Source organism: Pandoraea eparura (assembly GCF_902459725.1).
GTDB classification, from domain to species: Bacteria; Pseudomonadota; Gammaproteobacteria; order Burkholderiales; family Burkholderiaceae; genus Pandoraea; species Pandoraea eparura.
Genome location: NZ_CABPSH010000003.1, coordinates 1 through 115,343, shown reverse-complemented (window position 1 = coordinate 115,343; position 115,343 = coordinate 1). Strand labels below are relative to the sequence as shown.

At 65.7% G+C, this 115,343-nt stretch carries 91 protein-coding genes and 1 pseudogene (1 of these 92 running past the window's edge); 59 read left to right on the top strand and 33 right to left on the bottom strand.

The window, feature by feature from the left end; all coding sequences use genetic code 11:
- The 4 genes from PEP31012_RS08535 to PEP31012_RS08520 all read left to right on the top strand — a co-directional run.
- Nucleotides 1–579: the end of a 3-hydroxyacyl-CoA dehydrogenase NAD-binding domain-containing protein gene (locus PEP31012_RS08535; protein ID WP_150588940.1), read on the top strand. The gene continues 1,518 nt to the left of window position 1, outside the view; 579 of the gene's 2,097 nt are visible here — the last part of the coding sequence; the start codon falls outside the window, past its left edge; it ends in the stop codon at nt 577–579.
- A 60-nt stretch (nt 580–639) separates the two neighbouring features.
- The gene (gene pncA / locus PEP31012_RS08530) at nt 640–1,245 is read left to right on the top strand and encodes a bifunctional nicotinamidase/pyrazinamidase (RefSeq protein WP_150588939.1); all 606 of its coding nucleotides are present in this window, start codon (nt 640–642) and stop codon (nt 1,243–1,245) included.
- A gap of 113 nt (nt 1,246–1,358) precedes the next feature.
- Entirely contained in the window at nt 1,359–1,799 is a 441-nt protein-coding gene (locus PEP31012_RS08525) for a PaaI family thioesterase (protein WP_150588938.1), read from the top strand.
- Nucleotides 1,800–1,939: 140 nt separating this feature from the next.
- Nucleotides 1,940–2,935 carry an NADP-dependent oxidoreductase gene (locus PEP31012_RS08520; protein WP_150588937.1) on the top strand — a complete coding sequence of 332 codons (996 nt, stop codon included), beginning with the start codon at nt 1,940–1,942 and terminating at the stop codon, nt 2,933–2,935.
- A gap of 141 nt (nt 2,936–3,076) precedes the next feature.
- On the opposite strand, the gene PEP31012_RS08515 is transcribed toward PEP31012_RS08520, so the two are convergent.
- From PEP31012_RS08515 to ygfZ, 3 genes are read right to left on the bottom strand one after another with little or no spacing between them, the layout of a single operon-like run.
- Nucleotides 3,077–3,910: an NRDE family protein gene (locus PEP31012_RS08515; protein ID WP_150588936.1), complete on the bottom strand. Its 834-nt coding sequence runs from the start codon at nt 3,908–3,910 to the stop codon at nt 3,077–3,079.
- Nucleotides 3,901–4,206: a DUF4936 family protein gene (locus tag PEP31012_RS08510; RefSeq protein ID WP_150588935.1), complete on the bottom strand. Its 306-nt coding sequence runs from the start codon at nt 4,204–4,206 to the stop codon at nt 3,901–3,903. Before PEP31012_RS08510 ends, PEP31012_RS08515 begins: the two co-directional genes overlap by 10 nt.
- A 23-nt stretch (nt 4,207–4,229) precedes the next feature.
- On the bottom strand, nt 4,230–5,369 hold the full coding sequence (ygfZ, locus tag PEP31012_RS08505; protein WP_150588934.1) for a CAF17-like 4Fe-4S cluster assembly/insertion protein YgfZ: 1,140 nt from the start codon (nt 5,367–5,369) through the stop codon (nt 4,230–4,232).
- A 187-nt stretch (nt 5,370–5,556) separates the two neighbouring features.
- Between ygfZ and mltG the strand changes: the two genes are divergently transcribed.
- The 5 genes from mltG to PEP31012_RS08480 all read left to right on the top strand — a co-directional run bounded on the left by mltG (nt 5,557) and on the right by PEP31012_RS08480 (nt 9,907).
- The gene (gene mltG, locus PEP31012_RS08500; RefSeq protein ID WP_150588933.1) at nt 5,557–6,552 is read left to right on the top strand and encodes an endolytic transglycosylase MltG; all 996 of its coding nucleotides are present in this window, start codon (nt 5,557–5,559) and stop codon (nt 6,550–6,552) included.
- Complete coding sequence (tmk, locus tag PEP31012_RS08495; protein ID WP_150588932.1) at nt 6,549–7,208, top strand: dTMP kinase; 660 nt, start codon at nt 6,549–6,551, stop codon at nt 7,206–7,208. The genes mltG and tmk overlap by 4 nt, the downstream gene beginning before the upstream one ends.
- Before the next feature lie 74 nt (nt 7,209–7,282).
- Nucleotides 7,283–8,323 (top strand): DNA polymerase III subunit delta', encoded by a 1,041-nt coding sequence (holB, locus tag PEP31012_RS08490; protein WP_150588931.1) that lies wholly within the window; start codon nt 7,283–7,285, stop codon nt 8,321–8,323.
- A gap of 29 nt (nt 8,324–8,352) precedes the next feature.
- On the top strand, nt 8,353–9,135 hold the full coding sequence (locus tag PEP31012_RS08485) for a TatD family hydrolase (protein WP_150588930.1): 783 nt from the start codon (nt 8,353–8,355) through the stop codon (nt 9,133–9,135).
- A gap of 97 nt (nt 9,136–9,232) precedes the next feature.
- Nucleotides 9,233–9,907 carry an ankyrin repeat domain-containing protein gene (locus PEP31012_RS08480; RefSeq protein ID WP_150588929.1) on the top strand — a complete coding sequence of 225 codons (675 nt, stop codon included), beginning with the start codon at nt 9,233–9,235 and terminating at the stop codon, nt 9,905–9,907.
- A gap of 31 nt (nt 9,908–9,938) precedes the next feature.
- On the opposite strand, the gene otsA is transcribed toward PEP31012_RS08480, so the two are convergent.
- Together otsA and otsB are read right to left on the bottom strand one after the other, a co-directional pair.
- Nucleotides 9,939–11,360: an alpha,alpha-trehalose-phosphate synthase (UDP-forming) gene (gene otsA / locus PEP31012_RS08475; RefSeq protein ID WP_150588928.1), complete on the bottom strand. Its 1,422-nt coding sequence runs from the start codon at nt 11,358–11,360 to the stop codon at nt 9,939–9,941.
- A complete protein-coding gene (gene otsB, locus PEP31012_RS08470; protein WP_150588927.1) occupies nt 11,357–12,178 on the bottom strand; it encodes a trehalose-phosphatase in 822 nt (273 codons plus the stop codon). The genes otsA and otsB overlap by 4 nt, the downstream gene beginning before the upstream one ends.
- A gap of 355 nt (nt 12,179–12,533) precedes the next feature.
- On the opposite strand from otsB, the gene PEP31012_RS08465 reads away from it, so the two are divergent.
- Together PEP31012_RS08465 and PEP31012_RS08460 are read left to right on the top strand one after the other, a co-directional pair.
- Nucleotides 12,534–15,134: a PepSY domain-containing protein gene (locus PEP31012_RS08465; RefSeq protein ID WP_150588926.1), complete on the top strand. Its 2,601-nt coding sequence runs from the start codon at nt 12,534–12,536 to the stop codon at nt 15,132–15,134.
- Between the two features lie 113 nt (nt 15,135–15,247).
- On the top strand, nt 15,248–15,532 hold the full coding sequence (locus PEP31012_RS08460) for an acylphosphatase (RefSeq protein ID WP_150588925.1): 285 nt from the start codon (nt 15,248–15,250) through the stop codon (nt 15,530–15,532).
- 16 nt (nt 15,533–15,548) lie between these two features.
- Here PEP31012_RS08460 and PEP31012_RS08455 read toward each other — a convergent pair whose 3' ends face one another.
- Entirely contained in the window at nt 15,549–17,192 is a 1,644-nt protein-coding gene (locus PEP31012_RS08455) for a methyl-accepting chemotaxis protein (protein WP_150588924.1), read from the bottom strand.
- Between the two features lie 272 nt (nt 17,193–17,464).
- Between PEP31012_RS08455 and PEP31012_RS08450 the strand changes: the two genes are divergently transcribed.
- Nucleotides 17,465–19,234, top strand: coding sequence for an ATP-binding protein (locus tag PEP31012_RS08450; protein WP_150588923.1), 1,770 nt, complete (start codon nt 17,465–17,467; stop codon nt 19,232–19,234).
- On the opposite strand, the gene trhA is transcribed toward PEP31012_RS08450, so the two are convergent.
- From trhA to PEP31012_RS08435, 3 genes are all read right to left on the bottom strand, one after another.
- Nucleotides 19,225–19,869 (bottom strand): PAQR family membrane homeostasis protein TrhA, encoded by a 645-nt coding sequence (trhA, locus tag PEP31012_RS08445; protein ID WP_150588922.1) that lies wholly within the window; start codon nt 19,867–19,869, stop codon nt 19,225–19,227. The genes PEP31012_RS08450 and trhA overlap by 10 nt on opposite strands.
- Nucleotides 19,870–19,897: 28 nt before the next feature.
- Nucleotides 19,898–20,455, bottom strand: a complete 558-nt coding sequence (locus PEP31012_RS08440; RefSeq protein ID WP_150588921.1) for a peroxiredoxin — start codon at nt 20,453–20,455, stop codon at nt 19,898–19,900.
- 294 nt (nt 20,456–20,749) lie between these two features.
- A complete protein-coding gene (locus PEP31012_RS08435; RefSeq protein WP_150588920.1) occupies nt 20,750–21,226 on the bottom strand; it encodes an Lrp/AsnC family transcriptional regulator in 477 nt (158 codons plus the stop codon).
- A 172-nt stretch (nt 21,227–21,398) separates the two neighbouring features.
- On the opposite strand from PEP31012_RS08435, the gene ilvB reads away from it, so the two are divergent.
- From ilvB to astA, 6 genes are all read left to right on the top strand, one after another.
- Nucleotides 21,399–23,261, top strand: coding sequence for a biosynthetic-type acetolactate synthase large subunit (gene ilvB, locus PEP31012_RS08430; protein WP_150588919.1), 1,863 nt, complete (start codon nt 21,399–21,401; stop codon nt 23,259–23,261).
- A gap of 193 nt (nt 23,262–23,454) precedes the next feature.
- Nucleotides 23,455–24,234, top strand: coding sequence for a basic amino acid ABC transporter substrate-binding protein (locus PEP31012_RS08425; protein WP_150588918.1), 780 nt, complete (start codon nt 23,455–23,457; stop codon nt 24,232–24,234).
- Nucleotides 24,235–24,384: 150 nt separating this feature from the next.
- Nucleotides 24,385–25,137: an amino acid ABC transporter permease gene (locus PEP31012_RS08420; RefSeq protein ID WP_150588917.1), complete on the top strand. Its 753-nt coding sequence runs from the start codon at nt 24,385–24,387 to the stop codon at nt 25,135–25,137.
- The gene (locus PEP31012_RS08415) at nt 25,121–25,843 is read left to right on the top strand and encodes an amino acid ABC transporter ATP-binding protein (RefSeq protein ID WP_150588916.1); all 723 of its coding nucleotides are present in this window, start codon (nt 25,121–25,123) and stop codon (nt 25,841–25,843) included. The genes PEP31012_RS08420 and PEP31012_RS08415 overlap by 17 nt, the downstream gene beginning before the upstream one ends.
- Before the next feature lie 206 nt (nt 25,844–26,049).
- Entirely contained in the window at nt 26,050–27,291 is a 1,242-nt protein-coding gene (locus PEP31012_RS08410) for an aspartate aminotransferase family protein (RefSeq protein WP_150588915.1), read from the top strand.
- Nucleotides 27,292–27,395: 104 nt separating this feature from the next.
- A complete protein-coding gene (gene astA / locus PEP31012_RS08405; protein WP_246171203.1) occupies nt 27,396–28,559 on the top strand; it encodes an arginine N-succinyltransferase in 1,164 nt (387 codons plus the stop codon).
- A gap of 17 nt (nt 28,560–28,576) precedes the next feature.
- Here the strand turns inward: astA and PEP31012_RS08400 are convergent, their stop codons facing one another.
- The 4 genes from PEP31012_RS08400 to PEP31012_RS08385 form a co-directional block, all read right to left on the bottom strand.
- Nucleotides 28,577–29,554: a Csu type fimbrial protein gene (locus PEP31012_RS08400; RefSeq protein WP_150588914.1), complete on the bottom strand. Its 978-nt coding sequence runs from the start codon at nt 29,552–29,554 to the stop codon at nt 28,577–28,579.
- A complete protein-coding gene (locus PEP31012_RS08395) occupies nt 29,551–32,082 on the bottom strand; it encodes a fimbria/pilus outer membrane usher protein (protein ID WP_174978172.1) in 2,532 nt (843 codons plus the stop codon). The genes PEP31012_RS08400 and PEP31012_RS08395 overlap by 4 nt, the downstream gene beginning before the upstream one ends.
- A 79-nt stretch (nt 32,083–32,161) precedes the next feature.
- Nucleotides 32,162–32,911, bottom strand: coding sequence for a fimbrial biogenesis chaperone (locus PEP31012_RS08390; protein WP_174978171.1), 750 nt, complete (start codon nt 32,909–32,911; stop codon nt 32,162–32,164).
- Nucleotides 32,912–32,971: 60 nt separating this feature from the next.
- Nucleotides 32,972–33,499: a Csu type fimbrial protein gene (locus tag PEP31012_RS08385; RefSeq protein ID WP_150588911.1), complete on the bottom strand. Its 528-nt coding sequence runs from the start codon at nt 33,497–33,499 to the stop codon at nt 32,972–32,974.
- Nucleotides 33,500–34,221: 722 nt separating this feature from the next.
- Here PEP31012_RS08385 and dps point away from each other — a divergent pair.
- From dps to PEP31012_RS08345, 8 genes are all read left to right on the top strand, one after another.
- On the top strand, nt 34,222–34,707 hold the full coding sequence (gene dps, locus PEP31012_RS08380) for a DNA starvation/stationary phase protection protein Dps (RefSeq protein ID WP_150588910.1): 486 nt from the start codon (nt 34,222–34,224) through the stop codon (nt 34,705–34,707).
- A gap of 143 nt (nt 34,708–34,850) precedes the next feature.
- The gene (locus PEP31012_RS08375) at nt 34,851–37,556 is read left to right on the top strand and encodes a bifunctional acetate--CoA ligase family protein/GNAT family N-acetyltransferase (protein ID WP_150588909.1); all 2,706 of its coding nucleotides are present in this window, start codon (nt 34,851–34,853) and stop codon (nt 37,554–37,556) included.
- 78 nt (nt 37,557–37,634) lie between these two features.
- Nucleotides 37,635–38,612, top strand: a complete 978-nt coding sequence (gene corA, locus PEP31012_RS08370; protein WP_150588908.1) for a magnesium/cobalt transporter CorA — start codon at nt 37,635–37,637, stop codon at nt 38,610–38,612.
- Between the two features lie 327 nt (nt 38,613–38,939).
- Nucleotides 38,940–40,277 (top strand): CaiB/BaiF CoA transferase family protein, encoded by a 1,338-nt coding sequence (locus tag PEP31012_RS08365; protein ID WP_174978170.1) that lies wholly within the window; start codon nt 38,940–38,942, stop codon nt 40,275–40,277.
- Between the two features lie 291 nt (nt 40,278–40,568).
- Nucleotides 40,569–41,378 (top strand): sulfite exporter TauE/SafE family protein, encoded by an 810-nt coding sequence (locus tag PEP31012_RS08360; RefSeq protein ID WP_150588906.1) that lies wholly within the window; start codon nt 40,569–40,571, stop codon nt 41,376–41,378.
- Between the two features lie 409 nt (nt 41,379–41,787).
- Nucleotides 41,788–42,339, top strand: a complete 552-nt coding sequence (locus PEP31012_RS08355; RefSeq protein WP_150588905.1) for a hypothetical protein — start codon at nt 41,788–41,790, stop codon at nt 42,337–42,339.
- Between the two features lie 70 nt (nt 42,340–42,409).
- Nucleotides 42,410–43,084, top strand: coding sequence for a response regulator (locus tag PEP31012_RS08350; protein ID WP_150588904.1), 675 nt, complete (start codon nt 42,410–42,412; stop codon nt 43,082–43,084).
- A 29-nt stretch (nt 43,085–43,113) separates the two neighbouring features.
- Nucleotides 43,114–46,497, top strand: coding sequence for an ATP-binding protein (locus tag PEP31012_RS08345; protein ID WP_150588903.1), 3,384 nt, complete (start codon nt 43,114–43,116; stop codon nt 46,495–46,497).
- Between the two features lie 30 nt (nt 46,498–46,527).
- Here PEP31012_RS08345 and PEP31012_RS08340 read toward each other — a convergent pair whose 3' ends face one another.
- A complete protein-coding gene (locus PEP31012_RS08340; protein WP_150588902.1) occupies nt 46,528–47,436 on the bottom strand; it encodes a LysR family transcriptional regulator in 909 nt (302 codons plus the stop codon).
- Nucleotides 47,437–47,549: 113 nt separating this feature from the next.
- On the opposite strand from PEP31012_RS08340, the gene hmgA reads away from it, so the two are divergent.
- Both hmgA and fahA read left to right on the top strand, forming a co-directional pair.
- The gene (hmgA, locus tag PEP31012_RS08335; protein WP_150588901.1) at nt 47,550–48,869 is read left to right on the top strand and encodes a homogentisate 1,2-dioxygenase; all 1,320 of its coding nucleotides are present in this window, start codon (nt 47,550–47,552) and stop codon (nt 48,867–48,869) included.
- Nucleotides 48,870–48,969: 100 nt separating this feature from the next.
- Nucleotides 48,970–50,253, top strand: a complete 1,284-nt coding sequence (gene fahA, locus PEP31012_RS08330) for a fumarylacetoacetase (protein WP_150588900.1) — start codon at nt 48,970–48,972, stop codon at nt 50,251–50,253.
- A gap of 386 nt (nt 50,254–50,639) precedes the next feature.
- Here the strand turns inward: fahA and ydiK are convergent, their stop codons facing one another.
- The 3 genes from ydiK to astE all read right to left on the bottom strand — a co-directional run bounded on the left by ydiK (nt 50,640) and on the right by astE (nt 55,221).
- The gene (gene ydiK, locus PEP31012_RS08325) at nt 50,640–51,824 is read right to left on the bottom strand and encodes an AI-2E family transporter YdiK (protein WP_246171202.1); all 1,185 of its coding nucleotides are present in this window, start codon (nt 51,822–51,824) and stop codon (nt 50,640–50,642) included.
- 129 nt (nt 51,825–51,953) lie between these two features.
- Nucleotides 51,954–53,954, bottom strand: coding sequence for a hypothetical protein (locus PEP31012_RS08320; RefSeq protein WP_150588899.1), 2,001 nt, complete (start codon nt 53,952–53,954; stop codon nt 51,954–51,956).
- A gap of 205 nt (nt 53,955–54,159) precedes the next feature.
- The gene (astE, locus tag PEP31012_RS08315) at nt 54,160–55,221 is read right to left on the bottom strand and encodes a succinylglutamate desuccinylase (RefSeq protein ID WP_150588898.1); all 1,062 of its coding nucleotides are present in this window, start codon (nt 55,219–55,221) and stop codon (nt 54,160–54,162) included.
- A 209-nt stretch (nt 55,222–55,430) separates the two neighbouring features.
- On the opposite strand from astE, the gene astD reads away from it, so the two are divergent.
- The 6 genes from astD to PEP31012_RS08285 all read left to right on the top strand — a co-directional run bounded on the left by astD (nt 55,431) and on the right by PEP31012_RS08285 (nt 60,245).
- Entirely contained in the window at nt 55,431–56,912 is a 1,482-nt protein-coding gene (astD, locus tag PEP31012_RS08310; protein WP_150588897.1) for a succinylglutamate-semialdehyde dehydrogenase, read from the top strand.
- A gap of 42 nt (nt 56,913–56,954) precedes the next feature.
- Entirely contained in the window at nt 56,955–58,316 is a 1,362-nt protein-coding gene (astB, locus tag PEP31012_RS08305) for an N-succinylarginine dihydrolase (protein ID WP_150588896.1), read from the top strand.
- A 78-nt stretch (nt 58,317–58,394) separates the two neighbouring features.
- Nucleotides 58,395–58,961, top strand: coding sequence for an NADPH-dependent FMN reductase (locus PEP31012_RS08300; RefSeq protein WP_150588895.1), 567 nt, complete (start codon nt 58,395–58,397; stop codon nt 58,959–58,961).
- A gap of 201 nt (nt 58,962–59,162) precedes the next feature.
- Nucleotides 59,163–59,465: a DUF1488 family protein gene (locus PEP31012_RS08295; protein ID WP_150588894.1), complete on the top strand. Its 303-nt coding sequence runs from the start codon at nt 59,163–59,165 to the stop codon at nt 59,463–59,465.
- A 192-nt stretch (nt 59,466–59,657) separates the two neighbouring features.
- Nucleotides 59,658–59,876: a DUF2964 family protein gene (locus PEP31012_RS08290; protein ID WP_150588893.1), complete on the top strand. Its 219-nt coding sequence runs from the start codon at nt 59,658–59,660 to the stop codon at nt 59,874–59,876.
- A 177-nt stretch (nt 59,877–60,053) separates the two neighbouring features.
- The gene (locus PEP31012_RS08285) at nt 60,054–60,245 is read left to right on the top strand and encodes a DUF2964 family protein (protein ID WP_150588892.1); all 192 of its coding nucleotides are present in this window, start codon (nt 60,054–60,056) and stop codon (nt 60,243–60,245) included.
- 32 nt (nt 60,246–60,277) lie between these two features.
- Here PEP31012_RS08285 and PEP31012_RS08280 read toward each other — a convergent pair whose 3' ends face one another.
- The gene (locus tag PEP31012_RS08280) at nt 60,278–61,027 is read right to left on the bottom strand and encodes a class I SAM-dependent methyltransferase (protein WP_150588891.1); all 750 of its coding nucleotides are present in this window, start codon (nt 61,025–61,027) and stop codon (nt 60,278–60,280) included.
- 168 nt (nt 61,028–61,195) lie between these two features.
- On the opposite strand from PEP31012_RS08280, the gene PEP31012_RS08275 reads away from it, so the two are divergent.
- Nucleotides 61,196–62,485: a TIGR03862 family flavoprotein gene (locus tag PEP31012_RS08275; RefSeq protein WP_174978169.1), complete on the top strand. Its 1,290-nt coding sequence runs from the start codon at nt 61,196–61,198 to the stop codon at nt 62,483–62,485.
- 133 nt (nt 62,486–62,618) lie between these two features.
- Here the strand turns inward: PEP31012_RS08275 and PEP31012_RS08270 are convergent, their stop codons facing one another.
- The 4 genes from PEP31012_RS08270 to PEP31012_RS08255 form a co-directional block, all read right to left on the bottom strand.
- The gene (locus tag PEP31012_RS08270) at nt 62,619–63,782 is read right to left on the bottom strand and encodes a methyltransferase (RefSeq protein WP_150588890.1); all 1,164 of its coding nucleotides are present in this window, start codon (nt 63,780–63,782) and stop codon (nt 62,619–62,621) included.
- A 177-nt stretch (nt 63,783–63,959) separates the two neighbouring features.
- Nucleotides 63,960–65,885: an FUSC family protein gene (locus PEP31012_RS08265; RefSeq protein ID WP_150588889.1), complete on the bottom strand. Its 1,926-nt coding sequence runs from the start codon at nt 65,883–65,885 to the stop codon at nt 63,960–63,962.
- A gap of 17 nt (nt 65,886–65,902) precedes the next feature.
- Complete coding sequence (locus tag PEP31012_RS08260) at nt 65,903–66,553, bottom strand: HAD-IB family hydrolase (RefSeq protein ID WP_150588888.1); 651 nt, start codon at nt 66,551–66,553, stop codon at nt 65,903–65,905.
- 6 nt (nt 66,554–66,559) lie between these two features.
- The gene (locus PEP31012_RS08255; RefSeq protein WP_150588887.1) at nt 66,560–66,802 is read right to left on the bottom strand and encodes a hypothetical protein; all 243 of its coding nucleotides are present in this window, start codon (nt 66,800–66,802) and stop codon (nt 66,560–66,562) included.
- A gap of 465 nt (nt 66,803–67,267) precedes the next feature.
- On the opposite strand from PEP31012_RS08255, the gene bcsB reads away from it, so the two are divergent.
- The 8 genes from bcsB to PEP31012_RS08215 all read left to right on the top strand — a co-directional run bounded on the left by bcsB (nt 67,268) and on the right by PEP31012_RS08215 (nt 82,125).
- Nucleotides 67,268–69,496: a cellulose biosynthesis cyclic di-GMP-binding regulatory protein BcsB gene (gene bcsB, locus PEP31012_RS08250; RefSeq protein WP_174978168.1), complete on the top strand. Its 2,229-nt coding sequence runs from the start codon at nt 67,268–67,270 to the stop codon at nt 69,494–69,496.
- Complete coding sequence (gene bcsZ, locus PEP31012_RS08245) at nt 69,497–70,720, top strand: cellulose synthase complex periplasmic endoglucanase BcsZ (RefSeq protein ID WP_174978167.1); 1,224 nt, start codon at nt 69,497–69,499, stop codon at nt 70,718–70,720. It begins immediately after the preceding gene.
- Nucleotides 70,705–74,559, top strand: coding sequence for a cellulose synthase subunit BcsC-related outer membrane protein (locus PEP31012_RS08240; RefSeq protein WP_174978166.1), 3,855 nt, complete (start codon nt 70,705–70,707; stop codon nt 74,557–74,559). Before bcsZ ends, PEP31012_RS08240 begins: the two co-directional genes overlap by 16 nt.
- A gap of 80 nt (nt 74,560–74,639) precedes the next feature.
- Nucleotides 74,640–75,410: a cellulose synthase operon protein YhjQ/BcsQ gene (locus PEP31012_RS08235; protein ID WP_150588884.1), complete on the top strand. Its 771-nt coding sequence runs from the start codon at nt 74,640–74,642 to the stop codon at nt 75,408–75,410.
- The gene (gene bcsA, locus PEP31012_RS08230) at nt 75,407–78,085 is read left to right on the top strand and encodes a UDP-forming cellulose synthase catalytic subunit (protein WP_150588883.1); all 2,679 of its coding nucleotides are present in this window, start codon (nt 75,407–75,409) and stop codon (nt 78,083–78,085) included. The genes PEP31012_RS08235 and bcsA overlap by 4 nt, the downstream gene beginning before the upstream one ends.
- A 12-nt stretch (nt 78,086–78,097) precedes the next feature.
- Nucleotides 78,098–79,732: a cellulose biosynthesis protein BcsG gene (gene bcsG, locus PEP31012_RS08225; protein ID WP_150588882.1), complete on the top strand. Its 1,635-nt coding sequence runs from the start codon at nt 78,098–78,100 to the stop codon at nt 79,730–79,732.
- A 189-nt stretch (nt 79,733–79,921) separates the two neighbouring features.
- Complete coding sequence (locus tag PEP31012_RS08220; protein ID WP_150588881.1) at nt 79,922–80,920, top strand: aldo/keto reductase; 999 nt, start codon at nt 79,922–79,924, stop codon at nt 80,918–80,920.
- Between the two features lie 269 nt (nt 80,921–81,189).
- Complete coding sequence (locus PEP31012_RS08215; RefSeq protein ID WP_150588880.1) at nt 81,190–82,125, top strand: universal stress protein; 936 nt, start codon at nt 81,190–81,192, stop codon at nt 82,123–82,125.
- A gap of 106 nt (nt 82,126–82,231) precedes the next feature.
- On the opposite strand, the gene PEP31012_RS08210 is transcribed toward PEP31012_RS08215, so the two are convergent.
- The 5 genes from PEP31012_RS08210 to PEP31012_RS08190 all read right to left on the bottom strand — a co-directional run bounded on the left by PEP31012_RS08210 (nt 82,232) and on the right by PEP31012_RS08190 (nt 90,239).
- A complete protein-coding gene (locus tag PEP31012_RS08210; RefSeq protein ID WP_150588879.1) occupies nt 82,232–83,491 on the bottom strand; it encodes an NAD(P)/FAD-dependent oxidoreductase in 1,260 nt (419 codons plus the stop codon).
- 175 nt (nt 83,492–83,666) lie between these two features.
- The gene (locus tag PEP31012_RS08205; protein ID WP_150588878.1) at nt 83,667–84,320 is read right to left on the bottom strand and encodes a TetR/AcrR family transcriptional regulator; all 654 of its coding nucleotides are present in this window, start codon (nt 84,318–84,320) and stop codon (nt 83,667–83,669) included.
- Nucleotides 84,317–85,831 (bottom strand): efflux transporter outer membrane subunit, encoded by a 1,515-nt coding sequence (locus PEP31012_RS08200; RefSeq protein ID WP_425494943.1) that lies wholly within the window; start codon nt 85,829–85,831, stop codon nt 84,317–84,319. The genes PEP31012_RS08205 and PEP31012_RS08200 overlap by 4 nt, the downstream gene beginning before the upstream one ends.
- Entirely contained in the window at nt 85,831–89,031 is a 3,201-nt protein-coding gene (locus PEP31012_RS08195; protein WP_150588876.1) for an efflux RND transporter permease subunit, read from the bottom strand. Before PEP31012_RS08195 ends, PEP31012_RS08200 begins: the two co-directional genes overlap by 1 nt.
- Entirely contained in the window at nt 89,028–90,239 is a 1,212-nt protein-coding gene (locus tag PEP31012_RS08190) for an efflux RND transporter periplasmic adaptor subunit (RefSeq protein WP_150588875.1), read from the bottom strand. The genes PEP31012_RS08195 and PEP31012_RS08190 overlap by 4 nt, the downstream gene beginning before the upstream one ends.
- 564 nt (nt 90,240–90,803) lie before the next feature.
- On the opposite strand from PEP31012_RS08190, the gene phbB reads away from it, so the two are divergent.
- Together phbB and PEP31012_RS08180 are read left to right on the top strand one after the other, a co-directional pair.
- The gene (gene phbB / locus PEP31012_RS08185) at nt 90,804–91,547 is read left to right on the top strand and encodes an acetoacetyl-CoA reductase (protein ID WP_150588874.1); all 744 of its coding nucleotides are present in this window, start codon (nt 90,804–90,806) and stop codon (nt 91,545–91,547) included.
- Nucleotides 91,548–91,588: 41 nt separating this feature from the next.
- Complete coding sequence (locus PEP31012_RS08180; RefSeq protein ID WP_150588873.1) at nt 91,589–92,179, top strand: hypothetical protein; 591 nt, start codon at nt 91,589–91,591, stop codon at nt 92,177–92,179.
- Here PEP31012_RS08180 and PEP31012_RS08175 read toward each other — a convergent pair.
- Nucleotides 92,161–93,978: a PHA/PHB synthase family protein gene (locus tag PEP31012_RS08175; RefSeq protein WP_150588872.1), complete on the bottom strand. Its 1,818-nt coding sequence runs from the start codon at nt 93,976–93,978 to the stop codon at nt 92,161–92,163. The two genes, PEP31012_RS08180 and PEP31012_RS08175, sit on opposite strands and share 19 nt — an antisense overlap.
- A 418-nt stretch (nt 93,979–94,396) precedes the next feature.
- The gene (locus tag PEP31012_RS08170; protein ID WP_150588871.1) at nt 94,397–95,083 is read right to left on the bottom strand and encodes a phosphatase PAP2 family protein; all 687 of its coding nucleotides are present in this window, start codon (nt 95,081–95,083) and stop codon (nt 94,397–94,399) included.
- Between the two features lie 250 nt (nt 95,084–95,333).
- Here PEP31012_RS08170 and PEP31012_RS23820 point away from each other — a divergent pair, with 250 nt between their 5' ends.
- From PEP31012_RS23820 to PEP31012_RS23930, 3 genes and pseudogenes are all read left to right on the top strand, one after another.
- Nucleotides 95,334–96,194 carry a M23 family metallopeptidase gene (locus PEP31012_RS23820; protein WP_150588870.1) on the top strand — a complete coding sequence of 287 codons (861 nt, stop codon included), beginning with the start codon at nt 95,334–95,336 and terminating at the stop codon, nt 96,192–96,194.
- Between the two features lie 106 nt (nt 96,195–96,300).
- Nucleotides 96,301–97,107, top strand: a complete 807-nt coding sequence (gene tam / locus PEP31012_RS08160) for a trans-aconitate 2-methyltransferase (protein WP_150588869.1) — start codon at nt 96,301–96,303, stop codon at nt 97,105–97,107.
- Between the two features lie 96 nt (nt 97,108–97,203).
- Nucleotides 97,204–98,055 (top strand): annotated as a pseudogene (locus PEP31012_RS23930) (helix-turn-helix transcriptional regulator); the annotation flags it as partial.
- Here the strand turns inward: PEP31012_RS23930 and PEP31012_RS08150 are convergent.
- Nucleotides 98,016–99,257, bottom strand: coding sequence for a YbfB/YjiJ family MFS transporter (locus tag PEP31012_RS08150; RefSeq protein ID WP_150588867.1), 1,242 nt, complete (start codon nt 99,255–99,257; stop codon nt 98,016–98,018). The pseudogene PEP31012_RS23930 and the gene PEP31012_RS08150 sit on opposite strands and share 40 nt — an antisense overlap.
- A 178-nt stretch (nt 99,258–99,435) precedes the next feature.
- Nucleotides 99,436–100,362, bottom strand: coding sequence for a LysR family transcriptional regulator (locus tag PEP31012_RS08145; protein WP_150588866.1), 927 nt, complete (start codon nt 100,360–100,362; stop codon nt 99,436–99,438).
- A 235-nt stretch (nt 100,363–100,597) separates the two neighbouring features.
- Here PEP31012_RS08145 and PEP31012_RS08140 point away from each other — a divergent pair, with 235 nt between their 5' ends.
- The 3 genes from PEP31012_RS08140 to PEP31012_RS08130 all read left to right on the top strand — a co-directional run bounded on the left by PEP31012_RS08140 (nt 100,598) and on the right by PEP31012_RS08130 (nt 104,326).
- On the top strand, nt 100,598–102,259 hold the full coding sequence (locus PEP31012_RS08140) for a methyl-accepting chemotaxis protein (protein ID WP_246171201.1): 1,662 nt from the start codon (nt 100,598–100,600) through the stop codon (nt 102,257–102,259).
- A 295-nt stretch (nt 102,260–102,554) separates the two neighbouring features.
- Complete coding sequence (locus tag PEP31012_RS08135) at nt 102,555–102,803, top strand: hypothetical protein (protein WP_150588865.1); 249 nt, start codon at nt 102,555–102,557, stop codon at nt 102,801–102,803.
- A gap of 122 nt (nt 102,804–102,925) precedes the next feature.
- Complete coding sequence (locus PEP31012_RS08130) at nt 102,926–104,326, top strand: sensor domain-containing diguanylate cyclase (RefSeq protein ID WP_150588864.1); 1,401 nt, start codon at nt 102,926–102,928, stop codon at nt 104,324–104,326.
- 25 nt (nt 104,327–104,351) lie between these two features.
- On the opposite strand, the gene PEP31012_RS08125 is transcribed toward PEP31012_RS08130, so the two are convergent.
- Nucleotides 104,352–105,137, bottom strand: coding sequence for an FRG domain-containing protein (locus tag PEP31012_RS08125; protein ID WP_150588863.1), 786 nt, complete (start codon nt 105,135–105,137; stop codon nt 104,352–104,354).
- Nucleotides 105,138–105,371: 234 nt separating this feature from the next.
- Here PEP31012_RS08125 and PEP31012_RS08120 point away from each other — a divergent pair, with 234 nt between their 5' ends.
- Complete coding sequence (locus PEP31012_RS08120; RefSeq protein ID WP_150588862.1) at nt 105,372–106,298, top strand: 3-hydroxyacyl-CoA dehydrogenase NAD-binding domain-containing protein; 927 nt, start codon at nt 105,372–105,374, stop codon at nt 106,296–106,298.
- Here the strand turns inward: PEP31012_RS08120 and PEP31012_RS08115 are convergent.
- Nucleotides 106,295–107,386: an NAD-dependent epimerase/dehydratase family protein gene (locus PEP31012_RS08115; protein WP_150588861.1), complete on the bottom strand. Its 1,092-nt coding sequence runs from the start codon at nt 107,384–107,386 to the stop codon at nt 106,295–106,297. The genes PEP31012_RS08120 and PEP31012_RS08115 overlap by 4 nt on opposite strands.
- 96 nt (nt 107,387–107,482) lie before the next feature.
- Here PEP31012_RS08115 and PEP31012_RS08110 point away from each other — a divergent pair, with 96 nt between their 5' ends.
- From PEP31012_RS08110 to PEP31012_RS08075, 7 genes are all read left to right on the top strand, one after another.
- Nucleotides 107,483–108,373 (top strand): LysR family transcriptional regulator, encoded by an 891-nt coding sequence (locus PEP31012_RS08110; RefSeq protein WP_150588860.1) that lies wholly within the window; start codon nt 107,483–107,485, stop codon nt 108,371–108,373.
- Nucleotides 108,374–108,466: 93 nt separating this feature from the next.
- Nucleotides 108,467–109,213, top strand: a complete 747-nt coding sequence (locus PEP31012_RS08105; RefSeq protein ID WP_150588859.1) for an alpha/beta hydrolase — start codon at nt 108,467–108,469, stop codon at nt 109,211–109,213.
- A 74-nt stretch (nt 109,214–109,287) separates the two neighbouring features.
- On the top strand, nt 109,288–110,913 hold the full coding sequence (locus tag PEP31012_RS08100; protein WP_150588858.1) for an AAA family ATPase: 1,626 nt from the start codon (nt 109,288–109,290) through the stop codon (nt 110,911–110,913).
- 220 nt (nt 110,914–111,133) lie between these two features.
- Nucleotides 111,134–112,252: a PAS domain-containing sensor histidine kinase gene (locus PEP31012_RS08095; RefSeq protein WP_246171200.1), complete on the top strand. Its 1,119-nt coding sequence runs from the start codon at nt 111,134–111,136 to the stop codon at nt 112,250–112,252.
- Nucleotides 112,249–112,896, top strand: a complete 648-nt coding sequence (locus PEP31012_RS08090; RefSeq protein WP_150589300.1) for a response regulator transcription factor — start codon at nt 112,249–112,251, stop codon at nt 112,894–112,896. The genes PEP31012_RS08095 and PEP31012_RS08090 overlap by 4 nt, the downstream gene beginning before the upstream one ends.
- 311 nt (nt 112,897–113,207) lie before the next feature.
- Complete coding sequence (locus PEP31012_RS08080; protein ID WP_150588857.1) at nt 113,208–114,476, top strand: amidohydrolase family protein; 1,269 nt, start codon at nt 113,208–113,210, stop codon at nt 114,474–114,476.
- A gap of 31 nt (nt 114,477–114,507) precedes the next feature.
- Nucleotides 114,508–115,044, top strand: coding sequence for a DUF1097 domain-containing protein (locus PEP31012_RS08075; RefSeq protein ID WP_150588856.1), 537 nt, complete (start codon nt 114,508–114,510; stop codon nt 115,042–115,044).
- Nucleotides 115,045–115,343: the final 299 nt, after the last annotated feature.

Below are 115,343 nucleotides of genomic sequence, written 5' to 3'. Positions count from 1 at the left end.
GTTGACGCCGCCATCGAACGCTTCGGTTTTGCGATGGGCCCGTTCCGCACGAGCGACCTGGCCGGGAACGACGTGAGTTGGGCGATTCGCAAGCGCCGGCACGCTGAACATCCCGGCATCGTCTATCCGAAGATTGCCGACGTCCTGTGCGAAGCCGGCCGCTATGGCCAGAAGACGCACGCGGGGTGGTATGACTATGCCGAGGGGGACCGCGCGCCGCGTGAGTCGGCCAAGGTCGGGCAGATGATCGACGACTATCGCAAGGCGAACGGAATCGCGCCGCGTAAGTTCTCTGACGACGAGATTGTGGATCGGCTTGTTTTCGCGCTCGTGAATGAAGGTGCGAAGGTGCTGGCCGACGGCACGGCAGCACGCGCGTCGGACATCGACATGGTGTATCTGAACGGCTACGGCTTCCCGCTGTGGCGCGGCGGGCCGATGCACTATGCCGACGCGGTGGGGCTGGACAAGGTGCTTGCGCGAGTGCGCGAGTTTGCGCAAGAGGCACATGGCGAGGACTGGGTGCCGGCCTCGCGACTCGTTGAACTGGCCGACGCCGGCAAGCGTTTTAACGGATAAACGGGGCTCGCGCGAGGGCGTTGGGGGGTATCGACGGCTTCGGCGAATGGGGGCAAGTGAATGAAACCGATGGACGAAGTGCTGCTCGTGATCGACGTGCAGAACGATTTCATGCCGGGCGGCGCGTTGGCCGTTCCCCGCGGCGACGAGGTGGTTCCCGCGATCAACGCCTTGGCGGGCAAATTCGCTCAGGTGGTGTTGACGCAGGACTGGCATCCCGCGGGGCACGTCTCGTTTGCCGATCATCACCCGGGACGCCAGCCCTTCGAGACGATAGCGCTGCCATATGGCGACCAGGTACTGTGGCCGACGCACTGCGTGCAGGAGACGTCGGGTGCCGCATTGCATGCGGGGCTGCGTATTCCGCATGCGCAGGCCGTGGTTCGCAAGGGGTACCACGCGGACGTCGATAGTTATTCAGCGTTTTTGGAGGCGGATCGAAAGACGCCGACCGGGCTGGCGGGGTACTTGCGCGACAAGGGGGTGAGGCGCGTGCATTGCGTAGGATTGGCGACCGATTTTTGCGTGGCGTGGAGCGCACTCGACGCCAAGGCGGCGGGCTTCGATGTCTGTGTGATCGAGCACGCGTGTCGCGCCATCGATCTCAACGGCTCGCTCGCCAAGGCATGGACGTCGCTGCGTGCGGCCGGTGTGTCGCGCGAGTGAGTCGCCGACGACGGATTGAATACCAGAGGCAGCGCATGATGCGCTGCCTCGCAAGTTGAAGACATGACGATGGACAAGCTTTACCGTATTGGCCAGTGCGGCCGGGGTGCCCGATGAATGCGCTATCGATTCGTTCCGGGTTCATCGATCATCTCGGCATTGAACTGCTGCGCGCCGAGGGGGGCGAGTCGGAACTGCGTCTCTCGCTGGCGGCTCAGCATCTCAATAGCTGGGAGGTCATGCATGGCGGGGTGACGATGGCGTTGCTCGACATCGCGATGAGCACGGCCTGCCGGAGCATGGCGCCGGAAGGCACGGGCGTGGTGACGATTGAAATGAAGACAAGCTTCATGCAGCCGGGCGCCGGCGAGATGCGGGCGTTCGGCTGCCTGTTGCACCGCTCGACGACGATGGCCTACTGCGAGGGCGAGGTGCGCGACGCCAACGGCAAGCTCGTGGCCAAGGCGATGGGCACCTTCAAGTATTTGCGCCGACTCGCGGTCGGACGCGATGTGCGCGAACAGCGACGCCCGGGCGAAGCGCGTGGCGACTGAGGGATAGCGAGGCTATCCGTCACCACGCGTTGCCACCCATTGCTGTGTGCTGATCATCAATGATGTCGCTGTGACGATGTCACCGTGAGACGCCGCGACGTCGAGAGGTCGCGGCGTCTCGCTAACGTGGAGGAATTGCCATGACGATCAATCGTCAGATTCTGCTGGTTTCGCGCCCCAAGGCTGAAGCCACGCTCGACAACTTTCACCTGGCCGCGCCCGAATTGCCGGAGATCGGCGACGGGCAGATATTGGTCCGCAATTTCTATCTTTCCCTGGATCCGTACATGCGCGGCCGGATGAACGACACCAGGTCGTACGCGCCGCCGCAGCCGCTCGACACGGTGATGATCGGGGCGACGGTGGGCGAGGTGATCGAATCGCGCCATCCGGACTGGCAGCCGGGCGACGCCGTTGCCGCCATGTTCGGCTGGCAGGAATACGGCATTTCGGACGGCAGCAACCTGCGCCGTATCGACGATGCGCGCATTCCGATGAGCGCCTATCTTGGCGCGGCGGGGATGCCGGGTGTGACGGCGTGGTATGGGCTGAACCGGATCATCGCCCCGAAGGCGGGCGAAACGGTTGCTGTCAGCGCGGCCTCGGGGGCCGTGGGTAGTGTGGTCGGTCAATTGGCCAAGCGAGCCGGTTGTCGCGTGATCGGAATTGCGGGGGGCGCGCAGAAGTGTGCCTATGTGGTGGAGACGCTCGGCTTCGATGCGTGCATCGATTACAAGGCCGGCAACCTCGACGAGGCGTTGCGCGCCGCGGCACCGGACGGCATCGACGGGTATTTCGAGAACGTCGGCGGTGAGGTGCTCAACGCTGTCATGCGCCATCTCAACGCGCACTCGCGCATTGCGCTGTGCGGCATGATTTCCGGCTACAACGGCGAGCCCATTCCGCTGATGTATCCGGCGCTGCTGTTGACGAACCGGGTGCGGCTCGAGGGCTTCATCGTGACCGAGCATATGGACGTCTGGCCGCAGGCGCTGAAGGAACTGGCGGATGCTATCGCCGCGGGCGAGCTGCGCTATCGCGAGACGATGGCGCAAGGCATCGAAAACGCGCCGGCCGCATTTCTCGGCCTGCTCAAGGGTGAGAACTTCGGCAAGCAGATCGTGCGGTTGGTTTGACGAGGGATTTGCCCGTCATTTGGAAAGCACTCCTGAGTTTCCGGAGTGTTGCGTCCTAACGGCTTAAGGACTCTCCATCGACCCGTGGCGTTGACGCAACGCCCGCCGTCGTTTCGCGGCGGGCAGCGCCGATGCCTCCCGCTATCGAGCGAGGGCGGCCCGAGCGGTGAAGGTGAAGTCGCGCCGGTCTGACAAGTCTGTGGGCGTCTGGCCGGGCGTCACGGTGACTTCGGTCATCTCGACGGTGCCGTCACGATGGTAGCGAAGCAGGGTTGTGCATCGCGTGCCATACGCGGGCGACGCGATGAACGCCGCCGATAGCGAGCGTTCCCAGGCGCGTGAGACGCCCGTCTCGGGCAACGCACTGTCGGGCGCTTCAGTGGCGTCGCGCATGATCCGCAACAGGCTGGCGTCATCGGCATCGTGCGTCAGCGCATGGGCGAATGCCTCGCGACGGCTGACCAGCTTCGGCCACGGCGTGTCGAGCACGGCGTTGGACAGGCCGTGGACGCCGGGCGCGATGGCCTGGGCGAGCGGCATGGAGACGGGGGCGGGCGCGGTGCCACCGACATGATGGGTGCGATTGCCGAGCCAGAACAGCTTGCCCGCCGGCAAGTCGCCTGCGAGCAGGTTGAATCCGGCGTACTCGTGCGCATGCCGTTCGACGCGGATCAGATCGTCATCGAACGATGTCGCGTCCAGCATGGCCGAGACCAGCAGGCCGCGCGACGGGGCGTCCTTCGGTGCCATCGGCGCGCGGCCGTCGCGGAAGTTCGTGAGTGCGCTGAAGCGCCCCGCGCGATTGACGCCCATCCACGTTCCACCGCCGCGCAAATCACGGCCGGCGAGGACGTCCGGGCGATCCCGCCACCAGTGCAGTGGCTCGGCAGGACGCTCGAAGAACTCATCGCGATTGGCGAGCAGGACCAGCGGCGTGGCGGCGTCCGGCTGCCAGGAGAAGACGATCAGGCACATGGCGGCGGGGTGTCAACAAAACACTCGGTGTGGCGCTCGCCGTCAATGAACGCCATCAAGCCGCTCTCGGCGGCCAACCGGGGCAGCGCCGCGACGAACGCGGGGTCGACACCGTCGTAGCGCTCCATCCACGTCGCGGTGCCAGCGGCGGTGTCGTGAGCGCTGGCGTCGGCGCGCCATTGCAGATGTCCGGCGACGCCGAAGCGCGCCGCCGTCAGCGCGAAGACCTGCGCGACGGCCCGGTGGGCCGCGTCGGCGTTGTGCGATGCGACGCGATAGTAGACGTAGCAGTCCATCGTCCGTCGCGGGGGCGGCCGAATCAGGATGCCGCCGCGGACGACGCGGGCGATTCCGTCGGATCGACGATCTCGTACGGCAAGTCCGCGAAGACCAGCGCGGGTCCGCCGGCGGCGCCAAGCCGCACGTCATCGGTGTCGCGTGCGGCGAGCTTCACTTCGACGAGTACGTCGTAGCCGCCGTCAGGGGCCGGCGCGGCCTGCACGACCATGCCGCACGGCTGGTCGGGGTCGCTCGTCTCGACAAGTGCCTGACCCGGTACGGGTGATGCGCCGCTCACATGCGCCAGATGCAGGCGTCGCTTGATGGTACCGCGATATTGGCTGCGCGCGACGACTTCCTGTCCCGGATAGCAGCCTTTGCGGAAGTTCACGCCGCCCACGACCTCCCAGTTCACCATCTGGGGGACGAACTGTTCCTGCGTCTCGGTGGTGACACGCGCCACGCCACTGCGCACATCGAGCCACGCCGCGAGGGCCGGGTCGACGGCCACCAGTCCGGGGGCTTGCGCCAGCGCGGCCCAGGTCTCGGCAGCATTCGCCACGGGCACGCTCCACAGAAAACGCGAGAGCGAGCGCGCCGTGCCGGCCCCGGGCAGACGGATCACGCTCGTCGAGGCTTCGCCGAGCGTTGCCTGGGCAACGGCAAGCGGCGCGGCGGGCAGCGCGGCGAACGTGTTCGCCAGGACCGCTTCCGCCGCCGGGCCGCCAACCTGCAGCAGCACGTGCGTGGCCGTCGCGTCCGTCAGTTTGGCCTTGGCCCGCAGGACGAACATCGACAGACGTTTCTGCACGGCAGCCTGCACTGCAGCGTCGCACGCCAGATAGATCGTGGCGTCGGCAGACGCGTCGCGCCACATCAGGAAGGTCGCGAGCAGGCGACCCTTGGCCGAGCAGTAGCCCGCCAGACGCGCCTGTGCAGACGTGAGACGCTCGACGTCGTTGGTCAGTTGGCCGTGCAGGAAGCTCGCCGCATCGGCGCCGCGCACGGCGATCAGGCCGGTGTCGCTCGCGAGCGAGACGAAGCTGCCGCTTTGCAGGGCTTGAAACTGTGCGGCGCGTGCGCTCGCGTCGGTCGAAACATCGGACGAAACTTCAGACGAAGCATCGGGCAAAGCCACGGCTGCCGCTTGCGGCAGGAGATCACGCCATTGGGAGGTCATAAACGAGGGTGACTGTCAATCTGTGAGGGTTCGGCAAGTCAAAGTATTATATTGGGTCTTCCGCCAGAACGTGCGAGCCCGGTTCGACGCGCAAAACGCGCCCCTCGACGCCGTCGCCGCCACGCCAGTCCGGCTGACCGAATCCCCCGAACCCGCTGCCGTCCTCCGACGACTTACCCTGCAATTCATGTCTGTCATCAAACGCCTGTTCGTCCTGTTGATTGTCGCTGCGCTCGCGGCGGGCGGCGCATTCTATTATTGGGCCCAAGCCCCCTTGCAGTTGAGCCAGCCAACGCTCGACGTCACGATCAAGCCCTACAGCTCTGTGCGCAGCGTGGCCGCGCAATTGCGCACCGGCGGGGTGCCGGTGCACCCGCTGCTGTTCAATCTGCTCGCCCGCGTCATGGACGTTGGCACCAAGCTCAAGTCGGGTAACTACGCATTTGCGACCGGCATCACGCCGTTCGAGGTGATGGAAAAGCTCGCGCGCGGCGACGTCAACCAGTACGTGGTGACCATCATCGAAGGCTGGACCTTCAAGAAGATGCGCGCCGAGCTGGACGCGAACCCGGCGTTGCGGCACGACACCGCGGGGCTTCCCGATGCCGACCTCATGCAACTCGTGGGCGCCGATCGTGCGGAGGCCGAGGGGATGTTCTTCCCCGACACCTACCTGTTTCCGAAAGGTACGAGCGACATCGATATCTATAAGCGGGCCTATCGTCTGATGCAGAAGCGTCTGGACGAGGCGTGGGCCGCGCGTGCGCCGGGCTTGCCTTACACAACACCGTACGAGGCGCTTATCATGGCGTCGCTCATCGAGAAGGAGACGGGGCAAGCGGTCGAGCGCGGCCAGGTCGCGGCCGTGTTCGTCAATCGGCTGCGCAAGCGTATGCTGCTGCAGACCGATCCCACGGTGATCTACGGCATGGGGGATTTGTATACGGGGCGTCTGCGCAAGCGCGATCTGCAAACGGATACGCCCTACAACACTTATACCCGCGCGGGCCTGCCGCCGACGCCGATCGCGCTGCCGGGCGTGGCGTCGCTCGCGGCGGCGCTCAATCCTGCGCCGACCGACGCGTTGTACTTCGTGGCACGTGGCGACGGCACGAGCCATTTCTCGACGAGCCTCCAGGAGCACAATCGCGCCGTGGACAAATATCAGCGAGGTGAGCAATGACGCAATCCCCAGGGGTGCCGGGCAAGTTCGTGACGTTTGAAGGCATCGACGGCGCAGGCAAGAGCACGCACGTCAACGCCTTTGTCGACACGCTGCGTCAGGGCCTTGCCAGCGTGGGGCGCGGCGTCGTCGCCACGCGCGAGCCGGGCGGCACGCCGTTGGGCGAGGCGCTGCGCAAGCTCGTGCTCGATGAGCCGATGGATCTCGAGACCGAGGCGCTGCTGATGTTTGCCGGGCGCCGGGAGCATCTGGCGAAGGTGATCGAACCCGCGCTCGCGCGTGGCGACTGGGTCGTCTCCGACCGTTTCACCGATGCGACGTTTGCCTATCAGGGCGGCGGCCGGGGGCTGTCGCGCGAGAAGCTGGCGATTCTGGAGCAATGGGTGCAGGGCACGCGTCAGCCTGATCTGACGATTCTGTTTGACCTCGATCCGGCGATTGCCGCCGCGCGGCTGGCCGGCGCCCGGGCCCCCGACAAGTTCGAGCGCGAATCGACGGCGTTTTTCACGCGCGTACGAGACGAATACCTGCGTCGCGCCAAGGCCGCGGCCGAGCGCTTCGTCGTGATCGATGCCGCGCAAAGCATCGACGCCATTGCCGGGCAACTCGCGGGCGTGTTCGCCCGTCTGGGCGTGCCCGGGCACGGGCCGCGCTGACGCGCGATAATCTCTCGACGATCTCTCGACAATCCGCTGGTTCGACCGACGCATCTACCGGCCAAGGAGCCCACATGCTGTATCCCTGGCAGTCACAGGACTGGACCCGTCTTAACGACCTGCGCGCCCAGATGCCGCACGCGCTCCTGTTGCAGGCCGTGCCCGGCATCGGCGAGCTGGCGCTTGCCCGCACGTTCGCGCAGGGCCTGCTGTGCGAATCACCGCGTGCCGATCATCTGCCATGCGGCACGTGCGGAGCGTGCCAGTGGTTCGCCAGCGGCAACCATCCGGACTTCCGCGCCATTTGCCCCGAGGCGTTGGCCGACAGTCTGCCCGGTGCCGAGGCGCGTGCCGAAGCCGAGGGCGACAAGAAGACCAAGACGCCGAGCAAGGAGATCAAGATCGAGCAGGTGCGCGAGGTGATCGACTTCGCGAGCCTGGGGTCGCACCGTCAGGGGCGACGCGTAGTGCTGCTCTATCCAGCCGAGGCACTCAACGTGCATGCGGCGAACGCCTTGCTCAAGACGCTCGAAGAGCCGCCCGAGGGCGTGATCTTCCTGCTGGTGACGACGCAGCCGGACCGCTTGTTGCCGACGATTCTGTCGCGCTGCCGTCGTGTGGTGCTGACCCGGCCGGACCATGCGCAGGCGACGCAATGGCTGATGGATGACGCCGGACTCGACGCCGGCACCGCCGCTGCGGTACTGGCCGAAACCGGCGGGGCGCCGCTGGCCGCCCGCACGCTGGCCGAGCCGGACGAGCGTGCCTGGCGCGACTGGCTGCTTGGTCAGTTGGCTCAAGGGGCCGCCATCGATGGCTTCGCCTGTGCCGAGCAACTGCACAAGGGCAATCTGCCGAGTATTCTCGAGACGCTGCAACGCTGGTGCTTCGATGTACTCGCCGAGCGCATGGCCGGCACCGTACGCTTCTTCCCGGGGCATGCGCAGGCGTTGCGCCGCTGCGGCGACGCTACGGACGACGTGCGCCTGCTCGGCTTCCTGCGTGAGCTGGCGCAGCAGCGTCAGGTGCAGAACCACCCGCTCAACACACGCGTGCTGCTCGAGGCGCTTTTCCTGCAATACCAACAGTTGTTCTGTGGGCCGGCGTCGCGTTGACGCAGGGCACCGGCTACCGATCGCACATCATGTTCATCGATTCGCACTGTCATATCAATTTCCCCGAGCTGGCCGAGCAGATGCCCGACTTGCTCGCTCGCATGCGCGAGAACAAGGTGAGTCACGCCCTGTGTGTCTCGGTCGACCTGCCCACGCTGCCGCAAGTGCTCGACATCGCGGCACAGCACGAAAACGTGTACGCCTCGGTCGGGGTCCATCCCGATTACGAGGACACGCCTGAGCCGAGCGTCGACGATCTCGTGCGTCTGGCCGCCCACCCGAAGGTGGTGGCGATCGGCGAAACCGGTCTCGATTACTACCGGCTCGAAGGCCGCAGCATCGAGGACATGGCGTGGCAGCGCGAGCGCTTTCGCACGCACATTCGCGCCGCGCATGCCACGGGCAAGCCGCTCATCATTCATACACGCGCGGCCGCCGAGGATACGCTGCGTCTCATGCGCGAAGAGAACGCGGGCGAGCCCGCCGGCGTGATGCACTGCTTCACCGAAAGCTGGGACGTCGCACAGGGCGCGCTCGATCAGAATTTCTATATTTCGTTCTCCGGCATCGTCACGTTCAAGAGCGCCCGCGACTTGCAGGACGTGGCGCGGCGCGTGCCGCTCGAGCGCATGCTGATCGAGACAGACTCGCCGTATCTCGCGCCCGTGCCGTATCGCGGCAAGCTCAATCAGCCGGGCTATGTGCGCCATGTGGCCGAATTTATCGCCGACCTGCGCGGCGAGCCGCTGCAGAAGATTGCCGAGGCCACGACGGAAAATTTCTTCCGCCTGTTCGCCACCGCCAAGCCCTGACGCCGTGTGACGCAGCACGACCCCCGTATTTCCCCGTACGACCCGATTGACCGAACTGCCTCTACGTTATTCACCGGACTACCGACAGGAGCCCCCGATGCGCAAATTTTCGATGATCCGAGCCTGGATGCTGCTCAGCGTGCTTTGTCTGACGGCATGCGCCACGGCGGCCACATCCAACAGCGCCCTGGTCAAGGCGGTCGTCTTCAATGACACGAAGTCGATTGCCCAGGCGCTCAAAGCGGGTGTCGACCCGAATTCGACGGACGAGAAGGGCAACCCGCTGCTGGTGATTGCGATGCGCGAAAAGTCGGTGGACGTGGCGCGCCTGCTCATCAACGACAAGCGCACGGACCTCGATGCGACCAACGCGGCGGGGGAGAACGCAATGATGATCGCCTCGCTGCAAGGGCTCACACCGATGGTCAAGTTGTTGATCGACAAGGATGCCGAAGTCAACAAGAAGGGGTGGGCACCGTTGCATTACGCCGCGACCAACGGGCATGACGACATTGTCCAGATGCTGCTGGATGCCTCGGCCTACGTCGACGCCGAGTCGCCCAACGGCACCACGCCGCTCATGATGGCCGCGCGCGGCGGTCATATCACCACGTGCAAGGTGCTGCTCGACGGCGGGGCGGATGTCAGGCTGAAAAACCAGATCGGCATGACCGCCATCGACTTTGCCCGGCAGACCCACCAGACGGAAATCGCGGACGGCCTGCAAAAGCGTCTGGCGCAGGTGCAGCAGTCGCGTCCGGCAGGCAAGTAACACGGCATGCATGGCGCCGGGCGGCTGCCGCTCAGGCCGCTGCCGGTTGTGTACACCGCAACGCTGCCGGTTCGGCGGCGATTGTTGGGGATCTCAGGTCGGCGATGAACCGGTTGCGCCACGTGGACAGATTGTGCTCGCGCAGTGTCGCCATCATGCTGGCATGTCGTGCCTGGCGCTCGGACAGTGACATGTTCAGCGCGCTGCGCAGCGCTTCGGCCATACCATCGATATCGTAGGGATTCACGATCAGTGCGCCGTCCAGTTCCTGTGCGGCACCCGCGAAGCACGACAGCACCAGCACCCCGGGATCCGCCGGATCCTGAGACGCCACGTACTCCTTCGCCACGAGATTCATGCCGTCGCGCAGCGGCGTGACGTAGCCCACCTGCGACGCCCGGAAGAACGACATCAGCACTTCGTGATCGTAGCGCTTGTTGATGTAGCGAAGCGGTGTCCAGGCCAGATCCGAGAAGCGACCGTTGATATGTCCCGCCGCGGTTTCCAACTGGCGGCGAATTTCCCCGTAGCCCGCTACATCCGAGCGGCTGGGCGGCGCCACCTGCACGAAACTCACGGTGCCTTGCTGGTTCGGCCACAGTTCAAGCAAGCGCTCGAATGCACGAAAGCGTTCGAGCATTCCCTTCGAGTAGTCGAGACGATCTACGCTCATGATGAGCTTGCGCTCCTGAAGCCCCTGCTTCAGATCGAGGATGTGCTTGACCGTCGCGCGCGCGGTCGCCTGCTGCGCGATCTCGTCCGGATACACCCCGATCGGATAGACGCCCGTGCGCAGCGTGCGATCGAAGGCCGTGACGGTGCCGTCATCGTGCAGGGTGCCACCTGCATGGCGCACCAGATAGTCGGTGAAGGCCGTGCGGTCGGTCTCGGTCTGGAAGCCGACGAGGTCGTACTCGCACATCGCGCGCACCAGCGCTTCGTGCGGCGGCACCGTCATGAGCACCTGCGGCGAGGGGAACGGAATATGCAGGAAGAAGCCGAGCCGCTGCCGCACGCCGATCTGACGGCAGGCCTGCGCGAATGGCAGCAGATGGTAGTCGTGCACCCAGATCAGGTCGTCATGCTCGAGCAGCGGCGCGAGCAGCGCGGCAAAGCGCGCATTGACGTGACGGTAGCCGTTGTAGTCGTCGCGCTGGTAGCGCGTGAGGTCGTCGCGGTAGTGAAACGTGGGCCAGAGGGTGGCGTTCGAAAAACCGCGATAGTAGGTGTTGTAGTCGCGGCGCGTGAGCGGCACGGTCGCGAACGTGACGTTGTTGCGGTGGCCGATCTCGGGCGCCGTGGCCGGTTCGGCATCGATTTCCCCATTCCAGCCGAACCACATGCCGCCGGTGTCCTTGAGCGCTTCGTACACGCCGATCGCCAGTCCGCCCGCGGTCGGCTTGCCCTCGGTCATGGGGGCGACCCGATTCGATACGATGACCAAGCGACTCATGTGCCGTTCTCCTTTTCGGTTTGGGGTGTGCGGGCGTCGCGCAACGTCAGCAGCCAGGCCGTGAGGGCCTCCGGCGACGGCAGGCGATGGCGGGCGCAGGTCTGGCCCTCGCCGATCTTGATCGTGATGCCGCCCAGAGCATTCACATCGGCAAACCCGGCCTCGTCAGTGAGGTCGTCGCCCGCGAAGAGCGGTGTTCGTCCGGCGAACGGGGCCTCCTTCAGCAGGGTGGTGATGGCACGGCCTTTGCTGACGTTACGTGGACGCAGCTCGAAGACCAGCTTGCCGGGTTGCAGCACAAAGCGCTCGGCATGCAATTCGGCCAGCGAGTGCATCGTGTCGCGGGCAACGCTCGCCAGTTCGGGCGCGCCACGATAGTGCAGCGCAAGCGCGCTGCCCTTGTTCTCCAATAATAGGCCGGGGTGCTGGGCGACGAGCGCATGCAGCGGCGCGATCATGGCCGCAACACGTGCCGCGTCGACGGTGTGGCCTTCGGCGCGCACGAGTTCGCCGTCGGCATGCCGGATTTCGGCGCCGTGCAGGCCGGCGGCGGGCACGCGCAATGGGGTGAGCAGGCCGTCGATATCGTCGATGGCGCGTCCGGAAACGACCGCGACGGCGCCGCACGTGCGCTGGAACAGGCTGGCGAGAACACTGGCGGTGTCGTGCGGCAGCGTGACCGCATCGGGACGCGGCGCGAGCGGTGCCAGCGTGCCGTCTAGGTCGAAAAAGAAGGCCACCGTGGTGACATCGACATCGCAAGTGTCGGCCGGTGTCGGGTGCCGTGGGGCGGGCAGAGAAGACGCTAGGGGTTGCATGGCACTCCGTCGCTGACGTGCCGCAGGTCCATAGGTCATAACCGGGGCCGAGCGGCGGGCGCAGGGGGAGGGCAGACGAGAGGTGACGTGCGGCGGTTCGGTGGGCGGGAGCGCGGACATCCGCGCGGAAAACTCCATCGTAACCGGTCAAAAAGTGACAGGGAGTCGTCCATTCTATGAAACATCTGTCAGACGACGCCTACAAGGCACGGAAAGTTAAATTGGTATTGAATATGAGAATCGTTTGCAATAACATTCAGCGATTGCCGTAAAGTGCGCCATCGACGATGGCGGCACGGCTCCTCTGCCGCGCACGTGCCCATCCCGGCGCTCCGATGTGCGCCGGACGATAACAATGATGAAAAGACTCTGGTTTCAGTTGCACTGGGGCTTCGGCATGACGGCCGGGCTGGTGCTGGCAGTCGTCGGCCTGACCGGCGCGCTGCTGTCTTACGACGATGCCCTCACGCGGGCCTTCAGCCCAGGTGTCATGACCGTGGCCGCGCGCGACACGGCCCCGTTGCCCATTCCCGAGTTGCTCTCGCGGGTGCATGAGGTGGTGCCGGATCGGCGCGTGCTCCTCATGACGGTACCGCGCTCGCCGCAAGACGCCGTCAGCGTGCGCCTGTCCGTGGGCGACGGGCCGCGTGCAGAGACCTATTTTGTCGATCCCTACACCGGGCAGATGCTCGGCCGGTCGCAGGCCGACGCGGTCTTTCGGTTCATCATGGACGTTCACCGCTTCCTGACGGTCGACGGCATCGGCAAGCAGATCACGGCGGCGGCCACGCTGCTGCTGTTCGTACTGGCGCTGAGCGGTCTATATCTGCGTTGGCCACGCCGCATCGGCCACTGGCGCGCTTGGTTCCATATCGATCTCAAGAAGCGGGGGCGACCGTTTCTGTGGAACCTGCATGCGGTGATCGGCACGGTGGTCCTGGTGCCTTACCTGCTGTCGGCCACGACGGGCCTTTACTGGTCGTACGACTGGTGGCGCGGCATGCTGTTTTCGATCGCGGGCGTGTCGCAACCGATGCGCAACAAGCCGGCCGCGTCGCCGAAGCGGGGCGCGCCGGAGGCGGGCAAGCGGGCAGTACAGCCGGATCTGGCCGCAATGACGGCACGCGAGATGGCCACGGCCTGGCGCAGTTTTACTGAGCACGTGCCGAACTACACCTCGGTGTATCTGCGTCCTGCGCAGAGGCCTGGCGGGCCGCTGCAGGTGACATGGCTCGACGCGTCGGCGCCGCACGAGCGGGCCTTCAACCGCATGGAGATCGAGGCGGCGTCCGGCGAGATTCGCCACGAAGACCGGTACGCGCAGAAGACGACGGGAGGCCAACTGATGACGAGTATCTACGCGTTGCATCGCGGCAGCTTCTTCGGACAAGCCGGTGTCGTCGTCATGATGCTCTCGAGCCTGATGATGCCGATGTTCTTCGTCACGGGCTGGATGCTCTATCTCGACCGTCGCAAAAAAAAGCGAGCGCTGGCGGCGTCTCGCCCGGCCGGAGCGAGGCATGACCCACCGGCGGACGCGAGAGGCGCGCTTGCGCAAGACGGCGTGCTGATCGGCTACGCGAGCCAGAGTGGCGTGGCCGAAGGCCTCGCATGGCAGACAGCGGGCATGCTCGCGGGCGCGGGCGTCCAAGCGCAGATCCAGCCGCTGGCACGCATCGGTCAGGCGCAACTCGGCTCGGCCAGGCGCGCGCTGTTCATCGTCAGCACGTTCGGCGATGGCGAGCCGCCCGACAGCGCACGCCGCTTCGCGCAACAATTGATGAATCAGGCGATGGCCTTGCCGACATTGCGCTTCGCCATGCTCTCGCTGGGGGACAGCCATTACGACCGGTTCTGTGGATTCGGCCGCAAGCTCGATGGATGGTTGCGCGCGCAGGGCGGTGTGGCGGCGTTCGAGCCCATCGAAGTCGACCGCGGCGATCCGGGCGCGTGGGCGCGCTGGCAGGAACGGCTGGGGGAATGGTTCGGCCATCCGCTGACGGTAACGAAATCACAGCATGGCCCGCGCTTCCTATCGGGCTTCCAATCGTGGACGCTCGCGCAACGCGACCTGCTCAATCCCGGCAGCACCGGCTTGCCGGCCTATCACCTCGCCTTTACCCCGCCGCCGGGTGCCGATTGGGTGGCGGGCGATCTGGTCGAGGTGCAGCCGCGTCACACGACCGCGCGCGTCGAACGCTTCCTTTCGGGAAGTGTCTGGGCGTGCGATGTGCGGGTGCGTGTTGCCGGACGCGAGACGACGCTGGGCGACGCGTTGCGCGAACGGCTGTTACCCCGCGCCGCGCCGACGGCAGGCGTCGACCTGCACGCGTGGCTGGCGGGTCTTGCGCCGTTGCCCGTGCGCGAGTACTCGATCGCTTCGACCCGCGAGGAGGGGACATTGATGTTGCTCGTGCGGCAGACTCGCCATCCCGATGGCTCGCTGGGCCTGGGGTCCGGCTGGCTGACCGACGGCGCGGCGTTGGGCGAAGCCGTGACAATGCGCGTGCGTGCGAATCCTGGTTTCCATGGCCCGGCAACCGGGCGCGGCGTGATCCTGATCGGCAACGGCACGGGGTTGGCCGGACTGCGCGCGCACCTCGCCGAGCGCACGGCGAAGGGACACCGGCGCAACTGGCTGATCTTCGGTGAGCGCGAGGCGGCGCGCGACAGCTTTTACGACGCGACATTGCGAGCATGGCAGGCGCAAGGCGGCATCGCGCGCCTCGACCGCGTCTATTCGCGCGATCAGGCGCAACGCCGCTACGTGCAGGATCAGGTGCGCGACGCGGCGCAGGATATCGCGGCCTGGGTGGCGCGCGGCGCGTCGATCTACGTGTGCGGCAGCCTTGCCGGCATGGCGCCCGCCGTGGATGCCGCGCTGGCCGAGGCCATCGGCACGGACGTCCTGCTCGACCTGTCGGCACAGGGCCGTTACCGTCGCGATGTCTATTAAACGTGCCCGGGTGGTGTGCTAACGTAGTGACAGGGCTCGATGTCGACCGGGCCCGTTTTCTGGTTCCCCGGTTCCCGTTGGCTTGCCCATCGTCCATCACCTCAGGAGGGGTCATGACGGCAACGTGGCAGATCGTAGTGCACGGGCTTGTGCAAGGCGTTGGCTATCGCGCTGCGTGCGTGGACGAGGCGCGCCGGATCGGGCTCAGCGGTTGGGTGCGCAACCGGCGCGACGGTACGGTCGAGGCCATCGCGCAGGGGGACGCCGATCAGTTGCTGGCGTTGTGCGAATGGATGCGCGAGGGGCCGCCGCACGCCCAGGTCTCGTCTTGCGATGTCGACAAGGCCTGGGTGGCGGATTCGCCGATCAAAGGTTTTGAGCAGCGCGCCAGCATTTGATCGGCCGTCGCGGCCGTCAGGCGGCGAGCGCCAGTTTGCCGGGGGCAGCGTCGAGCGGTGCGTTGTCCTCGCGTATCGCGGGCGCACGAGCGGCTTCGTGGGGCGAGAGGCGGAACAGCGCGACCGACTCGCGCAGGCGCACGGCCTGCGTTTCGAGTGCCGCAGCGGCGGCGGAGGCTTCTTCCACGAGCGCGGCGTTCTGCTGCGTCATTTCGTCCATTTGCGTCACCGCGCGGTTCACCTGCTCGATGCCGCTCGACTGCTCGACGCTGGCCGCCGAGATTTCTCCCATGATGTCGGTCACGCGCTTGACCGACTGCACGACGTCCACCATCGTCTCGCCGGCACGCTGGACCAGACGCGCCCCTGTCTCGACCCGGTTGCCCGACGCTTCGATCAGTCCCTTGATTTCCTTGGCTGCCGCGGCGCTGCGCTGCGCCAGCGTGCGAACCTCGCCGGCCACCACGGCAAAGCCGCGCCCCTGCTCGCCGGCGCGGGCGGCTTCGACAGCGGCGTTCAGTGCCAGGATATTCGTCTGGAAGGCGATGCCGTCGATGACGCTCAGGATATCGGTGACCTTTTGCGAGGCCTCGGCAATGTCGCGCATCGTCGTCACGACTTCCTGCACGACGTCGCCACCGCGCGCTGCGGTCTCCGAGGCCGTGACGGCGAGTTGGCTGGCGGCCCGGGCGTTCTCGGCGTTTTGTTTGACGACGGCGGTCAGCTCTTCCATGCTCGCCGCCGTTTGCTCCAGCGATGACGCCTGCGCTTCGGTGCGCTGAGACAGGTTGGCGTTGCCCTCGGCAATCTCGTGGGCGTTCGCGTGAATGGCTTCCGTACTCTCGCGCACGGTGCCGACTGTGCCGGCGAGACCGTCGCGCATCCGGCCGAGGGCGCCAAACAACTGGCCCATCTCGTTACGCGTACGTTGCTCGACGCGCTGGCTCAGATCGCCGGCGGCCATCCGCTCGAAATGCGAGATGACTTCGCGGATCGGACGCAGCACGGCACGCGCGAGCATGGCGCGGCCCCATAGTGCGAGGAGCAGTGCGATGGCCAAGGTTGCCCCCAAGGCGATGCGCATGACGTTGTAGCGGCGCTGCGCGGCCTCGAAGCGGGCACTTTGCCGCGCGATCTGGAGCGCCTGCAGCTCGCGCATGGCCGCATCGAGCGCGGCATAAGCGGGCGGGGCGACGCGCGCCTGAATCCGGTGGAAGCCGGCCAGATCGCCTTGCTTCAGCGCATTGAGCGCAGGCGTGACGACCTGATCGATAAAGGCGTGGCGCTTGGCGTCGGCCGACTTGGCCAACTCCGCTTCGTGCGCATCTTCTTTGGGACGTTTCAGATAATCACTCCACAGGGCGTCCGACGCGGCGAGGTATTGGTTGCCTCGCGTGAGGACTTTTTCCGATTCGTCCGGGTCGGCGCCCAGCATCCCATACGACGCGTAGGTCGCCATCGACAGGCGAGTCCGCAGAATCTGTTCTCCGGTTCCCTTGAGTTCGGCCAGGGCAGGCGTGTCTTGCGTGGCCATCGCACTCAGCGAGGCATTGCTGGACCCGAGCGCCTGGAGGCCCAGGACGCTCACGAGGACGAGTAGTGCACCGAGCAAACCGAGGACGAGCGTCAGACTGGTCCGAATCGTAATGTGCTTATACATAGGGATCGAGAGTTTGAATGCCTGGGCCGCCGAGTGAGCGCGCGCGGCCTGCCTGCCCGTCGGTGTCTACAGAACGGGACATGGGGATTATCGGCAGATGAGAGGCGGAACTTGAGCTGTTTGGCTCGGGCGATTCCGAAAGTGCGGCGTCCGCAAAACAAGATCGGAATTTGCGCAGTCGCAAACGCTTTGCGAACGGCCAGACTTGAAGACTCTTACGGCTTCTTCAGTACGCCAAACCGCGCGAATCGTGATGCGGCGTCAATGACGCGATGAATCTCGACAAATTCAATTTCCCGCGCGGCGGCCGCGATGTCGGAGGGTACGCCTCTGACGAGGCACCCGCGGCAACGCCAAGCGGGCCGGAGGGTTGGGGCCGGGACGGCCCATGGGCTGCCAATACGTTTCGATTGGCGCTGGTGCACGAGTTGCGTGCCCCGTTGCAAGTGCTGCAAGGGCATCTCGATGCGCTGTGGGGCGCGCGTGGCCGCCTCGGCGACTGGGCCGACGCGGGTGATGCGGGTGATGCGGGTGACGAGGCGGGCGGGATGGCGCCCCGGGAGCGAATCGGCGCCATGCGCAATATGCTGGGCGTCGTCGCCAGCGCTGTGGACGACGTGCTGCAACTGGGGCAGAGCGACGTCACGGAACTCCCGCTCAGGGAGTCCGTCTTCGAGGTGCGTGCCTGTCTGGATGCGGAGGTCGACGCCTTCGTGGGCGTGGCACAGGGCAAGGGGCTGGCTTTGGACTGCCAGATCCCCGCGGACGTGCCCGTCATGATCCGAGGGGATGCCGCTCGCCTGCGCCAGATTCTGCGAACGCTGCTCGACAATGCGCTGAAGTACACCGTCTGCGGCGGTGTGGCGGTCAGGGCGTCGTGGACCGCCACTGCGGGGCGTGCCGCGGCGACGGACCCGTCGGCGATGCCCGGGCAGGGGCGCGACGTCGGTGCGGGACAACTGATCATTCGCGTCAGCGACACTGGCCCGGGCATCCCGGCGGGTATGGAGAACGCGGTGTTCGCGGCGTTTGCCCGTGCCGACCGCTCGGTGGCCGGCACGGGGTTGGGGCTGTGGATCGCGCAGCAATGGGCGCGGCGCATGGGCGGGTCGCTCGCCGTGGAACCCTCGACGACGGGCGCGCGCTTTCGGTTGTCGGTGCCCTTCGCGAGGCCCGATGCGGTGTCGACGTCCGGCGGGGTTGGCGCCACGTCGTCTGGCGCGGCTGATGCGCTTTTAGCACCTGATGCACCAGAAGCGCTCGCGTCGGCGGCATCGTCGCCGCCCGCATCGATGTCGGGGCTGCCGGGGCTGCCGGAGGTGCCGGTCGCGCACGTTGACGTGCGTCCCGGGTTGCGTGTGCTGGTGGTCGACGACCACGTCATGAATCGCACCATCCTCGCCGATCAGTTGACTTCACTCGGGTGCATCGTCGCGCGAGCGAAAGATCTGACCAGTGCGTTGCTGCAATGGGCATCGCACGAGGTCGATGTCGTGCTTACCGATGTGCAGCTTGGCGGGGCCTGTGGCCTGACGCTGACGACGACGCTGCGGGCGTTGGCACCGGTGCTCGGCCGCCCGGTACCCGTGATGTTTGCGGTGACGGGGTCGGTGGTCGGGGCGCGGGCCGCTAGGGAGGCCGGCCTCGACGGTGTGCTGACGAAGCCGGTGTCCAGCCAACGGCTGGCGCAGACGTTGGCCGTGCGCTGGCCCAGCCCCCGGAGCGAGGGCGCGGAGGGAGAGCAGGGAGAGCAGGTCGTTGTGCCGTCCGGTGCGAGCGGGCGCCCGAAGGCGTCGCGGTTGCCGTTGCAGGACGATCCCTACGCGCGGCGCCTGATGCGCGAGGAAATGGCGAAGGATCTGGCGCGCTTTCGGCGCCTGATGGCTTCACGCCGCGCAGAGGATCTCGATGCGGCACAGGCGTTGCTGCATCGCATGCGAGGGGCGTGCCGGATGTTCGGCGATCCCGCGTTGACGGCGCGATGCGATCGGTTGGCCGAGAAGCTGGCGGACTGCCGGCGCGCGCCGGACGATCAGACGTAGCGGTAGACGGCGAGAAAATGACAGGCCGTGCCGCCGATGGCAAACAGATGCCAGACCAGATGGCCGAACTTGATATGGCCGTCGAGCGAGTAGAAGAGGGCACCCACGGTATAGGCGACGCCGCCCGCATACAACCAGTCTGCACCGGGGCCCGGGATAGCGGCGAGCACCGGGCCGGCGACCAGCACGGCGATCCAGCCCAGGCCAACATAGAGCAGGGTGGAGACGATCGGCTGGTCGAGCAGGCCGAGTCCCTTCGCGACCAGCCCGGCAATGGCCATTGCCCACACGCCGGTGAGCAGTGGCCAGCCCCATGGGTCGTGGAGGATCTTGACGGTAAAGGGCGTGTAGGTCCCGGCAATGAAGAGAAAGATGGCGCAATGATCGACGCGCATGAACAGCCGTTTCGCGCGGCCGTCGGGCAAGCCGTGATACAGGGCGGACGCCAGGTAGACGATCACCATCGTGATGGCGAACACGCCAATGCCGATCTGCTGCACGGTCGTGGGCAACGGTGGGCGAACCGCCTTGAACAGGGCGGGCGTCGCGGCGAGGGCGGCCATGCAGGCAATGCCGTGGCTGGCGCTGTTGGCGAGTTCTTCACCGCGCGTCTGGGCTCGACCGGTCGCTTTCATGCCGCCTCCTGTTGTGATGGCGTCCCGATTACGAGGGATGCGCGTCACGCCACTTGCGGACAGCTTCCATCGTGTTGGTGACATGTTTGTCCGGATCGAGGCTGACATAGCTGTAGATCACTTTGCCGTCGGGCGCGATGACATAGGACACGCGATTGGCATAGTCGGGTTTGAGCGTGAGCACGGCGTCGTAGGCGCGCATGATGCGCTGGTCGGTATCGGCCGCCACAGCAAACTTGCTGCGGCACTCGGACACGGAGAACTTGTTGAGCGTGTCAATGCTGTCGTGCGAGACGCCGATGACCGTCGCGCCCATCGCCTTGAACTTGTCGGTGGCTTGCGCGAAATCGTGCGCTTCGATCGTGCAACCCGCGGTGAACGCCGCCGGGTAGAAGTAAAGCACGACGGGGCCCTTGCGCAGGGCGTCGGCCAGCGAAAACGTGAAGACGTTGCCGCCGAGCGAGGCCTGAGCATAAAAGTTGGGGGCTGACGTGCCGTTCTTCAGCGCCGCGTGAGCGGGGATGAAGCACCAGGCCGTCACGCCGACAATGACGGCGGCGGCAGCGATTCCGATCCAACGTTTCATGCAGGACTCCTGGAGTGAATGCTTAAGCATAGAGGCTCGCGAACGCGGTGTCCAACGTGGGCGAGCATCCTTCGTCAACGTCGTCAAGGCCGCGGCGCCTTGAGCCGGGCGCTCGAGGGTCGATTGCGCAATGCGTGACACGTTTCGGTCACCGCAATGTCATGAAGCGATCGAGGCCAAGCCGTTGGGCCCCCGGCGATGACGGCCGTCATGCCTTTTCGCTAGCTGCGAGGCGTTACCTGTCCTCACAACTTCTCACCGCTCCAGACCGCCCCCGATTGGTCCCACCGTTCTCTATCGTGGCCCGCCGTTACCGATAGGCAGGACTGTCGTCGACTTGATCTGCGAGAGCGCAATCATCGAGTTGACCTCCTGCACCATCGGCAGTTGCGAGAGACGCTCGAAGAAGAATCGCTCATACGCCTCGACATCGCGCGTGACGATGCGCAACAAAAAATCGACATTGCCCATGAGCACATGACATTCGAGCACTTCCGGAAAGTCCTGAATTGCCTTCGAGAACTCCGGCAGCGCATTGCGGTTGTGTCCGGCTAGTTTCACGTGGGCGAACAGCATCACGTTCAGACCGACCTTCTTGCGGTCGACAAGCGCCACGCGTCGCTCGATCACGCCTTCGGCGTCGAGCCGGTCAATGCGACGCCAGCACTGCGACTGCGACAGACCGATGCGCTCACCGATCTGGGCGGCCGAGAGCGAGGCGTCTTCCTGAAGTAGTGCGAGAATTTTCTCGTCGAATTCATCAAGTTGCATGATTAATTCTCAATATTTCGTGAATTTGAATGAATCATGTGAAACTGACAGAATTTTGTCAACGATACGCGAAGCATTTGCCGTCCGATCCCCGTAAGCTTGGGTCTCATTAGGCCGATTGGCTGCAACCCTCCGTCCGGATTCGATGGACCCCGCAGGAATCTACGTACCCATGAAACTCGACCTGACTCTCCCCGCTGCCGAAGCCGCGACCGGTGCCGTCGCCCAGCCTGTGGCCCCGTTGTCTGCCAAGGGTGCAGACCTGATAGCTCGCTCCCTGGTCGACATCGGCGTGGACACGGTGTTCTGCTACCCGGGCGGCGCCAACCTCGAAATGCTCGACGCCCTTTCGCGCGTGGCGATCACGCTGGTACGCACCGAGCACGAGCAGGGGGCCGTCTTCGGTGCGCAGGGCTATGCGCGCGCCACTGGCAAGCTGGGCGTTTGTCTGGCGACGTCCGGTCCTGGCGCGACGAATCTCGTGACGGGCATTGCCGATGCCGCCAGCGATTCCGTGCCGGTGTTCGCCATCACCGGCAACGTTGCCACGCATTGGCTCGGCAAGAACGCCTTTCAGGAAGTGGACATTGTTGCGATCACGAAGCCGGTGACGAAGCTTGCCCGGCAGGTTCGCGAGGCGCGAGACATTCCCGCCGCGTTGCGCGAAGCGGCCACGTGCGCTTTGGCGGGGCGACCCGGCCCTGTCCTGCTCGATTTCCCGAAGGACATTCAGCAGGCGCGCCCCGACCAGCCGACGGACAAGCGCTTCACCGCGCCGGTGCCGGCCGGCATGAGCGACGAGACGGCCCAACGCATCGCAGCCTTGCTCGCGCGAAGCGAGCGTCCGGTGATCTACGCCGGGGGCGGCGTCATTGCGTCGGGCACCGGTGCGCAACTCGTGGCGCTGGCCGAAGCGCTTGATTGCCCGGTGGCCCTCACGATGATGGGCCTCGGCGCCATGCCGGACGACCATCCGCTGTTACTTGGCCCGCTCGGGATGCATGGTGCTCACGTGGCCAACGTCGCAGTCAATGAGGCCGACCTCGTGCTGGCGCTCGGCGTGCGTTTCGACGACCGGGTGATCGGCGATCCGGCCTCGTTCGCGCGGCATGCCACGATCGTCCATATCGATGTCGACGCCGCCGAAATCGGCAAGAACAAACCGGTCGCGCTCGGCGTGCATGCGGATCTGCGCGACGCGTTCGCCGGTCTGCTGGTACACGCGTCGCGTCGCAATGTGCCGGACTGGCACGCGTACCTGCGCGAGCGATGCGAGGCGCATCCGCTGCGCGCTCCCCGGCAGGCAGCCGCTTCCGCCGGCGGTGCCGAGGGTGCCAATAGTGCCGCCAACGCCGACGCCGCAAACGTGCTCACGGGTGTCGACGTCATCACGGCGCTTGCCGCGCTGCTGCCGCCGCAAGCGGTCGTGACCACGGGCGTTGGCCAGCATCAGATGTGGGCGATGCAGCATCTGCGACTTCGCGAGCCGCGCACGTTCCTGTCCAGCGCGGGATTCGGCACGATGGGCTTCGGCTTGCCGGCGGCCATCGGCGCCAAGGTGGCGTTGCCGGACGTGCCGGTCATCGACATCGACGGCGACGGCAGTCTGAACATGTCCGTGAACGAACTCTCAACGTGCCGACGCTACGGGCTGGGCGTCAAGGTGCTGGTCATCAACAACCAGTGGCTGGGCATGGTTCGACAATGGCAAGACATGATCTATGCACGCAATCGCGTTGCGTCGTCGCTGGTCGACCCGAATGTGCCGGATGGCGCGGGCGATGGGCGCCCGTATCCGGACTTCGTCACGATTGCGGCAGGGTACGGTGTGGCGAGCGCCCGCGTGACTCGAGCGCACGAATTGCCAGCGGCGCTCGCGCGCATGCTCGAAGACCCGAGCGAGCCGTATCTGCTTGACGTGCTTGTCGCCCGCGAGGACGACGTGTATCCGATGATTCCCGCGGGCAAGTCGTATCGCGACATGGTCTTCGGTCCCGGCCAGACGGTCGGCCCCATCGCGACGGGCGCGTTCTGACGCACTGGGCTCGGCGGGCGTAACTAACGCCCTAACGCCCCCGCGTGCCGCGCGGATATTCTCATTGCGTGGGAATCCAATCGTGCGTCGCGAGATCGCAACGACCCAATCGGAGGTGGCGGCTTTTTTTCGTTTCGGTGACGGCGAGGAGTATCATTGCGCTCTTTCAAGAATTCTCGCCAAGGAAATCCACATGTTGACGAAGCGCCTCGTGCTGGCCGCCGCCTGTTTTCTGACGACCTTCGCCGCGTTGCCGGCGGCACAGGCCGCCGAGCCCACCTACACCGTGGGTGCGGGCGGTACGTATCGTCCGTTCGAGTTCGAAACGCCGCAGAAGGAGCTGGCCGGGTTCGACGTCGACATCATCAAGGCAATCGGCAAGGCCGGCGGGTTCAATGTGAAGCTGGTCAGCACGCCGTGGGAAGGCATCTTCGCCACGCTCGACCAGGGCGATCGCGACATCATCATCTCCGGCATCACCATCACCGACAAGCGCCGTGAAATGGTCGACTTCTCGGCACCGTACTTTCCGGCCGATCAGGTCATCATCACCGCGCCGGGCGCCAAGATCGCCGGTCTGGCTGATCTGAAGAAGCTTCAGGTCGGTGTGGTCAATTCCAGCACCGGCGACATCTCCGTGTCGGAAGAACTGGGCCGCGCGAGCACTGCGATTCGCCGCTTCGATAACACGCCGCTGATGCTCGAAGAGCTGTATCGCGGGGGCGTGGACGCCGCCGTGGGCGACGTGGGCGTCATCAAGTTCTACATCAAGAGCCATCCGGAAAAGCCGTTCAAGCTGGTCTACGACAGCAAGTTCAAGCGCCAGTATTTCGGCATCGCCGTCAAGAAGGGCAACAAGGTTGCGCTCGACAAGATCAACAGCGGCCTGAAGAAGATCGTGGCCGACGGCACCTACGCCAAGATCTACAAGCAGTGGTTCGACGCCGACGTGCCGTCGCTGCCGCAGCAGTAAGCAACGCGTGTAAGATTCGCGCCACGCTCGCCAGATATCTGGCCACTCGCGGCCCGTGAGCTGATCGTCGACACTCGACGTCAACCCCCGGGCCGCGAGCGTTTTTCTGCCGGCCCGCCGGCTCGTTTCATTTTGTGAGAAAGGTGCTTCATGGGTGGGTTCCAATGGAACATCATCAGCGAATACATGCCCCTGTTCGTCGAAGGCACGCTGATGACGCTCAAGTGCACGGTGATCTGTGTGATCGCCGGCACGTTACTTGGGCTTGTGCTGGGCGTCGGCCGTTTGGCCGAAGCGCGTCACGGCTTCTACAAGTATTTCCTGCGCTACGCGGTGCAATACCCGGTGCGCTTCTACGTCAGCTTTTTCCGCGGCACACCGCTGTTCGTACAGATCCTGCTGATTCACTTCGCGCTGATGCCAGTGCTGATCAACCCCACGGAGGGGTTGCTCGTGAGCGGCGACCTCGCGCGGGAAATCCGCTCGCAATACGGTGCCTTCATGTCGGCGGTGCTGGCGATCTCGCTGAACGCGGGCGCCTACGTGTCGGAGATTTTCCGCGCCGGGATTCAGTCGATCGATCGCGGTCAGGCCGAAGCGGCGCGCTCGCTGGGCATGACCTACATGCAGACGCTGCGCAAGGTCGTGCTGCCGCAGGCATTTCGCCGCATGCTGCCGCCGCTGGGCAACAATGCCATTGCGATCGTGAAGGATTCGTCGCTGGCGTCGGCCATCGGTCTGGCCGAGCTGGCGTATGCCGCGCGCACGGTGTCGGGCGCGTACGCCCGCTACTGGGAGCCGTATCTGACGATTTCGCTCATCTACTGGGCGATCACGCTGGTGCTGTCGGCATTTGTTCAACATCTGGAATCGAGGTACGGCAAAGGTGATCGTCGTCAATAACCTGCAGAAGCAGTACGGCGAGGCGCACGTACTGCGCGGCATTTCGTGCCGCATCGAAGAGAGCGAAGTCGTGTGCGTGATCGGGCCGTCGGGCTCGGGCAAGAGCACCTTCCTGCGCTGCCTGAATGGCCTGGAAGACGTGAGCGGCGGTGAAGTGCTCGTCAACGGTTTCCACGTGGAAGACCCGAAGACGGATATGAATGCCATGCGCGCGAGCGTAGGCATGGTGTTCCAGCGCTTCAACCTGTTCCCCCACATGACGGTGCTCGAGAACCTGATCCTCGCGCCGATGCAGGTCAACGGCATCAAGCGCGGCGAGGCGGTGACCATCGCCGAGCAACTGCTGCGCAAGGTTGGCCTGATCGACAAGATCGACGCCTTCCCGAATCAACTCTCGGGCGGCCAGCAGCAGCGCGTGGCCATTGCCCGCGCGCTCGCGATGCAGCCCGAGGTCATGCTCTTCGACGAGCCGACCTCGGCGCTTGACCCGGAGCTGGTGGGCGAAGTGCTCGAAGTCATGAAGTCGCTCGCCGACGAGGGCATGACGATGGTCGTCGTGACCCACGAGATGGGGTTTGCCCGCGAAGTCTCAGACCGCGTCCTGTTCATCGATCAGGGCGTGATCATGGAAGAGGGCGAGCCTGAACAGATCTTCTCGGCCCCGAAGCACGAGCGCACGCGCGAATTCTTGCGCAAAGTCCTGTAATTCTCGCGAAGGTGAGGCTCGCGGAGGTATATCTGCGGGCAGCATCTGATTACAATGCGAGGGTACGCGCGCCAAGGGCCAGTGTCGTCCGGCATTGGCGCGCCGCCGGCCCCCTGAGCCCCCAGCCAGGTTTTTTCACAGGGCAGTGACCTTCCTCCAGGCCTGCTCCGCAATCGACGATTGCACTCCGATTTCACGAGGTAGTCATGAGCCAGCCAATCGCTGTGACCCGCCAGACGTTCGACGACGTGATGGTGCCCAATTACGCTCCTGCCCAGATGGTGCCCGTGCGCGGCGAAGGCTCGCGCATGTGGGACCAGCAGGGGCGCGAGTATGTCGACTTTACCGGCGGCATCGCGGTCAATGCGCTCGGTCACGCCAACCCGGAACTGGTGAAGGTCATCGAAGCGCAGGCGCGCAAGGTCTGGCACATCGGCAATGGCTACACCAACGAACCGGTGCTGCGTCTGGCCAAGGCCCTGACGGACGCCACATTTGCCGACAAGGCGTTCTTCTGCAATTCGGGCCTCGAAGCCAACGAAGCGGCACTCAAGCTTGCGCGCCGCTACGCCTACGATCACGCGGCCGAGCGCGGCGGCAAGGAAAAGAGCGAGATCATCTCGTTCTACAACTCGTTTCATGGCCGCTCGCTCTTCACCGTGAGCGTCGGCGGTCAGGCGAAATACACCGAAGGGTTCGGCCCGATTCCGGCGGGCATCATGCACTTGCCTTACAACGATCTGGCCACTGTCGAGGCGACCATCTCGGCCGCGACGGCGGCGGTCATCGTCGAGCCGGTGCAAGGCGAGGGCGGTGTGCTGCCCGCCGATCCGGCATTCCTGCAAGGCCTGCGCGCCCTGTGCGACCAGCACGGCGCCCTGCTGATCTTCGACGAAGTGCAAACCGGCGTCGGCCGTACCGGCACGCTGTATGCGTATGAGCAATACGGCGTGACGCCGGACATCCTGACCACGGCCAAGGCGCTGGGCAACGGCTATCCGATTGGCGGCATGCTGACCACGAGCAAGATCGCTGCGAGCTTCTCGCCGGGCACGCATGGTTGCACGTACGGCGGCAATCCGCTCGCGACGGCTATTGCCGGGCGTGTGCTGGAACTGATCAACACGGCCGAGACGCTCAACGGCGTGAAGGCGCGTCACGCGCATTTCATCAAGGGCATTGAGGCGATCAACGCGCGTCATGGCGTGTTCGATCACGTGCGCGGCATGGGGCTGTTGATCGGCGCGGTACTCAAGCCGGCGTTCGCTGGCCGTGCGAAGGACATCGTGGCGGAATCCGAAAAGCACGGTCTGATGCTGCTCGTGGCCGGTGGCGACGTGGTGCGCTTTGCACCGTCGCTGAACATTCCGTTTGCCGATATCGACGCCGGTCTCGCCTCCTTCGAGAAGGCGGTCGCGGCAGTGGCTGCCACGGCAAAGGCGGCCTGATCGCGCCGGCCGACATCACGACCTGACCGTGTGCAGGACTTCGGGCCGGACCGATGGATGACGTCGCTCCGGCCCTTGTTTCACCCACTTCGCCGGATGTGCCCATGACCCGTCAATCGAAAATGGCGACGCCCGCTCGCGCGGCTGCCGAATTGGACTCGCCGGACTTGCCTGACTTGCCCGACGTGGGGGCACCGGCCTCGCTTCGCGTCGTGCGCCTGGCGCGTCGCGGCGATCTGCCTGCGCTGTTGAAGCTGGCAGGGCTGGCTGGCCCCGGCATGACGTCGTTCAAACCGGATCGGGCGGCGCTCGAGGCGCGTCTGGCCCGGGTGACCGCAACGGTAGAGGGGCAGGCCACCACGGCGGAACAGGGATACCTCTTCGTGATGGAAGACGTCACCACTGGTGAGATCGCCGGCGTGTGCGGCCTGGAAGCCGCGGTCGGGCTGGACCAACCGTTTTATACGTATCGCAAGGATACGATCGTACACGCGAGCCGCGAGTTGAACGTCTGGTCGAGGATGCTGACGCTCTCGCTCTCGAACGACCTCACCGGCTATAGTGAGCTTTGCTCGCTGTTGCTCGATCCGTCGTGGCGTGGGCATGGCAACGGCGCGTTGCTCTCGAAGGCGCGTTTTCTGTTCATGGCGCAGTTCCCCGAGCGATTCGGCCCGCACGTGTGTGCCGAACTGCGCGGGTTTTTCGACGACAACGGGCAGAGTCCGTTCTGGCAGTCGCTCGGACAGCATTTCTTCAAGATCGATTTCGATCAGGCGGATTACCTCACCTCTATCGGCAAGAAGTCGTTCGTGGCCGAACTGATGCCGAAGTACCCCATCTACGTCGACTTTCTCTCCGCGCAGGCGCAGGCCGCCATCGGGGTGACGCATCGCGACACGCTTCCGGCGCGCCGTTTGCTGGAACAGGAGGGCATGCGTTCGGGCGCGCACGTCGACATCTTCGATAGCGGTCCAGTGCTCGAGGCGCGCGTTGCGGACTTGCGCGCCGCGCGCGACAGTCGTTATCTCAGTGTGAACATCGCGACAACGCCGGACGAGGACAGCGGTCCGGCACCTGCCGCCGCTAACGCGGAGCCCTATCTCGTGGCGTGCCTCGGGCTGGAAGGCTTTCGTGCCACGCTCGTCACGGGCCGTCCCGAACGACGTGCGTTCACGCTCAGCCCGCTTGCGGCGCAGGCGCTTGGCGTCAAGGCGGGCGATCGCATTCAGGTGCTGCCGCTCAAGCCGCCGCGCGCGGAAGCGGTTTGAGCCTCGACGCGACGGCATCAGAACTGGATCGTTGCCGTTACCGTGTCGGTGTACACGCCGGGAGCCGGTGTTGACTGCGACGGCACCCGCGCGTAGATCGGAATGAACTGGACGAGCCCCGTGCCGATGCCGCTCAGGAGCGACGTTCCCGACGACCCATCTCCCCAGATCGTGGCGTAGCCACTGTCCAGATACAGTTGATAGCCGACGTTGGTGCCGGTCAGGCCGGTCATGTAGCGCGCGGTGACCGTGCCCCGTTGCCCGCCGGACAAGCTCACGCGATAGGCATCGTTCTGCGTGCATTGCACCATGAGCTGGCCCGCGCCGGTCACGGGGCGGTCGAGCGTCGATTGCGTGGCGAACGTGATGTGGGTGGCGGCGATCGTGCAGTTGTTGATGACGCTCACGTTGGTGGAAAACGGGGTGCCAGGCACGGTGGTCATGGCACTGCCGCAGTCCGGGGCGGGTGACAGGGCGCCGTACGGAGCGTATTGCAGATTCGTGTCTACCGATGAAAACGCCCGCGTGTACACGGTGTTGCTGCTGCCGGTGGTCGGCACCGTCGTCTGGCCTGCCGCGATTCTCCCGTAAACATTGATGTTTTGCGTGACCGTGCCGCCCAGTATATTGCGGGTCATCGACAGGGCGATCGCCTGACTCGGGCCGCTTCCCCACGCGTTGGCGAACGAGGGATCGATGAAGAGGCCGAAGTGGATGGCGTTGCCGTCATGCGTGAGCGTAAGCGGCTGGCTCGCGTTCAGCGCGAGGCACAGCTTGACGTTGGGACTGCCGCCGAGCAAGGGCCACGTACATGAGACGGGGATCGTGCCGGTCGCGGAGAGGGCGGCGCCGGAAATCGGGCTGAACGCGGCGAACGCGAGCGTCGGTGCGCCGACCGAACAGGTTTGCGCCTGCGCGAGCGTGCAGCCTAGCGCGAACGCCGCGGTGCACGCATGGTGCCATCCCGTCGGCAGGGACCAGCGCGTGCGTGTCATGACGGATCCTCCTGCGTCCAAGGAGTGGGGGACGCCAACGGCGCGGGGGCGACGGCCTCGGTACGCTCACTGGCGAGCGAGCCGAAGGCGACGCACGTCAGCGGACCGAGGCGGGCGATTCTGCCTTCGGTGGGCGCGGTCCAGTTGAACGAGACGCGACAGCGCAGGCCTGCGTCGCGCGATTCGAGGGTATTGCTCGGCCCGAGGGCATCGACAAAGACCTCTCCGTCATAGCCGACCACGGTCATGACGCCACTTTGCACATGCCGCACCGTGGTGCCTGGACGCAGCGGCTGGCCCGCGGCGTCCACAAGAGTGACGAGCGCCGCACGGTAGCGTCGTACGGGAAAATGCACCAGCACGCCGCTGCCCGCCTGCGGCGCGATGCGGCGCTCGGTCGCGAGGACTTCCCGGTCGACCGGAATCTGCATGGGATCGATACCAATGCGCGACGCTTCGAAGCCATTCAGATCCGGCACGAGATAGTAGCCGCGCGAGTCGGTGCGGCCGATGGGCACCGACTCGCGCAGCACCGGCACGTCGGCTTGCCGATCGGCGCTCACGAGGGCGAACGCGTCGTAGGTGCGCCGCGTGGCGTGCACGCTGTTGTCCATCACCACCAGGGCGCCGGTCATGCCGAGGGCCATTCCGGTTCGGCGCCCCACCTGTTGCGCGAGGGCCGAGATCTGGCCGTGTCGCCCGAGATACTGCAATTCGCCTTGCACGGTGCGTTGTGAGAAAGCGCGGCCGCCAAGGACTTGCCAGCCCCAGCCGCCACCATAATCCGGCGCCCGGCTGGCGCCGGCCCATGCCTGCATCTGCCCGTCCTGCTGGTTGAACGACGCACTGCCTAGTGCGCCGCCGCCCAGCAACACGCTCAACATGGCGAACACCCCATGGGCGCGACGGCGAGCGAAGTCGCGAAAACCGCCGACGGACAGCATGCCGCGCATGCCCGCCGGCAGCGAGAGACTGGCCGACAACACGCGAGTGGCCGGCTGGCGCGGCACGCGTTGCGAAAACCAGGCCAGCGAGGCCGTGCGACTGCGTCCGAACGGCACGGACACACTCACGCGGTCACTGGCGCGCGGCGCGGGTACGCCGTCGAGCGACGCGATGTCGCGATAGCGTCCTGCCGTCCGGATCATTTGCACATCGATGCCGATGCGTCGCGACAGGTATTGATACCCGGCGCTCCACTGCATGCCGGCGCCCCAGCCGCCCGAGACAGCGGCCGACGCGCTGACGACGCCGGCCTGGCCAAGCGCCATCAGCGCGCCCGCACCGCCGAGCGCGAGCCGGCGTCCGGCTTGCGCCTGGGCTTCCACCGTGACGGCGTCTGTCGCGCCATAGCGCGCGGTCACGGATGCCACGGGGTGGCGCCGATAAGAGAAGGAACGTACCCCGTAATCGTCGCGCGGCAGGCCCGCTTCCACCGAGAAACTCGACAGACCGCGCGCCAGCCGTCGAGGGTCGAGGTAGAGGGGGACGGTGGTGACCTGCTCGCGCCCGAGCGCGTCGCGCGTCACGACACTCGCCTGCAGGTCGCCGGTGAGGCCCGGGGCCTCCTGGATGACGAATGGCCCCGGCGGCACGCGAGCGCTCATGCGATGCACGCCGTCAAGATACACATCGACCGACGACGGCACCACGGCACTGCCGCGCAATGCCGGTATCGGGAACGTCACCAGATCCGGGCGCAGGCGGAAGTTGCGTCGCCATTGCAGGCCGGCAATACGCAGCGAGCGCGTCCATGCGAGCGAGCCGGTAATGAGATCGCCCGCGACCCAGGTCGTCAGGCGCTCGGGATCGTCGTGCTGCCACCACGTGTCGTAGCGACGATACCCGCGACGCCGGGCGGCGTGCTCGATCAGCCCCGTCTGGTGCACCGTGCCGCCCGGCCAGAAGCCACGGGCTTCGCTCCAGACGGACGCCCGCGTGAACCGGTCGCGCTGCACGTACCCATCGTAGTTGATCAGCACGCCGGTGCCTGACGTGGCGGCCACGACAACGGGGGGCGGACTGCCGACGACGTATGGGGTAAGCCACGCATCGCCAACCTGCAAGGCGAGCGTCTGATGCGCGGCGTCGTACATGGCACGCACCCCGTCGAGCGAATCGAGCGCGACTTCGGCGGCGTCGCGTTGCGGCAGTCGGGGCGAGGTGAGGCCGAGCGCGCGAAGGTCGCCCGCCCGGACGAACCATCGTCCCTGCCGGCGCACAAAAGGCGCGATACGGCCAGTCGACTCGCCGTTGACGATGACCTCAAGCACGTAAGGTCCATCCAGACGGGAAACGCCAGTGCGTGGCGGGAAGGGGGCGCTCGAGCCGGGCCGTGCGGTGTTGTCGAACTGCGGGGCGCGTGGCGCGTCCTGCGATGGTGCGGCGATGTGTCCGTCCTCCGGCCCCGTCGCGAGAACGGACGCGAGCGCGGCGGCGTGCACCTGGCCTGACTTGCCGAACGCCGCTGTGCCAAGCGCCATCGACGTGACGAGTGCCGTCGCCACCGCCCCGGACGTGGCGCCCACCCAACCCTGCGTTGTGGGTGCCCTTGTGTGGCAGCCCCGGGCAGCGGCAACCGCAGCGACGCGGGGCCGGCGAACACGGCTAGCGTTCGGCATCCGACGCGGCGTCTGCGGCAAAGCGCATCGGTACCGCATCGACGCGCGACTCGACGGTGAACGGGGCGATGGGCGGGGCGCCGGCGGGCCAGCGGACGACAAAGCGGCGGGTCTGCCCGGCGAGAACGTAGCCGAGCAGGCCGCGCGTCAACTGAACGCTGCGCCCGGTGGCGTCCAGCACGCGCGTGGCGCCGAGTTGCGCATGCCGCTCGCCATCGTTGCGCACTTCGAGCACGCCTTGCGCCGGGCGCACGTCGAAATGCAGCGTCGGTGCGCGCGCATCGCTCGCCTGAACGAACACCGGCAGGGAGTAACGCAAACGGATCGAGATGCCCTCGGACGGCGCGGCAGCGTCCGAGGGCAGTTCGTCGACGAGCAGCCGATAGCTCTGTTCGTGCGCCGCAGGGGCGTGCGCCATACGCACGAGCCGCACGATCTGCCGCTCGCCCGGTTCGATGCGCAGGATCGGCGGGCTGGCGACGAGCGCGTCGGTCGGGGCGAGCACGTTCTCACCGTGGCGCTGCGTCCAGGCAAACAGGCGCAACTGGCCGTGAATCGGCACGTCGCCGGCATTGCCCAGCGTGAGCGTGGTGGCGGGCTGCGTGGGCAGAAAGTTGACGATGACCGGCGAGACTTGCAGCGTGGCACCGTTGCCGTCGGTCACGCAAAGCGTCAACAGCGCAACGAACGCGCCGCCGCAGGCGTAGGCCGTGGGGCGGCGAACGACGGGGCGCATGGTGGGCACGGGGCGTATGGGACATATGGGGTGTCTTGGGCGCATGATCGATCCCGCGGCTCAGAAGTACACCGTGGCGGTGACCGTCGACGAATAGACGTCCGGTGCCGGCATGGTGGCCGAGAGCGTCGCTTGTCCGTAGACGGTATGCACCTTCACCGCGCCAGTGCCCAAGTCGCTCAGGGTGTTCGCGCCCTGCGTGTTGCCCCATGGTGTGGCGTAGCCGGCGTCCTGATAGAGACCGAAGGGAATCGTGGTGGTATTGCCGGAGAGGGCGCCTGCCAGCAGCCGCTCTGTCTCGGTCGAGTTCGGCACCGTGCCGGCGTTCAGGCCGATGTTGTATCCCGTCGTCGCGGTGCAGGCGACGCTCAGCGACGACGTACTCGCCACCGGGCCGGTCGCCGATCCCTGAACCGCGTTGAACGTCATCGGCGTGGTCGCAATGGTGCAGCCGGGAAGAATCGTCAACTGCACCCGCATTTGCGCCGTCGCCGACCCATTGGTGTAGACGGCGGCGCGTGCCGGTGCGCCGTGTGCCAGCAGGTAGACGATTCCGGTAAGGGCCAGCGTCAAGACAGATCGATGCATCGCTTTTCTCCTTTGGAGTCCGATGAGAAGTGGCGGGATGAGACTCTGGAAGTACGTAAATCGCGTCTGCTCCAATGGCTTTCGTAGCCGCTTTTTACGTAGTTTATGGAGGCATTTTCCCCAAATGGCTCATGACGAAATGCTTTCGGAATCATCCCAAAGCCGAGGTGGGATACCGCCCGTCACGTCGCACTCGAATACGCGCAAAGCGCATGCCTTTGCGTGACGCAGTGCGCACGGACGCGTTTCCCGCGGAACGCCATGGCGGCAGTTCTCGCCCATGAGGGACGGGCGGTTGCCGTGGGTAACGCGGAATTCTCGAGGGGACGCGTGAGAAAGCGACGAGAGAATTGCGTCGCGATGATGTCAATCAAAGCGCGTGTCGATGTCACGCGTTGGCACCCATATTTCGCTTGATCTCGAAACGAGGCAGTCTCTAGAATGGTCTGGTGCTGCGCATCCACCCCCCGTCACGCCGCCGGTGTGATAGAGGCCCAGGGGGCGTGGGCTGTCCTCCGGCTTGTCTGCGGGGTGGCGGGTTTCTCGTCGCGCGGCTTCACGCACGGCGCGTCGCAATCCGTCCGGGACCTTTGCGGTAGGGGTTCCGCCGCGGAGCCGAGTCTTGCGCGGTTCCCTTCGTCCGCATGGGGAGGTCTGCTGCACTCCCCCGATGCCGACGCCTTTCCCGGCAGCCCCGGGCTGCCAGACGTCAGGAGTGTGAAATGGCTCTGAATCATACGCGTAACACCCTCGGTGAAAAGATTCGCATCGAATCGGTCAACCAGCTAAGTCGCGCACTGGTCAATGGCATCGACGTCCAGCGGCAGGCCAAGCAGGCACACTGGAACGTGCACGGTCCGGGTTTCATCGAGCTGCACTTGCTGTTCGACGATGTCTACAACGCGTCCCTCGAATGGGCCGACCTTTGTGCGGAGCGCCTCGTGGCCCTCGGCGGTGTGGCCGACGGTCGCGTCAAGACCGTCGCCGAGAAGACCGAGCTGCCCGTCTACAAGAACGAATTCAAACGCGGACTCGATCACGCGGCCGCACTGGCGGAAGCGCTGGCCGCTTACGGCGAGATCATTCGCGGCCTGATCAACGCATCGGCCGAAATCGGTGATCCCACCACGTCGGACGTGTTCACGGAAATCTCGCGTGGCGTTGACGATCACCTCTGGAAGGTCGAGGCGCACCTGCGCGGCGATTGAGGTCGATCCTGGCGGGCGCCGTCCCCGGGGCCCGCTGGTGGTGCCGCGAGACCGACAGAGCGTGAACTGACGACGAACGCTCGCCCCGGCCATGCCCCGGGGCGAGCGTTCGCATGCCTTCCTCCCGATCGCCCGGAGTCCCCATGACCACCCGTAATCTGAGCCAGATGTTTGCACCGAAGTCGGTTGCCGTAATCGGCGCGTCCCTGCGCGAGCGGCGCGTGGGGACGACGGTGCTGCAAAACGTCATCGACGGGGGCTTCAAGGGCGACATCTATCCGGTTAACCCGAAGTACGCGACGCTCGCGAATCTCAAGTGCTATCGCGACGTCGGCGACTTGCCGCAGGCGCCCGATCTGGCTGTGATCTGTACGCCGCCGGCGACGGTCCCCGATTTGATCCGCGATCTTGGCGAGCTTGGTACGCGTGCCGTGGTGGTGCTCACCTCGGGGCTGGCCCGCGAACAGGATCGCCACGGCGTGACGCTGCAGGACCGCATGCTCAAGTCCGCCAAGCCGCACGTACTGCGCATCCTCGGGCCGAATTGCATCGGGCTGCTCAGCCCGGGAATCGGACTGAACGCAAGCTTCGCCCACATGGGCGCGCGCGCGGGCAAGCTAGCCTTCGTGTCGCAATCGGGCGCGCTCACCACAGCCGTGCTCGACTGGGCCGATGCGCGCGAGATCGGCTTCTCGCACTTCGTCTCACTGGGCGACAGTGCCGACGTGGACTTTGGCGACATGCTCGACTACCTGGCGAGCGATCCCGGCACGGACGCCATCCTGATGTATATGGAATCGACCCGTCACGCGCGCAAGTTCATGTCTGCCGCACGTGCGGCGGCACGCAACAAGCCAGTGGTTCTCATCAAGTCGGGGCGCGTGCCGGAAGGGGCGCGGGCGGCGGCGTCGCACACGGGGGCACTGGCGGGCGCGGACGATGTCTACGACGCGGCGATCCGACGCGCGGGCATGTTGCGCGTCGATACAACCGACGATCTGTTCGCGGCGGTGGAGACGCTGGCACGCCTGCGTCCGTTCTACGGCGACAAACTGTCGATCATGACCAACGGCGGTGGCGCCGGAGTGATGGCCACCGATGCGCTTGTGCTCAATGGCGGCAAGCTCGCGCAGCTGAGCGGGAAGACGCGTGACGCGCTCGATGCCGTGCTGCCGACGACGCTTGGCCGCGTAAACCCCGTGGACATTGGCGGCGATGCCGATCTGGTGCGCTATACCGCCACCCTCGAAGCCTTGTGTGAAGACCCGGAGACGGCGGCCGTGCTGTTTATTCAGGCGCCTACGGCCGTCATGCCGAGCCTGGACGTGGCGAACGGCCTCGCCGCGTTGCCGAAGCCTTCGAAGAATGTGTTTACGTGCTGGCTGGGTGGCGCGACGGCCGAGCGGGCGCGCCGTATTTGCCGTGAGGCTGGATGGCCAACGTACGACACGCCGGAGAACGCCGCGCGCGCGTTTCTCGAAGCCGTCAACTATCGCCGCAACCAGTCGCTGCTGATGGAAACGCCGCCGTCGATCCCGCCGGGCTTCGCGCCCGACGTGGCCCGCGTGCGTGCGATTGTCGAGGGTGCGATGGGCGAGGGCCGGGCGTTGCTCACTGAACCCGAGTCGAAGGGGGTGCTGGCGGCGTATGGCATTCCGGTGGTGGAGACGCTCGTCGCCCAGACCCCGGAGCAGGCGGGCGAACTCGCGCAGCGGATCGGTTTCCCGGTCGCGGTCAAACTGATCTCGCCGGATATCACGCACAAGTCGGATGTGGGCGGCGTGGTGCTCAATATCGAGACGGCCGAGCAGGCACGCGAGGCGGCGTGCCAGATTCGCAAGCGCGCGCTCGCCGCCCAGCCGCAGGCGAGCGTGACGGGCTATGCCGTGCAGCGCATGGTCAACGGGGCCGAAGCGTTCGAGTTGATCGTCGGCGTGGCGACGGACAACGTGTTCGGACCGGTGCTGCTGTTCGGGCAGGGCGGCACGGCTGTGGAAGTGATCGCCGATCGCACGATCGGTCTGCCGCCGCTGAACCTCAATCTTGCGCGCGACATGGTGGCGCGCGCGCGCGTGTCGAAGCTGCTCGCCGGCTACCGCAACCGGCCTGCGGCCGATTACGAAGCCATCTATCTCACGCTCGTGAAGCTCTCGCAACTCGTGTGCGACGTGCCCGAGATTGCCGAACTCGACATCAATCCGTTGTTTGCCGACGCGCACGGCGTGCTCGCGCTCGACGCCCGCATCGTGGCGCGTTCCCCCGCGTTGCCAGGGCATGGGCGTCTGGCGATCCGCCCATACCCGCAGGAACTGGAGAGCACTGTCGACGCCGGGGGCAAGCCGGTGCGGGTGCGTCCGATCCGACCGGAGGATGAGCCTGCCTACAAGGCCTTCTTCCACACGCTCACGCCTCAGGACGTACAGTTCCGGTACTTCGGTCTGATCAAGGAACTCTCGCATTCCCAGATGGCGCGCGTCACCCAGATCGACTACGACCGCGCGATGACCTTTGTCGCCACGGAAAAGGACGACGCCGGCAACCCGCGTTTGCTCGGCGTCGTGCAGGCGCTGGCCGATCCGGACAACACGGTCGCCGAGTTTGCGGTGACGGTGAGTCCGCAGGCGCAAGGGCGCGGACTTGGGCGCGCGTTGATGGAACACATCGTCGAGTACAGCCGCAAACGCGGCACCGGTGAGCTGATTGGCTATGTGCTCACGGCAAATACGCGTATGCTGACCCTCGCCCGTCATCTCGGCTTTGTCGAAGACAAGGAGATGGAGGCGGGCGTCCTTCATATCCGGCTGCCGCTGCAACCCATGGCGAAGGCGCAGGACACCCGCGGGGCGTGACGGTCGAGGTCGGCCCGCTCGTGGTGTCCGAGTCTCGCGCCGGGGGGGGGAGGGGGGTCGCCTTGACCAGGAAGACGAATGCTAGTGAATTGCGTGGCCTACGAGGATGGCCGCAAGATTGCCGATCTGCATCCCGATGAGATCTCGGACTACCTCGAGCGAACGGGTTGCTTCGTCTGGGTGGCGCTCAAGGATCCCGGTCCCGGCGAGCTGGCGCATATGCAGCACGAATTCGGCTTGCACGACCTCGCCGTCGAAGATGCGCAGCACGGTCACCAGCGTCCGAAGATCGAGCAGTACGGCGACTCCTTGTTCGCAGTGCTCCACGTGCTGAACAAAGACGCCGACGACGATTATTCGATTGGCGAAGTGGCGATCTTCGCCGGGCACAACTACGTGCTTTCGGTGCGCTCGAACGCCACGCAGGGGCTCGGTGCCGTGCGCGCTCGCGCGGAGAAGGAGCCAAATCTGTTGCGTCAGGGCTCGATCTTTGTGCTCTACGCGCTCATGGACGCCATCGTCGACAGCTACTTCCCCGTACTCAACGATCTCGAGGCGCAGCTCGAAGCGATCGAGGAGCAGATCTTCACGCCGAATGCGCCCGCCAAGGGACGCGCCATTATTGAAGACCTGTATCAGCTCAAGCGCCGGCTTATCACACTGCAACATGCCTGTGTGCCGCTGATGGAGGCCGTGAGCAAGCTGTTCGGGGCGATGGCGCCCAAGCTCTGTGGCGGCATGCAGGAGTATTTCCGCGACGTCTTCGACCATCTGCAGCGCATCACGAAGAACATCGATCTGCTGCGCGAAATGGTCACGACCGCGCTGTCCGTCAATCTCGGCATGATCTCGCTCGCCGAGAACGAGACGACCAAGCGTCTGGGCTCATTTGCAGCGCTCTTTGCCGTGCCGACGATGATTGCCGGGATCTACGGCATGAACTTCGCCGATATCCCCGAATTGAAGTTCCAATACGGCTACCCCCTGTGCATCGCCGTGATGATCACCATCGATGTGCTGCTGTTCGTCAAGTTCCGCAAGGCGGGCTGGCTGTGAGCAAAGGCGTGGTGCGCGGGCAATGAGAAGGCACTTCCAAGGCACCTCCAAGGCACCTCCACGGCACCTCCACGGCACCTCCACGGCACCTCCACGGCACCTCCACGGCACCTCGTTTCACATCGCGAACCGCAGTGGTCATGTCAGGCGCGTGTCGTGATGCCCCTCTGGTACAGCGCTGTTGCCCGATGGCAACGGGCCGGGTCCGCGCCCATTTTTCTGCCGTGACCCGGGTCGAGTAATTGCTCTAGAATGCGTGAACACCGCATCAGACGGTTGCCAAGGGTTGAGAACTACAAGAAACGCCAGGCAAATAGGGGTCAGATATTGAATGCACCACTCTCGGGGGTCCGCGTCATCGAGTTCTGTCGTGGCGCGGCGGGTGCCTATTGCGGCTTGTTACTGGCCGACATGGGCGCAGATGTCATTTTGGTCGACGATCCCGTCGACGACGTAGCCAACGATAGCCGACGCCCGCTTGGCGCCTCGGCACAGGTCGGCTTGCGGCGCAACAAGCGCGCCGTCGCGCTCGACTTGCTCACCCTGGAAGGCCGTAATCTCGCCCATACGCTGGTGCGCGGGGCGGACGTCGTCATAGAATGTCTGCCACCCGGCACGCTCGCGCGCGCCGGGCTTGGTTACGACGCGTTGTCGGTCGTACAGCCTCACCTGGTCTATGTGTCGATTTCGGCATTCGGCCAGGATGGCCTGCGGGCGGCACCGCAGTCCGGCGTGCCGGCGATTGACGCGTTGCGCGGCATGCTGGGCGCGTCGCCAGGCGGGCTGGAGCCGCCACAAGACTTGCCCGTGGCCGATCTGGCCGCCGGGCTTTATGCGGCGTTCTCCGTATCGTCGGCGCTCGTTGCCGCCAAACAGCAAGGGCAGGGTGTTCACATTGACGTGCCGATGCTGGGCGCGACGCTGGCCATCGCTGCGCTGCGGGCCGGCGATGAGGGGGCGCAAGCCGCGCAGCGCGCCGGACTGGTGCCTGGCGCACCGTCTGCCGTGATGACGAGTCGCGTGTCGGCCGTCCCCTCGGACGTTGTGCCGGGGGCGGGAGGATATCGAGACAGCCCAACGACAGCCTCGGCACATGGCAAGTTATCGCCCTTGGCGGATGTCGAGCCCATCGAACATGACGGCGATGCGGCGCGCTTCGGTGGGCCATCGGCGCCGTGGCCGACGTTCCGGGCCAGAGACGGCTATTTCGGTATGGATCTCGACGGGCAAGCGCATTGGCGGGCGATCTGTGCGCTGATGCATCGCGTCGATCTGCTCGACGACTCGCGTTTCGTTAACGCGCGCGAGCGAGCGCGTCATCAAGCCGCACTGCGCGAAGTGCTGGAAACCGTTTTCGTGCTCGAGGATCGGGGTGTCTGGCTTGCCAGACTGGTGGCCGTGGGCGTGCCGTGCACGGCGATCAGCACCTATTCGCGTGTCCTGGCGGATCCGCAAGTGGCGCGTATGGGATGGGTACGTCCGATGGTGCTGCCCAACGGCGAAACGACGCACGCTATTGTCGCGCCCGTCCGGATCAATGGGCAGCGCCCGGTGACGCACCAGGATCCACCCGCGCCAGGGGCGCATACCGGCGATATCCTTGCCGAACTCGACGCCACGGATGGCGCGGTTGCCCAGCGCGATGCCCCGCCGCAAGGTCAGTAACTTTCCCATCGTTTCAGGCTGCTTGCCAGCGCACGGTGTGGCGACGTCGAACGGCGTCGCCCACCTTGTCTGACGACGCAGACACCCAGACTGGCGCGCTCGGTGCCAGCACTGCGCAATATTCTCCGTGTGCTTGGATCCCTGGGTTCCCCGGTGGCTGGGGCTTTTCGGGCGTTTGCGGAATCTATATAATCCACAGTCATAAGCATATGACTAATAGTGATTTGGCCCGCCAAGTCACTTTCTGCCGGATTTCCGCTCATGCGCCCAGAACTCTCGAGTGTTTCGCCGATGGCTGCTTTGCTGGGGGCTGCGGTCGGCCTCGTGCTGGGTTTGACCGGTGCGGGCGGGGGGATCTTTGCGGTGCCCGCGCTGGTTTTCGGGCTGGGATGGGGCGTGCCGCAAGCGGGGCCGGTGGCTTTGCTCGCCGTTGGCGCGAGCGCTGCCGTTGGGAGCGCGCACGGATTGCGCGTGGGCCTTGTGCGCTACCGTGCGGCAATGCTGATGGCCGGGATCGGGGTTGCCGTGGCGCCGCTCGGCACCTGGATGGCGCACCGTCTGCCCGAACGCTGGCTGGTCGGACTGTTCGCCGTTGCCATGATGGTCGTGGCTGCACGCATGTATCGCGCATCGCGCGGTGGTGCTGTCGATACCGGCAACGCAGCCTTGACGGGCGATGCGCCACAACCGCCCTGCCGTCTGGACCCGGCGACGGGACGGTTGCACTGGACGCGGCGCGTCGCGGGCACGCTCGGCGCCATTGGCGCGGTGTCGGGCTTTGCGTCGGGACTGCTGGGGGTGGGAGGCGGCTTCGTGATCGTCCCCGCGCTGCGTCGTTTCACCGATATCACGGTGCACGGTGTCGTGGCGACGTCGCTTTTCGTGATCGCGCTGATCTCCGCCGGTACGGTCGCCAACGCGTGGTGGAACGGCATGCATCCGGGCGCCCAAGGGTGGATGTTCGTCGCGGGCGCCATCGTCGGCATGTTGCTCGGACGCGGACTTACACCGCACATCGCCGCGTCACGGTTGCAGCAAATCTTCTCGGCGCTGATGGCCGTCGTCGCGCTGGGCATGGTCGCCAAGGCCTTCGGGGCCTGACATGCGCCAACCGTGTGCGTGCCTTCACGCCGCACATACCGACATTTCCGTAATCGCTACCTCTTGTGAGTGACTGGCGACGTCACTTGCGCCCTCGTACCACGTTGCGTACCCATTGTGGTTGACAGGCCCGGGGCGCGTCGAATGAATCTTTCCGTCACCGGGTTGTCCATTCAAACGTGGCACGCGCGTGAAGGGTACGTAATCCGAGTCATATCCGCATCGATGCTCCGCATACTGCGTAAGCCGCGTGCGCCGCATTCAGTCATCCACCTAATTTGGATTAGGATATTTCCTATAAGCAGAGCCAAAATGGTTGGATTTTGTAGATTTATCCTATATTTCTGCTGGTCGCCAAACAACGCGTGACGTTGACGTGTCACGCAGCGAGTCGATTGGCTTTGCCTCGATGACCACGACACATGTCGACGCTTCGGCGTCCTCCTCGTTCCGCTGTTTGCGTGCCAAGCAAGCCATGGGCCACTTGAACATCGCCACCCTGAAACGATTGAGCGGCGCGCTTTTGATGGTGTGGCTCGCAGGATGCAGTGAATACCAGGCATCGACAGCGAGCGCGTCGGGTGCCGCGCAGGTGCGCGAAAGTGAGGCGACGGGGCAACGGGTCGCGGTGCCACGTGAGGGCGAAGCGCGAATGCGGCCGGTGGCGGCCGCCGTGGCGATGAGCGCCACGCCGCAGGTCGGCCACGTCGTCAGCGGGACGTATCGATGGATGGCGGATTGGCCTGAGACCCAGAGCGTGCATCAATGGGAAGCGGCGTCAGGGCCGACGCGCATTCGCGTTGTCGCTCGGGCGCGCGAGATGATGCCGTCGGCCGGCTTGCGCGGCGTGCGCCTTCGATACTGTGTCAAACCCGTTATCGGCGCCGGCGCATCGCGCCTGGCGGGCTACAAGACGTGCTCCGCCTGGACGACAGTCGAGGGCGCGGGCGTCGCCGGATAGCGATACCGCGTAGATGCGGCGAAGGATCGCGCGTGCCCACGGCTGACTTCATTTAATAGGATTCTGCAAAATGATGGTAAAAATTCTGATCGCCGATGATCATCCGATCATCGCCTCGACGCTGCGTGAAATGCTGTCCCCGGATCCGGGCTTTCACGTGCTGCCGCCCGTGACCAACTCGACGGAACTCTTCAAGGCACTGGAGACGAATTCGGTCGACGTGCTGATTACCGACTACTGTATGCCTGGCGGTACGTTCGGTGACGGTCTCGTCATGATCAACCGCGTGCGTCGCAAGTATCCGGACGTCAAGATCATCGTGTTCACTTCGATCGAACAACCGGCCATCATCCATGCGCTCGATAGCTGCGGGGTGCTGGGCGTGATGACCAAGTCCGACGATCTGCGCGAAATCACCGTCTGCGTGGAGCGCTGCCGTCGCGGCATGAGCTATCGCGGCGGGCGTGCCGAACAGATTCTCGAGGAGCAGATGCGCCGCAAGCCGACCGCGCGCCGTCCGCTCTCGCCGAAGGAAATGGAAGTCCTGCGCATGTATCTGGACGGCCTGAACGTCTCGCAGATCGCCGATGCCCTCAAGCGTTCGGCCAAGACCATCAACAACCAGAAGCGCATGGCGATGAGCAAGCTGGGCTGCCGTACCGACATGGAGCTGTTCAAGCTCCACGTCTCGAGCCCGGTGCAGTTTTCGCGCGACGGCGAAGTCGAAACGCCGAGCGCCGTCTGAGTTTGTCTCGACACACGACATTGGGGTCCATGCCCGACGCAACGATGACGCGTGACATCGCGATTGCCGGCCGCCTGCTTCGTATTGGTGGCCTGCTGGCCCTGCTCTTCGGGTTGTCGGTCTGGGCTGCGGCGGTCTCCTATGCGTTGTTCGGCATGGTCTGGCAGGGGGGGCAGAAGACGGCCGCGTTCTTTGCGACCGTCGGCCACGAAATTCGCGACGTTGAAATCTTCAACGAGCAGGCCAATGCGATGGCGCAGGCCACGCTGGCGAGCGACGTTCGCTCGGGCGGTGTCACGCAATCGCTCACCGACCGGATTCTGACACCGCTGCTCGCCATGCCGGTGGGTACGGCGAAGCGTATTGCCGGCGTCGGGTGGGAGGGTGACTTCCAGATTGTCAAGCTGGCGGACATACCGCCCGAGCGCGCACAGGTATTGGCGCGACTCACCCTGCGCTTGATGATTCTCGACGCCAACTTCTGGAGTGCGCTGGGCGGACAGGACGAGACCTTCATCATCTCGGCCGACGGGGCGTTTGCCGCTCGCCGGACGAGGGTCGACTTGCCGTCAGCCAGTGCCACCGATCTCGCGCACGACACCAACGCGATGCTCGCGGAAATCAACAAGGTCGAGCGTTACACCACGCGTCGTCCCGCAAACAATGACGGTCCGTTCTGGACCTACCCATACAACAATTCCCTAACGGGATTGACGGCGGTCTCGAGCTTCGTGCCGATCCGTGACCTCAAGGGTCATCTGATGGTCTACGTCGGCACCAGCATGGCACCCGACCTGATCGTGCCGCCCCGCCTGCGAACGCTGGAGCACACGGGCGAAGCGCTTCAGTTGGTGTCGGCGGACGGGTTTGTGGTGGCAAGCGCCGGCGCGCCGCTCTCGTCGCTGGGGCATCTGCGTACGCTTGCCACGTTGCCGCTCTTTGGCGACGCGCAAATGGTGGTGCGATACGACGGCGAGCGGCTGGTGTTCGAGCGTCATCTGGCGTCGTCGCCGTGGTACGTCCGGTATGCCGTTCGCCCGGTGGATCTGTTGCGGCAGAGCGCCACACTATTGATCGGCGCCACTTTGCTGCTGTGCCTGTATGCTGCCGCGCTGTATGCCGGGATGCGCTACATGCGTCAGCGCATGATCGAGCCGGCACGTCGGCGCACGACGGCCCTGCTCGAACGAGATGCCTTCACCCAAACGCTGATCGAAACGGCTCCCGTCGGCATGGCGATCATCGACCCGTTCGAGCCCAGTGTGGTGATGAGCAATCCGGCGTATGCGGGCACCATCGATCTGCTGCGACAGCTGGGCGACGGCGAGTTGACGCGCATGTACCGCCAACTGCACAGCGGTGTGGTGGCGCGTCCGGCGCGCCGCTTGCTGAGCGCCGTCGACGATGCCGGCGAGCGCCACTATGCCGTGAGCTTCGTCGATACCGTGTTTCGTGAACAGCCGGTGCTTATCGGTACGCTTTCCGACGTTACGGAGCAGCGCCGCTTCGAGCTGGAGCAACGTAAGGCGCGGCTTGCCGCCGAGAGCGCCAATCGTGCCAAGGACGTCTTCCTGACGACCGTCAGCCACGAGATGCGCACGCCGTTGTATGGCACGCTCGCGTCGCTCGAATTGCTGAGCGCACAGCATCTGGGCAACGATCATCGCTATTACGTCGATGTGATGGAGAGTTCGACGCGCAATTTGCTCGATCTCATCAACGATCTGCTCGACTACTCACGGATTCAGGTCGGTCGATTCGAGCTGAATCGTCGCGACGGGTCGCTGCTCAAGGAGCTCGAAGCCATCGGGTTGTCCTTTACGGGACGTGCGCGGTTGCAGGGACTCACGCTGGACTGGATGATCGATCCGCAGCTCTCGCGTGCGGTCCATACCGACGCCCTGCGACTGGGGCAAGTCGTGACGAATCTCGTTGGCAACGCCATCAAGTTCACCGAGAAGGGGCACGTCGCCTTCAGCGCGATGGCGACGCACGTTGACTCACAAGGCTGCGACGTCGCCTTCACGGTGAGCGACAGCGGCGTTGGCATTGCGGCGGCCGATCTGGCGGACCTGTTCCGGCCCTTCGGCAAGAGCACGTCGGAGCCGGGCATGCAACACGGTACCGGCTTGGGGCTGGCGATTTCGCATCAGTTCGTCGGTATGCTCGGCGGCGTGCTGCAGGTCGACAGTCAGGAGGGGGAGGGCACGACGATGCGCTTCACGCTTCGTCTGCCCTGGGCGTCGGACAGCGAGGGGGTCCCCGTCGTCGGAACGGGCGAGACGTTTGCGTATGTGAGCGGACTCGTTCGTCGCCATGCGTATCTCGACGCGTTGATTCGTCGCGCAGGTTACACGCCTGTCCGGTACGACGACGCCGTATCGTGGTCGTCGGGCAACGGACGCGTTCAGGATGCGGGTCTGCTCATGTTTGCCGACGAATGGCCGGTGCGTGGCATGGCGGGCGCGGCGGTTTATCTGCTGCGCTCGAGCCCCGTCGATCGCCCGACCGGCAGCGCACCGGCGTGGCCGCGCGACATCTCGCTATTCCAGCAGGCGGAGCTTTGGGACGCGCTCGATCTGGCGTCGTTGCCAAGGCTGCCCGGGCGCGGCGACTTGCCGGGCGCGGCCGGCCAGCAGACGCGCGTCAAGCCGCTGGCGGGATGGTATGTGCTTGTCGCGGACGACCATCCGATCAGCGGCATGTTGCTGTCGAGGCAACTGGAAGGGCTCGGCGCGATGGTCGATTGCTATCACGACCCGCGAGAAGCGCTCGACGCGTTCGATGCCGACTCGCACATGCTGGTGATCACCGACGCCAACATGCCGCACCTCTCCGGACACGCGTTGGCCACGCAAATCAAGGCGCGTGCGCCCCATGTGCCGGTGATCGTGGCAACGGCCGACGTTACGATGCGCAGCGACGGCGAAGCGTCATCGCCGTACGACGCCATCGTCTACAAGCCGGTGGATGCCCGGTCGTTGTTGCGCGTCATCGAACTTGTCCGCAAGCGCTACCCCTCGCTATGCGTGGACATTGCGCCGCTGCCGGCGTCTTCCGAACCGATCGACAGCGCGCCGAGACCGTCATCCGATACGACGTCCGCGAAGGACTGGCGAGCGCCGCTGTCGGACATGCTCGACACGTTCGTCAAGATTGCGGATCAGGACATCGCGAACTGCCGGGCGGCGCTGGCCGACGTGTCGCGCGACTCGCTTCGTCACTCCGCACATCGTCTGCGGGGCGGCTTCATGGCATTCGGGCTCAGTTCGCTGGCATCGCTTGCGGCGCAAGTGGAGCATCTGGCGCCGCAGGCGTCAGTGGGGCAGATGGAGGCCGCGTTCGACGTGCTCGACGCAGCGTGGAACGACTGGCTGCGTGCGCAAGGACATGCCATCGCCAGCGACACCTGACGGCAGTGTCAGGCGCTCGGTTGCTCGCTTTCACGACTCGGCGAAGTGCTCCGAGATCAATTGACGTAGCCACTGATTCCCGCCGTCCTGGTGGTAGCGACGATGCCAGAACACATTCGTTTGCAGCGCCGGAAGCCGGAGCGGCGGCTTGACGAACCGCAGACCGAACGGTGCGGCAGCGCGTTCGGCGAATTTCTGCGGCACGGTGACCACGAGATCGTTGACGCTCACGACGTAGGGCACGGCGATGAAGTGGGGAACCCAGACATTGGCGTCGGCACCGAAGCCGGCCTGTGCCAAAAGTTGATTGACGCGCGCGTAGGGATTGTCGCCGGTGGTGACGAACAGATGGCGCGCTGCCTGGAATTGCGCCAGCCCGGCGCGTGGGTTGTCGAGTGCGTGGCCGATGCGAAACAGGCTCACATACTGTTGACGAAACAAGCGGCGCTGGAAGAACGGCCCGGTCAGATCGTCGAACGCCCCCACCGCGAGATCGATGCGCCCCGACGCCATGGCCTCCTTCAGGTCGGGCAGCGTCGCCCGGACGGTGCGCAGATGTACACCAGGTGCGAGCCGCGTACACAGATCGACGAGCGCCGGCATGAAGTACACCTCCCCCACATCCGTCATCGCCAACGTAAATTCCCGCTGGCTGGTTGCGGGATCGAACGCCTCCCGGTGATTGATCGCGCGCGAGAGGCCATCCAGAGCGGCCGAGACTGGCTCGGCGAGCGCCTGAGCGAACGGCGTGGGTTGCATCCCCGTGCCGGTACGCGTGAAGAGTTCGTCGTCAAACGTCTGTCGCAGGCGGGCCAAACCGTTGCTGACCGCGGGTTGAGACAAGCCCAACTCGCGTGCCGCCTGAGAGATGCTCCGATGCGTGAGGACCGCATGGAAAACGACCAGCAGGTTCAAATCGACGTCGCGTAAGGAAATCATGAGGTGGCGATATTATTCGCATTATGAATAGAGTGGATTCATCTATTTATATCGCAAAATTGAACCGCTTGTCGGACAATGTTTCCATTCGATATCAGGAGACGAGGCCACTCATGCGTCAAGCAGACCAAATTCAGGGGGAACTGGGCTACTTGTCCGGTTTTGCCAACGAGTTCGCGACGGAAGCATTGCCGGGTGCGCTACCTGTCGGGCAGAACTCGCCGCAGCGTGCGCCGTACGGCCTGTATGCGGAACAACTCTCGGGCACGGCGTTCACGGCACCGCGCGGTCATAACCGTCGCTCGTGGGTGTATCGCATTCGTCCTGCCGCGATGCACAAGCCGTTTTCCGCCATTGCGACCTCGCGCTGGCTGAGCCATTTCGACGACGTGCCGACGCCTCCCGACCAAATGCGCTGGGATCCGTTGCCGATGCCCGACGCGCCGACTGATTTCATCGACGGCATGGTGACGATGGCCGGCAACGGCGGCCCGGATGCCGGGCGCGGTTGCGGCATTCATGTGTATGCGGCGAATCAGTCGATGGACGGCCGCTTCTTCTATAACGCTGACGGCGAGTTGCTCGTCGTGCCTCAGGAAGGGCGTTTGCGGATCGCGACGGAGTTCGGGGTGCTCGAGGTGGCGCCCTATGAAATCGCCGTGCTGCCGCGTGGCGTGCGCTTTCGTGTGACGCTGCCCGATGGCCGCGCACGCGGCTATGTGTGCGAGAACTATGGCGCGTTGTTCCGTCTGCCGGATCTCGGCCCGATCGGCTCGAACGGCCTGGCGAATCCGCGCGACTTCCTCACGCCCGTGGCGGCCTATGAGGATGTCGAAGGCGACTTCGAGCTGGTGGCGAAATTTGGCGGCGCGCTGTGGCGTGCCGATATTGGCCATTCGCCGCTCGACGTGGTGGCCTGGCATGGCAACTACGCGCCTTACAAGTACGATCTGCGTCACTTCAACACGATCGGTTCGATCAGCTTCGACCACCCGGACCCGTCGATCTTCCTGGTGCTGCAATCGCAAAGCAATGCCCCGGGCGTGGACGACATCGACTTTGTGATCTTCCCGCCGCGCTGGCTGGCGATGGAAAATTCGTTCCGTCCGCCCTGGTTCCACCGCAATATCGCCAGTGAGTTCATGGGACTCATCCAGGGCGTGTACGACGCCAAGGCCGAGGGCTTTGTGCCCGGGGGCGCCAGCCTGCATAACTGCATGTCGGGCCACGGCCCCGATGCGGACACGTTCGAGAAGGCCTCCGCGGCCGACACGAGCCGGCCGCACAAGGTCGACGCGACGATGGCTTTCATGTTCGAGACGCCGGCGGTCATCCGTCCCACGCGCTTTGCGCTGGAGACCAAGCAGCGGCAGGACAACTACTACACCTGCTGGCAAGGGCTGAAGAAACACTTCAACCCGAACCAGAAGTAAGCGGCCTCGCGCCGCAACGTCGCCAACCCCTGACACGGTCGGCCGCGCCCATCGATGGCGCAGCGCCGGCCGATGCGCTACCTCGAACAAGGAACTCCCCATGTCCGCACTCCCGCAAAGCTGGGTCGCGTCCGCCAACACTGGCGTGACCGACTTCCCCCTGCAAAACCTGCCGTATGGTGTGTTCAGCACCGCGTCGCAACCGACGCCGCGCGTTGGCGTGGCCATTGGCGATCAGGTACTGGATCTGGCGGCGCTCGAAGCCGCCGGCGTGCTCAAGGTCGCCGAGGCGAGCGGCGCGACGGTCTTCTCGCAGCCCGCCATCAACGCGTTCGTGGCACTGGGCAGCGCGGCGTGGCGAGCCACACGCGCGCGCCTGACGTCGCTGCTCGCCATGGACGGCGAAGCCACCCTGCGTGAAAACGCCGCGCTGCGGGCCCAGGCGCTCGTGCCGCTCGCACAGGCCACGCTGCACCTGCCCGTGCAAGTGCCCGGCTACACCGACTTCTACTCGTCCCGAGAGCACGCGACCAACGTGGGCAGCATGTTCCGCGATCCGGCCAACGCGCTGCTGCCGAACTGGTTAGAAATTCCCATCGGCTATAACGGCCGTGCCAGCTCCGTGGTTGTGAGCGGCACGCCGATTCATCGCCCGAACGGACAGATCAAGCTGCCCGATGCGCCGCGTCCGATTTTCGACGCCTGCCGCAAGCTCGACTTCGAACTCGAAACCGGCTTCATCGTCGGTCGCGATACGTCGCTGGGCGAGAGCCTGAGCGTGGATGCGGCGGAAGCGGCCATCTTCGGCATGGTGTTGCTCAACGACTGGTCGGCGCGCGACCTGCAGCAATGGGAGTATGTGCCGCTCGGCCCGTTCAATGCCAAGTCGTTCGGCACGTCCATCTCGCCGTGGGTGGTGACGATGGAAGCGCTCGAACCGTTCCGCGTGGCCGGCCCCGAGCAGAATCCCCAGCCGGTCTCGTACCTGCAGCAGCAGGGCAAGCATGCGTTCGACATCGCACTGGAAGTGCTGATGCAAGCCGACGGCGACGCGCAGGCGACGTCCATCTGCCGTACAAACTTCCGTCACATGTACTGGAGCATGGCGCAACAGTTCGCTCACCATACGGTCTCGGGCTGCAATGTGCGCGTTGGCGACCTGATGGGCTCGGGCACGATCAGCGGTCCGACGCCGGACTCGTTCGGCAGCCTGCTCGAACTGACGTGGAACGGCAAGAACCCGATCACGCTGGCCAGCGGCGCGAAACGCACGTTCATCGAAGACGGCGATACCGTGATGATCGCCGGCTGGTGCCAGGGTGACGGCTACCGCATCGGCTTCGGCGAGGTCTCGGGTCAGATCCTGCCCGCGAAGGCGAGATAAGCGCGTTTGTCGTTTATGCGCATGGCGATATCTCGCACACGCGAGTGTCACTGAGACCTGCCGGAGACAATCGTTGCCACCACGGATTGATGCGACCGACCATCAGGCTTGCGCTCACGCGGCACCGCGTGGGCGTGTAGGCGAGTTCGTTGCCGACCCGGCGTAACAGCGGGGGATCGCCGACACGGGCGCGGCGCGGCACGCGCAGCGAGCGCCGCGCGCGCAGAACGGGCTGTGGGGAGGCTGTGGCGTGTGGCATTTGATATTTCCCGAAATCCAGTGAGTACGGGAAGTATTTAGCCACGTTGCGGCGAGCGGCGACAGGTGAAGCAATCCGAAAAATGCGTCCGATGGGCGTGACAGCCCACCGTCGCCAGTGACAGCGCTCACGAGCGTTTGTCGTTCGGTGTCCCCGGGGGATGGGTCGGATGCGCCGCCGCAGCGTCAGGCGATGACGCCTCCGGCTTGGGCGCGGTTGGTGCGGCCGGTGGTGCGCCGCTCGGCGACAGCGGTGCACGGTTCAGGCCTTCGTTGATCCAGGCATTGAGCAGCGTATAGGTCACTGCCAGAATCACCGGGCCGACGAACAGGCCAACGATCCCGAACGTCAGCATTCCGCCGAGCACCCCCGCGAGAATCAACGTCATCGGCAAATCGGCCCCCCGGCGGATCAGCATCGGGCGCATGACGTTGTCCAGCATGCCGATGAAGACCGACAGCACCAGCAGCAGCGTGGCGAGCGTCGGACTGTCCTGCCAATAGAGCCACGCCACACTCGAGAGCAACACGGGGAACGGACCGATCTGGGCGACACACAGCACCAGCATCAGCGCCGTCAGGAAGCCCGACAGCGGCACGCCCGTCAACCACAGACCGAGGCCGCCGAGCAGCGACTGCGTCACGGCCGTGACCACGATCCCGAGCGCCACCGCGCGAATCGACATCCCGGCGAGCCGGACCGATTCCTCGCCTCGGTCGCCGCCGAGGCGTCGCGCGATGCGAATCAACGCTCGCGCCGCGCGCTCCCCCTGCATGAAGAGAATGCCGGAGATGATCAGCGTGAGGCCGAGGTGAACCACGAGCAGGCCGATCGACCCCAGCTTGGAGAATCCCCACGCGGCCGCCTTGACGGCATACGGCTGAATCCTCGCGACGAGACCCCCGGGGCCGGCGGCGGCAAGCGCCTGCCACTCTTCGCTGGCTCGTTGGCCTACCACGGGGATGCGGATCAGCCAGTCGGGCGGCATCGGCAGGCCGCGTTGCCCAATGGAATGCACTTGCTCGCTGATGTCGGAGGCGTGCCCGATCAGCGTGCCGATCGCGGCGGACAGCGGCGCGACGACGATCACAAGCATGCCGATGATCATGACGGTGGTGGCGAGCCATCGCTTTCCCCACAGGCGGCGTTGCAGGCCAATGAGCAGCGGCCAGGTGGACGCGACGATCGTCACCGCCCAAATAAATGCCGGCAGAAACGGGAGCAGAATCCATAACGTGCCGATCATCAACAGGCTGAGCACAAGAATGACCAGCAGGTTACGGGCGAGTTCGCTCGGGGGGGTGGAAAGCATGAAGACTCCGGCAGGCAGGGGGCGAACGCGCATCAACAAACGTCCGGGCGCACAAGTCGCACACGGTGCGCACATGAGGTGCACGATGCCACGCCGGCGCGGGCAGGGCAAGTGCGCTGCGCCGGCGCTTCACAGGGGTGTTGTTTCCCGGGGCTCGTCGTCCGAGTCTTCCGACGCTTGGGAGGCGGCGCTGGGCCACCTTGCATAACGCTGTGGCGGGTTTAGCGCACCTGGCGCCATTGTCGTGCCGTGTCGTCGTGCGCCCGCTGGCCGGCGGCTCGCACGCCAGTCATCGACGTGATGGCTGCCCGAGAACGGGGATGCCGCGGCGCGCGTTGCCTGCGAAGCGTGTGCTACGTGTGCTACGGGTGATGTGTGGGATGTGGATGCTACGAGTGACGTGGGGGATTCGGCAATGGCGAGCGTCGGGCTTGCAAGCCTGTTGTTGTTCACTTCACCGGTGCCGGCGCCATATGGGCTGTTGGGGCGCATTGACACGGAGCTTGACGACGATACTCCCGAGTCGGCGATCGTCACTACCGTGATGGTGCTGATCTTCGGTCGCGGCGCGCGACGTTCGTGCGCAGTGCGAATGTCCTCGCGCTGCGCGGCGCTGTGACCGATCGAGAAAATGAGGCCGATGAGACCGTAGAGCACGTCGAGGACTGCGAAGACATGCGCGTCTTCCACCAGGCTCGGCGCATCGGTGCCGGAGGGCGACTGTGTGGCATTGAGGGCAGTGGCGCTGTCGTTCGACACCAGGGTGTTGTGGCGGCCGTGACCATGCGCCGACCCGTCGCCCATCCACGCAAGGTAGTAGAAGGTGGTCGTGAGCGCGAACCAGATAAGCCGGGGGGGAGCCGAGCGGAGCATGGCGCCGACGTCGTGCATGAACGCCTGCAGGCAGGCGTGCCATTCGCGAGGCGCAGGCGCCTGTCGTGCGGTGTCGATCAGCAATTCGGCGAGGTTGTCTTGCGTGAGGATTTGCAGGCTCGCGTTGTGCCGGGTCGTTCCCAACTGGTGGATGATCGGCAGCAGCGTCAGACCCGGGATGGGCGCCAGCGGAATCTCCAGTGCCGCGTGCAGCGTATCACCGAAGCGGCGCGTGAAGATCCCGGGAAACCAGTGGGATACACCGCGTTCGATGCCGTATCGGGCGCCGTTGCGCAGCACGCCGTAGCAAAACACGAAGCCAAGCACTTGCGCAAAGGCTGCGCGATAAGGGGTGGACAGGATCGCGCTCAAGCCCTCCAGGTCGGCTGCCGGAGTCGTGCGCGCGATCCGGTTGCGAAACTGTCGTTGGGTCGCGTTGAAGCCCGCCATGCCGAGCAGATTGATCAGCACGATCGCCAGCGCGGCCAACGGTGGCCAGAGTGGGGCTTGAGATCGGGCGGGATCCGTGAGCTCCGCCAGCAGTGAGGCGACGGTGGAACCGGTAGCGAACGGGAGGGCATCGCGAAGCGTGCCAATGCAGAACGCGCGCCACGACAACACCGGCCGTTGCTCGCGTAACAGCGCGTCGAGACGCTCGCTCACTTGCGCGACGTCGAAGCCATGGAGGGCCAGCGTTCGGGCCTGCCGATGCAGATGCGCATACAAGGTCTCGTGCCAGGGTTGCGTCGTCATGCCGCCGGGCGCTGGCAGGCCGTCAGGCCACGGGGGCGCAAGTGGCGTCAGCCGGTCGCGCCCCCCGTTGGCGGCGACAGGGGGGGCCAACGCGTCCAGGGCCGGCAGCGCGACCTCCTGCCACAGCGCATCGAAGATGCGCAGTGCGCGGCTTGCCCCCGGCCCTTCATACCGGTCGATCGTGAAGGTCGGCGCATCGACCGTCGACGGTCGCGATGGCGCGGCGGGGGCGGACGACGTACGCAGGACGGGCGGCGGCGCAAGCGCAGCGGACTCTCTGGCGGCACCTGCGCCAGGACTCTGGCACGCGGGCATCGTCATCGGAACGGGAGACGCATCGGCCATGAGACTGGCCTGCGCGGCGGCTTGCTGGGCGCGGACGAAATCTTCCTCCAGCGGGGTAATGGGCTCGCGTCGCTCGGCGTCGTGTACGCCGGGGGTGGCGAGCGGGATATCGGACGGGTGAAGCCTTGGCGGAAGGCATGAGAAGCAATTGCGGAGCATGGCGTCGATGGCGGGACTCGGCCGGCGGCGAGGTGCCGGGCCTCAGGCATGAAGGGACGAAATGAAGCGGGCGATGCTACGCCCGTCTGTCCCGGACGGCCACGCCTGGACAGGCGTTTGAAGTCGTTCATTCGCAATGCTGCGTAGCGGCTTCAGCGCATCTCACAACGCGTGATCGGGGATTGACCGCCCTGTGCGTCGCGCGTTACGCATCGGGGACCACCATGACGCCGGCACGCAAACCGTTCGCGACGTCGGGGTTGGGGAACACGATCCGCTCTTCCGGATGCGAGACGGTATAGGTGGTCTCGCCGTCGCGCGCCAGCACGGTGCCGACGGCGTAGGGCGTGAAGTTCGGCGTGTCGGCCGCGACGTTGAGGACGAACGCGTCGGTGCGGCGCACGATTTCGGCGGCGACGCGAAAGCGCCTGGCGTGCAGCACCTTGCCGTCGTCGCGCGCCCCCATCTCGCCGCCCGACAACCAGCGGCGCAGCGCGGCGTCGATGCCGGCAAAGTCCGCAAGACGGTTTTGCCCGAACGGCGCGACCTTTCCCAACTCCAGCGTGCAGCTCTGCGCGCCGAAGTGTGCACACGTGTAATACGAAAAGGTGACGGAGGGCTGCTCGGTGAACATCACGGCTTCGATCTCCGCTGCGGAGAGCGCCTCGATCCAGTCATCGCCCGGTGGGTGCTGCGGCGGGCTTGGCACGACCGCGAAGCGTGGGAAAAGCGACGCCCGGATCGCCGTGTGCATATCGACGTGGCGGCGCAGACGACGCGCACCGCGCGACGCGTCGAAGAACTGCGCCACGATCACTTCGAGTTCGCGTGCGCGCTGTACGGCAGGCGACTCCGGGCGCTTGGCATGCGCGCCGTGGAACAGCCGGTTCAGGTCATACTCGAGATACCGCTTGCCGGCACGCACGGCATCGGGGTTGCCGAGCACGACGAGCACCCGCTCGCGCAGTGTCAGATGGCCGTCGGCAATATCGCGCAGCATGCGGTCGACGATCTCGATCGGGGCGGTTTCGTCGCCGTGGATGCCGCACGAAAGGATGGCATCGAAGCGGGGACGACCGGGCTTGTCAGTCGTGCGGGTCGTGCCTGTCACTTGGCCGGTGTTGACGGGGGTCAGTTCGAGCACCCCTTCCGCATGGCGTTGCCAGCGTACGCCACAGGGATCGATGCCTTCGCTGCACTCGGTGGGGCGCGATTCGCGCACGTCGCTTAGCCAGTGGTGCAGGGCCGAACGATTGGCGTCGGTCATGATGAGGGATCTCCAGACAGGCAGACTCGTATTCTATGCGCGTCGTTGGCAGGACCGGTGTGCGATCGCGCGCATGCCAGGAAACGCCCTGTCCATGCGGTGTTGTCGGGGCACTCGGCGCGCACGCATTGTTCCGGCAGTCGAATCCATGTCATCATGATCCGCATTGCACGCCGCACCATTGCGCGTGGCCTCGGGGATTGCCGTTCATGACCGATCTGTACGTCGAAGGTGTCTGGCGCACTGCCAACGGGGGGGCATTGCGCACGCTCGATCCCATGTCGGGCGATGTCGTCTGGCAGGGCCGCGCGGCCGATGCGGCCGATGTCGACGCCGCCGTTCAGGCCGCTCGGCGCGCGCAGCGCGATTGGGCACGGCACAGTGTGGACGAGCGACTGGCGGTGTTGCAGCGCTTCGCGGCGATCGTGGGCACGCGAACCGAAACGCTTGCCGACGCCATTGGACGAGAGACCGGCAAGCCGCTGTGGGAAGCGCGCACCGAAGTGGCGACGATGGTCGCAAAGGTCACGCATTCGGCGAAAGCCTACCAGGAGCGTACGGGCGAGCGGCGCAGCGCGGTGGCAGATGCGCAGAGTGTCGTACGCCACCGCGCGCATGGCGTGATGGCGGTGTTCGGGCCATACAACTTTCCCGGTCACCTGCCCAACGGGCATATCGTCCCGGCACTGCTCGCGGGCAACACGGTCGTCTTCAAGCCCAGCGAACTGGCCGCTGGCGTGGCACAGCAAACCTTGCGATGCTGGATCGACGCCGGCCTGCCGCCGGGGGTACTGAATCTGGTGCAGGGCGGGCGCGATACCGGGGCGGCGCTCGCCGCGCATGACGGTATCGACGGCCTGTGCTTCACCGGCAGCTCCGCCACCGGCCGCGCGCTGCATCAGCAGTTCGCCGGACGGCCAGGCAAGATCCTCGCACTGGAGATGGGCGGCAACAATCCGCTGATCGTCGATGCCCCTGCCGATGTTGACGCGGCCGTCCATGTAAGCGTTCAGTCGGCGTTCCTCTCCGCGGGACAACGCTGCACGTGCGCCCGTCGCCTGCTCGTGCCGCGTGGACCGCAAGGCGACGCGTTCATCGACCGGTTGACGTCGGTGACGCAACGCATCGTCGTTGGACGATACAACGCCGAGCCGCAGCCGTTCATGGGGGCCGTAGTGTCGTTGCAGGCAGCGCGTCGCATGACCGCGGCCCAGGCTGAGCTGATGGCGCTCGGCGCCCGCGTGATTCTGCCGCTCGCCCAGCCGGACGGCCGTTCGGCCTTGCTCACGCCGGGGCTGATCGACGTGACGTCGGTGGCCGCGCGCGATGCGTTGCCGGACGAAGAGTATTTCGGTCCCTTGCTGCAAGTGCTGCGCTACGACACGTTCGACGAGGCCCTTGCGCTGGCAAATCGCACGCGCTACGGGTTGGCGGCCAGCCTGCTGTCCGACGATCCCGCGCGTTACGAACACTTTCTCGCCGAGATCCGCGCGGGCATCGTCAATTGGAACCGGCCGACGACGGGCGCGGCAGGCGCGGCGCCGTTCGGGGGCATCGGCGAGTCCGGCAACCACCGTCCCAGTGCGTGGTACGCGGCCGATTATTGCGCGTACCCGATGGCCTCGATGGAGGCCGACTGTGTGACCCTGCCCGAGCATCTCAGTCCCGGCCTGGACTTTGCCGCGGACTGATTTTCGTTTATCGACCCGGTTTTCGCTTTCTCAGGAATGGATATGACGCGTTTTGCCCTCGAAGCCAACTTCGATGGATTGGTCGGCCCCACCCATAACTACGCGGGGTTGTCGTTCGGTAACGTCGCCTCGGCAAACAATGCCAATCGCGTCTCCAATCCGCGTGAGGCCGCATTGCAGGGGCTTGCCAAGATGAAGGCGTTGGCGGATCTCGGCTACGCCCAGGGCGTATTGCCGCCGCAGGAGCGCCCGTCGGTGGCCTTGCTGCGTACACTTGGCTTCAGCGGCGACGACCGGACGGTCATTCGCGAGGCGGCACGCACCGCCCCAGAGCTGCTGGGAGCGGCGTGTTCGGCCGCGAGTATGTGGACGGCCAATGCCGCAACGGTCAGCCCGTCGGCAGACACGGCGGACGGCCGGGTGCACTTCACGGCGGCGAATCTGTGCAGCAAGTTGCACCGCGCCTTCGAGCACGAGACGACCTCACGCGTTCTGCGCGCCGCATTCCCGGATGAGGCGCGCTTCGCGCATCACGATGCCTTGCCGGGCTGGCCGTCCCTGGGGGATGAGGGCGCGGCGAACCATACGCGGCTGTGCGGGGCCTACGGCGAGCGCGGGGTCGAATTCTTCGTCTACGGACGGGACGATCTGGCGAGCGCACCCGCACCTCGCCGGTTTCCCGCACGTCAGACGTTGCAGGCGAGTCAGGCGATTGCGCGTCTGCACGGGCTGGCTCAGGACGACGTGGTGTTTGCGCAGCAGCATCCCGACGCCATCGACGCCGGGGTCTTCCATAACGACGTCATTGCGGTGGGCAATGGCAACGTGCTGTTCTGCCACGCGCAGGCGTTCGTCGATCAGGCCGCGGTGCTGGCGACGCTTCGCGAGCGGCTTGCTGCGCGAGGCACGGCACTGGAGGTAGTGGAGGTCGGCGCAGACGACGTGTCGATGGAGGACACCGTCGGCAGTTATCTCTTCAACAGTCAGTTGCTCGCGCGAGCGCCAGCGTCGGGCGGTGGGATGTCGTTGGTGGTGCCGCAGGAGTGCCGCGAGCGTCCGGCCGTGTGGCGCTATCTCGAATCGCTGGTGGCCAGGGGTGGACCGATTCGCGAGTTGCACGTGTTCGATTTGCGCGAGAGCATGCGCAACGGCGGCGGACCCGCATGCCTGCGCCTGCGCGTGGTGTTGACCGACGAAGAGCGCAAGGCCACGCACCCGGGGCTATGGATCGACGACGCGCGTTACGCGACGCTGACCGAATGGGTGAAGCGCCACTATCGCGACGAACTGGCGGTGGGCGACCTTGCCGACCCGGCGTTGCTCGACGAATGCCGCAGCGCCCTCGACGAACTCACGCAGTTGCTCGGCCTGGGCAGCCTGTATTCGTTTCAGCGTGCCGCATAAGCGGTATGGAATGGCGGGCGGCTGGCAACGTGGTCGCCCCGCCATCACTTCCCACGTTTCACCATAGGAGTCGACGTGATGACGACGATCATTGGTTTGTCCGGCAGCCTGCGCAAGGGCTCGTACAACACGGCACTGCTGGCGGCGGCGAAGGCGGTAGCGCCTGCCGGCGTCACGCTTGATATCCGCACGTTGCATGGCATTCCGCTGTATGACGGGGATCTCGAAGCGAGCGAAGGCATTCCGGCTGCCGTCGCCACGCTCAAGGACGCCATCGCACAGGCCGATGGCTTGTTGCTCGCCACACCGGAGTACAACAACGGTATGCCGGGCGTGTTCAAGAATGCGATCGACTGGCTATCGCGACCGCCTGCCGATAGTGCGCGAGTATTCCGCGACAAGCCGGTGGCGATCATGGGCGCGTCGCCTGGCGGCTTCGGCACGATCCTCAGCCAGAACGCGTGGATGCCGGTGCTGCGCACGTTGCAGACCACGCCCTGGTGGCAGGGGCGATTGATGGTGTCTCACGCGAACAAGATTATCGATGCCGACGGAAATCTCCAGGACGACGCCGTTCGTCAGCAACTGGCGGCGTTTGTCGCAGGATTCGTCGAGTTTCTCAATCAACGAGGTAACGGAAATTGATTAATAGTTGTTGATAATCAATCGGTTGCACTAATTTCGTGATGTGATTTGTGCGGTGTGAGGGGGTGGCGAAGGCCCCCAATCGCCGGCGACAACGCGATAAGGGATGCGACTCACGGATTGTCTGGCGATGCACTATGCTGGAGGCAGCGTATCGGCCGATACGTCGAACGCGTCCTTTCGTCAACCGGGGGTGCAGCCATGCAAATCGAGTTTCCGGATCACCGTCCCGTGTTCAACTATGAGGATCTGACGATCGAATTCGCGGTTGTCGTCAATGGCCGGCCGATCGATTGCGCGGTGTCGGCCGAAGCCCTGGAAGATCATTTCGGTGCTTACTCGGCCCGCGCCGACGATTTATTGCACGCCTTCGAACACGGGCGAACGCATATTCATGCGCTCACGCGCGAATACCTGACGATGGGGCTTTCGGGCCCCGTCTTATTGCGCAGCGGGCACTTTCGCTGGGTGCGCGAAGCCAAGCGACAGGCCGCGCGGCGCTGATCGACACCCATCGACGCCGATCGGTAGCTGCTCGCCGGGGGCGGGTTCTCCCGGCGGCCTTGATTCGCGTCAACATCGGGAATGTTTCGTCATGCGACGCAATAGGCGTGCCGCGGGGAGCGGCGTAGACTGGTGTTGCCGCGCGTGAAGGTACGTCAGCGGCGCCCTTGCCGATCATGATCAGGAGTCGCTATGGGTTCGGAATTGCGCGTCGTCATCGCCTCGATTGCGGCCTTCATGACGTTGGCCGGAGCGTTCGCCACTATCCACGGTTTGTTGTACGACCAAACGCACGTCATGAAAGGCGGGGTGGTGACGGTGCTGTTCGGCATTCTGTTCGTCGTCGCGATGCTCACGCCTTGGCCCAGCGACGACAAGCGCGATGGCAAGGACACCCAGCCCAAGCCCTGAGTCCGATGAGTCGGGTTAACCGTTTGGTTCGCTGCGTTCTACACTGCTAAGTGAGGGACGCCGCCGAAGTCATCCGAAAGTCGAGCCGCGCCGACCGGGCATGCCGTGCCCCGGGGCGGGTCGATTTGCCGGCATGAACCCCTTCGCAACGCGCGTGGTCTCGTTGCGAGGTGCCGTATGTGTTCCGATACCCGCGTCGTCATTGCCTCCATTGCCGCGTTCGTGACGCTGGGCGGCATTTTTGCCACGATTCATGGTCTGCTGTTCAACTTGCCGGATGTGTCGCGCTACGGCGTGGCGGCGGTGCTGGTCGGGGCAACGTGCACGGCCACGATGCTCATTCCGTGGGGTTCGCGTAACGAGTCGTGAGGCGTTGCCTTGACCGACGCATCGCGGTGGTTTCAGTTCGCCGGTTTGGCGAGTCGTGCCCGCAGGCAGAGGAAAGCGGGTGCCTGCAGCAGTTCGCGGTAAAGCCGGGCATCGACGTTGGCCATCTCCGGCAGCGGCAGCGGCTCGACCATGCGTTCGAGTTGCCAGCCCGCGTCCGCCGCGGCGTTCAGAATGCCCGCGAGCGGTCGCCGGTACGACTCCACATAGGGCTTCGGTTCGCCGAAACCGCTCCAGTACATGCCGAAGCGCGTGACTTCAAAGTAGGTTCGGTTGCGCCGGGTGCGCTCGTCGAGCCAGTCGCGCATCGGATGTCCCATCGACCAGACGAGCGTCGCGCCGGGCTTGGCGACGCGCGCGAATTCGCGAAAGGTCGGTGCGAGGTCCTCCACGTAATCGAGCGCGAGCGCGCTGACGATGGCATCGAAGCGGCGATCGGCCAGCATGGCGAACGGGGCGCCCAGGTCCTGCACCTCGAACGTCGCCGCCAGCCCGTCGCAGCGCTTGCGGGCCAGGTCGACCATTTCGGGCGTGACGTCGATGCCGTGCACGGTCGCGCCTTGTTCGGCGAGCCATGCACTGTTGATGCCCGGGCCGCAACCGGCGTCAAGGACATGCAGGCCACCGACGTTGCCGAGCAGGTGGCGCGTGGCGGGGCGCTCGTACAGGGCGTTATGCGGTTTGGTGACGGCAATCTCGGCGTAGCGCTCGGCAAATGCTGCGTAAGCGGTGCGTCCGATCGACGTAGGATCGGCTGACGACATGCGCGACTCCAGGGGGAAAGCAACGATGGGGGAGCGATTGTAACGCCAAAGAACTGACGCTCTGGCAGTGCTGTGGGACAATGTTGGCCTTCGTCGCCGCGTCAGTCTGTCTTTCGCGGTCATCCGGCGGCGTGCGACAGCCGTTTTTCCGCGACATCATTCCCAAGCATGCCCTCATCCAGCGCTTCTCACCCGCCGTCTGACGATTCGACCCTTGCGCCAGTCGAGACGATCGATGTGGCCGTGATCGGCGCGGGGCCTGCCGGTCTGATGGTGGCGGAAGTGCTGTCGGCGGCGGGGTGGCGAGTCGATATGTACGACGCCATGCCATCGGTCGGACGCAAGTTTCTCATGGCCGGCAAGGGTGGCATGAATCTCACGCACAGCGAGCCTGCGGCACCGTTCGTGGCGCGCTACGGCAAACGTGCGGACGTGGTAGAGAAGTGGCTGCGTCGCTTCAGCGCCGAAGACGTGCGTTCATGGGCGCATCGGCTGGGCATCGATACGTTCGTCGGCTCGTCGGGACGCGTTTTCCCCATCGACATGAAGGCGGCACCGCTGCTGCGTGCGTGGCTGACTCGGTTGCGCGCGGCGGGTGTGCGGCTGCATGTGCGCCATCGCTGGCTGGGATGGGGGGCTCAGGCGTCGGCCGGGCCGGACGATTTGCGGTTTGCGACGCCCGGGGGAGAGCGTCGGGTGCGGGCGAGGGCGGTGGTGTTGACGCTGGGCGGGGCGAGCTGGCCGCAGCTCGGATCGGACGCTGCCTGGGTGCCGTGGCTACGTGATCATGGGGTAGATGTCGCGCCGCTGTTGCCGGCCAACGCGGGTTTCGAGACGGACTGGACGCCGCATATGCGCGAGCGGTTCGCGGGCCATCCGGTGAAGTCGGTCACGATGACGTTGCCGGACGGCACGACGCGGCAAGGGGAGTTCGTGATTTCGATGCATGGCATCGAAGGCAGTCTGGTCTATGCGATGTGTGCCCCCATTCGCGAGGCCATTCGCGCCAACGGCAGCACGCAGGTCTATCTGGACCTGTTGCCGGACTGGCGCGCCGAACGTGTCACCGACGAGGTGAGCCGCCCACGAGGCTCGCGCTCGATGGCGAGCCATCTGCAGAGTCGCTTGGGACTTGCGGGCGTGAAGGCGGCGCTGCTGCGCGAGTGTTTGCCGCGCGAGACGTTCAGCGATCCGGCGGCGCTGGCCGCTGGCATCAAGCGGTTGCCGCTGACGCTGTTGCGTACGCGCCCGATTGCCGAGGTCATCAGCAGTGCCGGGGGTGTCGCACTTGACGCGCTGGACGCACAGTTGATGGCGAAGGCGCTCCCGGGCGTGTTCTGTGCCGGGGAGATGCTCGATTGGGAAGCGCCCACTGGCGGCTATCTGCTCACGGCCTGCTTTGCGAGCGCCTGCGTGGCGGGCGACGGCGCCGCAGCCTATCTTCAAGCCCGACGCTAATATCACCCGACCCCGACCAGCCCCGACGTGACCGGATCGGACCGGACCCGACCCGTCGCCTCCCGACCCAACTCGAACCCCGGCGACGGCATGGCCGCCGGGCGTGGTCTACGTCAACCGAGTGCGCGGGTCCTTAAGCCGGACGGACACCCAGTCGCCACAGCGACGTCACTTCGGCGCTTCGTGCCGCATGCAGCGGATCGTTGGCGTCGCCTGCCTTCGGGTGATGCGGGCGCACGTCGTGACGCGCGAGCACGACCAGGCCGGCGCCGTGAATCCACGAGAGCAAGGTCTCGCGCGTGCGCAAGCCCAGATGTTCGGCAAGATCGGACAGAATGAGCCAGCCTTCGCCGCCGGGACTCAGATGGGCCGCGAGGCCGTTCAGGAAGCCCTTGAGCATCTGGCTGTCCGGATCGTAGATCGCGTGTTCGATGGGCGCGTTTGCCTTGGCCGGCACCCACGGCGGGTTGCAGACGATCAGCGGCGCCTTGCCCTCGGGAAACAGGTCGGCTTCGACGATCTTGACGGCGCGATCGTAACCGAGCCGCGAAATGTTCTCGCGCGCACACGCCAGGGCGCGAGCATCGCGCTCGGTTCCCACAACCTGCTGCACGCCGCGACGGGCAAGCACCGCGGCAATCACGCCCGTGCCTGTCCCAATGTCGAACGCCAGCGTTTTGGCCGGCAACGGCGCCTGATCGATCAACTGAAGATACTCACCGCGCACCGGCGAATACACGCCGTACCACGGATGAATCGACGCGGCCAACGGGGCAATCGGCACCCCCTTCTTGCGCCATTCATGGGCACCGATCAAGCCGAGGATTTCTCGCAACGATGCCACCGAGGGGGTGGCGTCAGGCGTGCCCCAAGCTTCGGTGCAGGCATCGCGAACCTCCGGAGCGCGGCGCAGCGGAATGCCATAGTCGGCGTCGAGCGGAATCAGCACCATGCCGAGAATGCGCGCGCGCTGCGCTTGCGCCATCCGATGCTTGTGGAAGGCGTCGGCAGGGCTGGCGAGCGCTGCCTCGCCCTTGGCGGCCGGCTTGCGACGAGGACGATGCGGCGGACGATCCACCCGTCTCGCCATGGCCTGCAGCAATTGACGCGCGTTCTGGTAGTCGCCGCGGTACAGCAGCGCCGTCCCGCCACAGGCGAGATGATAGGCCTCGTCGGCCGTGACGGTGTCGTCGACGACTTCCACACGGCGCGGCGGCATTACGCCCGCTTCGGAACGCCAGCGCGCAGTAACGGGGCGACCCTCTTCGGTCCAGGCTAGCGTCGGGGTAGTGTTCATGCGATGTCTTCTGAATGGCGTGGCGGCGCATGGAACTCAGGTTGCGCCGGAAGCCCGCATTATGCCTGCGTTGTCGTCCTTCGACCGGATATGGCGCCGTCCAGTCGCTGACCAGATGCCGCTTACGTGCTGCCCGATTGTTTCCAGGTTGTTGCCCGGTTGTCGCCGAAGCGCCGTTCAGGCCGGTGCCTGCGCAGCGCCGAACAACACGCCAATGGCTGCGCGCAAGGCCTCTTCCAGCCGTGGATCCATGCCCGGTACCGGTGCCGCCGGCATCTCCGGCCCCGGCCCACCATGCCGAATCGCCGCCGCCATCCGCGTTAGCACCACGGCCCCCGGATGGACCGCGGCGTCGTGAGAAATCCCCTGGGGGACGATGTCGGTGATCGCATTGGCCACCCGCTCCAATCCCACGAGCGCGGGCCACCATCGCGCCGCGCGACGACTCACCAACGGTGGCTCCGACAAGGCCCGTTGCAACGCAATACGCGCATCGTCAAGCGCCTTGTACGCTGCCCGCCGGGCACCGAACGCCGCATCGCCGTCACGGGTGTCGGCAAGCGCCGCATAGCGACCCAGCGCATCGAGCACAGTGGCGACGCGTTCGTCGAGTTGACGCCGCTCCCACTTGGCCCATGGCAAATAGCCCACGAGCAACACAATGGCGCAAGCGGCCACGGCGTCAACGAACCGGGCAACGGCAATGTCCTGACTGCCAGGCTGCAAGGCGCCCATCACCAGCATCAGAATCGGTAGCAGCAGGGCGCTGAACAAGCCGTAGTTGCGACGCAATGCCCACGGCAGGCACGCCGCCAGCGGGACGAGGACGGCAAGGCTGACCCAGCCGTTGCGATCGATGGCGACGACGGCCGCAGAGACAGCGACGCCCACAATACTGCCTGCGCCACTCTGCAACGCGCGAGCGAACGCGGAGCCATAGTTCGGCTTGAAGATGACCACGACGATCAGCGGTACCCAGTACGACCGCGGCAGTGCCGTAAGCGAAATGAAGACTTGCGCGACCAGCACGCACAGGCCAATCCGAAGCAGGTAGCGCCACACGTCGGGCCACGGCCACTTCGGAATCCACTGCGGTACGGTGCTGGCGCGCGCTCGATGCCGCGCCAGCGCAATCAGAGGTGCTTCGGCCGCATGTGCGCTGCCGGTCAGCAGAGGCTCGGCGCGATGCAACGCTGCCGCCAGCGCTGGCGCGGGGTGGTTGTTTGCCGCCGCCACGGCGGTTGAGACATCGACTTGTTGATCGCGCGCAATTTGCCGAGCAATGCCGTACAAGGCGCGTCCGAGCGAGGCGGGAAGCGGCTGACCGCCCTGGACTAGACCGATGACGGCCGATGTGATGGGCTCGGCCGCCAGGATCTCGGCTGCCCGGCGCTCAAGCACGTCCCACCCTTCAGTGGTGCTCGCTCGCGCCGTCAGTAGGGTGTCGTAGGCCGCGGCAATGGCGTTCTCGAGCGATCGGCGCGCGAGCCTCACGCGTGGCGTGCCGCTCGCATCAAGCACGTTGGCGAGTTGCTGGTAGATCGCGGCGACGGCACCGCGCTCGGCCGCACCCGGGTGCCGCAACCAGTGAACCGCCATGAGCAGCACGCTGAAGATGCCGCCCGCCGCGAGCAGCAGCGGCGCCCGCCATTCGGGCGGCGGCAGCGCAAGACCCCAGCCGACGATGAGGTAGACGGCACCCTGCAAGGTCGCCGCAGACGCGACGTTGCCAAACGTGCCGATGAAGCTGAGCAGCAGAATGGCCGCTTGCAGCAGCCCATGCGCGGCCCAAGAGTGCGACATGCCGATGTCGTGGATAAGCATGCCGGCGTAAAAGCCCACGACGCCGGTGGCGACCGTGAGCAGAATGGAACGTGCTCGCGCGCGATAGGGGCCGGTGCGGTCGCCGATGATGGCGGGCAGTGCGCCGAGTGCGATGAGCGAGGCGTCGGCACCATGGCCGATGGCCGCGCCGATGGCGGTGGGCGTGGCAACGCAGAGCGCGGCATGCACGGCGTCCCAGCGTGAGAACGCCACGGGTTCCAGACGCATGAGCCGCGACAACCACGCGACGCGGCGGCCGGGATCTGTCGGGGTGGGCATGCGCGGAGGATCAGCCGTCAGGACGCCCGCCGCGAGGCATCGGCATCCGGCAGTGGCATGAGCTTGCCCTGGCCGCGAATCCAGGCGAAATCGGCGCGCTCGGCCATCTCTTTGTCGCCCCGGCTGTCGCCATAGACGAAGAGCACGCGTGGTGGCGAGGCCGCCCACCAGGCTTCGAGACGTCGCACTTTCTCCGGCCCCCAGCAATTGGGCTCGGCGAACTGGCCGGCGAACCGGCCGAGTTCGTCATAGGCCAGTTCAGTGCTGAGCACGGCATCGACCCCGACGGAGGCGGCCCACAGGCGCAGGTACAAGCCGGGCGAGGCGCTCACCAGCACGATGCGGTGTCCCATCGCGCGGTGCTGCCGCAATCTCGCAAGCATCTCGGGACGCAGAAGGCGCGGCAGACGTTGCGCGATGAACCGCTGGGCATCGGACTCAAGCTGCGCGCGGGTACGTGCGCCCAGCGACGCGCGCAGGAAGGCGGCCTTGGCGGTGCCCCGGTCGACGACGCGCAGTGCCGCGCCGATCAACCAGGGGGACGCGAGCACGGCGCTTGCCACGAAGCGCGGTGTGCCGACCGTGTCGCGCACGAAGACGCGAAGCGTGTCGGTCGTGGAAATCGTGCCGTCGAAATCGAAGGCAGCGATGATGGAGGCGTCTCGCATGCGGACTCAGTTTGCGAGCGAGCGCGGCGCGACATCCGCCGCTGCCGACGCAGCACAGCGTGAGTCGGCGAAGGCGACCAGATGCGGCCAGCGCTCGCTGGCCTGTCGGTTCGCCATGATTGCCTGTTCGTCGCGATAGTCGGGCAGCACGTCGGCCCCGACGACGTCGCGCAACCGATCGATATCCGATGGATAACGACGCTCGACGATCGCGTCGGCCACTTGCGGCGTGGGTGTGACGGGTGTCATAGGCAACGGGGTCGTGGCAGATGAGGAGTCGGTCTGTCGCATGCAAGGCATTGTATAGGGGCATTGGGGGCAGGGCAATTTCGCTGCCGTCCGGTCTGCCGGCGCACCGGGTATGCACTCGCGCATGACCAAGGTTCGCTTGATTACTCGCCCTGAGGCAGGCTAGCATGGTGCATCTACCGCTTTCGGACAGCCGCGTGGCGCTGTCCCGCTGGATCCTCTGCAATCTTAGGAGTGCAGGACAACGACGTGGTGAGACGTCGGGTCTTGCGGACGGGCCTCGTGTGAAGGCGACAATAATGCACCACAAGAACAGATGAGGCATTGCATATGCAGCTTCGAGCGTCTTGGTCGCGTTACAAAAAAATTTCCGCCATTTGGCTGTTAGCTGTCGCAGCGATGGATCTTGCGGGCAGCGGATTTGCGGTAGCGGCACCCACGACCGGTCGGCCGGGCAAGGCGCCGATGCCCTCTGGCACGGTCGCCGCGCCGGGCGCCGCGTCCGGCGCCACCGCGTCGCCCGACCCATCAGGCACCACTGCGGCGCTCGTGCCGGCGCCGCCCGGTACCCGTCAACGTACGCTCACGTTCGCTCAGTTGGGACAGACCGATGGACTGCGATTGCGCGGTACCGAAGGGTCGAGCGAGGTCAACTTCGGAATCCGACTCGATCAGACCGTGGCCTCGGCATTGTTGCGCCTGCGCTACACCTACTCGCCCGCCCTGATTCCCGATCTCTCGCAACTCAAGATATTTCTGAATGAAGAGTTGATCGCCACCTTGCCGTTCACCAAGCAGGACGGTGGCAAGCCGCTTGTGCGCGACATCGCGCTCGATCCGCGCCTGCTCTCGGGCTTCAACCGCGTGCGGCTGGTGTTGATCGGGCACTACTCGATGGAGTGCGAGGATGCGACGCACTCGAGCCTGTGGGCGGATATCAGCCCGCAGAGCGAGATTGTCACGAGCACGCAGCCGCTTACGCTTCGCAACGATCTGGCCACGCTGCCCGCGCCGTTCTTCGATCGCCACGATAACCGTGACCAGTCGATTCCGTTCGTCTTCGGCGCACCACCGTCGCTCGCAGTGGTCCATGCTGCCGGCGTGGTGGCCACGTGGGCCGGCGCGATCGGCGACTATCGCCGTACCCGCTTCCCGGTCAGTGTGAAGACGCTGCCGTCGAAGCACGCCATCGTGTTCGTCACGAACGACACCATGCTGCCCGGACTCGACTTGCCGAAGGTCGATGCTCCCACGCTGCGCATGATGTCCAACCCGGACGATCCGTCGCTCAAGTTGCTCGTTGTACAGGGGCGTGATGCGAAGGACCTGGAGACGGCTGCGCTCGCACTCGTCTCGGGGCGCGCCGCGCTGTCGGGCGATGCGATGCGCATCGACGCACTCACGCCGATGCCGCCGCGCGTGGCTTACGACGCGCCGCGCTGGGTTCGCACCGACCGGCCTGTGAAGTTCGGCGAACTGGTCGACAATCCGAACGACCTGCAGGCGAGCGGCTATATGCCGTGGCCGATCCGCCTTCGGCTCAATCTGCCCGCCGATCTGCTCACGTGGCAGAACACGGGCGTGCCGATGGATCTCAAATATCGCTACACGCCGCCGGTCAAGCCCGATGATTCGTCGATGAGCGTGTCGATCAACGATAAGTTCGTGCGTGCCTATCGTCTGCGCGCGGCGGGTGAGAGTCAGGACAAGAGCCACATGCTGGTGGAGTTGCTCTCGGATGGCACCATGGCCGATCGCAAGGAGGTGCGCATCCCCGCCTTCCAGGTAGCGTCGCGCAACTCGCTGTCGTTCCAGTTCGCGATGGAACCGCACAAGGACGGGATGTGCAGCCAGACGATCGCCCACGCGGCACGCTCGGCCATCGACGCCGATTCGACCATCGATTTCAGCGGTTTGCCGCACTACGCCGAAATGCCGAACCTGAGCTTCTTTGTCGGCAGCGGATTCCCGTTCACGAAGTACGCCGATCTCGCGCAAACCGCCATCGTGATGTCGAAGACGCCGGATACGGCGGAACTCGAAACCGTCTTCTCGACCCTTGGCCGGTTTGGCCGGTCGACCGGTGTCTATGCCGATCGCTTCGAAGTGCTCGACACGACGCAGACCGACCGCTTCAAGGATCGCGATTTGTTGATGGTGGGTGGCAGGGATGTGGCCGACCTTCTTGTGAAGTGGGGCAAGAATCTGCCGCTGATCATCGACCAGACGCGCCGGGTGATGACGGGACAGCCGCAGGCGTCGCGTGGGGATGGCGCGATGGGTTCGGCGCTTGCGGCCAGCCCCGTTGGCCCGGCCCACATGGACGCGGTGTCCCAGGGGCCGCTCGCGGCACTCGTAGGATTCGAGTCACCGGTGAGCCGCTCGCGCTCAGTGGTCGCGATCAATGCGTCGAGCGATGACGCCTTGCTCGGCGTGGTCGATGCCATTGACGACAACGCGCGTCGGGCGGAGATCCACGGCGATCTGGCCGTGTTCAGCGGCGCACGCGCCGAATCGTTCCGGCTTGGGCAGACCTACTTCGTGGGCGATGTGAGTTGGTGGACGCGCATTCGCTACCATCTCTCGAGTCATCCGATACTGGTGGGGCTGGTCGCGTTGCTTGCGGCATTCGCGATTGCGCTCAAGTGCTTCGGGTGGTTGCAGCGTCGCGCTGCGCGTCGTCTGGAGCCCTGAATGACACGCGCCGAGACGACGGGCCGACGCCGTCGTGACGTGTTGCGTGCGCTCGCCGCATGCAGTGCGTTGCCGATGCTCGGCACGCTGACACGCAATGCGCACGGTGCGCCGGCGAGCGCCGCGTCCGCGCCCGCGGCGCTCGGGCGCACCTGTGCGCCGGTCGACTGGCCTGACTGGGCTCGCTTCAAGGCGCGTTTCCTGAGCGACGACGGGCGTGTGATCGATCGCAGCATGGACGATCAGCGCACGGTGTCGGAGGGCCAGGCCTATGCGCTGACGTTTTCGCTGATGGCCAACGATCGCGCCACGTTCGACAAGGTGCTCGACTGGACCGCCAACAACCTGGCGCAGGGCGATCTGACCGCCCACTTGCCCGCGTGGCTGTGGGGCAGGCAGGACAATGGGCAGTGGGGCGTGCTCGATCGCAACCCGGCGAGCGACGCCGACATGTGGATCGCCTACGCGCTGGGCGAGGCGGGGCGATTGTGGAACGTGCGGCGTTATACCGCGTTGGGCGCGCTCGTCGCGCGCCGTATTGCGGCGCAGGAGACCGACTTTGTGCCGGGCCTCGGGCGCACGCTGCTCCCGGCGCCCGTCGGCTTTCATCCGGCCACGGATCTGTGGCGGCTCAATCCCAGCTACGTGCCGATGCAGGTGGTGCGCTATTTGGCGGGGCGCTTTCCCGAGAGCGGCTGGGCACAACTGATCTCGTCCTCGCTCAAGCAAATCACGCTGAGCGCACCGCCGCTCGGATTCGCGCCGGAATGGGCGATCTACCGTGCGGGCCGTGGCTTCGAGATCGATCCAGACACCCACGGCGAGGGCAGCTACAACGCCATTCGCGTCTATCTGTGGTCGGGAATGCTCGCGCCCGACAGTGACGACCTCCACGCGCTGAAGCACACGTTCGGCGGCATGCTGCGATATGTGGCAGCCCACGGTGCGCCGCCCGAACGGGTCAACACGCGCGACGGTAACGCGAGTCGGGCCGGCGGGTCCGGTTTCTCGGCGGCCCTCGTGCCACTGCTTCAGGCGGTGGGCGACACCGCGCAAGCGCAGGCGCAAGTCACGCGCGCGCGGGCGCTCGAAGCGCAATCGGCGCCGGGCTACTACAGTTCGGTGCTCTCGCTATTCGGTCTCGGCTGGCACGACGGACGCTTCCGTTTTGCCGCTGACGGCACGTTGCGGGTGCCATGGGAGGCGACTTGCCCAACACGCTGATTCGCTCCGCGTGTCTGACCTGCGTACTGATGGCGGCGGGCGGTGTCCCCGCGCGTGCCGCGTCCGGCCCGAGCGCGGGTGGCCAACCGAACGCCGTGGCCGCGAATCGTGATGTGAGTCGTCTGCTCGCAAGCGCCACGCTCTGGCACGCCCGTCATCGCAACGATCTCGCCCGCGCTGCGCTGGAAAAGGCGTTGCTCGTGCAACCGGAACAGCCCGATGTGATTTCGCTACTCGGTCAGATCGACAGCGAAGAGAACCATCCGCAGCCGGCGAACCAGGCGTTGCAGACGCTGCGCGCGCGCTATCCGAATGCTCCCGCCACGAAAGCGCTGGCGGATGTGATTCGGGTGAACACTGTCGACAAATCCCGCATCGCGCGCGCGCGACTGCTTCAGCGCAGCGGACAGGCTGATGCGGCGTTCGCCGAATACAAGGCACTGTTTCCCGACGGCCCGCCCAGAGGCGATCTTGGCGTCGAGTACTTTCGCGCACAAGCCAATGCCACTGACGGGTGGCCGGCGGCGCAACGAGGACTGGCCGCGCTCGCGAAGGACTCGCCCGGTGACTCGCGTGCGTCGCAGTCGTTGGCCGAGCTGATGATCGACCGCCCCGCGAGCCGCCTGGCGGGCACGCGCAGGGTGGCGGAACTTGCCGCGCGGCCCGATGCCGACCTGAACGCCTTGCTGCCGCTCTGGCAGAAAGGCCTGTCGCGGGCCGATGGCAATCTGGCCTGGCTGCCTCTCTATCAGCGCTATCTTGCGCTCTCGCCCAACGACACCGAGATTCGCGCGGCGTACAACAAGCTCAACGCACAACAGGCGGCGCGTACGCGCATGCTCAACGACCCCGCGTACCAGGCGCGGCAGGCGGGCATCAAGGCGCTCGATCAGGGGCGGCTGAGTGACGCGCAGCGCTCGCTCGACGCCGCGCGCGCCAAGCGTCCCAACGACGGGGAACTGCTCGGATCGCTGGGGCTGGGCAAGTTGCGTCAGGGCGATCACAAGGCGGCGCAGGCGCTGTTTTCCGAGGCCCTTCGCAAGGATCCGGCGAACGCGGGCAAGTGGCGTTCGCTGCTCCAGACGTCGCGCTTCTGGGGCACGATGGCTGAGGCACGCGATGCCCGCGACGCCGGGCATCTCGCCGAGGCCGACCGGCTCGTGCGCAGCGCCCTGGCCAGCGATCCGCGCAATCCCGACGGGTTGGCATTGCTGGGCGAGATTGCGCTCGACGACAAGCGTGACAGCGACGCCGAGCGACTCTTCCAGCAGGCGCGCAAGATCGAGCCGGACAACGACACGGCATTGCGCGGTCTGATCACGTTGTATTCGCGTGAGCATCGCCGCGCCGAGCTGGCCAGTCTGCTCGGCAATCTGCGGCAACGTTTTCCGCAGGACAAGGCGCGCTTCGACAAGGCCGAGGCGGCAGCCCTGTCCGATGACGCCGAGCGCGAGATGGCGCAAGGTCACAACGGCCCGGCGCTCGCGGCACTGGAACGTGCCGTCACGCTCGATCCGGGCAACGCCTGGACACGCTACTCGCTTGCCAGCCTCTACCGGAAGCTGCGCCTGCCGCAGATCGGTCGCGACGTGATGGCCGAAGGCTTGCGCCAGCCGCTATCGCCCGATGACCGCGCGCAGATGCTGTACGCGCAGGCCCTCTATCTGAACGTGATCGACGACGAAGCCGGCGCCCGCGCCGCGCTTGCACAAATTCCGGCCGCGAGCGTCACGCCGTCGATCCGCCGCATGCAGACGACGCTTGCCATTCGCGACACGGCGCGTCTGGCACGTGAAGCGCATGCCGCGGGCGACGACGCCCAGAGCGAGCGACGCTATGCCGACGCGTTGGCGATGGCCGGCGACGATCCGGAACTGATCGGTGAGGTTGCGCGTGCTCGCGTGGCGGCAGGGCAGCCCGAGGCGGGGCTGGCGCTCATGCGCGACTGGCTCGCGGCGCACGCCGACAAGCCGCAGCCGGACGCACAACTGCGCTATGCGGAATTGCTCGACACGGCCGAACGCGATACCGAACTCGGCACGTTCCTGGCGGGCATCGATCCGCCCACGCTCGGCGCGAATCAGCGCGCCGAATGGCAGGATTTGCAGGATCGTCTCGCCCTGCGCGAAGCCGACCGCGCGCGGGCGTTGGGCGACTTCAAGACCGCGCGCGAGACGCTCGGTCCGTTGCTCTCGCGCCAACCGCCCGACAAACGCGCGCTCTCGTCGCTGGGCGACCTCTATTTCGACGAGCGTCGCTTCGACGAAGCGCGCAAGATCGCGCAAGCGCAACTCCAGCAGGATCCGAACGATCAGGACGCGCGCCTGTCGCTCGTGCGCGTGCTCTACGAGATGCAGGACGACGCGGCCGCCAACCGCGAACTCGATCGCGCACTGGCCGAGGCGCCACCCGATGACGTCTGGACACAACTCGCCGCCGTGCGGCGGCTCACCGCGATGCGACGCTTTGACGAAGCCATCGCCCTGAACGACAAGCTGCGCGTTCAATTCCCCGATACGCCGGCCGTGACCGTGCAACGCGGGCGCATTGCGCAGTCGCAGCGTCGTTACCAAGAAGCGAAGGGATGGTATGACCAGGCGCGCAAGGAGGAAATCGTGCAGGGCGCGCTGCCCGGCTACGACGGCATGACGTCGGCCGAGTCGGCCATCGATTCGTTGCAAGCGCGCCGTAACAGCTATGTCGCGGCGGGGTACGAAATCGACGAGAAGAAGGGCGATGGCGGCATCTCGATGTTCAACGCCCGCGCCGTGCCCCTATACGGCCAGTACGCCGTCGGCTATGACGCTCACGTGTTCGCCCAGACAGATTACGTCAGTGCCGACTCGGGCGACTTGCCGCTCAACGGCACGTCCGAGTTCGGCACGCTGCCGCTGCTCAATGTCGCCGCGTTCCGGGCCGCCAATCCTGGCGTGCAGGGCGATTACGGCACGAAGCGTCAGAAGGCACACGGGCAGGCGCTCATGCTCGGCTACGAGAACGACTGGATCCGGGCGGACATCGGTCATACGCCGGTAGGATTTCCGATCTCCTATGTGACCGGCGGCGTGCGCCTGTTCGGCAACCTCGGCCGCTACGACTACTGGGTCGATGCGTCGCGTCGCCCGATGACAGGCAGCATGGTGTCGTACGCCGGGGCATCCCTGCCGTTGCCCGAGATCTTCGGCGACGGCAAATGGGGCGGTGTGCGGCGCGATGCGCTTACGTTCCACGCGTCTCGCGACTTTCCCAAGTGGGGCATCTTCGGCGAAGCGAGCGTGGCGCGGCTCACGGGCGAGAATGTGCTCAACAACTCGGAGGTATCGGCGCGCGCCGGCGTCGACCTGCCGCTCATCTACCGACGCGACATGCGCGTGAACACTGGCCTCACGTTGTTCTTCGACAGCTTTGTGCAGAACGAACGCTTCTACACCTATGGCCACGGCGGGTATTACAGCCCGCAAACCTACGTGTCGCTGACGTTGCCGCTGGAATGGTACGGCCGCGCGCAACGCTGGTCGTACTACCTGCGCGGGTCGGTGTCCGTCTCGCAGAGTCAGGAGAAGGCGATGCCGTACTTTCCGACCGACGGCGCGCTGCAAGCCGCCAGCGGCAATTTGACGTACGGCTCGGGCGGTGGCTTCGGCGTGGGCTTCTCGCTGCTCGGGCGGGCCGAGTACTGGATCAACCGCCATTGGGTGATCGGCGCGCAGGCGCAGTTCGAGCGTTCGGACTATTACGCGCCGAATCGTTTCCTCGTCTATCTGCGGTATCACTTTGATGCCCGTCGCGGTGATGTGCCGATGCCGCCGTCGCCGGTTCGCCCGATCTGGAGTTATTGACCCATGTGCGCTTGCATTGATCTCGCTTTTGTCGCTGTCTTGTCGCGCATGGCGGAAGTTCAGGCCGGGAAGGAGGGCGCATGTTGACCCTCATTGCCGTCGTGTCCAGCGCCGGTGGCGCCGGGCGCAGTACCGTAACGGCCCATCTGGCGGCGTCGCTGGCGCAGGCGTCGCATCCGGTCGCCGTGCTCGAACTCGATTCGCAAAACAGCATTGGCGTGCTGCTTGGCCTTCGCGAGACTTGCGCGGCAGGTGTACTGTCGGCAAGTGTCGCGCCGGACGGCTGGAATAGTGTGTTGTGTGAGACGCCGGCGCACGTGCCGTTGCTGCCTGCCGGCCGCAGCGAAGCGGCGAGTCTTCGCGCCATCGGCGAGTGGCTGCGTCAGGACACCGGGGGGCTGCGCCGTCAGCTCGACGCGCTCGGCTTGCCCGACGGCGCCCGCGTTTTCATCGACACCCAGCGCTTGCCCGATGTCATCGCGCAGGCGGCCGTGGCGGAGGCCGACTTCGTTCTTGGCGTGGTGCCCGTGACGACGACGGGTTACGTTACGCTGCCGGACCTGATCGCGGCATGCGCGGGGCGCGCGCAGATCGTGCCGAATCTCGCGGCGGGCAACTCGCCGCTCAACAACGATCTCCTCCACCTGATCCAGGCGCGCGCAGGCGACGCCGTCTTGCCGTTGCGCCTTCATCGCGACGACGCGATCGGCACGGCGGCGGCGAGTGGTCAGCCGCTGGGCAGCGCGGGGCAGGGCTCGCAGGCTGCGCTCGATGTCACACAACTGGTGGCGTGGTTGCTGCACGCGACGACGTTGCAAGATGCGATGCCCGACACCGGGAGCCGCGCATGATCCGCGACGCACTGCGCTCCCTCTGCCGGCTAGGCGGCGAGATTCTCGTTGTGCGGCTCGCGGTGCCACCGCGCGCGGACGGACGCCCGCCGGGACTGTTGCAATGGATGCTGGCCGCGACCTTGCGCTCGCCCCGTCACCAGCGCTGGGTCGCGCAGGCCAGCGACCACGCCGTGACGCGGCTGGCGATGCGGCTCGACGTTCATCGGCTGGACCAGTGGCGCGACTGGTGGCTGCGCATTCTGTTTCATCCGCCGCGCGCCGGACGCCCCGACTATCCCGCGCGTGCGCTGGCGTGGATCAACGCGCGTGTCACGCAGCGGCTCGATGTGCCGGCCGATGCGGGCTTCGGTCAGATCGTGTGGGCGCTGTTTTGGCGCCGCGCCGATCGGCGTCCGGCATTTCCGCCCTATGTGCTGTGGACGGCGTTGTGCAACAACAACGAACGCGCGCGCCTTTGGCTGGTGCAGACGCTCTTCGGCATTCCGCCCGACACGCCCGCGCAACTCGCCCATCGCTTCGACGCGCAACTCGAGCGCGTGATGCAGTGGCGCGTGACATCGGCCATCGTTGCGCTGCTCGGTCTGATCGGTGTGTTCTGGATCGTGACGACACCGTTCGAGCCGTTCGAGCAGTTGCTGTTCTCGATCTGCACACTCACGCTGGCGCTGGTGTTCCGCCGGCTCGACAGCCAGTATTCGGTACTCGTGCTGATCGGTCTGTCGCTGATTTCGACGATCCGCTATGTATGGTGGCGACTCACGCAGTCGCTGGCGTTCGACACGTTGGCCGAGGCGGCGTTTGGCTATACGCTGGTGGCCGCCGAGATGTACACGTGGCTGATCCTGCTGTTCGGCTACATACAGACGGTCTGGCCGTTGCAGCGCCGCATCACACCGCTGCCGCCCGATTCGAGTCAGTGGCCCAGCGTCGATGTCTATATCCCCACGTACAACGAGGGCCTCGATGTGGTGCGCCCGACCGTCTATGCCGCCTGCGGCATCGACTGGCCGCCGGAGAAGCTCAACATCTACCTGCTCGATGACGGACGTCGCGACGAGATGCGCGAATTCGCCGCGCTCGCCGGGGTGCATTACCTCACGCGCCCCGACAACCGGCATGCCAAGGCCGGCAACATCAACCATGCGCTGGGCAAGACGCACGGCGAGTTCGTCGCCATCTTCGACTGCGATCACATTCCCGTGCGCTCGTTTCTGCAGACGACGATGGGCGCCTTTCTCAAGGACCCGCGCTGCTCGCTCGTACAAACGCCGCACCACTTCTTCTCCGACGATCCGTTCGAGCGCAACCTCGCCACGCGCGGGGCGGTGCCCAACGAAGGGCGCCTGTTCTACGGCATCGTGCAGGACGGCAACGACTTCTGGAATGCCTCGTTCTTCTGCGGCTCCTGCGCCGTGTTGCGCCGTACGGCACTCGACGAAGTCGGGGGTGTCGCCGTCGAAACGGTGACGGAAGACGCGCACACGGCGCTCAAGATGCACCGTCGCGGCTGGAACACCGTGTACCTGAAGGTGGTACAGGCGGCGGGGCTCGCGACCGAATCGCTCTCGAGTCACGTGGGCCAGCGCATCCGCTGGGCGCGCGGCATGGCGCAGATTTTCCGCGTCGACAACCCGCTCTTCGGGCGCGGCCTGAAGTTCGGTCAGCGTATCTGTTACGCGAACGGCATGCTGCATTTCTTCTACGGCATTCCGCGCATCATCTTCCTGCTCGCGCCGATCGCTTATCTGTTCTTCGGGTTGCATATCGTGCAGGCGGCGGCCCTGAGCATTTGTGCCTACGTGTTGCCGCACATCGCCCACGCGAACATCGCCAATTCACGCATCCAGGGCAAGTATCGCCATTCGTTCTGGTCGGATGTCTATGAAGCCGTGCTGGCGTGGTATGTGGCGCTGCCCACGACGGTAGCGTTCATCAACCCGCGGTACGGCAAATTCAACGTGACGGCCAAGGGTGGCCTGATCGAGCAGAGCTTCTTCAACTGGAACATCTCGAAGCCGTATCTGGTGCTGCTCGGATTCAATGTCCTGGGCTTCCTGGCGGGCGTCTTGCGCTACCTCTACGGACCGGCGCATGAGATGGGCGCGTTGATCTTCAACGTGGCGTGGGTGACGTTCAATCTGGCGGTGCTGGGCGCGGCGGTGGCCGTGGCGACCGAGGTGCGGCAGGTGCGCCGCACGCATCGGGTGTCGATGCGCATGCCCGCCACGCTGTATCTGCCGGACGGGCGCGCGATGGCGTGCCACACGCGCGACTTCTCGGGCGGCGGCCTGGCGCTGCAATTGCCGGTGCCGCTCGCGTTGCGCGAGGGCACCGAGGCGCAGGTCGCACTCGCGCGCGGCGCCACGGAATATGGCTTTCCGGTGCGCGTGGTCGGGGTGCGCAATCAGGCGCTGTTTCTCTCGTTCATGCCGCTCACGGTGGCGCAGGAGAAACATCTCGTGCAATTCACGTTCGGACGCGCCGATGCCTGGCGCGACTGGGATGTGGAGCGTGCCCGGGACGAGCCGATCAAGGCGCTCTTCGAGATGCTGGCGATGGGCCTGCGCGGCTATCAGGTGTTGGCGAACTACTTGCTGGGCAAACTCGTGACGCGTTGGCAGCATCGCCTGCGCGGCGCGCGCCAGACGTCAGCCGGGCAAACCCGGCACTGAGGAACGCATACGATGGGCATCTGGAACCTCTATTTCATCGTGAAGCTGCTGCTGCTGTGGGCCGGCATCATTGGCTTTCACGTGCTGCCGAACTTTCTCTTCGCGCTGCTGCTGGCGGTTCGGCTGCGACCGCGCTGGGCCCGGGTTGCGCGACAGATGCTGGCGCTTGCGGCGGGCGCGGCGTTGCTTTATTACGATTCGAACCTGCCGCCGTTCGGCCGGTTTATCGAGCAGTTGCCCGAACTGCTCCAGTTCCGCGTCTCGTACCTGATCGAACTGCTCGGTCGCTTCGTGCCGTCGCGTTTCTGGTTGGGGTTCGCGATCCTGCTGCTGGCCTACTGGATCGTGAACCGGTGGGTGCGCGTAACGACGTTTGTGGTGCTTGCCCTGCTGATCGTGCCCGGCGTGCTGCGCGTCGGCACGTTGGTGGCGGTCGCGCCGGTGGTCGCGGCGCAGAGCGATACTGCGGCCGTCGCGTCCGTCGCGGCAGCGAGCGAGGGCGGCGCGGTGGCGGGCGAGGGCGAATTCGTGTCGGGCGACGGCGAGGTGCCGTTGGCCGCGAGTCCGGACGCCGCGCTCGACGGCTTTTACACCCGCGAACTGAAGCGCGCCGTGCCGATGCCGGCGCAGGTCGGGGCCGGCCCTGACTTCGACATCATCTTCCTGCACATCTGTTCGCTCGCACAGGACGATCTCGACGCCGACAACCTTGCCAACCTGCCGCTGCTCTCGCGCTTCGACTTCCTCTTCAAGAACTTCAACTCGGCGGCGAGCTATAGCGGTCCGGCCGCCATTCGCGTGCTGCGCGCCGGCTGCGGCCAGCCGACCCACAAGGCGCTTTACGATCCCGTCGGCCCGCAGTGCTACGTCATGAGCGACCTGAAGCAGCTCGGCTTTACGCCGTCGCTCGCGATGAACCATGACGGGCATTTCGACAACTTCATGCAGGAGGTTCAGCAGAACTTCAACGTGCAGGGCATCACGCCATTCGACAACACGCACACACGCGTGGCCATGCGCGCGTTCGACGAAACCGCGATCCACTCGGATGGCGATGTGCTGCAATCGTGGTGGCAGCAGCGCATGGCCTTGCCGGACAAACGCGTCGCGCTGTACTACAACACCATCTCGCTGCACGATGGCAATCGTCTCGAAGGCTCGCGGCTGTCGAGTGCGCAGAGCTATCCGATTCGCGTGAAGGCGATGTTCGACGACTTCGGTCAGTTCATCGACACCATCGCTCGCTCGGGCCGCAAGGCGGTCGTGGTGTTCGTGCCTGAACATGGCGCCGCGCTGCGGGGAAGCAAACTGCAGATCTCGGGCATGCGCGAAGTGCCGCTGCCCGAGATCACGCATGTGCCGGTGGCCGTCAAGCTGGTCGGCTTCGGCAATGGGGCGGCGGCCGCGCACGGCACGCCCGTCACGATTTCCACGCCCACGAGCTATCTGGCGCTGATGACGCTCGTCTCGCATTTGATTGCCAGCAACCCGTTCGCGGGAACGCCCGATCTGGCGTCGTATGCGACCGATCTGCCGCCGACGGCCTTCGTGTCGGCGAACGAGAAGACCACCGTCATGAAGTACGGCGGCAAGACGCTCATTCGTGGCCCGGACGGCGTCTGGGTGGATCTGAAATCGATGGAGTAGTGTGCCGAACCCGCGCCGAATCCACCCACAGGCCCGCGCACGCGTTTTCCCGGAATCGCGCATACTGTGCGCTCTTGCCCGCGAGCGCGGGTAATGCGGCCCGCGGCCCGCGGCCCGCGGTCGTCGTGCGCGATTGTTGTCCGCGAGGGTTGTTCGCTATCGCTTGAACCGAAACTTCCGGGAGTTACCGTGCAATACACGAAATTCGGCCGCACCGGCCTGAGCGTTTCCCGCCTGTGCCTGGGGACCATGACGTTCGGTCTGCAAACCGACGAGGCCGCCAGCCACGCGATTCTCGACCGCTGTGCCGACGCGGGCGTCAACTTCATCGATATCGCCGACGTCTATCCGCTCGGCGCCGACACCTCGCTGTCCGGGCGTACCGAGGAGATTGTCGGCCGCTGGCTCAAGGGGCGTCGCGACCAGTTCATCGTCGCGACCAAGGCCTGTGGCCAGATGGGGCCGTCGCCGTGGGACAAGGGGGCGTCGCGCAAGCACTTGCTGGATGCCATCGATGCGTCGCTGCGCCGTCTGGGTACCGACTACGTCGATCTGTATCAATTGCACTCCGACGACACTGACACCCCAATCGACGAAACGCTCGACGCGCTCGACACCATCGTGAAGTCGGGCAAGGTCCGCTACATTGGCGTGTCGAACTACCTCGCGTATCGCCTGGCGCGGGCGCTAGGCCGCGCCGACGTGCGGCGCGTCGCGCGCTTCGTGTCCGTGCAGCCGCGCTATAACCTGCTGTTCCGCCAGATCGAGCGCGAACTGCTGCCGCTGGCCAATGAAGAAGGTCTGGCGGTCATGCCCTACAACCCGCTCGCGGGCGGTTTGCTGACCGGCAAATATCGGCACGACGCCGCACCCAGCGAAGGACGCTTCACCACGGCGACGGTCGGCAAGGCGGGCGCCACGTACCAGCAGCGCTATTGGCATGAGCGCGAGTTCGAGACCATCGAGACGCTCAAGGGGATTGCGAAGGACGCCGGGGAGTCGCTCACGCGGTTGTCGCTCGCGTGGGTGCTGGCAAATCCGGTCGTCACATCGGCGATCATCGGCGCGAGCCGCGTCGAACAATTGACCGAGACGCTCGGCACTGTCGACTACACGCTTGACCCCGACCTCAAGGCGAAGCTCGACGAAGCGTCGCACGCCTACCGCTGGGGCGACGCCGCTCGATAATCCCGAGCGCCGGTCGCCAGTCGCCTGCCGATGGGATCGCCGTACACAGGCCCGATGCGTCGGGCCTGTGGCGTTTTTGTGTTGCGTCAAACGATGGCGCATTGAGGGGACAGGTCGACCCGGCAAGGGTAGTCGTCGGCCCGGATCGAGCGGTATAGTAAGCGCGTCGTGTCGCGGTTCGATAGTCGAAACGATTTGGCCGGCGGCACGATGCCGGACGCGCCGCATGCGTGCGCGGCCTTCCTCTCACGCTTCCTGCGAGGCTGCTCATGACAAAACGCATTCTGCTGGCGACCGACGGTAGCGAATCGTCACGCCGCGCGCTGCGCGAGGCGGCCGCCTTTGCGCGCAACGGCGACATGATCCGCGTCATTCACACGGTGGAAGATCCCGTCACGCTGGTGACGTCCGCCTTCGGCAAGCTCATCGATCTGGAACAGGTGCGTCGCGACATGCAGCGCGAAGGCGAGGAGCACCTGGCGCGCGCGGTGCTGTATCTGCGCGAGGAAGGGCTGGATCCGCAGGCGCACCTGCTCGATTTGCGCACCACGGGCGAGACCGTGCCCGAGGCCATGACCCGCGAGGCCAACGAGTGGGGCGCCGACATCATCATCGTCGGCACGCACGGCCGCAGCGGGGTGCGTCGTGCCATGCTGGGCAGCGTGGCCGAACAGATCCTGCGCAGTGCGGAGGTGCCGGTGATGCTGGTGGCGGGCGAGGCGCGTGCGCATTTGCCGTCGCGTTCCGGCGGACATTACGAACGCATCCTCGTTGCGCTCGATGACAGCGAGACGTCGCACCGCGCCTTCGAATACGCGCTTTCGCTGGCCCGCACGCATGGGGCGTCGTTACGCGTCGTGCACGTGCTGGATATGCCGGGGCCATTCCTCGAGAGCTTCGATCCGGCTCCGGTGCTCGACGCGGTGCGCGCCGTGGGCGAGCAGACGCTGAAGTGGGCAACACGGCGTCTGCATGAGGCAGGGGTGCCCGGCGATGTAGAGATGCGGGAGCTTCAGCCGGCCGGCGAAGGCGTGGCCGATCAGATCATCGCCGCCGGCAAGGAGGCCGACGCCGATGTCATTGTGCTCGGCACGCACGGGCGGCGAGGCTTTCGGCGCTTCACGCTGGGCAGCGTCGCCGAGGACACGGCCCGCCATGCGGGCCGTCCGGTGTTGCTGTTGCCGGCGCACGCACCGGTGGAGTGAGACGCGCGACGCTCGGCGGCCTGTCGATCGTCAGGCCGTCGGGCGTGCCAAGCGTGCCAAGCGTCGCGCGCCCGGGTTTCGACCCGTCGGCCGAACGTCTGCGGCCTCAGGCGGCCGGGCCGAGTTCCGCGAGCAGTGTCTTGAGGGGCGTGGCGGCGTCGGCCAGACGCACCGGGTCAACCACCGCACGGCGGCCGACCAGTTCGCGTGCGGCCAGAAATTCCTGCGCCCGGTTGATGCTGGCGGCTGCCACGACGGCGCCCTCGCGCAGATAGAAGCGCATGAACACGGCGGCCCCTTGCGCATCCGGCAAGCGGCGCTCGACCACGGCGTCATGGCCGTCGGTCAGGCCGACCATTTGCAGCTTGGCGTTGAACTGATCCGACCAGAACCACGGCGCGCTCGCCACGGCCTTGGGCGCATCGCCATGCACCACGCTCGCGGCGACTTTGGCCATTTCACTGGCGCTCGGTACCGATTCCAGACGGATACGGCGGCCCAGCGCCGGGTGTTCGTGGTGTGCACAGTCGCCCACCGCCAGGATCGCCGGATCGCTCGTACGGGCAAATTCGTCGACGACGATGCCGTTCTCGACCGTGAGGCCAGCGGCCTGCGCCAGCTCCGTGTTCGGCACGAGACCGATGCCGACGACCACGACATCCGCTGGCAGACGTTTGTCACCCGCCACGACGGCCACGACCTGGCCGGCCGCATCACGCTCCAGCGCTGTCACGCCGACGCCCACCTGAACATCGACGCCATTCTCGCGATGCAGCGCCGCGAAGAATTCCGCCAGATCGGCTTCGGCCACGCGGGCCAGCAGGCGCGGCGCCGCTTCGAGCACGGTCACGGCGGTGCCTGCCTTGACGGCACTTGCCGCCACTTCCAGACCGATGTAGCCGCCGCCGACCACGACGACCCGCTTGCCGGGTGCGAGCGCCTCACGCAGACGCGTCGCGTCGGCGATGTTGCGCAGATAATAGACGTTCGGGGCGTCGCCGCCCGGTATCGGCAGAAGGCGCACGCGTCCGCCGAGTGCCAGCACCAGATGATCGTAGCCCAGCGACTGGCCGTCGTCGAACGTGACCGTGCGTGCCGCGCGATCGATGGCGGTGGCCGTCACCCCCAGGCGCACGTCGATCTCGGCCTTTTCCCAGGCATCGGCTGGGCGAATCAGCAGGCTGGCCTCGTCGGCCTGGCCGGCCAGGAAAGCCTTCGAGAGCGGCGGACGACGATACGGCAGGTGGGTTTCGCTGCCGGCGAGCACGATGCGCCCGGCGTAACCAAGTTGGCGCAGGGCGAGGGCGGTTTCGCCGCCGGCCTGACCGGCGCCGAGAATGACGGTGGTGGAAGTCGCTTCAGACATAAGGATGAAAGCAAAAGTAGGCGGCCGCCAGTGTAATGCATCGGCGTGCCGGCTGCGTCCCGGATACCGTCAAGATGGCATTCGTGCCGCCGCCTCGCCGCTCGCCACGCCAGCCACCACGCCAGCCACCACGCCAGCCACCACGCCCACCACTTCCCCCCGACACAGACCCGCGTCAGCCCTTTTTGTTGTCTGGCTCGGCAAAGAACAGCGACTCGACCTGCTTGAGGAGGGCCGGCCCGAACGCATCGCCGCCGACCTGCGGCGCGATCAACTGCATCAGCACCGGCGAACCGGGCGGCGGGTGCAGTGCGTGGACGAGAACGCAGAAGTACATGGCCGGATGTTCGGCACGCACGACCCCCGCTTGCATGCCCTGCACAATGAGAGGCGCCATCGCCTCGTAGACGGGCATCACCAGGTGGCCGTGCAGAATCGCGCCGCGCTCGCCGGTCTCCGACGAGTGCTGTGCGATGAACTGCTTATGCTCGGGATGGGTGGCGGCGTGGGCCGCGATGATGGAGATGGCTTCCTTGAGGCGATCGGTCACCGGGCGCGCGGTGTCGAGCGAGAGCGCGCGCAGGCGCTCGCCCGGGGCCGCGAGCGCGGCCTCGAGCGTGTCCACGCACGCGCGCCACAGTTGTGCTTTCGAGCCGAAGTGCACGCGCACGAGGCTGGCGTCGACCTTTGCCGCCCGGGCGATGCCGCGCAGGTTGGCGCCGTCATAGCCTTGTTGCGAAAAGGCATCGATGGCGGCGGCAAGCAGCGCCGCGCGGCCATCGGGCAGATATTTGGGGCGTCGGCCCCGTGGGGTCGGTGTGGCAGTCATCGTGGCAGAGCGTCTTGCGCGGGGTATGTGGCTTGGGTGGCTTGGGCGGCCTGGGGGGCATCGGCCACCGGCGCCGGCGGCACCCCCATCGCGTAGAAGAGGAGCGCAGTATCCGACAAACGCGCGCCGGTTGCACGCACCGTCGTCAAATAGGCGTTCCAATACTGCTGCTCGCGTCCGCGGGCGGCCGACGTCGGCAGGGCGCCCAGACGCACGCGGGCCGCCGTGTCGCGGTAGATCTGCTCGGCCGCCGCGCTGGCCTGGTCGGCGTGCCGCAGCGACGCGTTGTCCGCCTCGAGCGATGCCAGCGTATCGGCGACGTTCTTGAACGCGGCAAGCACGGTCTGCTTGTACTGGTCGACGGCCGCGTCATACGCGGCGCTCGCCGCGCGACGCTGCGCCAGCAACGCACCGCCATGGAAGATCGGCTGGGTGATCGAGGCGGCCACACTCCACAGCGACCCGGCGTTCGATAGCACGGTCGGCCAATGGAAACCCCCTTTGCCCATCGACGCGCTGAGCGTCAGGCTCGGGAACATCTGCGCCGTGGCCACGCCGACGTCGGCGGAGGCGGCCTTGAGGGCCATCTCGGCTGCCTGAATGTCGGGGCGCGATTGCAGCAACGTCGACGGCACGACGACCGGCACCCGCGCTGGCACCTTCAGCTCCCCCAGGGGGAGATCGTCGGGGGCGCGATCGGGCGTGCGGCCCAGCAACACGGCCAACGCGTGACGCGTGGACTGCCACTGCGCGTGCAGGCCGGGCAGCGACGCGGCCAGTGTCTCGGCGTTCTGTGCGGACGCCAGCGCATCGGTGCGGGAGACGGCACCGAGCGCCTCACGTCGCGCCATCTCCGTGGCGTCGGTCTGCGCCAGCGCGACGAGTCGTTCGGTCGCCTTGACCTGAGCGCCGAGCACTGACGCCCCGATGGCGCCGGAGACGATGTTCGCCGCGAGTGCCTGTCGTGCGGCTTCGAGCTGGAACGCCTGCTGATCGACGTGGGCCGCCAGCGACGCATTGGCAAAGCGCGAGGCGCCGAAGAAGTCGAACGTGTAGCGCGCCTGCACCTGTCCCACGAACATGTTGTACAGCGCGGTCGGCGGCCCAAGCGTCGGGATGCCGAGCGCGCGCTCACGCGCCGCTTCGCCACCAAGGTCGATTGACGGGAAGAGCGACGCACCGACCTGCGCCTTCAACTGCTCGCGCGCGCTCTGCAAGGCATGTTCCGCCGAGGACAGGGAGGGACTGTTGCGCAGTCCCTCGTCGACGAGGGCATCGAGGGTGGCCGAGCGGTAGGCGTGCCACCAGGCGTTCACGGGCGCCGCGCCCACGTCGAACTGCTGCGCTGTGCCTTGCGCCACGTCCGTGCGCGCCGGTAGCGCGTTGAGGCCATAGTGTGCGGGCGAGGGCATGACCGGTGGCGTGTCGCCTGGGGAGAACGCACAGGCACCAAGCGACAGCGCCAGGATGGGCACGAGCGGGGCGCACTGGCGCCGGGCGAGACGCGACATCATGAGCGGTCTCCTTGCGAGTCAGCGACATGTGTGGGGTTGGCGGGCGAGGCACGTTCGTTGTGACGCACGCGGAACGCCGTGGCATACAGCGCCGGCAGGAAGAACACGGTGAGGATCGTGGCACTGGTGATGCCGCCCATCAACGCCGTGGCCATCGGGCCGAAGAAGTTGCTGCGCAGCAGCGGAATGAGCGCGAGCACGGCGGCCGCGGCCGTGAGCGTGATCGGCCGAAAGCGCCGGACCGTGGCGCTCACGATGGCGTCGAAGCGGGGGTGTCCGGCGGCGATGTCCTGCTCGATCTGGTCGACCAGAATCACCGAGTTGCGCATGATGATGCCAAACATCGCGATCACCCCGAGCATGGCCACGAAGCCGAACGGCTTGCCGAACAGCAGCAGTGTGGCCACCACGCCAATCATGCCGAGCGGGGCCGTGAGCACGACGAGCAGGGTGCGCGCGAAGCTCTGGAGTTGAATCATCAGGAGCGTGAGCACCGCGATGATCATGATCGGCATTTGCGCCATGATCGACGACTGCCCCTTGGCGGATTCTTCGACGGATCCGCCGATCTCGATGCGATAGCCCACCGGAAGGGCCCGGCGAATGTCGCCGAGCGAGCGGTAGACGGCTTCGGTCACATCGATGCCTTGCTTGCCCGCGCGCACATCCGAGCGCACGGTGAGGGTCGGCTGTCGGTCGCGTTCCCAGATCACGCCGTATTCCAGATCGTTGACCACATGGCCGAGCGTGGCCAGCGGCACCGGGCCATTCGGCGTCGGCATGGCGAGCGTGGCGAGCTTTGCCGGATCCACTCGCTCGGCCTTGGGGGCGCGCAGCGTGATCGAAATCAGCTTGTCCCGCTCGCGGTATTGGCTGATGTCGTAACCCGTGAGCGTCATGGCGATGAAGTTCGAGATATCCGTCGAACTCACCCCCAGCGCGCGGGCCCTCTGCTGATCGACCTCGAAGCGCACCGAGCGTTGCGATGGCTCGTCCCAGTCGAACTGGACGTCGGTCGTGTCGCCGTTCTTGCGCATGACCTGCGCCACCTGCTCGGCGATCTTGCGCACCGTGCCGATGTCGTCGCCGCTCACGCGAAACTGCACCGGAAAACCGACAGGCGGTCCGTTTTCCAGCCGGGACAAGCGGGTGCGCACCCCGGGCATGGCCTCGCGCAGCTTGGGCTCGAGCCATTGGGCGAGCGCCTCGCGGTCCTCGACGGACTTGGCGGTAATCACCAGTTGCGCGAAATTCGGCGTGGGCAATTGCTGATCGAGCGGCAAATAGAAGCGCGGCGCGCCGGTACCGACAAAGCTCACCGTGTGATCGATCTCCTTGCGGCCCTTGAGCAACGCTTCCAGACGCTGTGTCTCACGCAGCGTTGCCGGGTACGACGCCCCTTCCTGCAAACGCAGATCGACCATCAGTTCCGGCCGGTCGGAACTCGGGAAGAACTGCTGGGGTACGAGCGAGAAGCCGGCCATCGAGATCAGGAACAGCACGACGGTGATCGCGAGCACGATGAACCGGCGCTCGATACACCATGTCAGCCAGCCGCGCAGGCGGTTGTAGAAGCGGGTGTCGTAGACCTCGTGCTCGTGATCGTCGCCGTGATGCGCCTCGCGCGCACGCTCGGGCAGCAGCTTGTAGCCCAGCAGCGGAATGAGCACCACGGCGGCCAACCATGACGCGAGCAGCGCAATGGCCGAGACCTCGAAGATCGAACGCGTGTACTCGCCGGTGCTCGACTTCGCGAGCGCGATGGGCAGAAAGCCGGACACCGTCACGAGCGTGCCGGTCAACATGGGGAATGCCGTGCTGGTATAGGCGAAGGCGGCCGCGCGCTTGCGATTCCAGCCTTGCGCGAGTTTCACGGCCATCATCTCGACCGCGATGATGGCGTCGTCCACCAGCAGGCCGAGTGCCAGGATCAACGTGCCGAGCGACACCTTGTGCAGCCCGATGTCGAACAGGTACATGAACAACGACGTTACGGCGAGCACGACCGGAATCGAAATCGCCACCACCAGGCCGGTGCGCAATCCGAGCGAGACGAGGCTCACGACCAGCACGATGGCGACGGCTTCGGCCACGGCTTCGAGAAAGTCGTCGACCGAATGCGACACCGACTTCGACATGCTCGCGACTTCGGTGAGCTTGAGGCCGGCAGGCAACTGGGCGCGCAGTTCGCCCATCGTGCCGGCGAGTGCCTTGCCCAGATGAATGACGTCCTGCCCCGGCTGCATGGTGATGCCGATGCCGAGCACAGGCTTGCCGCCGAAGCGCATCTCCGAGACAGGCGGATCGACGTAGCCGCGCTTGATCGTGGCGATGTCACCCAGCCGGAAGGTTCGGTCGTTCACACGGATGAGCGTGTCGGCGAGTGCTTGCACGGTGTGGAACTGGCCGCTCGGGCGCACGACCAGACGGTCGTTGGGTGTGTCGATGGTGCCCGCCGGCGAGACGGCGTTCTGTGCGCCCACCGCCTGGGCGATCTGGTTCGGCGAGATACCGAGGCGCGTCAACTGCGTATTGTTGATCTCGACATAGACGCGCTGCTCCTGGTCGCCGAAGTAGTCGACCTTCGCCACGCCGGGCACGCGCAACAGTACGGTGCGTAGTGAGTCGGCGTAGTCGTGCAACTGGGCAGGGCTGAAGCCGTCGCCTTCGAGCGTGAAGATATGCGTGTAGACGTCACCGAATTCGTCGTTGAAGAACGGCCCTTGCACCCCTTGCGGCAACGTGTACGCGATGTCGCCGACTTTCTTGCGTACCTGGTACCACTCTTGCGGCACGTCGCTCGCGGGCGCCGAATCCTTCATCGAGAAGAACAGCAGCGACTCGCCGGGCCGCGAATAGCTGCGCTGGAAGTCGATGGCTGGCATCTCCTGGAGCTTGCGCGCGATCCGGTCGGTGACCTGCTCCTGCACCTGTTTGGCACTTGCGCCCGGCCAGTAGGTGCGGATGACCATCACGCGGAACGTGAAGGGAGGATCTTCCGATTGCGCGAGGCGCGAGTAGGCCAGAATGCCGAAGATCGTCGCCATCGCGATCAGAAAGATCACGAGCGAGCGATGCCGCAGGGCCCACGCGGAGAGATTGAAGCGACCCTCCTCGTAGCGATCGTCCCGCGGCGAGGGTGACGACGCGGCGGGGGAGGTAGAGGGCACGGGCGGCTTCCCGTCCGGCGCGCTCATGACGCGAAATCCTCGGGGTGCAGCGGCGCAATCACGCGAACCTTCTCGCCGGCCGTGACGGTGTGCACGCCCTGCCAGACGATGCGCTCACCGGGTTGAATGCCGCCCGCGACCGTGACGGTGCGCTCGCCGTAGCGCGCGATGCTCACGCGTCGCAGCACCAGCGTGTTGTCGGACTTGACGACCCACACGGCGGGTTGGTTGCCTTCGTGAAAGAGGGCGGTCGACGGCAGCGTGATGGGCGGACCGTCTGCGAGCGCGGCGGTGGCGCCCGACGCCGCAGAGGCCGACGTGGCGGACGTTGCGGCCGCCGGGGGCTGGGCCGCGGGCGCCGCAAAGGGCTGAGCGAATGCGACGTTGGCCGTCATGCCGAGCCTGACGTCGGGGCCGGGCGAGAGCAGCGTGAGCTTGGCCCGGTAGGTGCGGCTCATGGGATCGGCCGCCGGTGCGACTTCACGCACACGGGCTTGCCACGTCTTGCCCGGCACGGCGGGTAGCGAGACGGTCGTCGTCTGCCCAACGCGCAACGCACCGAGCGCGAGCTCGGGCACGTCGGTAATCACGTCAACGTCGCCTGTCCACGCCAACTGGTACACCGGTTGGCCGGCGCTGACGTTCTGTCCCGTATCGGCCTGTTCGGCGGTGATCACGCCGTCGCGATCGGCCTTGAGACTGCCATAGCTCAACTGATCGCCAGCCAGCGCGGCCTGCTGACTCGCCTGATTGCGCTGTGCGAGCGCGCTGGCATAGGCGTTCTCTGATTGCTCGAGTTGTGCCGGTGCAATAAGGTTTTCGCGGGCTTGCGCGCGGTCTCGCGTCACGGTCTGCGTCGCGTAATCGAGTTGATGCTGCGCGGCGTCGAGCTGGGCGCGTGCACTGGCGGCGTTCTTCGTGAGATCCGCGGGGTCCAGCCGGGCGACGATCTGGCCCGCCTTGACGGCGTCGCCGAGTCGCACGTCGCGCTCGATGATCTTGCCTGCGACACGGAACGACAGCGGTGTGGCGTAACGCGCCTCGATCTGCGCTGGCAGAGAGACGACCGGCGTTTGCTCGGCGGCCTTGGCGGCCACCGCCACGACCGGGCGCGCAGGCACCTCCGGCGGGGCCTTGCGCGAACACGCGCTCAATGTGGCGACGGCAATGGCCGTGGTGGCGACGGCCAGAGCGAGCCGGCGGCGGCGTAGTACGGTGTCGGGAAGAAGAGGCATCGTGCGCTCGCAACTCACAAAGTGAGACATTCGGAATAAATCTACGGGCGATGATATATGGATTGCGGGCGTGCCGCAACGGGCGTTGCGGGGGGTGGGTCACCCCCCCTGTGACTATCGATAGGCGCCATGTCATTGGATTGTTGTCGCCACGCCGGGAAAGGCCAACCGCCGAATTATTTTGGAGTACGATGCCTATCGGGCGATCAGACGATGGGTCGCTCGGTCGCTCGGTCGCTCGGTTGCTCAGATGCTCAGATGCTCGGTCTCTTGGTCTTTCGGGCTCTCGGCTAGGCCCGGGAAATGGCCGAAGCCCGCGTCGTGTCCGGTTCGGCATGTTAGGCGTTTCACCCTGTGACGCAGTCGAGGCAGTGCGCGTGGCGACGACAGCGGATATCGGCGCGCGTTCGCGGTCGTCGCCGCAGGGGCTTCCGAGTTTGACCAAAGTCAAGGCAAGAGCATGCGCGGCGAGCGCGCGTGGCGGCAAGACGGGGGTTCGCGCCTATGCTGGAGGTATCTGACATCTGACGTTTCGCGATTGACGTTCACCGGAGACGGATAGCCATGACAACACGCATCGCTTTGGTCACAGGCGGCATGGGCGGTTTGGGTGAGGCGATCAGCCTGCGCCTGGCCGATGCTGGGTATCGGGTTGCGGTGACCTGCTCGCCGCAGAACCACCATTGCGAAGACTGGGTCGAGCGCATGCGCGACACCGGCCGCGAGTTCGCGGCGTATCGCGTCGACGTGGCCGACTTCGCGTCATGCGAGGCCTGTGCGAAAGCCGTTGAATCGGACACCGGGCCGGTGGACATCCTGATCAATAACGCGGGAATTACGCGCGACGCGACGATGCGCAAGATGACGTCGGACGATTGGCAGGCGGTATTGCGCACGGACCTCGATAGCGTATTCAACATGACCCGGCCGATCTTTGGCGGCATGGTCGCACGCGGCTGGGGCCGCATCATCAACATCTCGTCGGTCAATGGCAGCCGTGGTGCGTTTGGACAAGCGAACTACGCCGCCGCAAAGGCCGGCATGCACGGGTTCACCAAGTCGCTGGCGCTGGAGCTCGCCAAGGCGGGGGTCACCGTCAACACGATCTCGCCGGGCTATCTCGCCACGAAGATGGTCACGGCTGTGCCCCAGGACGTACTCGAATCACGCATCCTTCCGCAAATTCCGGTCGGCCGGTTGGGGCGCCCGGATGAGGTCGCCGCCCTCGTGGCCTTCCTCGTGTCGGACGACGCCGGTTTCATCACCGGCAGCAACCTTGCCATCAACGGTGGCATGCATATGGAGTGACTTGCAGCGACGCTGCCAACCACTTACCCAGGAGAGTCACGATGACAAAGGAAACGAATCCGGCGCTGACGTTGGTCAAACTTGGCACTGCGAGTGCATTGGGGGCCTACGGCATTCTGCTGGAAGCCGCGCAACACATGCACCAGTTGCAGGCAGAGCGCGATACCGAATTGCTCAAGGCGCACGCCGACGCCGAGAAGTCGCTCGGTGGCGCCAAGGATTTCAATGGCTTGTTGACTGCGCACTTGCAGATGCTCAACGGTCAACTCGCACAGCAGAACGAATTCTGGCGCGAGTGGCTGGCCGTGTGCGCGCACAATCAACTGCTCTGGACCGAGCATCTGCGCAAGACCGGCGAAGACCTGCAGCATGGCATGGCCGGTGCCATGACGATGCCGGATCTGATGGGGACGGGCGCGGCGCCAGGCGAGGCCGCCAAGGCGGCCGAAGCGCCGTTGCAGAAGTGGTTCCAGGCGTTCAACGACGCTGCGCTGGGCACGATGGACGCCTGGCGGCGCATGTCGACGCAAGCGGCGCAGGCGACCGAGGCCGCCGTCTCGCAACAGTCGCCGCTCAACGGGCGCGTACCCCCGAAGCGCGGCAACGCGCCGGCTCAGCGCTCGAGCACGTAAGCGCCGGGCGCATCGCATAGCGAGCGTGCCGGCGGCCAGGCAGCGGCGATCGATTGGCCGCTGCCCTGCGCCAGCAGCCACGCCTGCCATGCCGGCCACCAGGAGCTTGGCCTGGCGGGCGTGGCGCCGAACCACTCCTCAGGGTCGCGATAGGCCGCGCCGGCCGCGCGCGTGGCGACCCGATGGTGGCTGGTCGGATGTCCTGGCTCGCAGACGATACCCACGTTGTGCCCACCCGAGACGAGGGCAAACGTCAGATCGCCGTTGTAGAGCAGGTGCATCTTGTAGACCGAGCGCCATGGGGAGATGTGGTCGCGCTCGGTCGCCACCACGAACATCGGTACGCGAATATCCGATAGCGCGACCGGCAACCCGCCGACCTTGAGCGTGCCCGTCGCCAACGCATTGTTCAGATACAGTTCGCGCAGGCAGTCGCTATGCAGTCGCGCGGGTATCCGTGTGGTATCGGCATTCCACACCGTGAAGTCGGTCGTTTGCGCCGGTTTGCCGAGCAGGTAGTCGTGCATGAGCCGCGACCAGATCAGATCGCGCGAATTGAGCAACTGGAAGGTGCCCGCGAGCTGCTCGCCGCTGATGAATCCCTGCCGCCACATCATCGCTTCGAGATAGGCTACCTGGCTGGCGTCGATAAAGAGTCCCAACTCGCCCGGCTCGCTGAAGTCGGATTGCGCAGCCAGCAGGGTCACACTGGCCAGCATGTCACGTTCGGTTTCGCCTTTGGCCTGTCTTTCAGCCCAATTTTCGTTACCGTCGCCGCGCGCGCTTGCACCGCCGCCCTGCGGGGTCTCACGCGCCAGCGTCGCCGCCGCGATGGCGAGCAGCGTGCCGCCCAGGCAGTATCCGCACGCGTGCACGGGCGCATTGTCCGTCAGACGGCGTACCTCCCGCAGCGCGGTCAACAATCCCGCGTTCAGATAGTCGTCCAGCCCTCGGCCGCGGGCCTTCGGCCCGGCGTTGTGCCACGACATCATGAAAACGTTGTGGCCCTGCGCCACCAGATAGCGCACGAGGGAATGCTGCGCCTCCAGGTCGAGGATGTAGTACTTCAGCAGCCACGACGGCACGATCAGGATCGGTTCGCGCCACGTCTGCGTCTGTGTCGGGGCATATTGCAGCAACTCGAAATACGCGTTGCGATAGACGACCTTGCCGGGCGTCGCGGCGATGTCGTGGCCGACGCAGAATGCCTTGCACGCTTGCGGCCCCGCCCCGGGCGCGTGGCCGGCCGCCATGTCGTGCAGGTCGGACCACCAGCGTTGCGCGCCGTTGACGAGGTTCTGCCCCTGCGTGTCTCGCACGGCGTTGATGACTTCCGGATTCAGGTACCAGAAGTTGCTTGGCGAGAACATGTCGAGCCATTGCCTCGCCATGAAGCGCACCACGTCACGGTGATGCCGATTGACGCCCGGAATCTCGCCGGTCATCGTGTCGACGAAATTCTCCGCGCGCAGGAAACGTTCACGCCACCAGGCGAATGGGGGTTGATCCCAGAGCGGATCGCGAAAACGCCGGTCGGCGACATGCGGGCCGCTGGGCTTGGCCCGACGGCTGGTCGTCGGCTTGTCGATGGCCGCGAAGGCCCTGAACACGTTGAGCTGATGCCCGGGCGCCGTGGCGGCGTGCATGGCCCAATCGGCCCAGGCGAGCGCCACGGCAGCGGGTGAGACATTGCCGGTAAAGCGCGCGGTCGCGGACATTGCGGCCCGATCCAGGCTGTCGGTAAAGGAGGTCGGGGACGACGGGAATTCCACCTCGGGCGTCTGGGCTGAAGCCGGCATGCTTTCCGCCGACGCAGAAGTATGGCTTGGGGCTGCGGCGGGCGCCGGGCCCGGCGGCGTGGCACGGCGCGTCGGCGGATCGGCGGTCTTGGGCGCGCCCCGCGAGCGCGATGCGGGTGATGATGGCGTCGCGGGGGACGATGGCGCTTCGGAAGTCTTGGCGCTGCGAGCAGGCATGGTGGACTCCGTTCTGGCTTGCCACGGTCATGCGAGCGCGCGCCGTGGGCGGCAACAATGAGCAACGAAAGCGGGCAACGACAACGAACCACACCACGGGACGCCGGCCATGGGCAACGCCCCCGGTGACGGGACATCGAGACGTCATCGGGTGTTTCGGCAAATATAGCGCAGACGTCTTACACCAATCGTGATCTACGACAAATAGCGGGGGCGCGTTGTTGTGACCCGCGCACGCGGTTCATCGTACCGGGGCGGGCGTTGACGTGCCGGGCGGAGCGGCAGGGATCGCGGGCACGGACACGTGCACGGGCTTTCGCGCGTGCCAACTGATGCGACGGAACGGGTGGTCGCGTCCGGACAGTGTGAGTGCGATGTGGGTGATCCAGCGTTGCGTCGGCACGCGCTCGCCATGCAGCCACATCACGAGGACAAACAGACTTGCCGCCATCGGCAGCGTTTTGAGATTGGGGGTGGCGTCGTGACGCGTGTGCCATGCAAACGCGGCGCAGACGGCGAAGCCCACGGCACAGCCGACCACAGTCTCCGAAATCGAGTGCGCCGAGAGGGCGACGCGCGACGCCCCGACCGCCACGCTGCCCGCGGCGGCGGCGGTCATGCCGAGCACACGCCACGGCCACGCGAGGTGGCGCACAAGCAGCCATGCGATGACTGGGTACACGGTGGCGGCGAGCATGGTATGGCCGCTCACGCCCGTGAAATCGAGTTCGCGCACCCCGAGGCCCCAGCCAAGGAACATGACCTTGGACGCCGCCACGGCAAGTGCGCCGGCGGCAAATAGCGCGACCCAGGTAAAGGCCATGCGCCACGCGCGGGCCGAGAGCAACCACAGGGTGAGGGCGGCAGCGGCGGGCACCGTCACCGCGGCACCGCCGAAATTGGTAATCGTGATCCAGAAGCTAGACATGACTGGCGAAGAACGGCCCAGTGGCGGAGAACGCCGGGCGAAAGCGCTATCTTACGCGCGCCACGGCGGGGTGAACACAGGGCGGTGCCGTTGACCGCAGGCAGACGGCGTCGGATGAGGCTGCTGTGTCGGGTGATCTCCCAAATGACGTCATTTTCATGGGGGTTGGCGGGTGTTTTGCGAGATTTCCCGTCAATTATCGCCGTGATGCCCCGTAGACTGCGTCGTTTTCGAACAGGTTTCTCGAGCGATGTCTTTCTCTTCACCCTCCTTCAAGCGCAAGTGCGCCGCGTTGGACGGCGGCGCGCAAGGCCTGCGGGGGCGGGGCGAAGGCCGTCGCTCCCGCAGGCTCGCGGCCTGGGTCTGGCTGTGCATGGTGGCGCCGCTGCCTGCGCTGGCCGACGCCGACGGCATGGCCGACACATTGCGTCTGCACCCGCGTCTGACCCCGTCCTTTACCTTCGCCTCGCCGACGCCGCCTGGATTGGCCGACGTGTCGTCCCCGCAGACGGACGTGACGTTACGCCAATCCGTCTGTGCCAAGGTGACGCCGCTTTATGCGATGCCCATGACCGTGCGCGCGGCAAAGCCGCTCGTCATGCCGGTGACCTACTCCCGGGTGTCGTCGGATTTCGGCACGCGCTACCACCCGGTGCGACGCGTGAAGCATCGCCACACCGGCATCGATCTCGTCGCGCCTTTGGGCGCGCCGGTACGCGTGGTGGCACAAGGCGTGGTGAAGTCCATCGGCTACGAGCGCCGGGGGTTTGGGCGTTACATCGTGATCGCACATCGACACGACAGCGAGACGATCTACGCCCACCTGTCCGCCACGGCGCGCGGGCTGCGCGTCGGCGAGACGGTAACGGCGGGCCGGGTCATCGGCGCGGTCGGCAAGTCGGGCATGGTCACGGGCCCGCATCTGCACTTCGAGCTGCGTCGACAGGGGGTTCCCGCCGATCCGCGTGCGCTGCTGCGTCGCACGGCCCGGATGAGCGAATCGTCCTCAGGCGCAGGCAACCCGTGTCTGAACGTGCTCAATGGTGTGCCGTCGTGGCATCTGCATGGCGGCGCCGGCGCGGTGGCTCGATGGCAATACTCGCCGCTCTGAGGCGCAAGTCGATTTGAGGCGCTACATCTGCCTGTGTTGTGGGAAGCACTTCAGGCGGCGACCTGATATCGTATGGCGCTTGCCCGATCCTCTTCCGGAGAGTGCCATGTCGCAAGTCCCTTCGTCACATGCCCCGGTCAATCCTGCGTGGCAGGCCGAACAGTACGTCAAGTTCGAAGACGAGCGCACGCGTCCCGTGCGCGATCTCGTGGCCGCCATCCCGCCCCTTGCCGATCGCGGCGTGGCGCGCGTGGTCGATATCGGCTGCGGCCCCGGCAACTCCACCGAAGTGCTCGCCGCGCGCTATGCGCATGCCGACGTGCTCGGGTTGGACAGCTCGCAGGACATGGTCGACGCGGCGCGCGCGCGATTGCCGCAACATCGGTTCGCGCTGGCTGACATCTCGACGTGGACGGATGGCCCGTTCGACGTGATACTCGCCAACGCCGTATTGCAATGGTTGCCGGATCACGAAACGCTGTATCCGCGCCTGGTCGGCTGTCTGTCCCCCGGCGGTTCGCTGGCCGTGCAGACCCCCGACAATCTCGACGAACCGGCGCACCGGCTGATGCGGGAAGTTGCAGCCGATCCGCGTTGGGCCGCAACGCTCAAAGGGGTGGAGCGCACAGCACGTCACGGCGCGACGTTCTACTATCCGCTGCTGCGCGCGTTGTGCTCGCGCGTGGACATCTGGCGGACCACTTACTATCACCCGCTCGAGGGCGGGGCGCCGGCGGTCGTGGAGTGGTTCAAGGGCAGTGCGTTGCGGCCATTCCTCGCGAAGCTTGACGATGCGTCGCGAGAGGCGTTCCTCGTGCGATACACGGACGAGATTGCCAAAGCGTATCCGGCGCTGGCCGACGGCACGGTATTGTTGCCGTTCCCGCGACTGTTTGTGGTTGCGACGCGCTGATTTGCCCGATGAGTCGAAATCACCCCTCGCGGGGGAGGTGGATGGGTGCGGCGCCTGGCCGGCGACGCGTCCGATGCGCGGTGTAAAGTAGCGGCCATGACCGTTCTGTGCCCGCCGATTCAACCGTTTCGCAACGCTCCCCAGTACTGGCGCTCGTCGCTCGTGCCCGGTGGCGACATGCTCACGGCCGAATACAACGACCACACCTTTGCCCCGCATTGGCACGATGCGTACACGTTCGCGTGCATCGTGGAGGGCGCCGAGCGCTATGCCTACCGGGGTGCGGAGCATGTGGCGGATGCCGGGTCGGTGGCCATCATCCACCCGGGCGAGGTGCATACCGGGGCACGCGAGACGGATTTCGGGTGGCGCTATCGCGTGTTCTACCTGCCGGTCGCTTTCGTGCAGGGCGTGCAGCGCCAGGTGGCGTGCCCGTTGGCCGGGCCGACGACGCCCGGCGATACCCAGCCATGGTTCGGCGAGCAGGTCATCCGCGACACGCAGGCAATGCAGCGGCTGACGGCGGCGCATCGTCTGCTCCAGAGCGGCGCCGACCCATTGCTGGCTGAAAGTGTGTTGATCGAGGCCGTCTCGATCATGCTGGCGCGTTACGCGCAGGCGGATGTGCCGGAGATGCCGGGGCGTCGCGACGCGGTGCGCGTCGAGACCATGAAGGCGCGGCTCTCGGCCGATCTCACCGAGCCGTTGTCGTTGACGGCGTTAGCCGAAGCAGTCGATCTGTCGCCATTTCACGCGGCACGGTTATTCTCGCGCGAGACGGGGCTCGCGCCGCATGCCTGGCGCAATCAACTGCGTCTGGTGCGCGCCTTGCCCGCATTGCGCGCCGGCGCGTCGGCGACCGACGTTGCCGTGGCGCAGGGCTTCAACGATCTGTCTCACTTCACACGCTACTTCCGGCGTGCGTTCGGCGTGTCGCCCGGAAAATGGAGTGCAAGCCGGGCGGAGGTCACGTTGACCAGCAGCCCGGTCGCCATGGCCGTGCCGCCCACAATGAACAGCAGCGAATAGTTCCCCGACGTTGCGGCGAAGAGGAACGACAGCCCATAGGCGGCACCGGCCTGCAACGTGGCGAAGCTGGTCGTGGCGGTACTCCAGGCGGGTTTTTGTCGGGCGGGATGATGGGCGAGCAATTCGTTCACGCGTCCGAGCACCAGCGGCACGATGCCCGGGGTGAAAGCGCCCATCACCACGCTGGAGACCATCAGGGCTGGCATGCCGAGGCCGAGCACCGGCAGCAGCACGGCACACAACTGCGCGACATAGGCGACGCGCAAGGCCCGCGCAAAGCCGATCCGATCGGCGAGATGTCCGACAAAGAGCGGCCCGACGATCGCCCCGAGTCCGTACAGCACCCAATAGTTCGCCCCGGCGTCGAGTCCCTTGCCGAGCCCGCGTGCGACATAGTCGACCAGGAAAATCATGTGCGGCACGAGTGCGACGGCGTTCAACGCGTATTCGACATAGAGCGATCGCAGCGCCAGCGGACTGACGGGCGCGAGCCGGGTATGCGCCGTGGTGCTGGCAGCCGTTGGCACGGGACTGCCGTCGGGCCAACCGCGCCACGCCACCGCCGTAAGGACCAGCGAAAGCATGCCCAGGCCGCGCCATGTCTCCCCCAGCCCCACACGTAACAGCAACGGCACGAGTGTGCCCGACGCGGCGATCCCCAGTCCGAGGCCAGCGAAAATTGCACCGCTCACGATGCCTCGGCGCGATGGGGGCACATGTGCCAGCACCGACGGTGCTGCCGTCACCATCAATACGCCACCCGCGAACCCCGAGGCGAACCGCCACGCGAAAAACCAGACGAACGAGAGGGGCCAGGCGCAAGCGAAGAACGCGACGACGGCCACCAGCATCATGGTGCGCAGGATCGTGACATTTGCGGCGTGGCGGGCAAGCACGCGAGCCCCCAACGCGCCGGCCAGATAGCCCCCGAGATTGGCCGCGCCAAGATATGCCGCCGTGGCAGGCGAGAACCAGTGCGCGCCAATGATCGCGGGCAACAGCGCGGTATAGGCGAAGCGGGCAAACCCGATGCCGATGAGGCTGGCACAGGCGGCCGACAGGGTGGCGCGCCAGGTGTTGAAGGCGGCAGTCGTTGGACTGCCGAGGACGAATTGGGACATGATGACTCCGGAAGCGGCGCGTTAGCCTTGGCGTCGATCGGCGCGAGGCGTAACCGCGATGGAGTCAGTCTAGGGCGTGGCGGCGCGCCGGGGAACGACCACGTCTCGGAAGTCATTCTTCCGCGCGGCGTAACAATGCCATGGGCGCGTGGCACCGGCCATCGGCATCGCTCACGCGTCAGGCCTGGCCAGCCAGCTTGTGCACGCGCGAGAAATGTCGGCGCAGACGCGGCACCGCGAAGTCGACGAAGGCGCGCACCTTGGGCACCGCCAACCGTCCTTGCGGCGTGATGAGGTGAACCGGCATGGGGGGGTGTTCATAGTCCTGCAAAACGATGCGCAGCGTGCCGCGCTCCATTTCATCGACGATGTGATACGTCAACATTCGCGCCACGCCGTGTCCCGCGACGACCGAGGCAATCGCGGCCCGAATCGAATTGACGACGAGTCGCGGCGTGAACTGTACGACCTGCGGTACAGAACCGCGTCCCGTGGCGGGGAAACGCCACGAGTCGATGCCGAAGTACGTCATGGACACGATCTGCTGTTTCGCGAGATCGGCGGGCGTGTCGATGGGATCGTGGGTTGCCAGGTAAGCGGGCGCGGCGGCAACGATTCGCCGAACCTCACCTACGTGAGTGGCGATGAGCGAAGAGTCAGGCAGATGGGCGACGCGCATCGCGACATCGATGCCCTCGTCGATCAGACTCACGGGCAGGTCGCTCAACTGCAGGCGGACGACGACTTCCGGATAGCGTTCGATGAAGGCGTCCACGATTTCGCGCAGGAACGTTTCACCGGCGGCGAGCGGTGCGGAAACGGTAAGCAGGCCGCGTGGGGCGGAGCGCTCACCGGCGGCGATCACGTCGGCTTCGTCCAGATCGAGCAGAATGCGCCGGCACGCGGCGGCATAGCGCTCACCCGCCGCGCTCAGTTTGACCGAGCGCGTCGTGCGATGGAGCAGTGCCGTGCCGGTATGCGCTTCGAGATAGCCGATGGCGCGGCTTACCGCCGCGGCCGAGCGCCCGAGGCGCCGGGCCGCACTGGCAAGGCTTCCTTCGTCGACGATGGCGACGAAGACTTTCATGGCATCGATTCGGTCCATGAGAGATGAGGGAAAGGGAGATGGCGCAGGGTGGATCCCGGATCGGCCGATGGACAAGATTACCCTTAAACCCGGCGTTTCTGCGATTTCGTCGCGCAGACGCTCAAGTTTTGTCGAAAGGACTCGTTAAATCTCCTCAGAGGTACCGAGAGAGACGCTGGCCTGCCAGGTTTGCCGGCAGCGGGCTGGACCGACGACAACACCGCAGGACGAATCGCTTAACGCGCGCAAGGCAATGTTCAAGAACCTGAGTATCAGCAAACGGCTCGCCGCCGCCTTTTCCATCAATGTATTCATGCTGTTGGTCGTGGCCGTGGTGGCCGTGACGAAAATGGCGACCATGGATACGAATACCCAGCTCATCGTTTCCGACCTGAACCACAAGATTCTTGAATTTCATGGCCTGAAGGATCGCGCGGCGCACGTTGCCGTGCTCCTGCGCGATATCGTGATGTCCGAAGACAACACACAACTCGATGCCCGTCTGGCCAAGATCGACGAACTGCGCCAGGCCAACAACAAGAGCATCGCGGGCATGGCGACGATCTTCTACACGGACAAGGGCAGGGCGCTCTACCGTACGCTGGCCGACACGAATGCGGACTACGGAAAGCGGCTCGACGCGGTCGTGGCGCTCGTTCGTAGCGGCAATTTTGCCGAAGCCAAGACCGAGCTGATGGGACCGCTGCAAAAGGTCCAGGTGGCGTACTTCGCGCCCCTCGACGGCTTGATGGAGGTTGGCAAGGTGGTCAGCGCGAAGGAAGCCGGCGACGCGACCGCCGCGTACGCGTCCGCGAGGCTTTGGTTGCTCGCGACGATGCTGGCGTCGATCGCGCTTTCCGTCGTATCCGCGGTGGCGATTACGCGCTCGGTCACGCGCCCGGTGCGCGCTGCCGTGCAAGGCGCGTCGGCGCTCGCCCGCGGCGACCTGACGCATCGCGTGAGCGCCGAGCGCGCCGACGAGATCGGCCAGATGGCGAATGCACTCGACATGGCCGTCGAACAACTCGGCCACCTCGTGCGCAATATTCAGGGCGCGTCAGGGGCGATCGACAACGCGGCGCGCGAAATTGCGCAAGGCAATACCGACTTGTCGCAGCGCACCGAAGAGCAGGCCGCATCGCTCGAAGAAACGGCCGCGTCGATGGAAGAACTGACCTCGACCGTGCGTCAGAACGTCGAACATGCGATGGAGGCGCGACGTCTGTCGCACGAGGCAACCGGTGTGGCCGATGCGGGCGCGCAGAGCGTGCGGGCCGTCGTCGAGACGATGCAGGCGATGGCCAGCGCATCGGCACGCATGAGCGACATGATCACGGCCATCGAAGGCATTGCGTTCCAGACCAATATTCTCGCGCTCAACGCGGCCGTGGAAGCGGCACGCGCGGGCGAGCAGGGCCGCGGCTTTGCCGTGGTGGCCGGCGAAGTGCGCACGCTCGCCCAGCGCTCGGCGGGTACCGCCAAGGACATTCGCGAATTGATCGCGGCGTCGGTGCAACAGGTCGAGGATGGGACGTCGCGCGTGGAAGTGGCCGGTCGCACGATGGATCAGATCGTGGTGTCGGTGAAGCGCGTGAGCGAGCTGATCGCCGAGATCGCCGCGGCGAGCGACGACCAGGCGCGCGGCATCGAGCAGGTCGGGCAGGCCGTCACGCAGATGGATCAGGTAACGCAGCAGAACGCCGCACTGGTGGAACAGGCCGCGGCCGCGGCAGACCACCTGCGTCAGCAGGCCGCAGAACTGGTCAACGAAACCGCGAAATTCCGAGTGGAACGCGACGGCAGCGCCAGCCTGGGCATGACGCCGCGTGCCCCGAGAGGGGCGTTGGCGGGGAGTGCGCTGCCCCTCGGTGATAGCGGCATGGCGACGCTGCGCGCACATCGCGCAGCCGCCTGATTCCGCGCGATCCCTCAAGGGCTTCCCAGTGAGGCTCAATTTGCGTCGATCGCCCCGGAATCCACGCGAAGCGAATTTGAAGCGTCTTTTCATTCGCGATCCCATTCATTTTATCGAAAATTGGCGTTCCGCTATCGCCGGATCGCCGCAAACGCCCCGTGGTGCTGCCACCACGGGGTGAATTTTCGCGGTTGCCAATTTGAATCCGTCAAGTGACAATCGACTGCGCACCCTGGAAACACATAACCATACGGGGCGCACCGGGGCGGGGAAAACTGAAGAGTATTGGGACAAGATGGCAGCCAAAGTCGTGAAGTATTCGCGTGAAGGCGTGACGTATTACGAAATTCGTGGCGCACTGCCCGACGGTACGAGATATGAGGACCGGGTGGGATTCAGCGAACGCGAGTTGACATTCCGGCACCTCGTCGCGGCGAGGATCAAGCTGCTGCGTAGCGAATACGAGATGGCGTGCCAGAACGTTCGGGCGGAATGCAGGGCGAATATCGCAGCGCCGGGGTGGGTAAAACAACTGATCTTTTGAGTGACGTAGGGCCGTAGGGCGGCGGGGAAGCGATCGCAAGTGTTGCGTCGTCAAGGTAATGAAATACTCACATATTGAGATTGCCTTATACTGCGCGGAGGCTTCGTGTCCGTTCGAAATACATGGAATTCGTAACAAAAGACGTCCTGGCAAGCTGTATGGCGTTGCTGCTGGACGCCGTATTTCTCGTCAACAGGGCAGGCACTCTCGTCTATGTGAGTCCGGCCTGCGAACCCATTCTCGGTTACGCGCCGCAGGACTTGCTGGGGCGCTCGATGATCGACTTCGTGGCGAAAGAAGACCGCGAGCGCACGATCGAAGAGTCAAAGTTCGTGATGGCGGGACTGCCCCGGATCGGTTTCGAGAATCGCTATATTCACAAGGACGGTCATTACGTCCATATCATGTGGTCGGCCCGCTGGTCCGAAGACCACGAACTGCGCATTGGCGTGGCACGGGACGTGTCGGCCAAGAAACAGGCCGAAGCGTTGCAGCGCGCGACCTACTCGATTTCCGAAGCGGCCCATGACGCCGCCGATATTCGCTCCCTCTGCAAGGCGGTCCACGACACGCTGTCCACGCTGTTCCCGATCGAAGCCATCGTCGTGGCGACTTGCGATGCCGAGTTGTCGACCTGGGAAAAGGCGTATCAGTATCGCGACAGTGCTGCCATTCCCTTGCTCGACTGGCCGCAGGCGCAGCGCCTGTCGACGCAGGCCACGCAAGCGCAGGGAACCCTGTGGCACCTGATCGAAGCCGCGCCGATCGACGGGGCGGGGCAATCGATCCCGCACGTGTGTGCCGAGCCGTTGGCGCCGGACACGCTTGTCGAGCCCGGCAAGCAGGCGCTGGCGATTCTGTCGATGCATACGGCGCGGCGCGCGGTGGGCACGCTCATGCTCTATGGTCCTGCCGGTGCGTTGCAGGCCGAGGCCGCACAACGGCTGCTGGCGTTCGTCTGCGACCAGACTGCATTGGCCATCGAGCGAAAGCAACTGATCGACGATCTCTACAAAGCGGCGCGATTCGATGAGCTGACCGGATTACCGAACCGCCGCACGTTTGGCGAGTTCGCGAGCGAGGCCGTGCGCCGTGCCCAGCGCACCAATGCAAAGCTGGCGCTCCTGTTCGCCGATATCGACGGCTTCAAGGGCGTGAACGACAGCCTGGGGCACGCGGTCGGCGACTTGCTGCTCAAGGAGATCGGCCAGCGCATGAAGTCCGGGGTCACGGGATGCGGCTTCGTGGCGCGCCACTCGGGCGACGAGTTCGTCGCCATTGTTCAGGATGCGGAAGTCGTGGAGCGAATCGACTTTGCGGTCACGCGTCTGCGCGCCGAGATCGAGCAGGTCATCTCCGTGAACGATGCCAGTCTGAGCGTGCGTGTGAGTGTTGGCGTCGCGGTATTTCCGGACGACGGCGAATCGATGAGCGAGCTCATCCGCGTGGCCGACCAGCGCATGTATGCGAACAAGTCCGCGCGCAAATCCGGCGAGGCCAGTTTTTTGCGGCGTCTGATCTGACGCGTGCGTCACGCCCTCGGGGCCATCATCCCAGCGTCTGCGTCGGCCAGACCATTTCGATTTCGACGGCGATCGAGCGGGCAAGGCCGTCCAGGTCCGGGAACAGCGACGCGTTCGTGACGTTCATCCGGTACAGCCATTTCATCGCGTCCGCGCGCAGCGCGAGCGGCAGCACGATCTTGCGCAGCAGCGGTTCGTCGCTCTCATAGCCGTCGAGAATGCGATGCATCGGACGGTCGATCACGCCCGGCACCACGAACGTGCCGGATTGTGCGATCAGGCGGCCGTCCATTTCTTCCGGCTCGCCGAACCAGACCACCTCGTTGTCGTTGCCGAGAAAGTACTTCGCCATGTTCCCCTTGACGCGCGGATCGATCGTGTCGCGGGTCAGCCACGGCGCATGGCGCGGACGGGCGCGGTCGTCGTAAAGCGCGGGGGTGTTGAGCGCAAAAATGGCCGAATCGCTCGTGGCGCGCTCCAGGGCGAAAAATGCGGCGACGAATGGCGATTTCGTGAAGTCCAGCAGCCGGGTGGGCGCGCCGTGGTGTTGCATCAGTCCAAGGCAGCGCAGGTCGTCGTGCAGCAGGTCGGGCCAGGGGACATGGTTGTGCGCCTTGCGCCGGAAGATGCGGATGGCGCGTGCCTCACGGCTGCGCCACTGTTCCTTGTCCGCCACATAGGCATGCAGATACCGCGAGAGCGAACTCTGCAGATGCCAACGCGCGTCCTGCTGCCCGCGAAAGGCCCAGCCTTCGAAGCGGGAGGACAACGCCATGAAATCCTTCCAGCTCTCGACGACGGTGGTGTCCATAGTGGGCGAAATCCTTGAGTGAGCGTGCAACGCCGCCATGCCGTTGGGGGCGCGCGCCATGGTGGCGCGAGCGATGCATGGCGTCGGCCACTATAGTACGGTGTGTGTGACAGCTCAAGCGCGCGCGCCCCGAATGCGCCGTCTGCCCGTGCGCGTGCGATCCGCGATGCGCACCCGACGCGTCATTCATGCAGCACGCTAGCCCCTTCCATCCCCATCCTTACGGAGACGAATGTGAAATACGACAACATCGAACAGGTCGCGGTCATCGGCACGGGCGTCATTGGCGCCAGTTGGGCCGCTTACTTCGTGGCGCGCGGTCTGCGAGTGAACGCCTGGGATCCGGCGCCGGGCGCCCGCGAGCGCTTGCGCGAGGCGCTCGAGGCGCACTGGCCGACGCTGACGCGGATCGGCCTGAGCCCAGGCGCCTCGCGCGACGCGCTGACGTTTCACGACACGCTCGACGCCGCCCTGGCCGGCGCCGACTTCGTGCAGGAAAGCGGCCCCGAGCGCGAGGACCTCAAGCAGGATCTCTTTCGCAAGATGGACGCTGCCTTGCCCGCGTCCGTGGTGATCGCGTCGAGTTCCTCGGGACTGCTGATGAGCCGCGTTCAGTCGGTGTGTGCCCATCCGGAGCGCGTGGTGCTCGGGCATCCGTTCAATCCACCGCATTTGATTCCGCTGGTCGAGGTCATCGGCGGCGAGCGGTCCTCGCAGGCCGCCATCGACACGGCGATGCAGTTCTACCGTGCCATCGGCAAACGAGCGATCCATGTGAAGAAGGAGGTCAAGGGGCACATCGCGAACCGGCTGCAGGCGGCGCTTTGGCGTGAAGCGATGCACCTGGTTGACACCGGCGTGGCCTCGGTGGCCGACATCGACGACGCGATCGCCTACGGTCCGGGCTTGCGCTGGGCGGCCTTCGGTCCGTTCGTGAACCTTCACCTGTCTGGCGGTGCAGGGGGGATCGCGCATATGCTGGAGCATCTCGGCCCGCCCATCGAGTCGTGGTGGGCGGATCTCGGCGCGCCGGTGCTGACGGACGACCTCAAGGCGCGCATCGCTGCCGGCGTCGACGACGAACTGGCCGGACGGAGCAATGCGCGGCTCGAAGCCGAGCGCGACGCCGTCATCCTCGGCATTCTCGCGCGCAAGGCTTAGTCGTCGCGGGCGCGGGCGTCGCCGATGGCGCCCGCCACGCCCGGCATCCATTGGCTGGTGCCTTGAGCGGCGCTCGATCGGACCGAGCGGTCCGAGTGCGGTCCGCCCGGCAAGCATCCGAGTCCTTCGAGCGTGGCACCGATCGCGACATCCAGCGGAGTGTGTGGTTCCTGCCCTAGGGTGGCGACGAGTCGCGTGTTATCCATGCGCACCGATTGCCTCCAAAGGTAACGCATTTCACGCAGCTCGCGCAGTGTCGTGACGAAGGGCGACGCTGCCCAGACGAGCCACCACGGGAATCGTCGCGTCGTCACGTCGACGCCATGTTGCGCCATGACGCGAGCGATCGCGGCAGCCATCTGCGTACCGTCGGTGTCCCAATGGCCGGCCATGTGGAAGTTGGCGAAGTCGTCGAGGGTGTGGCGGCGCTCGATGAGCATGACCATCGCGCGCCCAACGTCGGGCAGGTAAGACCATTGATGACCCACGCCATGCGCGTTGGGCACCCGGACGACGCGCGTGGTGCGACCCGGCTTCACCAGCCCTTGCCCAAACCAGCTATTACCCGCCTGCGGACCGAAGAAGTCACCCGCGCGCACGATGATCGTGCGCACACCCTTGCGGCTTGCGTCGCGCAGACGGCCTTCCATCGTCGCGCGAATGCGTCCTTTGCGGGTGCGCGGGTGCTGCGGGGCGTCATCGTGCAAGACGGGGAATGTCTCGGGGCCATAGTTGTAGACCGTGCCGGGCAGGACGATGGTGGCGCCGTTCAGGGTAGCGGCCGCGAGCGTGTTCTCGAGCATCGGCATCACTTGTGTGTCCCAGTGGCGATATCCGGGCGGATTGACGGCGTGCACGATCACCTCGCAGTCCCGCGCCGCCGCCAACACATCACTCGTGTGCATAGCGTCGCCGTCGCGCCACTCAATGCCGTTGGGCGATGCGCCGACATGCGGCGCGCCGCCGCGACGCAAGGCGCGCACATGCCAGCCGGCGGCGAGCAATTGACGCGCGACTTCGCCACCGATGCCACCGGTTGCGCCAAGAACCAGCGCGCGAGACACGTTGTATGGGGACTCGTGGGCCATGGAGCCACTCCTCGAATGTTGTTGGTCAGGCTATTCTCCGTGTCACGCGCTTTAAATAAAATTGCCTGAAACCTTCTATCGGCTATACATATTTGTATGACGACAACGCTTAACTGGGATCTCTGCCGGACGTTTCTCGCGGTGCTCACCGAGGGGTCGCTCTCCGGTGCGGCGCGCGTATTGGGCATCACACAGCCGACGGCGGGCCGTCATATCGCCACGCTGGAGGCGGTGTTGGGGCAAACGCTCTTCACGCGTTCGCAGAGCGGTTTGCTGCCAACCGACGCGGCAGCATCACTGCGACCCCATGCGCAGGCGATGCTGCACACTGCGCAGGCATTTGAGCGCGCGGCGGCAAGTCAGGGGGAAGGGGTGAGGGGCGTCGTGCGGCTCTCGGCGAGCGAGGTCGTCGGCGTGGAAGTGCTGCCACCGGTCCTGAGCGCGTTGCGCCGCGCGCACCCGCAACTGATCATCGAGCTGGTTCCCACGAACCGCATTCAGGATCTGCTGCATCGTGAAGTCGACATTGCCGTGCGAATGGCGTCGCCGCAGCAGGACGCGCTGCTGTCGCGTCGTGTGGGATACGTCGAGATCGGTCTGCATGCGCACGCCGATTATCTGGCGCGCAATGGCGTGCCGTCGTCGCTGGACGACCTCGCGCATCACACGATGATCGGCTTCGATCAAATGACGCCGTTCATCCGTGACGCCATCCGTAGCGTGCCCGGCTGGTCACGCGAGCGTTTTGCGTTTCGCGCCGATAGCGACCTGGCGCAACTGGCGATGATCCGGGCCGGCTATGGCATCGGGGCGTGTCAGGTGCCGCTGGCACGGCAGGATGCCCGGCTCGTGAGCGTGTTGCCGAACGCCTTTCGGTTCAAATTGCAGACGTGGGTCACGATGCACGAAGACCTGCGCCAGAGTGCCCGCTGCAAAGTGACGTTCGACGCACTCGTGGCGGGATTGGCTGCTTACATGGCAGGATAAAGCGGCAGATGCGCATGACCGAATAGGGAGAACAGATATTATTGATATACAATATATCAACAATATCAACGATCACGAGACAATCTTCGCGCCATGTTCGATCCCTCGTTGTTCGGACGGATGTCACCGGACGTCCTAGCCACCGCGTCCTCATCCCCCTCTGCCGCACCGACATCGCCGTCGACATCCCCGCCGGCATCGTCTTCATCGGCCTTACCGTCTACCTTGCCTCCCGGGCGTCACTGTCTCGGGTTGAGTGAGCAGCGCGATGCCGTGCTTTACGTGCCGCCTGATTTGCCCACCGACTCGCCGGTACCGCTTTTCGTGATGTTTCATGGCGCGGGCGGCTTCCCGGAAAAGGTGTTGCCGTTCATCGAGCCGCATGCCCAGCGCCACAAGTTTCTCGTACTCGCACCGCACTCGACCTTCCCGACGTGGGACATCGTGATCGGCGGGAACGGTCCGGATCTGGAGCGCCTGCAACAGGCGCTGCGCGAGGTCGCCGGTCGGTATCGCCTCGATATGGGACGCGTGGCATTCGCGGGTTTTTCCGATGGGGCGAGCTACGCCTTGTCCATCGGCGTGACGAACGGCGATATTGCGAGCCACGTCATCGCGTTCTCGGGCGGCTTCATGTCCATCTTCGTTCAGGAAGGGCAGCCCCGCATCTTCATCGCGCACGGACGGCAGGACGAACAACTGCCCATCGCGACGAGCGCTCGCCAAAACGCCGGCAAGCTCACGGCGGCGGGCTACGACGTGCAGTACGTCGAGTTCGACGGGTTGCACATCATCGAGCCGGACGTCGTGGCGCGTGCCATCGACTTCTTTCTCGCCTGACGCTTCTGCCTGATACGCACATTGCCACCCGGCAACGTGCGTACGGGCCATATGCCTTACGGGGAGTGCCGTTCATGGATTTCGAAATTCCCGAGTCACTGATTCATCCGCTGCTACAGCTCATCGGCAGCGATTCAACGCTGGGCAAGCAGTTGACGGCCTACGGCGTGTGTCGGGGCAACCTGCGGGTGTCGAGCGAATGGTTCGACGCGAAGTCGCTCAACACACTCTATGTGTTGAGCAAGACGCAGAACGAACGCGCGCTGATGTTCCAGATGCTGGCGCTCGACAACGTCTACCATGCCCCGCAGGCGCGGGTGATCCCGAGTCTGGACAAACTGGTGTCGGGCCTCGTTGCCTATCTCGCTCGCGACGTCATCGACGGTTGGGTGTATCAACGTCACCGCGACGGCGCCCTGTTGCCGTGGCTCGTGCGTCGCCTGCGCTACGTGGAGCCGGAGCAGGGATCGCCCTATGTCGTTATGGACATGTTGGCGAACACGATGCAGTCGGCCAACTCGAACCTGACCGAGCCTCGCCTGCGCCGCTCGGGCATGACCACGTCGCTGGTCTTCACGCGCGACGACATTGCCAACCGCACCATCCCCGAATTGCTCGCCGAATTCGGCTTCTACAAGGAGTGCGAAGAATTCAAGCGCGAATACGAACAGCATGCGCAGCGGTTCCTGCGCGTGCAGCGTGCCTTCGGGGCGCAATTCGTGCTGCGTCGGGCGGCGTTCTCGGTCGATGCGAAGGGGGCAACCGAGTTGATCCACGTGGTGGATGGCGCGACGGCGAAGTGCGTGAATGACGAAGAGCGACTCGAGCGCAATTTCGAGATGGCGTGCGATGCGGACTTCTGGCGCAAGGCCGATATTGCGCACGGGTTCGAGACGATTCCGTTGCATTGCTATGTGCACGTGTTCCACCTGGACTGGCACCGCAATCTCTGGGTGCATGTGCAGAACATGACCGAGTATGCGTACCAGCCGGCGTTGCGCGACAAGCTCGTGCTGCCGGCACACCACCACGACCTGATCGACATCCTGACATCGAACATGAACGTGATGATGCCGGACTTCGTTCCGGGCAAATCGGGCGGTGCGACGATCCTCTGCCAGGGGGCGCCCGGATTGGGCAAGACGCTCACGGCGGAGATCTATGCCGAAGTCGTCGGCAAGCCGCTCTACCGTGTGCATTCCGGGCAATTGGGGACGACGGCGGCATCGGTGGGCGCCGCGCTCATGAGCATTCTGCGACGGGCCATGCGCTGGAACGCCATCCTGCTGCTCGATGAGGCCGATGTGTACATTCGCCGGCGCGACAACGACCTGGAGCACAACGCCATCGTTGCGGAATTCCTGCGCTCCCTGGAGTACTTCCACGGCCTGCTGTTCATGACGACGAACCGCTGCGGCGACGTCGACGACGCCATCCTGTCGCGCTGCATTGCCACGATTCATTACGAGACGCCGGGGCCGTCGGACGCGCGCCGGATCTGGCGCATGCAGGCCGAACAGGTGGGTGCGCCAATCGACGACGCCCTGATCGAAACGCTTGCGAGCCGGTACCCGAAGGCGAGCGGGCGCGACATCAAGGAACTGATGAAGCTGGCGAGCCGCTATTGCAAGGTCAAGGACACGCCGTTCACGGAAGACGTGTTCCGGCTCTGCGGGCTGTTCCGTGGCTATGAAGCGTAAAGCGCATGGCGCGCCGCAGCAGACTGATATGCGGGAAAACTAGAGGCGCGCGTGCGCGCTGGTATGGCTATATTGGTGCGGGCCTGCACCGACGTCACAGCGGGCTCGTGACCGGGCAATCGCCCGGTTCGCGAGCTCTTGACGTTGCAGCGCCGCGCCGTGTCCAGCGGGAGGCGATGGCATCGCCCCCCGGCAGTCCGATGTCAGCGAAGGAGAAGTCGTGGAGACACATGGAGAGCTGCACCGGGCGATTCTGAACAATATCCCGGACCAGGCATGGCTCAAGGACACCGAGTCGCGCTACATCCTCGTCAACGAAGCATTCCTGGTCGCTTGCGGCCGCACGGAAGCGGAAATCATCGGCAATACCCCTGACAAGGTCTGGTCGTCCGAATGGGGGAAGGTCTATCTCGCCACCGACAGGGCGGTTGTGGCGAGCGGTGTGCGCCGGCGCTATGAAGAGAGCCGGCCGGGCGCCGACGGCACGCCGCGCTGGTTCGACACTGTCAAGATGCCCGTCAGGGATGCCGCCGGCGGTATCGTGGGCACCGTCGGTATTTCTCGCGACATCACCGACCGCAAGCGCGCCGAGACGGCATTGCTCGATTCGCGCGCGCAACTGCGTCAGCTCTCTGCCTATCTGCAAACGGTGCGGGAAGCCGAGCGCACGCGCCTGTCGCGCGAGCTTCACGACGAACTCGGTCAATGGCTGGGCGGGCTGCGGCTGGGCTTGAACTACCTGGACGCGCAACCCGGCGCGGCACCGGCCGATCAGTCCGCCCACCTCCAGATGCTCAAGCACCTCGTTGACGAGACCATCGACGCGGTGCATCGCATTGCGGCCGACCTTCGGCCCGCCGTGCTTGACGAACTGGGTCTGCACGCCGCGCTGGAGTGGCTGACCGAGTCGTTCGCGCAACACCACGGCTTGCCGTGCGACCTGGCGATGCCCGAAGCCGTGACGGCGAGTCTCGACAGCGAATGCAGCACGGCGATCTTCCGGATCGTGCAGGAGTCGCTCACGAATGCCAGCCGTCATGGACAGCCGTCGCACGTGCGCGTGTCGCTCGATCTGCGCGACGGCATCTGTCACGTAAGCATTGCCGACGATGGACGCGGCATGGACACGGCCCGCGCCGCGCACGGCCAGCGGCTCGGCCTGATGGGCATGCGTGAGCGGGCGCTGATGCTCGGCGGCGCGTTCGAGATCGAGAGCGCGCCGGGGCAGGGAACCCGCGTGAGGGTGCGAATTCCAGCGCGCGCGCCGACCACGGCCGACACCGCCAATGTCGTGAGCGTGACCAGCCTGACGAACACAACGAACGAAACGGAGTGGTGATGCGCGTCATGATTGCCGACGACCACGCGATCATTCGCGATGGCCTGAAAAAGATCATCTCGACGGCGCCCGACATGTGTGTGGCGTCCGAGGCCGTGGACGGCGCGGATGTCCTCAATCGGCTTCGCCTGACCACCGTGGACGTGCTGCTGCTCGATATGTCGATGCCGGGCAAGAGCGGCATTGCCCTCATCGCGCAGATCAAGGCAACGTATCCGACGCTCCCCGTGCTCGTGCTCAGCATGTACCGCGAATCGCAGTACGCGGTGCAGGCCATCCGCGCCGGGGCGGCCGGCTACCTCACCAAGAACGCCGAGTCGGAACAATTGATGAGCGCCATCCGCCGAGTGGCTCGGGGCGGCACGGTCGTCTCGCCCCTGGTTGCGGACAAGCTCGTGCGCCAGTTGCAGCAACCCGCCGAGGCGTTGCCTCACGCCGGGCTGACGGCCCGCGAGTTTCAGATATTCCAGATGCTGGTCGAGGGTCATGGCATCAACGAGATCGCGCGCTGCCTGTCGCTCTCGGCCAAGACCGTCAGTACCCACAAGGCCAATATCCTCACCAAGATGGACATTCCGTCGACGGCGGGCCTCGTGCTCTACGCCATTGAACATGGCTTGATCGTCGCCGGCACCGACGCCTGAATCCACACCTGCACCGACGCCTGCACCCAAGCCGGAACCCAAGCCGGAACCCACGCCCCCGACACGCCGGACATGCGCTACATGCGCTACTTTCGCGTCGCGGCCATCGGTCACAGGTGTTCCGCTTCGGATTGGCATGCTGCACTGCGTCTAGGGAAATTCTTAGACGAAAACCAGCAAATCCCGATGCCCCGCTCGCGGGCGCTCTCCTAATCTAGCTTCAAGCCCCGAAGGCGGGGCACCGACTCACTGCCACCCGGCCGGCGCTTGCCAGCATTTCATTCAACCCTGAGACGTAAGGAGACCGCACCATGCATGTGGACCTGCTGATCAAACACGTGTGCGTGCGCGACGATGCACCGCTCGTGGACATCGCCATCAAGGACGGGCGCATCGCCGCGATGGAGCCTGGTATCGACGCCAGCGCGACCGAAGCGATCGACGCGCAAGGCCGCGCGGCGATCCCCGGTCTCATCGAGGCGCACCTGCATCTGGACAAGGCGTTGCTGCATCGCCGTCTGCCCGCGCGCTTCGGCACGCTCGACGAGGCCATTCGCGTCACCGGCATTCTCAAGAGCCGGCAGGAGCGCGAGGACGTGCTCGATCGCTCGCGCCAGGTCCTCGACATGGCCATCAAGAACGGCACCGTCGCCGTTCGCGCCCATCCGGATGTCGACCTGATTCAGGGGCTGATCGGGGTCGAGACGCTGCTCGCGCTCAAGGACGAATACCAGAGTCTGCTGGATCTGCAGATCGTGGCGTTCCCGCAGGAGGGGATTCTCAAATCGGCGGGCACCTACGAGCTGATGATCGACGCGCTGCGAATGGGCGCGGACGTGGTCGGTGGATGCCCCTACAACGAGCTGAACTGGCAAGACACGAAGCGCCATATCGACATCGTGTTCGAACTGGCGCAGCGCTTCGACGCGCCCATCGACATGCATGCGGACTTTGCCGACGACACCAGCGATCAGCGTTTCGCGGCGATCTCGTACATCGCGCAGCGCACCATCGACACCGGCTATCAGGGCCGGGTCTCGTTGGGCCACGTGACCAGCCTGGGTGCGCTCGACAACGACGCACTCGCCCCCGTGATCGAACAGATCCGGCTCGCCGGCATCAGCATCGTCACGCTGCCCGCGACCGATCTCTACCTGGGCGGGCGCAAGGATGTGCAGAACCCGCGGCGCGGCCTCACGCCCGTCAAGGCGCTGCACAACGCCGGGGTCAACGTGGCGTATTCGTCCAATAACGTGCGCAACGCCTTCACGCCGTTCGGCAAGGCCGACATGTTGCAGATCGGCAATCTGCTCGCGCACGTGGCGCAATTCGGCGTGCCGGAGCACCAGCAGGCGATTCTGGACATGGGCACGCACAACGCCGCGCGCGCCATCGGTCTCTCGCACGACTACGGCATCGCCGTGGGCAAGCAGGCCGATCTCATCATTCTCGACACGTTCAAGGTGGCCGATGCGCTACTCGACATTCCGCCACGCCTGTGGGTGATCAAACGCGGCCGGATCACGGTCGTGACGCAGCATCACTGCGAGATCCACCGGCATTCCTGTTGTTGCGCGTAATGCAGTTCTCATCACACTCAAGGAGACACTCATGAAGAAGCTGCCTGCGGAAGTCGTTGCCTCGTTACTGGCGGTGACCACCATCCCCATCGCGATGCTGCCGTTGCATCTACCGCCCTGGGCGATCTTTATCAGTTGGGCCGCCACCTTCGCGATGGGCGGGCCAACGCTCGCGAACCTCAAACGCATCTGGGCGACCCTGCCGGTAGGGGCGTGCTTCGCGTGTCTCATCGTGCTGGGGTTCAAACAAGCGAGTGCTCAGCTCAGCGGCAACACGCTCGTTGCCGCGGAGATGGTGATTCTCTTCGCGGGCAACGGTTCGATGATGGCGCTGGCCCGCGTGTTCCCGGCACTGAACTTCATTCCTGGCATGTTCTTCGGGTTCGCGACGTACTTCGCCACGCTGTTCGGCGGCTTCGGCCCGGTGGCGCAGGATCCGTTGGCGGCACTCGGGGCGGCCATCGCGATGAACGCCCTCGGCCCGGTCTACGCCTGGGTGAAGGAGCGCTGCTCGGCCCCGGAAGTCACGCATCAACGCCACTGGAAGGGCTGGAAGGCGGAAGTCTGACGCAAGCCCGCCGCTTCGCGCGTCAAGCCGGGGCGGCAGCGACACGGTGCGGGCGGGTTCCGGCTCGACGCCGGGATGGGATCGGGGCGAAGCGTTTGCCGGTGTCGGGCGCGCTTCGCCTTCCAATGACATGGTTTGAGGAGACGGCATGACGTTCGCACAAGACATGGCCGATGGGCTGACCACGACACCGCCGGTCGCGACCGGCGACGCCGCCGGCAGTGCCGCGCGGCGAAACTTCCTGCGGGGCACGGCCGCGTTGGCCGGTAGCGCGGTGCTGCCCGGGCCGGCGGCCGACG

Bases quoted from the DNA above. Each gene is read 5' to 3' on its own strand.
- pncA (WP_150588939.1), top strand. From the start codon at position 640: ATGAAACCGATGGACGAAGTGCTGCTCGTGATCGACGTGCAGAACGAT.
- PEP31012_RS08525 (WP_150588938.1), top strand. From the start codon at position 1,359: ATGAATGCGCTATCGATTCGTTCCGGGTTCATCGATCATCTCGGCATT.
- PEP31012_RS08520 (WP_150588937.1), top strand. From the start codon at position 1,940: ATGACGATCAATCGTCAGATTCTGCTGGTTTCGCGCCCCAAGGCTGAA.
- PEP31012_RS08515 (WP_150588936.1), bottom strand. From the start codon at position 3,910: ATGTGCCTGATCGTCTTCTCCTGGCAGCCGGACGCCGCCACGCCGCTG.
- PEP31012_RS08510 (WP_150588935.1), bottom strand. From the start codon at position 4,206: ATGGACTGCTACGTCTACTATCGCGTCGCATCGCACAACGCCGACGCG.
- ygfZ (WP_150588934.1), bottom strand. From the start codon at position 5,369: ATGACCTCCCAATGGCGTGATCTCCTGCCGCAAGCGGCAGCCGTGGCT.
- mltG (WP_150588933.1), top strand. From the start codon at position 5,557: ATGTCTGTCATCAAACGCCTGTTCGTCCTGTTGATTGTCGCTGCGCTC.
- tmk (WP_150588932.1), top strand. From the start codon at position 6,549: ATGACGCAATCCCCAGGGGTGCCGGGCAAGTTCGTGACGTTTGAAGGC.
- holB (WP_150588931.1), top strand. From the start codon at position 7,283: ATGCTGTATCCCTGGCAGTCACAGGACTGGACCCGTCTTAACGACCTG.
- PEP31012_RS08485 (WP_150588930.1), top strand. From the start codon at position 8,353: ATGTTCATCGATTCGCACTGTCATATCAATTTCCCCGAGCTGGCCGAG.
- PEP31012_RS08480 (WP_150588929.1), top strand. From the start codon at position 9,233: ATGCGCAAATTTTCGATGATCCGAGCCTGGATGCTGCTCAGCGTGCTT.
- otsA (WP_150588928.1), bottom strand. From the start codon at position 11,360: ATGAGTCGCTTGGTCATCGTATCGAATCGGGTCGCCCCCATGACCGAG.
- otsB (WP_150588927.1), bottom strand. From the start codon at position 12,178: ATGCAACCCCTAGCGTCTTCTCTGCCCGCCCCACGGCACCCGACACCG.
- PEP31012_RS08465 (WP_150588926.1), top strand. From the start codon at position 12,534: ATGATGAAAAGACTCTGGTTTCAGTTGCACTGGGGCTTCGGCATGACG.
- PEP31012_RS08460 (WP_150588925.1), top strand. From the start codon at position 15,248: ATGACGGCAACGTGGCAGATCGTAGTGCACGGGCTTGTGCAAGGCGTT.
- PEP31012_RS08455 (WP_150588924.1), bottom strand. From the start codon at position 17,192: ATGTATAAGCACATTACGATTCGGACCAGTCTGACGCTCGTCCTCGGT.
- PEP31012_RS08450 (WP_150588923.1), top strand. From the start codon at position 17,465: ATGAATCTCGACAAATTCAATTTCCCGCGCGGCGGCCGCGATGTCGGA.
- trhA (WP_150588922.1), bottom strand. From the start codon at position 19,869: ATGAAAGCGACCGGTCGAGCCCAGACGCGCGGTGAAGAACTCGCCAAC.
- PEP31012_RS08440 (WP_150588921.1), bottom strand. From the start codon at position 20,455: ATGAAACGTTGGATCGGAATCGCTGCCGCCGCCGTCATTGTCGGCGTG.
- PEP31012_RS08435 (WP_150588920.1), bottom strand. From the start codon at position 21,226: ATGCAACTTGATGAATTCGACGAGAAAATTCTCGCACTACTTCAGGAA.
- ilvB (WP_150588919.1), top strand. From the start codon at position 21,399: ATGAAACTCGACCTGACTCTCCCCGCTGCCGAAGCCGCGACCGGTGCC.
- PEP31012_RS08425 (WP_150588918.1), top strand. From the start codon at position 23,455: ATGTTGACGAAGCGCCTCGTGCTGGCCGCCGCCTGTTTTCTGACGACC.
- PEP31012_RS08420 (WP_150588917.1), top strand. From the start codon at position 24,385: ATGGGTGGGTTCCAATGGAACATCATCAGCGAATACATGCCCCTGTTC.
- PEP31012_RS08410 (WP_150588915.1), top strand. From the start codon at position 26,050: ATGAGCCAGCCAATCGCTGTGACCCGCCAGACGTTCGACGACGTGATG.
- astA (WP_246171203.1), top strand. From the start codon at position 27,396: ATGACCCGTCAATCGAAAATGGCGACGCCCGCTCGCGCGGCTGCCGAA.
- PEP31012_RS08400 (WP_150588914.1), bottom strand. From the start codon at position 29,554: ATGACACGCACGCGCTGGTCCCTGCCGACGGGATGGCACCATGCGTGC.
- PEP31012_RS08390 (WP_174978171.1), bottom strand. From the start codon at position 32,911: ATGCGCCCCGTCGTTCGCCGCCCCACGGCCTACGCCTGCGGCGGCGCG.
- PEP31012_RS08385 (WP_150588911.1), bottom strand. From the start codon at position 33,499: ATGCATCGATCTGTCTTGACGCTGGCCCTTACCGGAATCGTCTACCTG.
- dps (WP_150588910.1), top strand. From the start codon at position 34,222: ATGGCTCTGAATCATACGCGTAACACCCTCGGTGAAAAGATTCGCATC.
- PEP31012_RS08375 (WP_150588909.1), top strand. From the start codon at position 34,851: ATGACCACCCGTAATCTGAGCCAGATGTTTGCACCGAAGTCGGTTGCC.
- corA (WP_150588908.1), top strand. From the start codon at position 37,635: ATGCTAGTGAATTGCGTGGCCTACGAGGATGGCCGCAAGATTGCCGAT.
- PEP31012_RS08360 (WP_150588906.1), top strand. From the start codon at position 40,569: ATGGCTGCTTTGCTGGGGGCTGCGGTCGGCCTCGTGCTGGGTTTGACC.
- PEP31012_RS08355 (WP_150588905.1), top strand. From the start codon at position 41,788: ATGACCACGACACATGTCGACGCTTCGGCGTCCTCCTCGTTCCGCTGT.
- PEP31012_RS08350 (WP_150588904.1), top strand. From the start codon at position 42,410: ATGATGGTAAAAATTCTGATCGCCGATGATCATCCGATCATCGCCTCG.
- PEP31012_RS08345 (WP_150588903.1), top strand. From the start codon at position 43,114: ATGCCCGACGCAACGATGACGCGTGACATCGCGATTGCCGGCCGCCTG.
- PEP31012_RS08340 (WP_150588902.1), bottom strand. From the start codon at position 47,436: ATGATTTCCTTACGCGACGTCGATTTGAACCTGCTGGTCGTTTTCCAT.
- hmgA (WP_150588901.1), top strand. From the start codon at position 47,550: ATGCGTCAAGCAGACCAAATTCAGGGGGAACTGGGCTACTTGTCCGGT.
- fahA (WP_150588900.1), top strand. From the start codon at position 48,970: ATGTCCGCACTCCCGCAAAGCTGGGTCGCGTCCGCCAACACTGGCGTG.
- ydiK (WP_246171202.1), bottom strand. From the start codon at position 51,824: ATGCTTTCCACCCCCCCGAGCGAACTCGCCCGTAACCTGCTGGTCATT.
- PEP31012_RS08320 (WP_150588899.1), bottom strand. From the start codon at position 53,954: ATGCTCCGCAATTGCTTCTCATGCCTTCCGCCAAGGCTTCACCCGTCC.
- astE (WP_150588898.1), bottom strand. From the start codon at position 55,221: ATGACCGACGCCAATCGTTCGGCCCTGCACCACTGGCTAAGCGACGTG.
- astD (WP_150588897.1), top strand. From the start codon at position 55,431: ATGACCGATCTGTACGTCGAAGGTGTCTGGCGCACTGCCAACGGGGGG.
- astB (WP_150588896.1), top strand. From the start codon at position 56,955: ATGACGCGTTTTGCCCTCGAAGCCAACTTCGATGGATTGGTCGGCCCC.
- PEP31012_RS08300 (WP_150588895.1), top strand. From the start codon at position 58,395: ATGACGACGATCATTGGTTTGTCCGGCAGCCTGCGCAAGGGCTCGTAC.
- PEP31012_RS08295 (WP_150588894.1), top strand. From the start codon at position 59,163: ATGCAAATCGAGTTTCCGGATCACCGTCCCGTGTTCAACTATGAGGAT.
- PEP31012_RS08290 (WP_150588893.1), top strand. From the start codon at position 59,658: ATGGGTTCGGAATTGCGCGTCGTCATCGCCTCGATTGCGGCCTTCATG.
- PEP31012_RS08285 (WP_150588892.1), top strand. From the start codon at position 60,054: ATGTGTTCCGATACCCGCGTCGTCATTGCCTCCATTGCCGCGTTCGTG.
- PEP31012_RS08280 (WP_150588891.1), bottom strand. From the start codon at position 61,027: ATGTCGTCAGCCGATCCTACGTCGATCGGACGCACCGCTTACGCAGCA.
- PEP31012_RS08275 (WP_174978169.1), top strand. From the start codon at position 61,196: ATGCCCTCATCCAGCGCTTCTCACCCGCCGTCTGACGATTCGACCCTT.
- PEP31012_RS08270 (WP_150588890.1), bottom strand. From the start codon at position 63,782: ATGAACACTACCCCGACGCTAGCCTGGACCGAAGAGGGTCGCCCCGTT.
- PEP31012_RS08265 (WP_150588889.1), bottom strand. From the start codon at position 65,885: ATGCCCACCCCGACAGATCCCGGCCGCCGCGTCGCGTGGTTGTCGCGG.
- PEP31012_RS08260 (WP_150588888.1), bottom strand. From the start codon at position 66,553: ATGCGAGACGCCTCCATCATCGCTGCCTTCGATTTCGACGGCACGATT.
- PEP31012_RS08255 (WP_150588887.1), bottom strand. From the start codon at position 66,802: ATGACACCCGTCACACCCACGCCGCAAGTGGCCGACGCGATCGTCGAG.
- bcsB (WP_174978168.1), top strand. From the start codon at position 67,268: ATGCCCTCTGGCACGGTCGCCGCGCCGGGCGCCGCGTCCGGCGCCACC.
- bcsZ (WP_174978167.1), top strand. From the start codon at position 69,497: ATGACACGCGCCGAGACGACGGGCCGACGCCGTCGTGACGTGTTGCGT.
- PEP31012_RS08235 (WP_150588884.1), top strand. From the start codon at position 74,640: ATGTTGACCCTCATTGCCGTCGTGTCCAGCGCCGGTGGCGCCGGGCGC.
- bcsA (WP_150588883.1), top strand. From the start codon at position 75,407: ATGATCCGCGACGCACTGCGCTCCCTCTGCCGGCTAGGCGGCGAGATT.
- bcsG (WP_150588882.1), top strand. From the start codon at position 78,098: ATGGGCATCTGGAACCTCTATTTCATCGTGAAGCTGCTGCTGCTGTGG.
- PEP31012_RS08215 (WP_150588880.1), top strand. From the start codon at position 81,190: ATGACAAAACGCATTCTGCTGGCGACCGACGGTAGCGAATCGTCACGC.
- PEP31012_RS08210 (WP_150588879.1), bottom strand. From the start codon at position 83,491: ATGTCTGAAGCGACTTCCACCACCGTCATTCTCGGCGCCGGTCAGGCC.
- PEP31012_RS08205 (WP_150588878.1), bottom strand. From the start codon at position 84,320: ATGACTGCCACACCGACCCCACGGGGCCGACGCCCCAAATATCTGCCC.
- PEP31012_RS08200 (WP_425494943.1), bottom strand. From the start codon at position 85,831: ATGTCGCGTCTCGCCCGGCGCCAGTGCGCCCCGCTCGTGCCCATCCTG.
- PEP31012_RS08195 (WP_150588876.1), bottom strand. From the start codon at position 89,031: ATGAGCGCGCCGGACGGGAAGCCGCCCGTGCCCTCTACCTCCCCCGCC.
- PEP31012_RS08190 (WP_150588875.1), bottom strand. From the start codon at position 90,239: ATGCCTCTTCTTCCCGACACCGTACTACGCCGCCGCCGGCTCGCTCTG.
- phbB (WP_150588874.1), top strand. From the start codon at position 90,804: ATGACAACACGCATCGCTTTGGTCACAGGCGGCATGGGCGGTTTGGGT.
- PEP31012_RS08180 (WP_150588873.1), top strand. From the start codon at position 91,589: ATGACAAAGGAAACGAATCCGGCGCTGACGTTGGTCAAACTTGGCACT.
- PEP31012_RS08175 (WP_150588872.1), bottom strand. From the start codon at position 93,978: ATGCCGGCTTCAGCCCAGACGCCCGAGGTGGAATTCCCGTCGTCCCCG.
- PEP31012_RS08170 (WP_150588871.1), bottom strand. From the start codon at position 95,083: ATGTCTAGCTTCTGGATCACGATTACCAATTTCGGCGGTGCCGCGGTG.
- PEP31012_RS23820 (WP_150588870.1), top strand. From the start codon at position 95,334: ATGTCTTTCTCTTCACCCTCCTTCAAGCGCAAGTGCGCCGCGTTGGAC.
- tam (WP_150588869.1), top strand. From the start codon at position 96,301: ATGTCGCAAGTCCCTTCGTCACATGCCCCGGTCAATCCTGCGTGGCAG.
- PEP31012_RS08150 (WP_150588867.1), bottom strand. From the start codon at position 99,257: ATGTCCCAATTCGTCCTCGGCAGTCCAACGACTGCCGCCTTCAACACC.
- PEP31012_RS08145 (WP_150588866.1), bottom strand. From the start codon at position 100,362: ATGGACCGAATCGATGCCATGAAAGTCTTCGTCGCCATCGTCGACGAA.
- PEP31012_RS08140 (WP_246171201.1), top strand. From the start codon at position 100,598: ATGTTCAAGAACCTGAGTATCAGCAAACGGCTCGCCGCCGCCTTTTCC.
- PEP31012_RS08135 (WP_150588865.1), top strand. From the start codon at position 102,555: ATGGCAGCCAAAGTCGTGAAGTATTCGCGTGAAGGCGTGACGTATTAC.
- PEP31012_RS08130 (WP_150588864.1), top strand. From the start codon at position 102,926: ATGGAATTCGTAACAAAAGACGTCCTGGCAAGCTGTATGGCGTTGCTG.
- PEP31012_RS08125 (WP_150588863.1), bottom strand. From the start codon at position 105,137: ATGGACACCACCGTCGTCGAGAGCTGGAAGGATTTCATGGCGTTGTCC.
- PEP31012_RS08115 (WP_150588861.1), bottom strand. From the start codon at position 107,386: ATGGCCCACGAGTCCCCATACAACGTGTCTCGCGCGCTGGTTCTTGGC.
- PEP31012_RS08110 (WP_150588860.1), top strand. From the start codon at position 107,483: ATGACGACAACGCTTAACTGGGATCTCTGCCGGACGTTTCTCGCGGTG.
- PEP31012_RS08105 (WP_150588859.1), top strand. From the start codon at position 108,467: ATGTTCGATCCCTCGTTGTTCGGACGGATGTCACCGGACGTCCTAGCC.
- PEP31012_RS08100 (WP_150588858.1), top strand. From the start codon at position 109,288: ATGGATTTCGAAATTCCCGAGTCACTGATTCATCCGCTGCTACAGCTC.
- PEP31012_RS08080 (WP_150588857.1), top strand. From the start codon at position 113,208: ATGCATGTGGACCTGCTGATCAAACACGTGTGCGTGCGCGACGATGCA.
- PEP31012_RS08075 (WP_150588856.1), top strand. From the start codon at position 114,508: ATGAAGAAGCTGCCTGCGGAAGTCGTTGCCTCGTTACTGGCGGTGACC.